108 protein-coding genes and 8 pseudogenes (1 of these 116 running past the window's edge) are annotated in these 111836 nt (G+C 69.7%); 47 read left to right on the plus strand and 69 right to left on the minus strand.

Going from position 1 to position 111836, the window contains the following annotated elements:
* Window positions 1-182: 182 nt before the first annotated feature.
* Window positions 183-392, minus strand: a complete 210-nt coding sequence (locus ABZ904_RS18950; protein WP_361824484.1) for a hypothetical protein — start codon at window positions 390-392, stop codon at window positions 183-185.
* Window positions 393-886: 494 nt separating this feature from the next.
* Between ABZ904_RS18950 and ABZ904_RS18955 the strand changes: the two genes are divergently transcribed.
* A complete protein-coding gene (locus ABZ904_RS18955) occupies window positions 887-2380 on the plus strand; it encodes a multicopper oxidase family protein (RefSeq protein WP_361824487.1) in 1494 nt (497 codons plus the stop codon).
* Between the two features lie 146 nt (window positions 2381-2526).
* On the opposite strand, the gene ABZ904_RS18960 is transcribed toward ABZ904_RS18955, so the two are convergent.
* From ABZ904_RS18960 to ABZ904_RS18970, 3 genes are all read right to left on the minus strand, one after another.
* Window positions 2527-2904: a hypothetical protein gene (locus tag ABZ904_RS18960; RefSeq protein WP_359403878.1), complete on the minus strand. Its 378-nt coding sequence runs from the start codon at window positions 2902-2904 to the stop codon at window positions 2527-2529.
* Window positions 2901-4637: a cytochrome c oxidase subunit I gene (gene ctaD, locus ABZ904_RS18965; protein WP_359403875.1), complete on the minus strand. Its 1737-nt coding sequence runs from the start codon at window positions 4635-4637 to the stop codon at window positions 2901-2903. Before ctaD ends, ABZ904_RS18960 begins: the two co-directional genes overlap by 4 nt.
* A 300-nt stretch (window positions 4638-4937) precedes the next feature.
* Entirely contained in the window at window positions 4938-5375 is a 438-nt protein-coding gene (locus ABZ904_RS18970) for a DUF4259 domain-containing protein (RefSeq protein ID WP_360996314.1), read from the minus strand.
* Window positions 5376-5700: 325 nt separating this feature from the next.
* On the opposite strand from ABZ904_RS18970, the gene ABZ904_RS18975 reads away from it, so the two are divergent.
* From ABZ904_RS18975 to ABZ904_RS18990, 4 genes and pseudogenes are all read left to right on the plus strand, one after another.
* Entirely contained in the window at window positions 5701-6441 is a 741-nt protein-coding gene (locus ABZ904_RS18975; protein WP_361824491.1) for an SDR family oxidoreductase, read from the plus strand.
* A gap of 47 nt (window positions 6442-6488) precedes the next feature.
* Window positions 6489-7451: a sigma-70 family RNA polymerase sigma factor gene (locus ABZ904_RS18980; RefSeq protein WP_359403866.1), complete on the plus strand. Its 963-nt coding sequence runs from the start codon at window positions 6489-6491 to the stop codon at window positions 7449-7451.
* A gap of 509 nt (window positions 7452-7960) precedes the next feature.
* The gene (locus tag ABZ904_RS18985) at window positions 7961-8497 is read left to right on the plus strand and encodes a DUF6817 domain-containing protein (protein WP_361824494.1); all 537 of its coding nucleotides are present in this window, start codon (window positions 7961-7963) and stop codon (window positions 8495-8497) included.
* Window positions 8498-8556: 59 nt separating this feature from the next.
* Window positions 8557-8847: pseudogene (locus tag ABZ904_RS18990) on the plus strand (MFS transporter); the annotation flags it as partial.
* 195 nt (window positions 8848-9042) lie between these two features.
* Here the strand turns inward: ABZ904_RS18990 and ABZ904_RS18995 are convergent.
* Window positions 9043-10062, minus strand: a complete 1020-nt coding sequence (locus ABZ904_RS18995) for a PP2C family protein-serine/threonine phosphatase (protein WP_360996324.1) — start codon at window positions 10060-10062, stop codon at window positions 9043-9045.
* A 349-nt stretch (window positions 10063-10411) separates the two neighbouring features.
* Between ABZ904_RS18995 and ABZ904_RS19000 the strand changes: the two are divergent.
* A pseudogene (locus ABZ904_RS19000) lies at window positions 10412-10573 on the plus strand (DUF6188 family protein); the annotation flags it as partial.
* Window positions 10574-10802: 229 nt separating this feature from the next.
* Here the strand turns inward: ABZ904_RS19000 and ABZ904_RS19005 are convergent.
* The 15 genes and pseudogenes from ABZ904_RS19005 to ABZ904_RS19075 all read right to left on the minus strand — a co-directional run bounded on the left by ABZ904_RS19005 (window position 10803) and on the right by ABZ904_RS19075 (window position 24414).
* Complete coding sequence (locus tag ABZ904_RS19005; protein ID WP_361824497.1) at window positions 10803-12032, minus strand: CoA transferase; 1230 nt, start codon at window positions 12030-12032, stop codon at window positions 10803-10805.
* 5 nt (window positions 12033-12037) lie between these two features.
* The gene (locus ABZ904_RS19010) at window positions 12038-13261 is read right to left on the minus strand and encodes an acyl-CoA dehydrogenase family protein (protein WP_360996330.1); all 1224 of its coding nucleotides are present in this window, start codon (window positions 13259-13261) and stop codon (window positions 12038-12040) included.
* A gap of 1 nt (window position 13262) precedes the next feature.
* Entirely contained in the window at window positions 13263-14213 is a 951-nt protein-coding gene (locus ABZ904_RS19015) for a 3-hydroxyacyl-CoA dehydrogenase NAD-binding domain-containing protein (protein ID WP_361824500.1), read from the minus strand.
* Window positions 14210-14524, minus strand: coding sequence for an acetoacetate decarboxylase family protein (locus ABZ904_RS19020; RefSeq protein WP_359406776.1), 315 nt, complete (start codon window positions 14522-14524; stop codon window positions 14210-14212). The genes ABZ904_RS19015 and ABZ904_RS19020 overlap by 4 nt, the downstream gene beginning before the upstream one ends.
* A gap of 1 nt (window position 14525) precedes the next feature.
* Window positions 14526-15293, minus strand: coding sequence for a crotonase/enoyl-CoA hydratase family protein (locus tag ABZ904_RS19025; RefSeq protein ID WP_361824504.1), 768 nt, complete (start codon window positions 15291-15293; stop codon window positions 14526-14528).
* Between the two features lie 38 nt (window positions 15294-15331).
* Complete coding sequence (locus ABZ904_RS19030) at window positions 15332-16489, minus strand: CoA transferase (protein WP_361824507.1); 1158 nt, start codon at window positions 16487-16489, stop codon at window positions 15332-15334.
* Window positions 16490-16643: 154 nt separating this feature from the next.
* Window positions 16644-17546, minus strand: a complete 903-nt coding sequence (locus ABZ904_RS19035) for a LysR family transcriptional regulator (RefSeq protein ID WP_361824702.1) — start codon at window positions 17544-17546, stop codon at window positions 16644-16646.
* 442 nt (window positions 17547-17988) lie between these two features.
* Window positions 17989-18663 carry an enoyl-CoA hydratase-related protein gene (locus ABZ904_RS19040; RefSeq protein ID WP_359406785.1) on the minus strand — a complete coding sequence of 225 codons (675 nt, stop codon included), beginning with the start codon at window positions 18661-18663 and terminating at the stop codon, window positions 17989-17991.
* 336 nt (window positions 18664-18999) lie between these two features.
* Entirely contained in the window at window positions 19000-19293 is a 294-nt protein-coding gene (locus ABZ904_RS19045; RefSeq protein WP_359406788.1) for a hypothetical protein, read from the minus strand.
* Between the two features lie 124 nt (window positions 19294-19417).
* On the minus strand, window positions 19418-19588 hold the full coding sequence (locus ABZ904_RS19050) for a hypothetical protein (RefSeq protein WP_359406791.1): 171 nt from the start codon (window positions 19586-19588) through the stop codon (window positions 19418-19420).
* A gap of 353 nt (window positions 19589-19941) precedes the next feature.
* Window positions 19942-21132, minus strand: a pseudogene (locus ABZ904_RS19055) (IS110 family transposase).
* Window positions 21133-21429: 297 nt separating this feature from the next.
* Window positions 21430-21678, minus strand: a complete 249-nt coding sequence (locus ABZ904_RS19060) for a hypothetical protein (RefSeq protein WP_359406794.1) — start codon at window positions 21676-21678, stop codon at window positions 21430-21432.
* 137 nt (window positions 21679-21815) lie between these two features.
* Entirely contained in the window at window positions 21816-21962 is a 147-nt protein-coding gene (locus ABZ904_RS19065; protein WP_359406797.1) for a hypothetical protein, read from the minus strand.
* A 491-nt stretch (window positions 21963-22453) separates the two neighbouring features.
* Window positions 22454-23761 (minus strand): MFS transporter, encoded by a 1308-nt coding sequence (locus ABZ904_RS19070; RefSeq protein WP_361824512.1) that lies wholly within the window; start codon window positions 23759-23761, stop codon window positions 22454-22456.
* Window positions 23758-24414, minus strand: a complete 657-nt coding sequence (locus ABZ904_RS19075) for a helix-turn-helix domain-containing protein (protein ID WP_359406803.1) — start codon at window positions 24412-24414, stop codon at window positions 23758-23760. Before ABZ904_RS19075 ends, ABZ904_RS19070 begins: the two co-directional genes overlap by 4 nt.
* Window positions 24415-24828: 414 nt before the next feature.
* On the opposite strand from ABZ904_RS19075, the gene ABZ904_RS19080 reads away from it, so the two are divergent.
* Window positions 24829-25461 (plus strand): TetR/AcrR family transcriptional regulator, encoded by a 633-nt coding sequence (locus ABZ904_RS19080; RefSeq protein WP_359406806.1) that lies wholly within the window; start codon window positions 24829-24831, stop codon window positions 25459-25461.
* Entirely contained in the window at window positions 25418-26212 is a 795-nt protein-coding gene (locus tag ABZ904_RS19085) for a maleylpyruvate isomerase family mycothiol-dependent enzyme (protein WP_361824516.1), read from the plus strand. Before ABZ904_RS19080 ends, ABZ904_RS19085 begins: the two co-directional genes overlap by 44 nt.
* 37 nt (window positions 26213-26249) lie before the next feature.
* Here the strand turns inward: ABZ904_RS19085 and ABZ904_RS19090 are convergent, their stop codons facing one another.
* From ABZ904_RS19090 to ABZ904_RS19115, 6 genes are all read right to left on the minus strand, one after another.
* Entirely contained in the window at window positions 26250-27695 is a 1446-nt protein-coding gene (locus tag ABZ904_RS19090; RefSeq protein WP_361824518.1) for a hypothetical protein, read from the minus strand.
* Window positions 27696-27811: 116 nt separating this feature from the next.
* Window positions 27812-28051: a hypothetical protein gene (locus tag ABZ904_RS19095; RefSeq protein ID WP_361824521.1), complete on the minus strand. Its 240-nt coding sequence runs from the start codon at window positions 28049-28051 to the stop codon at window positions 27812-27814.
* Window positions 28042-29442 (minus strand): glycosyltransferase 87 family protein, encoded by a 1401-nt coding sequence (locus ABZ904_RS19100; protein WP_361824524.1) that lies wholly within the window; start codon window positions 29440-29442, stop codon window positions 28042-28044. Before ABZ904_RS19100 ends, ABZ904_RS19095 begins: the two co-directional genes overlap by 10 nt.
* Before the next feature lie 116 nt (window positions 29443-29558).
* Window positions 29559-30290 (minus strand): class I SAM-dependent methyltransferase, encoded by a 732-nt coding sequence (locus ABZ904_RS19105; RefSeq protein WP_359406873.1) that lies wholly within the window; start codon window positions 30288-30290, stop codon window positions 29559-29561.
* Between the two features lie 71 nt (window positions 30291-30361).
* Window positions 30362-31018: a DUF2064 domain-containing protein gene (locus ABZ904_RS19110; protein ID WP_360996356.1), complete on the minus strand. Its 657-nt coding sequence runs from the start codon at window positions 31016-31018 to the stop codon at window positions 30362-30364.
* Window positions 31015-31743 carry a glycosyltransferase family 2 protein gene (locus ABZ904_RS19115; RefSeq protein ID WP_359406821.1) on the minus strand — a complete coding sequence of 243 codons (729 nt, stop codon included), beginning with the start codon at window positions 31741-31743 and terminating at the stop codon, window positions 31015-31017. The genes ABZ904_RS19110 and ABZ904_RS19115 overlap by 4 nt, the downstream gene beginning before the upstream one ends.
* A 113-nt stretch (window positions 31744-31856) precedes the next feature.
* Here ABZ904_RS19115 and ABZ904_RS19120 point away from each other — a divergent pair, with 113 nt between their 5' ends.
* Both ABZ904_RS19120 and ABZ904_RS19125 read left to right on the plus strand, forming a co-directional pair.
* A complete protein-coding gene (locus tag ABZ904_RS19120; protein ID WP_359406824.1) occupies window positions 31857-32579 on the plus strand; it encodes a response regulator transcription factor in 723 nt (240 codons plus the stop codon).
* A complete protein-coding gene (locus ABZ904_RS19125) occupies window positions 32569-33681 on the plus strand; it encodes a HAMP domain-containing sensor histidine kinase (RefSeq protein ID WP_359406827.1) in 1113 nt (370 codons plus the stop codon). Before ABZ904_RS19120 ends, ABZ904_RS19125 begins: the two co-directional genes overlap by 11 nt.
* 115 nt (window positions 33682-33796) lie before the next feature.
* Here ABZ904_RS19125 and ABZ904_RS19130 read toward each other — a convergent pair.
* From ABZ904_RS19130 to ABZ904_RS19155, 6 genes and pseudogenes are all read right to left on the minus strand, one after another.
* Window positions 33797-34064, minus strand: a pseudogene (locus ABZ904_RS19130) (hypothetical protein); the annotation flags it as partial.
* A gap of 51 nt (window positions 34065-34115) precedes the next feature.
* Window positions 34116-34520, minus strand: a complete 405-nt coding sequence (locus ABZ904_RS19135) for a hypothetical protein (RefSeq protein WP_361824529.1) — start codon at window positions 34518-34520, stop codon at window positions 34116-34118.
* 2 nt (window positions 34521-34522) lie between these two features.
* Window positions 34523-35659: a molybdopterin-dependent oxidoreductase gene (locus ABZ904_RS19140; protein ID WP_361824532.1), complete on the minus strand. Its 1137-nt coding sequence runs from the start codon at window positions 35657-35659 to the stop codon at window positions 34523-34525.
* Window positions 35660-35844: 185 nt separating this feature from the next.
* Window positions 35845-36054, minus strand: a complete 210-nt coding sequence (locus tag ABZ904_RS19145; RefSeq protein WP_360996362.1) for a hypothetical protein — start codon at window positions 36052-36054, stop codon at window positions 35845-35847.
* A gap of 325 nt (window positions 36055-36379) precedes the next feature.
* Entirely contained in the window at window positions 36380-37405 is a 1026-nt protein-coding gene (locus ABZ904_RS19150; protein ID WP_359406839.1) for a Ppx/GppA family phosphatase, read from the minus strand.
* Between the two features lie 87 nt (window positions 37406-37492).
* Window positions 37493-37648 carry a DUF6131 family protein gene (locus ABZ904_RS19155; protein ID WP_359406876.1) on the minus strand — a complete coding sequence of 52 codons (156 nt, stop codon included), beginning with the start codon at window positions 37646-37648 and terminating at the stop codon, window positions 37493-37495.
* A 542-nt stretch (window positions 37649-38190) separates the two neighbouring features.
* Here ABZ904_RS19155 and ABZ904_RS19160 point away from each other — a divergent pair.
* Window positions 38191-38754, plus strand: a complete 564-nt coding sequence (locus tag ABZ904_RS19160; RefSeq protein ID WP_359406842.1) for an isochorismatase family cysteine hydrolase — start codon at window positions 38191-38193, stop codon at window positions 38752-38754.
* Window positions 38755-38790: 36 nt separating this feature from the next.
* Here ABZ904_RS19160 and ABZ904_RS19165 read toward each other — a convergent pair whose 3' ends face one another.
* The gene (locus ABZ904_RS19165) at window positions 38791-39822 is read right to left on the minus strand and encodes an SDR family oxidoreductase (RefSeq protein ID WP_360996366.1); all 1032 of its coding nucleotides are present in this window, start codon (window positions 39820-39822) and stop codon (window positions 38791-38793) included.
* A gap of 210 nt (window positions 39823-40032) precedes the next feature.
* Here ABZ904_RS19165 and ABZ904_RS19170 point away from each other — a divergent pair, with 210 nt between their 5' ends.
* From ABZ904_RS19170 to ABZ904_RS19190, 5 genes are all read left to right on the plus strand, one after another.
* Entirely contained in the window at window positions 40033-40734 is a 702-nt protein-coding gene (locus ABZ904_RS19170; RefSeq protein WP_359406849.1) for a HemK2/MTQ2 family protein methyltransferase, read from the plus strand.
* Window positions 40718-40954, plus strand: coding sequence for a CDGSH iron-sulfur domain-containing protein (locus tag ABZ904_RS19175; RefSeq protein WP_359406852.1), 237 nt, complete (start codon window positions 40718-40720; stop codon window positions 40952-40954). Before ABZ904_RS19170 ends, ABZ904_RS19175 begins: the two co-directional genes overlap by 17 nt.
* Window positions 40951-41976 carry an iron-containing redox enzyme family protein gene (locus ABZ904_RS19180; RefSeq protein ID WP_361824538.1) on the plus strand — a complete coding sequence of 342 codons (1026 nt, stop codon included), beginning with the start codon at window positions 40951-40953 and terminating at the stop codon, window positions 41974-41976. Before ABZ904_RS19175 ends, ABZ904_RS19180 begins: the two co-directional genes overlap by 4 nt.
* Before the next feature lie 67 nt (window positions 41977-42043).
* On the plus strand, window positions 42044-43321 hold the full coding sequence (locus ABZ904_RS19185; protein WP_361824541.1) for a peptide ligase PGM1-related protein: 1278 nt from the start codon (window positions 42044-42046) through the stop codon (window positions 43319-43321).
* 193 nt (window positions 43322-43514) lie between these two features.
* Window positions 43515-44873 carry a GAF domain-containing SpoIIE family protein phosphatase gene (locus ABZ904_RS19190; protein ID WP_361824544.1) on the plus strand — a complete coding sequence of 453 codons (1359 nt, stop codon included), beginning with the start codon at window positions 43515-43517 and terminating at the stop codon, window positions 44871-44873.
* 15 nt (window positions 44874-44888) lie between these two features.
* Here the strand turns inward: ABZ904_RS19190 and ABZ904_RS19195 are convergent, their stop codons facing one another.
* Complete coding sequence (locus tag ABZ904_RS19195; protein WP_361824547.1) at window positions 44889-45599, minus strand: ANTAR domain-containing protein; 711 nt, start codon at window positions 45597-45599, stop codon at window positions 44889-44891.
* A 141-nt stretch (window positions 45600-45740) separates the two neighbouring features.
* On the opposite strand from ABZ904_RS19195, the gene ABZ904_RS19200 reads away from it, so the two are divergent.
* Window positions 45741-46082, plus strand: coding sequence for a helix-turn-helix domain-containing protein (locus ABZ904_RS19200; RefSeq protein WP_359393123.1), 342 nt, complete (start codon window positions 45741-45743; stop codon window positions 46080-46082).
* A 170-nt stretch (window positions 46083-46252) separates the two neighbouring features.
* On the opposite strand, the gene ABZ904_RS19205 is transcribed toward ABZ904_RS19200, so the two are convergent.
* Window positions 46253-46846, minus strand: a complete 594-nt coding sequence (locus tag ABZ904_RS19205; protein WP_359392889.1) for a TetR/AcrR family transcriptional regulator — start codon at window positions 46844-46846, stop codon at window positions 46253-46255.
* A gap of 170 nt (window positions 46847-47016) precedes the next feature.
* On the opposite strand from ABZ904_RS19205, the gene ABZ904_RS19210 reads away from it, so the two are divergent.
* The 5 genes from ABZ904_RS19210 to ABZ904_RS19230 all read left to right on the plus strand — a co-directional run bounded on the left by ABZ904_RS19210 (window position 47017) and on the right by ABZ904_RS19230 (window position 52591).
* Window positions 47017-47967, plus strand: a complete 951-nt coding sequence (locus ABZ904_RS19210) for a chlorophyllase (RefSeq protein ID WP_361824550.1) — start codon at window positions 47017-47019, stop codon at window positions 47965-47967.
* Between the two features lie 93 nt (window positions 47968-48060).
* Window positions 48061-49080, plus strand: a complete 1020-nt coding sequence (locus tag ABZ904_RS19215; RefSeq protein ID WP_361824553.1) for an aldo/keto reductase — start codon at window positions 48061-48063, stop codon at window positions 49078-49080.
* Between the two features lie 168 nt (window positions 49081-49248).
* Window positions 49249-49626 (plus strand): hypothetical protein, encoded by a 378-nt coding sequence (locus ABZ904_RS19220; RefSeq protein ID WP_361824556.1) that lies wholly within the window; start codon window positions 49249-49251, stop codon window positions 49624-49626.
* Between the two features lie 13 nt (window positions 49627-49639).
* Window positions 49640-51433, plus strand: coding sequence for an L-lactate permease (locus ABZ904_RS19225; protein ID WP_361824559.1), 1794 nt, complete (start codon window positions 49640-49642; stop codon window positions 51431-51433).
* A 243-nt stretch (window positions 51434-51676) separates the two neighbouring features.
* Window positions 51677-52591 (plus strand): RNA repair domain-containing protein, encoded by a 915-nt coding sequence (locus ABZ904_RS19230; RefSeq protein ID WP_360996395.1) that lies wholly within the window; start codon window positions 51677-51679, stop codon window positions 52589-52591.
* A gap of 61 nt (window positions 52592-52652) precedes the next feature.
* Here the strand turns inward: ABZ904_RS19230 and ABZ904_RS19235 are convergent.
* A pseudogene (locus ABZ904_RS19235) lies at window positions 52653-53111 on the minus strand (substrate-binding domain-containing protein); the annotation flags it as partial.
* Between the two features lie 166 nt (window positions 53112-53277).
* Here ABZ904_RS19235 and ABZ904_RS19240 point away from each other — a divergent pair.
* The gene (locus ABZ904_RS19240) at window positions 53278-54927 is read left to right on the plus strand and encodes an IS200/IS605 family accessory protein TnpB-related protein (RefSeq protein ID WP_361824562.1); all 1650 of its coding nucleotides are present in this window, start codon (window positions 53278-53280) and stop codon (window positions 54925-54927) included.
* On the opposite strand, the pseudogene ABZ904_RS19245 reads toward ABZ904_RS19240, so the two are convergent.
* Window positions 54903-55091 (minus strand): annotated as a pseudogene (locus tag ABZ904_RS19245) (rhamnose ABC transporter substrate-binding protein); the annotation flags it as partial. The gene ABZ904_RS19240 and the pseudogene ABZ904_RS19245 sit on opposite strands and share 25 nt — an antisense overlap.
* Before the next feature lie 179 nt (window positions 55092-55270).
* On the opposite strand from ABZ904_RS19245, the gene ABZ904_RS19250 reads away from it, so the two are divergent.
* From ABZ904_RS19250 to ABZ904_RS19260, 3 genes are all read left to right on the plus strand, one after another.
* Window positions 55271-56089, plus strand: coding sequence for an SAM-dependent methyltransferase (locus ABZ904_RS19250; RefSeq protein WP_360996401.1), 819 nt, complete (start codon window positions 55271-55273; stop codon window positions 56087-56089).
* 140 nt (window positions 56090-56229) lie between these two features.
* Window positions 56230-57105, plus strand: a complete 876-nt coding sequence (locus tag ABZ904_RS19255; protein WP_360996404.1) for a PhzF family phenazine biosynthesis isomerase — start codon at window positions 56230-56232, stop codon at window positions 57103-57105.
* A gap of 24 nt (window positions 57106-57129) precedes the next feature.
* The gene (locus ABZ904_RS19260) at window positions 57130-57417 is read left to right on the plus strand and encodes a helix-turn-helix transcriptional regulator (protein ID WP_360996556.1); all 288 of its coding nucleotides are present in this window, start codon (window positions 57130-57132) and stop codon (window positions 57415-57417) included.
* On the opposite strand, the gene ABZ904_RS19265 is transcribed toward ABZ904_RS19260, so the two are convergent.
* The 4 genes from ABZ904_RS19265 to ABZ904_RS19280 form a co-directional block, all read right to left on the minus strand.
* Entirely contained in the window at window positions 57411-57896 is a 486-nt protein-coding gene (locus tag ABZ904_RS19265; RefSeq protein ID WP_360996407.1) for a peroxiredoxin family protein, read from the minus strand. The genes ABZ904_RS19260 and ABZ904_RS19265 overlap by 7 nt on opposite strands.
* Before the next feature lie 397 nt (window positions 57897-58293).
* Complete coding sequence (locus ABZ904_RS19270; RefSeq protein ID WP_360996410.1) at window positions 58294-58518, minus strand: hypothetical protein; 225 nt, start codon at window positions 58516-58518, stop codon at window positions 58294-58296.
* Window positions 58515-59234 (minus strand): RNA polymerase sigma factor, encoded by a 720-nt coding sequence (locus ABZ904_RS19275; RefSeq protein WP_361824567.1) that lies wholly within the window; start codon window positions 59232-59234, stop codon window positions 58515-58517. Before ABZ904_RS19275 ends, ABZ904_RS19270 begins: the two co-directional genes overlap by 4 nt.
* Window positions 59235-59417: 183 nt before the next feature.
* The gene (locus tag ABZ904_RS19280; protein ID WP_360996416.1) at window positions 59418-60560 is read right to left on the minus strand and encodes a beta-propeller fold lactonase family protein; all 1143 of its coding nucleotides are present in this window, start codon (window positions 60558-60560) and stop codon (window positions 59418-59420) included.
* Window positions 60561-60891: 331 nt separating this feature from the next.
* Here ABZ904_RS19280 and ABZ904_RS19285 point away from each other — a divergent pair, with 331 nt between their 5' ends.
* Window positions 60892-61122 (plus strand): hypothetical protein, encoded by a 231-nt coding sequence (locus ABZ904_RS19285; RefSeq protein ID WP_360996419.1) that lies wholly within the window; start codon window positions 60892-60894, stop codon window positions 61120-61122.
* A 432-nt stretch (window positions 61123-61554) separates the two neighbouring features.
* Here ABZ904_RS19285 and ABZ904_RS19290 read toward each other — a convergent pair whose 3' ends face one another.
* Window positions 61555-62829, minus strand: coding sequence for an MFS transporter (locus ABZ904_RS19290; protein WP_361824571.1), 1275 nt, complete (start codon window positions 62827-62829; stop codon window positions 61555-61557).
* A 135-nt stretch (window positions 62830-62964) separates the two neighbouring features.
* Here ABZ904_RS19290 and ABZ904_RS19295 point away from each other — a divergent pair, with 135 nt between their 5' ends.
* Window positions 62965-63900 carry a LysR family transcriptional regulator gene (locus ABZ904_RS19295; RefSeq protein WP_361824574.1) on the plus strand — a complete coding sequence of 312 codons (936 nt, stop codon included), beginning with the start codon at window positions 62965-62967 and terminating at the stop codon, window positions 63898-63900.
* A 159-nt stretch (window positions 63901-64059) separates the two neighbouring features.
* On the opposite strand, the gene ABZ904_RS19300 is transcribed toward ABZ904_RS19295, so the two are convergent.
* On the minus strand, window positions 64060-64458 hold the full coding sequence (locus tag ABZ904_RS19300; RefSeq protein WP_361824577.1) for a nuclear transport factor 2 family protein: 399 nt from the start codon (window positions 64456-64458) through the stop codon (window positions 64060-64062).
* Between the two features lie 335 nt (window positions 64459-64793).
* Window positions 64794-65513 carry a hemerythrin domain-containing protein gene (locus tag ABZ904_RS19305; RefSeq protein WP_361824580.1) on the minus strand — a complete coding sequence of 240 codons (720 nt, stop codon included), beginning with the start codon at window positions 65511-65513 and terminating at the stop codon, window positions 64794-64796.
* Window positions 65514-65586: 73 nt separating this feature from the next.
* On the opposite strand from ABZ904_RS19305, the gene ABZ904_RS19310 reads away from it, so the two are divergent.
* Window positions 65587-66210 carry a TetR/AcrR family transcriptional regulator gene (locus tag ABZ904_RS19310; protein ID WP_360996434.1) on the plus strand — a complete coding sequence of 208 codons (624 nt, stop codon included), beginning with the start codon at window positions 65587-65589 and terminating at the stop codon, window positions 66208-66210.
* Between the two features lie 90 nt (window positions 66211-66300).
* Here ABZ904_RS19310 and ABZ904_RS19315 read toward each other — a convergent pair whose 3' ends face one another.
* The 5 genes from ABZ904_RS19315 to ABZ904_RS19335 all read right to left on the minus strand — a co-directional run bounded on the left by ABZ904_RS19315 (window position 66301) and on the right by ABZ904_RS19335 (window position 75600).
* Window positions 66301-66768 carry an SRPBCC family protein gene (locus ABZ904_RS19315; protein WP_360996437.1) on the minus strand — a complete coding sequence of 156 codons (468 nt, stop codon included), beginning with the start codon at window positions 66766-66768 and terminating at the stop codon, window positions 66301-66303.
* Window positions 66769-67035: 267 nt separating this feature from the next.
* On the minus strand, window positions 67036-68148 hold the full coding sequence (locus tag ABZ904_RS19320; RefSeq protein ID WP_361824584.1) for a glycoside hydrolase family 18 protein: 1113 nt from the start codon (window positions 68146-68148) through the stop codon (window positions 67036-67038).
* A gap of 240 nt (window positions 68149-68388) precedes the next feature.
* A complete protein-coding gene (locus ABZ904_RS19325) occupies window positions 68389-72318 on the minus strand; it encodes a kelch repeat-containing protein (RefSeq protein ID WP_361824587.1) in 3930 nt (1309 codons plus the stop codon).
* Between the two features lie 52 nt (window positions 72319-72370).
* Window positions 72371-72565: a hypothetical protein gene (locus ABZ904_RS19330; RefSeq protein WP_360996446.1), complete on the minus strand. Its 195-nt coding sequence runs from the start codon at window positions 72563-72565 to the stop codon at window positions 72371-72373.
* Window positions 72566-72666: 101 nt separating this feature from the next.
* Entirely contained in the window at window positions 72667-75600 is a 2934-nt protein-coding gene (locus ABZ904_RS19335; RefSeq protein ID WP_361824590.1) for an AAA family ATPase, read from the minus strand.
* Between the two features lie 731 nt (window positions 75601-76331).
* Between ABZ904_RS19335 and ABZ904_RS19340 the strand changes: the two genes are divergently transcribed.
* The 4 genes from ABZ904_RS19340 (at window position 76332) to ABZ904_RS19355 (ending at window position 82102) form a co-directional block, all read left to right on the plus strand.
* The gene (locus tag ABZ904_RS19340; RefSeq protein ID WP_361824593.1) at window positions 76332-78131 is read left to right on the plus strand and encodes an HSP90 family protein; all 1800 of its coding nucleotides are present in this window, start codon (window positions 76332-76334) and stop codon (window positions 78129-78131) included.
* Window positions 78128-80218 carry a hypothetical protein gene (locus ABZ904_RS19345; protein ID WP_361824596.1) on the plus strand — a complete coding sequence of 697 codons (2091 nt, stop codon included), beginning with the start codon at window positions 78128-78130 and terminating at the stop codon, window positions 80216-80218. Before ABZ904_RS19340 ends, ABZ904_RS19345 begins: the two co-directional genes overlap by 4 nt.
* 283 nt (window positions 80219-80501) lie before the next feature.
* Window positions 80502-81365, plus strand: coding sequence for a hypothetical protein (locus ABZ904_RS19350; protein WP_361824599.1), 864 nt, complete (start codon window positions 80502-80504; stop codon window positions 81363-81365).
* A gap of 371 nt (window positions 81366-81736) precedes the next feature.
* Window positions 81737-82102 carry a peptidoglycan-binding domain-containing protein gene (locus tag ABZ904_RS19355; RefSeq protein ID WP_359392927.1) on the plus strand — a complete coding sequence of 122 codons (366 nt, stop codon included), beginning with the start codon at window positions 81737-81739 and terminating at the stop codon, window positions 82100-82102.
* Between the two features lie 106 nt (window positions 82103-82208).
* Here the strand turns inward: ABZ904_RS19355 and ABZ904_RS19360 are convergent, their stop codons facing one another.
* From ABZ904_RS19360 to ABZ904_RS19375, 4 genes are all read right to left on the minus strand, one after another.
* Window positions 82209-82793 (minus strand): rhodanese-like domain-containing protein, encoded by a 585-nt coding sequence (locus ABZ904_RS19360; RefSeq protein WP_359392929.1) that lies wholly within the window; start codon window positions 82791-82793, stop codon window positions 82209-82211.
* Between the two features lie 136 nt (window positions 82794-82929).
* The gene (locus ABZ904_RS19365) at window positions 82930-83673 is read right to left on the minus strand and encodes a sulfite exporter TauE/SafE family protein (RefSeq protein ID WP_360996463.1); all 744 of its coding nucleotides are present in this window, start codon (window positions 83671-83673) and stop codon (window positions 82930-82932) included.
* Window positions 83670-84035: a rhodanese-like domain-containing protein gene (locus tag ABZ904_RS19370; protein WP_359392933.1), complete on the minus strand. Its 366-nt coding sequence runs from the start codon at window positions 84033-84035 to the stop codon at window positions 83670-83672. Before ABZ904_RS19370 ends, ABZ904_RS19365 begins: the two co-directional genes overlap by 4 nt.
* A 46-nt stretch (window positions 84036-84081) precedes the next feature.
* On the minus strand, window positions 84082-85440 hold the full coding sequence (locus ABZ904_RS19375; protein WP_360996467.1) for an MBL fold metallo-hydrolase: 1359 nt from the start codon (window positions 85438-85440) through the stop codon (window positions 84082-84084).
* Between the two features lie 318 nt (window positions 85441-85758).
* On the opposite strand from ABZ904_RS19375, the gene ABZ904_RS19380 reads away from it, so the two are divergent.
* The 7 genes from ABZ904_RS19380 (at window position 85759) to ABZ904_RS19410 (ending at window position 90326) form a co-directional block, all read left to right on the plus strand.
* Window positions 85759-86040, plus strand: a complete 282-nt coding sequence (locus ABZ904_RS19380) for a metal-sensitive transcriptional regulator (RefSeq protein ID WP_359392938.1) — start codon at window positions 85759-85761, stop codon at window positions 86038-86040.
* A gap of 636 nt (window positions 86041-86676) precedes the next feature.
* The gene (locus ABZ904_RS19385; RefSeq protein ID WP_360996471.1) at window positions 86677-87147 is read left to right on the plus strand and encodes an acyl-CoA thioesterase; all 471 of its coding nucleotides are present in this window, start codon (window positions 86677-86679) and stop codon (window positions 87145-87147) included.
* 139 nt (window positions 87148-87286) lie between these two features.
* The gene (locus tag ABZ904_RS19390) at window positions 87287-87715 is read left to right on the plus strand and encodes a hypothetical protein (RefSeq protein WP_359392943.1); all 429 of its coding nucleotides are present in this window, start codon (window positions 87287-87289) and stop codon (window positions 87713-87715) included.
* 532 nt (window positions 87716-88247) lie between these two features.
* Entirely contained in the window at window positions 88248-88652 is a 405-nt protein-coding gene (locus tag ABZ904_RS19395; RefSeq protein ID WP_360996475.1) for an SsgA family sporulation/cell division regulator, read from the plus strand.
* 183 nt (window positions 88653-88835) lie between these two features.
* Window positions 88836-89690 (plus strand): Bax inhibitor-1/YccA family protein, encoded by an 855-nt coding sequence (locus ABZ904_RS19400; protein ID WP_361824606.1) that lies wholly within the window; start codon window positions 88836-88838, stop codon window positions 89688-89690.
* A 127-nt stretch (window positions 89691-89817) separates the two neighbouring features.
* On the plus strand, window positions 89818-89967 hold the full coding sequence (locus ABZ904_RS19405) for a hypothetical protein (protein WP_361824609.1): 150 nt from the start codon (window positions 89818-89820) through the stop codon (window positions 89965-89967).
* Entirely contained in the window at window positions 89964-90326 is a 363-nt protein-coding gene (locus tag ABZ904_RS19410; protein ID WP_361824612.1) for a hypothetical protein, read from the plus strand. Before ABZ904_RS19405 ends, ABZ904_RS19410 begins: the two co-directional genes overlap by 4 nt.
* Before the next feature lie 77 nt (window positions 90327-90403).
* Here the strand turns inward: ABZ904_RS19410 and ABZ904_RS19415 are convergent, their stop codons facing one another.
* From ABZ904_RS19415 to ABZ904_RS19430, 4 genes are all read right to left on the minus strand, one after another.
* Window positions 90404-90994, minus strand: coding sequence for a DUF308 domain-containing protein (locus ABZ904_RS19415; RefSeq protein ID WP_360996487.1), 591 nt, complete (start codon window positions 90992-90994; stop codon window positions 90404-90406).
* A 44-nt stretch (window positions 90995-91038) separates the two neighbouring features.
* Window positions 91039-92658 carry a tannase/feruloyl esterase family alpha/beta hydrolase gene (locus ABZ904_RS19420; RefSeq protein ID WP_360996490.1) on the minus strand — a complete coding sequence of 540 codons (1620 nt, stop codon included), beginning with the start codon at window positions 92656-92658 and terminating at the stop codon, window positions 91039-91041.
* Window positions 92659-92996: 338 nt separating this feature from the next.
* Window positions 92997-93209, minus strand: a complete 213-nt coding sequence (locus ABZ904_RS19425) for a hypothetical protein (RefSeq protein ID WP_361824616.1) — start codon at window positions 93207-93209, stop codon at window positions 92997-92999.
* Window positions 93210-93291: 82 nt separating this feature from the next.
* Window positions 93292-94281, minus strand: coding sequence for a YafY family protein (locus tag ABZ904_RS19430; RefSeq protein WP_361824619.1), 990 nt, complete (start codon window positions 94279-94281; stop codon window positions 93292-93294).
* Between the two features lie 92 nt (window positions 94282-94373).
* Here ABZ904_RS19430 and ABZ904_RS19435 point away from each other — a divergent pair, with 92 nt between their 5' ends.
* Window positions 94374-94772 carry a VOC family protein gene (locus ABZ904_RS19435; RefSeq protein ID WP_361824622.1) on the plus strand — a complete coding sequence of 133 codons (399 nt, stop codon included), beginning with the start codon at window positions 94374-94376 and terminating at the stop codon, window positions 94770-94772.
* 168 nt (window positions 94773-94940) lie between these two features.
* Here the strand turns inward: ABZ904_RS19435 and ABZ904_RS19440 are convergent, their stop codons facing one another.
* A complete protein-coding gene (locus ABZ904_RS19440) occupies window positions 94941-95633 on the minus strand; it encodes a cytochrome b/b6 domain-containing protein (protein WP_359392962.1) in 693 nt (230 codons plus the stop codon).
* The gene (locus ABZ904_RS19445; RefSeq protein WP_361824625.1) at window positions 95581-96303 is read right to left on the minus strand and encodes a molybdopterin-dependent oxidoreductase; all 723 of its coding nucleotides are present in this window, start codon (window positions 96301-96303) and stop codon (window positions 95581-95583) included. Before ABZ904_RS19445 ends, ABZ904_RS19440 begins: the two co-directional genes overlap by 53 nt.
* A gap of 439 nt (window positions 96304-96742) precedes the next feature.
* Between ABZ904_RS19445 and abc-f the strand changes: the two genes are divergently transcribed.
* The 4 genes and pseudogenes from abc-f to ABZ904_RS19465 all read left to right on the plus strand — a co-directional run bounded on the left by abc-f (window position 96743) and on the right by ABZ904_RS19465 (window position 102154).
* On the plus strand, window positions 96743-98377 hold the full coding sequence (gene abc-f, locus ABZ904_RS19450) for a ribosomal protection-like ABC-F family protein (protein ID WP_361824628.1): 1635 nt from the start codon (window positions 96743-96745) through the stop codon (window positions 98375-98377).
* Window positions 98378-98456: 79 nt separating this feature from the next.
* Window positions 98457-100120, plus strand: a pseudogene (locus ABZ904_RS19455) (ABC-F family ATP-binding cassette domain-containing protein).
* Window positions 100121-100256: 136 nt separating this feature from the next.
* Window positions 100257-100820, plus strand: coding sequence for a CGNR zinc finger domain-containing protein (locus ABZ904_RS19460; protein WP_360996510.1), 564 nt, complete (start codon window positions 100257-100259; stop codon window positions 100818-100820).
* A 767-nt stretch (window positions 100821-101587) separates the two neighbouring features.
* Entirely contained in the window at window positions 101588-102154 is a 567-nt protein-coding gene (locus ABZ904_RS19465; protein ID WP_359392973.1) for a hypothetical protein, read from the plus strand.
* Window positions 102155-102258: 104 nt separating this feature from the next.
* Here the strand turns inward: ABZ904_RS19465 and ABZ904_RS19470 are convergent, their stop codons facing one another.
* The 10 genes and pseudogenes from ABZ904_RS19470 to ABZ904_RS19515 all read right to left on the minus strand — a co-directional run.
* Window positions 102259-102861: a GPP34 family phosphoprotein gene (locus tag ABZ904_RS19470; RefSeq protein ID WP_361824631.1), complete on the minus strand. Its 603-nt coding sequence runs from the start codon at window positions 102859-102861 to the stop codon at window positions 102259-102261.
* The gene (locus ABZ904_RS19475; protein ID WP_361824633.1) at window positions 102858-104303 is read right to left on the minus strand and encodes an NAD(P)/FAD-dependent oxidoreductase; all 1446 of its coding nucleotides are present in this window, start codon (window positions 104301-104303) and stop codon (window positions 102858-102860) included. Before ABZ904_RS19475 ends, ABZ904_RS19470 begins: the two co-directional genes overlap by 4 nt.
* 101 nt (window positions 104304-104404) lie before the next feature.
* On the minus strand, window positions 104405-104851 hold the full coding sequence (locus tag ABZ904_RS19480; RefSeq protein ID WP_359392980.1) for a VOC family protein: 447 nt from the start codon (window positions 104849-104851) through the stop codon (window positions 104405-104407).
* A gap of 456 nt (window positions 104852-105307) precedes the next feature.
* Window positions 105308-105496 (minus strand): hypothetical protein, encoded by a 189-nt coding sequence (locus tag ABZ904_RS19485; RefSeq protein ID WP_359392982.1) that lies wholly within the window; start codon window positions 105494-105496, stop codon window positions 105308-105310.
* 121 nt (window positions 105497-105617) lie between these two features.
* Window positions 105618-106046 (minus strand): organic hydroperoxide resistance protein, encoded by a 429-nt coding sequence (locus ABZ904_RS19490; RefSeq protein ID WP_359392984.1) that lies wholly within the window; start codon window positions 106044-106046, stop codon window positions 105618-105620.
* A 1106-nt stretch (window positions 106047-107152) separates the two neighbouring features.
* Window positions 107153-107347: a hypothetical protein gene (locus tag ABZ904_RS19495; RefSeq protein ID WP_361824638.1), complete on the minus strand. Its 195-nt coding sequence runs from the start codon at window positions 107345-107347 to the stop codon at window positions 107153-107155.
* A gap of 396 nt (window positions 107348-107743) precedes the next feature.
* The gene (locus ABZ904_RS19500; protein WP_361824640.1) at window positions 107744-108616 is read right to left on the minus strand and encodes an alpha/beta fold hydrolase; all 873 of its coding nucleotides are present in this window, start codon (window positions 108614-108616) and stop codon (window positions 107744-107746) included.
* An 11-nt stretch (window positions 108617-108627) separates the two neighbouring features.
* A complete protein-coding gene (locus ABZ904_RS19505; RefSeq protein WP_361824643.1) occupies window positions 108628-108861 on the minus strand; it encodes a hypothetical protein in 234 nt (77 codons plus the stop codon).
* A gap of 55 nt (window positions 108862-108916) precedes the next feature.
* Window positions 108917-109627, minus strand: coding sequence for an alpha/beta hydrolase (locus ABZ904_RS19510; RefSeq protein WP_361824646.1), 711 nt, complete (start codon window positions 109625-109627; stop codon window positions 108917-108919).
* A gap of 76 nt (window positions 109628-109703) precedes the next feature.
* Window positions 109704-109820 (minus strand): annotated as a pseudogene (locus tag ABZ904_RS19515) (oxidoreductase); the annotation flags it as partial.
* Between the two features lie 475 nt (window positions 109821-110295).
* Here ABZ904_RS19515 and ABZ904_RS19520 point away from each other — a divergent pair.
* A complete protein-coding gene (locus tag ABZ904_RS19520) occupies window positions 110296-111135 on the plus strand; it encodes an oxidoreductase (RefSeq protein ID WP_360996529.1) in 840 nt (279 codons plus the stop codon).
* Window positions 111136-111234: 99 nt separating this feature from the next.
* On the plus strand, window positions 111235-111836 hold the 5' portion of the coding sequence (locus ABZ904_RS19525; RefSeq protein ID WP_359392998.1) for an oxidoreductase. The gene runs 256 nt beyond the window's last position; 602 of the gene's 858 nt are visible here — the first part of the coding sequence; the start codon lies at window positions 111235-111237; its stop codon lies off the right edge, out of view.

Genomic DNA, 111836 nt, shown 5'->3' on the forward strand with positions numbered 1-111836 from the left:
CGCACCCGCTCCGGATAGCTCCCACCAGCAACATGATCACTCGGCACGAGACAGGGACTCTACCCGATCAAGATCATCTAATCGAACGACGTTGCGCCCAGGCCAGTCTCACGACGAGCCCCAGGTCCTCTCAGCTTCCCAAGCTGAGAGTGCACGCCGCTCTGTCTGCCGACCCTGAGGAATCAGAGAAGGTCCCGCCAGAAGGGGACCGTTGTTCGCGGGTTCCAGCTCTCATCGACCTCACCCCGTGCCTCGTCGAACTCCTGGTGGGTGTACTCGACCAGGTCCAGCCCGTAATAGATGATGTCGGTCTGCCACATCGAGAGCACCGGATGCCCGAAGCTTCCCCGGCCGGCGGGCAGGTATCGGTGGGCATACACGGGCACCAGCACCGGCGCCTCCGCCAGATGGCGCCGCGCCTGTGGGCCTGTTCTGCCTCGCTGGTCAGCCGGGCGGCTGTTCAGTACTCCTTCAAGTACGGCGCCGGCTCTGCGGTCTCCCCCGCACGCCGCTTCCGGGCGAGAGCCAATCCGCGGCTGGTGGCATCACCGCGTGTTCGAAACCATGGGTTCGAATCCCGCGCCCACCGTTCAACCGGATGCGACGTCGCCCTGAACGTGACCTGACCGGCGCTCCGGCTGGAAGGGCTGTGCGGCCACCTCGCGGACCGGGTCCGGCCGGTTGCCCGGCGGTCACTTCATTCGGGCTCGGCGCGCATGACCGTGGCGCGCCACCTCACAAAACGCCACAAATGCCACTATTCTCCACGACCGACTGACTGAACCCACCTGCCGGTCCGCCCCGACCCGCATGAACACGGATCACGTCCGGCTCGTCTGGTCTCGGCCTCCCCGAGCATGGCACGCGCTCCCAGAGAGAGACCGTCATGCACTCCTCCTCCAAGCTGACCCGGTTCCTCGTCGGTCTGGCGCTCGCGGTGACCTGGCTGTCCGGTTGTGACGCGCCGCCCGCCGAGCGACCGGCGGCCGGCTCCTCGCCGTCCGGGCAGCCGGCCAGGGGCGCCGATCTCCAGGATCCGCCCGAGGTGGTGAGCCGCAACGGGGTCCTGCGGACCACCATCGTGGTGGAGCGGCGCAAGGTGCTGGTGGGCGATCGCCGGTTGTGGGCGCTGACCTACAACGGCCGCTACATGCCGCCCACACTCCGGGTCCAGCCGGGTGACCGCATCGAGCTGGCCATGGAGAACCGCGTCGGGGCGGAGTGGCAGGGCGTCACAGCAGACACCAACCTGCACACGCACGGTCTGCACGTGTCGCCGCGGCAGCCCGCCGACGACATCTTCATCTCCATCAAGCCCCATACGACCTACCACTACTCGTACCAGCTGCCGCGTGACATCAAGCCGGGCACGTACTGGTACCACTCGCACATCGACATGCATTCGGCCGCTCAGGTGGCCGGAGGCGAGTCGGGCGTCATCATCATCGACGGCCTGCGGAAGTACCTGCCGTCCTCCCTCCGCAACATCACCGAGCACGTGATCGCCTTGAAGGACAACCAGATCCAGGGCGACGAGATCAAGATCCACCCGCTGTCCATCCAGGCCAAGACCAACCGCACGGTCAACGGCCAGCAGAATCCCGTGGTCCATATCCGCCCCGGAGAGACCCAGTTGTGGCGTCTCGCCAACATCGGCGCCAACATCTACTACGAGCTGCGCCTCAAAGGCTCCACGTTCCACGTGATCGCCCAGGACGGCTATCCCGTCCACCGGATCTACTCCGCGGACACACTGATCATCCCGGCCGCCGCCCGGTACGACGTACTGGTGCAGGGCGGGTCGGCGGGCACGGCTCAGTTGGAAACGCTGCCGTTCTACACCGGACCGGCCGGCAACAGCTTCCCGCAGGCGAACCTGGCGACAGTCGTCACCGGCGGTCCCTCCGTGGTGCGGGCCCGTATCCCGTCCGTCTTCGGGCCACTCGACGATCTCTCCCACGCCGAGATCGCCGACCGCAAGACGATGGTGTACACCGAGAACAAGGCCGGCACACGGTTCTTCATCAACCGTAAGGACTACGACCCGAACCGCGTCGACTTCGTCTCCCGGCTCAACACGATCGAGGAGTGGACGATCCGCAACGACACACAGGAGGACCACTCCTTCCACGTCCACACCAACCAGTTCCAGGTGATGTCCCTGAACGGAAAGGCCGTGGACCCCGCCCATTCCTGGCACGAGACGGTCAACGTCCTCCGCGGGCAGAAGCTCGTCCTCCGGATCCACTTCACGAACTTCACCGGCCGAACGGTGCTGCACTGCCACCTCCTCAACCACGAGGACATGGGCATGATGTCCGTCCTGGACATCGTCGACGACCGTGCGGCCCAGTCGACGGACGAGAACGCCGGCCACTGATCCGATCGGCCAGGCCAACGCGCAATCGGCCGGACAACGCGACTGATCGGCTCGCGGCAGAGTCGTCCGTCAGCGTCTCCCGGTCAGCAGCATGGTCCGCAAGCCCGTCCGGGTCCATCAGACCGGGGCAATTCCAGGAGGTCGGATCAGCGGGCCAGCAGACAGGTCCCGACGCCGGCCACGGTGGAGCAGGCCATCACAAGGCACGCGCAGACGGCATGCCTTCTGAGCAGGGTGCGACGCAAGGTGGCGTAGCGGGCCTCGTATTCGCCGCGCAGGCGCTTGGCCCGGTCGGCAGTGGCCTGCAGCGCCTCCCGCGTCAGACCGAGGCGCTGCTCGGTGTAATGGCGGGTCAGATCCTCGGCCTGCCCATGCGTGAGCCAGGGCAGGCGAGCGCAGAGGGCTTCGGCCTCCCGCTGCGCCTGCTCTCGCTCTGCTTGCAGGAGGAGGTAACCCTCGACCTCGTTGGCGAGTGTGCCGCTCTGCCGGTCCGGCGGGGCCCCATGACGGCTCGATGACGTCAAGGCCGGCCCCTTTCGCGCCCCGGCGTCTCAATCCCGCGCTTGCCGCGGTAGTCCTGGTAGTCGATCTGCGAAACGTCGGGGTGATGCAGGTCGAACGCCGGGGATTCGGTGCGGATGCGCGGCAGGGTGTGGAAGTTGTGCCGGGGCGGCGGGCAGGAGGTCGCCCACTCCAGCGAACGGCCGTAGCCCCACGGGTCGTCGACGCCGACCGGCTTGCCGTACTTGGCGGTCTTCCACACGTTGTACAAGAACGGAAGCATGGACAGCCCCAGCAGGAACGATCCGATGGTCGAGACGGTGTTCAGCCAGGTGAAGCCGTCGGTGGCCAGGTAGTCGGCGTACCGGCGGGGCATCCCCTCGGCGCCCAGCCAGTGCTGTACCAGGAACGTCGTGTGGAATCCGATGAACAGCGTCCAGAAAGTGATCTTTCCGAGGCGCTCGTCGAGCATCTTGCCAGTGAACTTGGGCCACCAGAAGTGGAATCCGGCGAACATCGCGAAGACGACGGTGCCGAACACGACGTAGTGGAAGTGCGCCACCACGAAGTAGCTGTCCGAGACGTGGAAGTCCAGGGGCGGCGACGCCAGGATGACACCGGTCAGGCCGCCGAAGAGGAAGGTGACCAGAAAGCCCGTCACCCACAGCATCGGAGTCTCGAAGGACAGCGAGCCCTTCCACATCGTGCCGATCCAGTTGAAGAACTTCACACCGGTCGGAACCGCGATCAGGAACGACATGAAGGAGAAGTACGGCAACAGCACACCACCGGTCACGAACATGTGGTGCGCCCACACCGTGACCGACAGGCCCGTGATGGAGATCGTCGCGCCGACCAGGCCCATGTAACCGAACACCGGTTTGCGCGCGAAGACCGGGATGACCTCCGTGACGATGCCGAAGAAGGGCAGCGCGATGATGTAGACCTCGGGATGGCCGAAGAACCAGAAGAGGTGCTGCCACAACAGGGGGCCGCCGTTGGCCGCGGCGAAGACCTGGGCGCCGAACTTCCGGTCCACCTCGAGTGCGAGGAGCGCCGCTGCCAGCACCGGGAAGGCGAACAGCACCAGCACGCTGGTGAGCAGCACGTTCCAGGTGAAGATCGGCATGCGGAACATGGTCATGCCGGGACAGCGCATGCAGACGACCGTGGTGATGAAGTTGACGGCGCCGAGGATGGTGCCGAAGCCCGAGAGTACGAGGCCCATGATCCACAGGTCGCTGCCGATGCCGATCGAGTGGTGGGCGTCGGTGAGCGGGGAGTAGGCGAACCAGCCGAAGTCGGCCGCGCCCTGGGGGGTGAGGAAGCCGCCGAAGACGGTCAGCGCGCCGAACAGGTACAGCCAGTAGGCGAACATGTTGAGGCGGGGGAAGGCCACGTCGGGGGCGCCGATCTGGAGCGGCATGATCCAGTTCGTGAAGCCGGCGAACAGCGGTGTCGCGAAGAACAGCAGCATGACCGTGCCGTGCATCGTGAACGCCTGGTTGAACTGCTCGTTCGACACGATCTGCAGGCCCGGACGGGCCAGCTCGGCGCGCATGAGCAGGGCCATGACGCCGCCGATGAGGAAGAACGCGAACGACGTGACCAGATACAGCGTGCCGATCGTCTTGTGGTCGGTGGTCGTCGCCCACTTGACCACGACATTGCCGGGCTGCCTGTGCCGGACCGGCATCTCGTTCGCGTATGACTCCACACCTGGTTCGGCACCGTGGGGTTCGTTGAGGATGCTCACAAGTGGGTGTCTCCCGGTACTCGCGGTTCGCGTCGTCAGTCAGCCGCCATCCTGGCTCTGCCAGGGGCAGGGCTGCCTCCCCGATCGACCGGAATACGGCCATTCGGCAGGACGATCCGAGCCCAATGGAGTAACCGGGGTGTGTCGCTGTCGGCCCGATGCGCATGGGCATGGCAGACGTTGCGGCGGCCGATCGGCGCGTGCGTTCCGACGCCGACTTCGCTGGTCGTCAGGGCCGGCATCCAAGGGGTTACGCCAAACGAGTCAGGCATCCGTGAGGGCGTGGCCATGGCGGGAACGTCAGCTCTCGAAGAGCGCATCCTCGTGTGCCTGCATCGTGGGATCGAGAACCGCGCGAAGCCGGTCGATGCTGCTGCGCCACTGTCTGCCGTCTCCGGTCTCGCCCCAGAGTTCGGGTAGCTCGGATTCGTCTGCGAGGACTCGGTCCAGGGCCTCGACGGCCAGCCGTCTGAAGTCGGCCGGCAGGACGGGCACCGGCTCGTCAGGACCGTAATGGGGGCTGACCGCCTCGCCCCCTGGGCATTGGGCGGCGACCAAGGCGGCAGCCGCCACGGCCTCCTCGGCGTCGGGGCCCTCTAGGTAATCCTGGTTGCCGACGGTGCGCACCAGAACTCCGCGGATGAGGGCTGCACGCTCTGCTGCGGCAGCATCATCCAGATCGTCGGCGAAGTCCGCGGCCGTGTCGTTGTCGAACGGACCGATGTCCCAGGTACCCATGGCTCCCCTCTCACCTCACTGACCGGGATCTTCGCACGGGTCACTGACATCGGGCCGAAGAGCTCGTGCCGACTGCGCCGAACGACGGGGAAGGTCCCGGTGGATCTCCCTGGGAAGCTTGGGTGATCGAGGGGCGGAAGCTTGCGGCACGGGAGGTTTGCATCTCGGGGGGCTCTCAGTGGTCCCGGTCAGCGGGCAGAGCCTCGCACGAACCGACCGAGCGCCTGACCTGTGCGGCTGCGTCGATGGTGACCGCGGCGACGGATTTTCCTCCCGCCGCTGGTCTTGATAGGGACCGAACCCGACCACCACTTCGGAGTATCCGATGTCTGAGTCCACTCTCTTCCAGACCGCCGTCGTCACGGGTGCCAGCCGCGGCTTCGGGCGCGCGATCACCGCCGCCTTGGTCGCCGCGGGCACCCGCGTGGTCGGCATCGCCCGCCATGAGCAGGACCTGAACGCCGTACACGACGGCGAGGGCTTCACCCCCGTCGCCGCCGATGCCACCGACGAAGCGCTCGCGCAGGACGTGATCGGCACGCACCGACCCGGCCTGCTCGTCCTCAACGCCGGGGCCGTACCGCACATGGCACCCGTGCACGAGCACACCTGGGAGACCTTCACTAGTAACTGGGACGTCGACACGCGGCACGTGTTCACCTGGACCCGGGCGGCGCTGCGGCAGCCGCTGGCGCCGGGCAGCGTGGTCGTCACGATGTCCAGCGGGGCCGTCCTGGGCGGATCCCCGCTCAGCGGTGGATACGCCAGCGCCAAGGCGGCCATCCGGTACATCCGGGGGTACGCGGCCGACGAGTCGCAGCGGGCCGGCCTGGGCATCCGGTTCGTCACGCTGCTGCCCAACATGACCCCGGCCGGCGGCGTCGGCGCGGTCGCGGTGGCGGGCTACGCCGCACGCCAGGGCGTGGACCGTGACACCTTCGTCAAGGGCAGGGGGCCCGTCCTCACCGCGGACCAGGTCGCCAAGGCCGTCGTGGAGCTCGCCGGGAACCCGGACAGCGCACCGGAGTACCGGGTCGGCGGCGACGGGCTGAGCCCGCTCGGCTGAGCAACGGCTCTACAGTCACCCTCACCACACCCCCAGGAGATGCCGCGATGCCCTCGAACGCCGAATTCGCCGCTGTGACCGAGCAGTTCCGGCCGGAACTGCTCGCGCACTGCTACCGCATGCTCGGCTCGATCCACGACGCCGAGGACCTGGTGCAGGAGACATACCTGCGCGCGTGGCGGGCGTACGACCGGTTCGAGGGCCGCTCCTCGGTGCGGCGATGGCTCTACACGATCGCCACCAGATCCTGCCTGACGGCGCTGGAGTCGCGCTCCCGACGGCCGCTTCCGTCGAGCCTCGGCGCGCCTGTGGACGATCATCTGGTGGCCATGGCTCCCCGTGAGCCGTCCATGGCGTGGCTCCAGCCCGCGCCCGACGCCCTGTTCGGCGGCCATGACCCGGCGGCGGTGGTGGCCGGGAGGACTGGAGTGCGGTTGGCCTTCATCGCCGCGCTCCAGTTCCTGTCCGCCCGGCAGCGGGCCGTGCTGACGCTGCGTGATGTGCTGTCGTTCCGGACCGCCGAGGTCGCCGAGATCCTGGACACGACGACCGCCGCCGTCGACAGTGCGCTGCGCCGCGCCCGGTCCCGCCTGGCCGAGGCCGGACCGGTCGAGGACGACCTGGCCGAACCGACGGAGCAGACCCTCCGCGCACTTCTCGACGACTACGTCGACGCGTTCACCCGGGCCGACGCCGACGCGCTGGTGAACCTGCTGCGGGTCGACGTCGAGCTGGAGATGCCGCCGACCCCGACCTGGTTCACCGGACGCCGGGCCGTCGTCGGATTCCTGTCCGCCCGCGTACTCCGTCCTGGCCTGTGGCGCATGGCGCCCACCCTCGCCAACGGCCAGCCCGCCCTCGTCGTCCACAAACGCGGGGCCGCCGACCGCTACGAGGCGTACGGAGTCCAGGTCCTGACCCTGATAGGCGCACGGATCAGCCGCATCACGGCGTTCAACGACCCAGGTCTGGTCCCCACGTTCGGCCTCGCGCCCGCGCTCACCACCTGAAACCGCATCAGGAGCCTGGTGGCGGGCCTCCACGAGAATCCGCGGGCCACAGCGCCAGGCCGGGTCAGGACGCCGTGGCGCTCGTTGCCCGCTCCAGCAGTTCTCGGGCGTCGCGGACGCACCCGTGGTCGGGGCTGAAGAGTTCGGTGAGTGCGGTGATGGTGTCGCGGGTGCCTGGGCTGCCTCGTCATGGCGTCCGAGGCCCAGGAGAGCGTCCGCCACAGGTACGCCCACCGTGTAGACCTCGGCGGCATCGAACCGTCGAGAGGTGGTGTAGGCCTCGCGGGCACTGGTCACACAGCCGAGGGCCTCGGCGCAGCGGCCCCGGGCGCTGAGTGCACGGTCGAGGCTCCGCCCTGACGACGACCGGGCGGGCCAGGTCAGTTGGGGGTTCGACGGCTGCTTCGCTCTGCGTCCGTCTGCCGGCAATCCAGTCTGCGGAGGCGGTACTTCGGGCCTACGATCATGGGTGCTTCGGATCAGACGGCGATCGGACGGGTGATGTCGAGATGACCGCAGAAGCGATGGCGATCTTGCAGGCGGCCGGAGCCGAAGAGATCCAGCACCCTGGTGGAACACTGCTGTCGCACCTGCGGCGAGTCAGCACCCTTCTCGGCTCGTGGGGCGCTCGCCCGGCGTTGGTGTCGGCCGGGCTGTGCCACGCGTTCTACGGGACCGACGGATTCCCGGTCGCGTTGCTGGACCTGGGGCGTCGGGCGGAACTGGTCGAGGCGATCGGCGTCGAGGCCGAAGCACTCGTCTACTTCTACGCCTCCTGCGACCGCAAGTCCTCCTACCCGGGGCTGGCTGACAACCGTGACACGTTCGTCGACCGGTTCACCGGTACCCGGATGCATCCAAGCCTCGAAGAGCGACGGGACTTCGCCGAACTCACCACCGCCAACGAGCTGGACATCGTCGCAGTCAGCCCAGAGGCGCGCACCCGTTACGGGGCTGACCTACGTGACCTGTTCACTCGCTGGCGGCCGCTGCTGTCCGAGGCGGCCTGGGCGCACTGCCGCAGCGTGCTGGACCAGGCCGAGTAGTGCCGAGCCGGCAGACACAACCGCCTTTCGTGCCCAGTCGAGCGGGAGCTGGTGTTTGCGGGACCTTCAGTCAGCTGGTGAATGTCACGGTCATGGCCGTCCGGCAGACCGTCACTCCGGACGGGATGCAAGGCCGCGCGGCCGCGACGATCAACTTTGTCGGCATGGGACTGACCCCGCTCGGTTCGCTGCTCGGCGGCTTTCTCGCGGAAGTGTGGGGGACGCCCACGAGCCTCGTGGTGACAGCCGCAGGCATGCTGCTGTCACCGGCACCGATGGCCCTGTCCCCACTCGCCCGCCTGGGACGGACGCTTCCCGCCCCGCCGGAGACTCCCGTCCCGTCTGCGTGACGGCTTCTATCGCCGCGAAGAGCCGACACAACTCCGTCAGCGGCCGTGGCCATCACGGAAGCGCGGTCACACCCCCCGATTGGCCACTCTGAGCGTCATAGTCGGCCACAGGGGTGCCCCACCGAAGTTTTCGGCGCCCCGTACCCGCCAGGGCGGGGACACGTCTGAGGCCGTGGTGCAGCTGTGTACCGCGGCTCATATTTGCCCATGCGGGGCGATGGCGAGGACCGCGACGTCGTCGAGGCACGCGTGTGCGTGGCGGGGCACGTCGGTGTTGAGGAAATCGATGACATCAATGGGGTCTGGGGCCGGTTTGTCGGCGAATCGATCACGGAGCCGGTCGAGGAGGGGGTAGAAGTCCCCGGCCGGATTGCGGGCCTCGCTCAGCCCGTCGGTGCAGAGCAGCAGGACGTCGCCGCGCGTGAGGCGGTGCGTATAGGCGACGGGAAGTTCAGTGGTCAGAGCGCCGAGGCCGAAAGGCAGCGCGGATGGGCCGATGAGAGCGTTGACTTTGCCGCCGGAGATCAGGACGGGTTCGAGGTGTCCGTGATTGACGATCGTCACGCGTTGAGCGAGAGCGTCGTATTCGATCAGGGCGGCCGTGAGGAACAGTTCGTCGTCGCAGATCGCTTCTGCTTCCAGGGCGATGCTTCGTTCCATGCTGGCGGCGACCTGCCGCAGGTCGCCTCGTTCGTAGATGGCCTGACGGAAGCTGCCGAGGACGTCGGCGACGACGCGCACGGCTTGCAGGCCCTTGCCGCGGACGTCGCCGATGATGGCACGCTCGCCCGCTCGGGTCGCGCGTATGTCGTAGAGGTCGCCGCCGACCATCGTGCCGGACTCGGCGGGACGGTAGAGCCCGGCCGCCCATACGTGGCCGACCTGGTGCGGCACCGGCCGCAGCAGGGTGCGCATCACCGCCTCCTCGACCGGCATGCAATGCTCGCGCACCACGCAGAAGGCAACGATCAAGATCGTGATCAGCGCGAGAGCGATCATCTGCACCACGTGGTTCTCCATGGCCAGACCACCGCCCCACTTGCCACGAAACACCGCGATGACCGCCTGGCCCGCCAGGGCCAGAGCTCCCACTGAACCCGTCAGCCAGGACCCTGCGAACATGGCGGTGAAAATGGGCGCGGCGACCAGCAGCGGGCCGAGGTGAATATGCGGGGGCATGTGGATGTCCACCGCGGTGATCACCACGATGAACACGAGTGGGATCGCCACCAGCGCACGGTTCCCCCGCCGCGGGTGTGGGAGACCGGCTACCAGGCGCCGCCCAAGGTCCACACCTTCACTGTGCATCCTCCCGAGAGTCGGTGCAGGAGCGCAGACGGTCGGCAACCGACCAGTTGGCACATCTCGGTCCCGTCGCCGCCCCGGCCCCCGACTCCGGCACGACGCTCCGCCCGGCCACCTGTGTTCTCTCCCGTTCGCGACGCTGGGTTCAGACACGGACTGAGCTGAGCGTCAAAAGTGGCCAACAACCACAGAGACCCTCACGGGGCATGGTGCCGGCAAAAATCGAACGAATGCCTGAATTTAGCGGCAGTCACTCACCGCGGTCGACGTCCGTGAGCACGGTGCTTTGGTTATCGACTTTCACGATGGTGCCGGGCTCTGGATCGGCCCAGACCCGCAGTTCGAGTCCTGGCACCTGACCGGACGCGGAGTCGACCCGATCACGGTTGGCCCTGGCGGCGAGGACGACTGGGAGCTCTGACGACAGCAAGGCAGAGCTACTGCGCGCGTCCGGCAGTCTGTGGACCCAGCCGCTGAGGTTCAGGGCCCCAGTGATGCGGCGGAACGCTGGTCTTCCCAAGGCCGGCTGTATCGCTCACCAGGGAGACAGCCGGCCTTGGCATCCGACCCGCCGTAGCGGCGGGCGGTGAGCTGTGCACCGCCCCGGCGCTCGTGGAGCACCCCGCCCGGCGTTTCGGACGCCGGGCTCATCACGCCGCCTTCGCCTCCGTCGTCCCCGGGATCGCTCCCCGGGAGCGCAGCCGGGCGATCTCGGCGGGGCCGAAGCCCAGCTCGGCGAGGATCTCGTCGGTGTGCTCGCCCAGCTCAGGCGCCCGCTTCGCCGGGACCTTCGGCACCCCTCGCAGGTTGATCGGGCTGCTGACGGTCTCCTCCAGCTCGCTGACCCCCTCCAGGGGTACGACGATGTCGTTCGCGCGCAGTTGCGGGTCCTGCGCCGCCTTCTCCGGTGTCTGGATGAGGCTGTAGGTGATGCGTTCCCGGTCCAGGGCGTCCTTCCAGTGGGCGAAGGGCCGTGAGCGGAACTCGGCGTCGAGCAGTGCACTCACCGTGGCGGCGTGCTTGACCAGGCCTTCGACGTCGGCGAAGCGGGGATCCTCGAGAAGCTCGGGGCATCCGATGGCCCGGGTCAGTCCCGGCCAGTGCACGGAGGAGGTGGCCAGCATGAACCACTGGCCGTCCGCCGTCCGGTAGGGGTTGGTCAGCGCGTTCACCGGCGCGTTCCGGTCGTGCAGTTCGAACGATGTGCCGCCGGCGAGCGCGCCGGCCACGAGCGTTCCCGTGGCCCAGACGCCCGTCGCGAGCAGCGACGTCCCGACACTGGCTCCTTGCCCCGTCTGCTCACGGCGGTACAGGGCCGTCACGATCGCCGCGTAGATCGCGATCGCCGACGTGTAGTCGCCGCTGCCCCAGACCGGCACGGTCGGCGGGGCTCCCGCGTCCCGGGTGGAGCCCAGCAGCCCGCTGCGCGACCAGTAGGCGGTCAGGTCGAACCCCGGCTGCCCCGCGTCGGGTCCGGAATCCCCGAAGCCCGTGATGTCGGCGTGGATGACCCTCGGGTTCCAGCTTGCGACCTGCTCGTAGTCGAGGTGCAGCTTCTCGCGCGTGCCGTGCGGGAAGTTGGTGATCACCACGTCGGCCCATTCGACGAGGCGCTTCAGGACTTCTGTGGTCGCCGGGGACTTCAGGTCGATCACCATGCCGCGTTTGTTTCGGTTGGCCAGGTGCCAGCCGTAGTTGGCCTGTGCCCGGGGGCTGGGCGGGACGAAGCTCAGCCGTCGCTGGGGATCGCCCTGCCCGGGTGGCTCGATCTTGATGACGTCCGCTCCGAAGTCGGAGAGCATGGTGGCCGCGGCCGGTGCCGCGATGAAGCTCGACGCGTCGAGGACCTTCAGGCCGGTGAAAACGGATTCGGTGGTCATTGCGTTCACCCCACGAAGGCGCTGTGGCCGGTGATGGACTTGCCGACGATGAGTGTCTGCATCTGGTGTGTGCCCTCGTAGGAGTAGAGGGCTTCGGCGTCGGAGAAGAAGCGGGCGACGTCGTAGTCGAGGAGGATGCCGTTGCCGCCGAAGAGTTCGCGGCACCAGCCGACGACCTCGCGCATACGGGCCGCGACGTACTCCTTGGCCAGCGCGGAGTGTTCATCGCGGAAAATGCCCTGGTCCTGCAGCCGGGCGAGTTGTATCAGCATGCCCCAGGAGGCGGTGATGTTGCCGAGGCTCTTCACCAGCAGGTCCTGCACCATCTGGAACTTGGCGATGGGGCGGCCGAAGGCGATGCGTTCCTTGGCGTAGTCGAGCGCGAGCTCATAGGCGCCGATCATGACACCGAGGGCCTGCCAGGCGACTCCGCCGCGGGTCTGGCGCAGGACCTCGGCGACGTCGCGGAAGCCCTTGATGTTCTGCAGCCGGTTCGCCTCCGGCACGTGCACGTCGGTCAGGGTGATCTCGGCGTTCTGCACGATCCGCAGTGCGATCTTGCCTTCGATCTTCTCGGGTTTGAAGCCGGGGGTGCCCTTCTCGACGACGAAGGCCTTCACCTTGTTGTCGTCGACGTCCCGGGCGAAGACCACGACGTAGTCGGCGAAGGTGGCGTTGCCTATCCACTTCTTGGCGCCGTTGACGATCCAGGTGTCGCCCTCGCGCCTGGCGGTGGTGCGCATGCCGCCGGAGACGTCGGAGCCGCCGAGCGGTTCGGTCAGGGCGAAGGCGCCGATCTTCTCCATCGTGGCCATGGCGGGCAGGAACCTGTCGCGCTGTTCCTGGTCGCCGCCGTAGTAGATGGAGTAGAAACCGAGCCCGTTGTGGACGCCGAAGAACGTGGCGACCGAGGCGTCGACGCGCCCCAGCTCCGTGGCGAGCATGCCGCCGAGCAGGTGGCTGGTGGCCGCCTTGTGCTCGCCGTAGCCCTCGTAGGCCAGGGCGGCCAGTCCGCTGCCGCGGAACTTCTCGATCAGTTCGACAGGGAACTCGGCCCTGCCCCAGTACTCGTTGACCAGCGGCTTGACCTCCTTGCGCAGGAACGTGCGGGCCTTGAGGAGAATGTCGCGCTCGTCGTCCGAAAGCAGTGTCTGGTAGCGGTAGAAGTCGGCGGTCAGCAGGTCGTCCAGCGGCGCGACAGGGGTGGGGACGGGGGTGGTGACGGTCATCTCAGTGCTCCTTGTTGTGCTGGTTGCGGCGGATGTCCTCCAGGGCGGACAGGACGGCGAGTTGCCCGCGGTCACGGGCTTCGGCGAGGTCGGCGTAGGGAGTTGAGGTGTATGCCTTCTCCACCGCTTGGACGACTCGCTCCCGGTCCTCGGGGTCCTGTGAGGGCTCGCCGAGGGACATCCGCTGCAGGGACGAGCCGATGTGCTCGGTGATGTGGCGGTAGCCGCCGGGGCCTCCGCCCAGGTGCGCGCCCAGGAACGGACCGACCGTCGCCCAGCGGATGCCGAGCGAGTGGGTCACGACGGTGTCCAGGTCCTCGGGGGTCACCACGCCCTGCTGGACGAGGTAGACGGCCTGGCGGCTGAGCGCGTTCTGGAGGCGGTTGCCCACGAACCCGGGGATCTCCTGGCGTTCGACGACGGGCGTGCGGCCGACGGCGGTGTAGAAGTCGACGGCCGCCCGCACGGATCCCTCGGTGGTGCGTTCGCCGGGTACGACCTCGACGAGCGGCAGCAGGTGGGGCGGGTTGAAGGGGTGCCCGATGAGGATGCGACCCGCGTCTTCGAGCTCCGTGGTGAAGGCGGTCGCCGGGATCGCCGACGACGAGCTCAGCAGCAGCGCGTGCCCGGGGGCCTCCCGGACCAGCTGGGCGAACAGTTCCTTCTTGAACTCGACGCGCTCGGGCCCGTTCTCCTGGACGACGTCCGCGTCCCGGACTGCTTCGGTGATGTCGGCCGCGAGGTGTACGCGGTCGGCGAGGCCGTCGATGTCCAGGCCCTGCGCGACCAGGTGCGGGCCGAACGTGGCGAGCGCCTCGGCGACCGCCTCCGGCAGATCGGGGCGGGGATCGCTGACATGGACGGTCAGGCCGTGTGCGGCGAACAGCGCCGTCCACGACAGTCCGATGGTGCCCACCCCGATCACGGCGGCGGTACGGATGGGGTGCGTCACTGCGCGTCTCCCTTCAGGTGGTCGAAGACCGGCTCTACGGGGGCGAGGGTCAGGTCGGTGAGGATGTGGCCGGCGGAGGCGACCTCGAGTACGGGCAGGTCGGCCGGCGGGGCGAGGACGTGGGCGAAGAGCTGGAGCCGTGCGGGGCCGGTGCAGGCCTCCTTGACGACCACGTCGGTGATCTCGGTGCGCACCAACTCCTGGACGCGCATGTCGAGGTACTCGCGGTCGGTGAAGCAAGGGACTGTCGGCGCGTACGCCGGGCTGGTCAGCGGGGTGGTCATGTGCCGCCGGACGTCGTCGATCCGCATGTCACCGCCCCGTCCACTGCGGGGCACGGCGCTCGGCGAAGGCGGTCATGCCCTCGCGGACGTCGGCCGAGGCCATCAGCTCGGCCATCACCGTGCGCTGCGCGGCGAAGGCGTCGGCCTCGGGCGCGCCGTCCGCGGCCCGTGCGACGGCCTTCACTGCGGCCAGCGCGAGCGGGGCGTTCGCCGCGAGCTGCTCGGCGAGCAGGAGGGATGCCTCCACTGCCTGACCGGCGGGCACGACCCGGTTGGCCAGGCCCAGTTCGCCGGCCCGTCGGCCGCTCACCGGCTCGCCGGTCAGCAGGAACTCCATCGCGAGGTGGTACGGGATGCGCCGGGGCAGCCGGATCACTCCGCCACCGGCGGCGATCAGTCCCCGCTTGACCTCCGGCAGACCGAAGTGCGCGTCCTCGGCGGCCACGATCAGGTCACAGGCCAGGGCCAGTTCGAAACCGCCCCCCACGGCCCAGCCCTCGACGGCGGCGATCAGCGGCTTCGTCCGCTCTGCCTCGGTCACGCCACCGAATCCGCGTCCCGGGATGTTCGGGGACTCGCCGCGCAGGGCGGCCTTGAGGTCCATCCCGGCGCTGAAGGTGCCGCCCGCACCGGTCAGTACGCCGGCCCGGAGACCCTGGTCGGTCTCCAGCTCGTCCAGTGCCTCGGCCAGGAGTGCGGCGACCGCGGCGTTCACGGAGTTGCGTGCTTGTGGGCGCTCGATCGTGATCAGCAAGGTGGTGCCCGCCCGGTGGGTGCGCACGTCGGTGGTGCTCATGGCTCGCTTCTCTCGAAGAGGTACAGGGGACTGGGGGTTCAGCGGTCGGACAGTTCGGCGAGGACCTCGGCGGTGTCCTGGCCCGGTACCGGGGCAAGGCGGCGGATCGAACCGGGCGTCGCGGAGAACCGCACCGGGATCCCGATCGCGCGGATCGGTCCCTCGGTCGGGTGGACGACCGTCTCCAGCAGGTGGCCGTCACGGACGTAGGGGTCCTCGTGGGCGTGCTCCAGCTCCAGCACGGGAGCCATCGGGATGCTGTGCTTGGCGCACACCTCCGCCCACTCCTCCGTGGTCAGCGTCGGCGCGCACTCGTCGACCAGCCCGGCCAGGGCGTCGAGGTCGGCCATGTCGATGACCTGCCCGTTGACCCGGGGGTCCGCGGCGAGGTCCGGTCGCCCGGCGGCGACGAAGAAGTCGCGGAAGTTCTGCGGGGTGTAGGGGACGAGACAGGCGAGACCGTCCTTGGTGCGCCGCGCCCTGTGCTCCTTCGACATCGACCTGGGGTGGCCCGTGGGACCCGTCACCGGCTCGAACTCGTGCCCTGCCAGGTGCTCGACCAGGTTGAACGCGAGCAGCGTGTCGGTCATCGGGACCTCGATGTGCTGGCCCTGCCCGGTGCAGCAGCGGTGCAGCAGGGCGGCGAGCACGCTGTAGACGATGGTCAGTGCGGAGACCTTGTCCCCGATGATCGTCGGCAGGTAGACCGGCGTGCCCAGCGCGCGGTGGGTGATGTCGACCAGCCCGGAGGCGGCCTGCACGGTCTCGTCGTAGGCGGCGTTTCCGGCCTGGTCGGACTCGCTGCGGAAGCCCTGGCCGTGTGCGTAGACCAGGCCCGGGTTGCGCGCGGCGACGTCCGCGTAGGTCAGGCCCAGCCGATGCAGCGCTGCCGATCGCATGTTGGTGATCAGGACGTCCGCCGTGTCGATCAGCTTCAGGGCCTGCTCATGCTGCGCCGGGTCCTTGAGATCGAGGGCAACACTGCGCTTGTTGCGGTTGACGTTCAGGCTCAGCGCGGTCATGCCCGGCGTGACGTGGTACCGGCCCACCCGGACGGTGTCGGAGGGCGACTCGATCTTGATCACGTCGGCGCCGAGATCACCCAGGATCTGGGCCGCGTAGGGACCCATCACCACGGTGGACAGGTCGATCACCCGAACTCCGTCGAGCGGTCCGGCGACGAAGGATTCCGCCATTGTCCCATTCCCTTAGCATCGCGTCTTTTTGCTTCTGATACGCAACGCTAAATGAGGAGACACGGGAGACGGAATTATCAAAATGGGAACGGCGGCTTGACCGCAGCGGTCACACCGCTGATCAAAGCGCCTCCGAGCTGCGCTTTTCGGGGATTCACTCCACGGTCAAAAGCTCATCGAAAATCTCGCGCGCGGCGGCGACGAGGTTCTTGAGGTCACCGTCTGCACGGTCACGACGCCACACCAGGGCGGTTTCCAGCCTGGGATGGAAGTCCGTGAACGGCAGTACCGTCACGTTCTCCAGCTGATATCCGTGGATCGGATTTTCCGGGGCAAGAATGGAAATACAGAAGGCCATGCCACCGGAAATCACTTCGGCCACCCCGTTGTAACCGGTGTCGGTGAGTTCCAGGCGATTGCGGACACCGGCCTCCGCCAGCGCGTGATCGAGGACGTCGAAATACGCGAGCCTCACCTCTTTGGGCGGGGCGACGAACGCAAGGTCCGCCAGATCGGCGAGGGCGACGGAGTCCCGCCCGGCGAACCGGTCGGCCGGCACCGCCGCACCCATGCGCTCCGACATCACGCCCACCTGCTCCAGAGCCGGGTCGCTGAACGGCAGCCGGGCCAGTGCTAGCGCAAGCCTGCCGTCGCGGACGCCGGCCACGAGGGCATGAGAGTTGCCGGGCCAGCGCTGGAGCTCGAACCGCTCCCGTACCTGTTCGGTGAGTGTGCCGACCCGCGACCGAAGTTCGGGGTGCAGTCCCGGGGGTATGCCGATGAGCACGGTGCTGCGCTGCACCCGGGTCGCCTCACGCAGTCGCCACGGGATGGAGCTGAACTCGTCGAGGACATCGCGCGCGATCGGAAGGAGCGCCGAGCCGGCCGAGGTGAGCGTGACGCGGCGCGTGTCGCGGTCGAACAGCTGCTGTCCGAGTTCGCGCTCCAGGTCCCTGATGCGCTGGCTCAAAGGGGACGTCGCCATGTGGAGCCGTCGGGCCGCAGCCGAGAAGTTCAGCTCCTCGGCGACCGCGACGAAGTAGCGCAGGTGCAGCATTTCCACGTCTTCAACGGTAATCCCGGTGCGCCGTCGGGGCTGGGCCGCTCACGACGGTGGCCGACGGCCGTGGCCTGGCTCTGGACCGGTCAGTGCGGCTGGACGCGGCCGTCCTCGACGCGGAGATCGGCGGCGCCGGTCGGCTGGAGCCGGAGTCGTCCGGGACGATCGAGCGGTTCGGCCGGCTCTTCGCCGTCACCGCTCGTGCGGGACCCATGGGGCGACGTCCGGGCCGCCGTACCGGCGCTGCGTGCCGTCGGCGGCGATGCGAGCGTCGCCAGGGTGTCGGCGTACGGGCGGCGTGGGGCCCCGGACACCTGGGGCCGCGACGCCACGAGGGCCGCCGTGGATCAACCTCGTCCTTGCCGTTGCCGTTGCCGTCGCCGTCGACTACGACGTAGACCAACTGGTTGTCTGCGCGGCCGATCGTCTGCACGGCATGTCAGCCGAGCGGATCGGGCTTGCCACGCAGGGTGGCCAGGACCGACGCGTACATACGTGCCTTGATGGTGCCGAGGGTGTCGCCCGCCTTGCCGACCTGCGCCTCGGCGACCTTGACGGCCGTGGAACGCACGGCGTCCTCGTCCACCGCCCAGTCGACGATGCCGACCTCCTCGGCTTCCGACCCACCGTAGCGGCGGCCGGTGACCATAGCCTCGTGCGCGGTCTGCGGCGCCAGCCGGGAGCGGATCAGGGCGGACATGCCGGGCGTGAAGGGGATGTTGATGTCGGCCTCGGGCAGACACCAGAAGCCGCGGTCGGCGCGCATGGCACGGAAGTCGTGCGCGAGGGAGAACATCGCTCCGGCGGCGAAGGTGTGCCCCTGCAGGGCGGCCACGGTGATCACCGGCAGGGACAGCACGCGGGCGAAGAGGGCATGGACGGAGCTGCGGTAGCTCTCCTGCTGGTCGGCGTGGGCGCCCAGCCACTCCAGGTCCAGGCCGTTGGAGTAGAACTTGCCCGTCGCGGCGGTCACCAGGGCACGCGGCCCTTCTGCCTTCTCCACCTCGCTCAGGGCGGCGTCGACGGCAGCGATCCAGTCCGGGTGGAAGCGGTTCTCACCGTCGCCGAGATCGAGAACGAAGACGTTGTTGTCGTGGCGGTCAAGGGTAGGCATGTGCGCTCCTGGGGTTGTGCTGACCTCAGGTCCGGTCGGACCTCGCTGATTCAAGCCTGTCTGCCTCCGGCGCGGAATGGAATTACCGATTTGCCCCAATTGGTGTGACCGCAGCGGTCACACCCGAATCCGTCGATCAACTTGCACGTGCGGTGGTCCACTGGCCGCGCACGGTCGACGCCTGCCAACGGCGGCCGCCTTCGCCCGGCTGTGCCATGCCGGCGCGTCTCCATGGTCACGGGGTACGACATGCCGGCGCGTCTCTACGGTCACGCGGTACGAGGTCTGATTCGCACAGCCACCGCGGCGGCCCGGCTTGGAATCGTCGGCACACGATCATGCAGGCAATTCCGACAGTTCCGGCCACCGGCTCAATAGATCCACCACATCAGATGGACCAGCCCCCATCGGCCGAGCGCCAGGGAGCATCCCCGCCGCAAGCGACGCCCCCGATGCGTAGCGCCGCTTGAGTTCAGACAGCTCACCGGCATCGGGGGCCACACATCGTTCGAGCCACAGGAAGGTGAAGAATCCCAACCCGGTGATCAGACAGATGGCGAACCATACGCCGCGATTCTTCACCCGCATGTACCTGCGCGGCAGCGCATACGCCGCGGTCAGCACGGCCACGCCCGTGCCGGACGGGTTCGGCCTCGATGAGGACGAGGGCTAATGATCTATCGCGGCGAGGGTCGAGCATTCTCAGCGATTCCTAATGCCGTTTGTCAATCGGCCCGGGCAGCTTCAAGAGCGGTCAGGTGGGCGACGGAGACAGTGTCGTGGCGACGGACCGCTTGCGAAGTCCTTCCGCTAGGTGCGCCATTTCCACGAACGTGCCGACCAGGCCGCCTTCGCTCAGATCGGCGGCCGTCAGCCGGGCTTCGCCCAGTGCCAGGTGCCGCACCTCGCGCAGGGCTCGCAACACGGGGACGAGACTGGTCTCCTTGGTCGCCAGGCGAAGCCGAGTGGTCCCGTGCTCGACGAGCAGTGCCTGTCTGATCTCTTGGGGAGCTGGGCCAGCGCCCGTCTCGCACCACGCGTTGGGGCAAGCTTGGCATGGCCCTTCGATGCCCCAACGCAGCTGTCCCCGGTCAATGAACTGACCGAGGTCTCGCACCAGGACTCCACCACAGGCCCCGCATGGCGAGGTGGCTTTCACACCCTGGGTGGCGGTGATCATTGGTCTCTCCCCCCACTATCTCGGTCTGCCTGATCCTGCCGGAATCATTGGAGCCTGACGACTGCGTTGTCCGCGGATCAAGGTTCGGCAGCGGGGCGTCATGTGGCGAGTCGCTCCGGTGGCGCGGTCTGGTAGCACCGTCCATCGCAGAGAAGGGCCCACAGGACGTTGACGCGGCGCCGTGCGAGGGCGAGCACGGCCTGGGTGTGGCGCTTGCCCTCGGCTCGCTTGCGATCGTAAACCGGCGGGATTCCTCAGACCTCCGGATGCTGAACAGCGCGGAGGCGTAGAAGACCCGCTGGAGGCGACGGTTATACCGCTGCGGGCGTCGGAGGTTCCCGCTGATCTTGCCGGAGTCGCGCGGGACCGGTGTGACGCCGCCAAAGCCGGCGAGGCGGTCGGGGGTGCCGAAGACGGTCATGTCACCGCCGGTGGCGGCGAGGAACTCGGCACCGAGGATGATGCCCAGGCCGGGCATGCTGGTGATCACGTCGAAGGTGGGGTGGTCGCGAAACCGGGCCTCGATGGCTTTGTCGAGGTCGGCGACCTGCTGATTGAGGGCCATCACCTCGTTGGCCAGCGTGCGAACCATCTGTGCGGTCAGCTTCTCTCTGGGCAGGCCAGTGTGCTGGCGGTCTGCGGCCTCGACGGCCGTTTCGGCAAGTTGGTCGGCGCTGCGGACCTTGCGGTTGCGCAGCCAGGTCTCCAGCCGCTTGGCGCCGAGCCTGCGAATAGCGGTCGGGGTCTGGTAGCCGGTCAGAAGCACGAGCGGGCCGGTGTTGGTGAGGTCCAGCGCGCGCTCCAGGCCGGGGAAGATGCTGGTGAGCTGGGCGCGGAGGCGGTTGACGGTGCGGGTGCGGTCGGCGACCAGATCCATGCGGCGGCCGGTGAGGATCTTGAGGTCGATCACGGTCTCGCCGCCAGCGCGTATGGGGCGCAGGTCCCGTCGGACACGGGACCTGGTCGGCGATGACCGCGGCGTCCTTGGCGTCGGTCTTGCCCTCACCGCGGTAGCTCTCGGAAGCACGGTGGATGGCCCGGCCGGAGATGTAGTGGACGGGCTGATCGTGGTTGAGGAGGATCGCGATGGCCAGGGCGACTCCGCCGTCGGCCAGGTCGATTCCCCAGGTCACCGTGTCACCCAAGGCGAGGACGCTGGCGAAGAGTTCGAGCAGTTCGGTTTCGTCGTTGGCGACGCGTCGCGACAGCAGCCGACGGCCCCTCTCGTCGATTGCGACGCAGTGGTGGTGGGTTTTGCCTGCGTCGATGCTGGCCCAGATCGCGGCCAAGTTGTGCCTCCGTGCGGTGTGCTGCTGGTACCTCCCGACGGACGACCTCGCTGTCGATTCCCTACGGAGCGATCATTCGCGATTCCTAATTGGCAGCCGAGTCGTCGTGGGGCGTCGGGCGGCCAATCGATGCCAGCCACAAGCGGCAGAAGGTTGAAAGCCACACCCGACACCCCTGGGTGGGCCAACCATACGAAGGGCTCGCCCGGAGAAGAACGTAGGGAAGGTTGAGTGGCCGGACCGCCGCCTACCGCAGGCGGCGTCGCTCGGGTACGGGGCGGCCGCTCCGGTGCGCTACTAGCCCGTCTGGGGTTCGCCCAGTGCCAGTTCCGAGTCGCGCAGCCATGCCTGGCCGGCCGGGCTCCAGGCGACGCGGGAGCCGAGGGAGACCCAGACACCGAACTCACCGGGGGCCGGCTCGGTGTGCTGCTCGGTCCAGACGCTGTTCAGACAGAGCCGGACGCCGCAGCCTTTGAAATCGGACAGGCCCCGCCAGCCGCAGTCCCAGCTGACGTTCATGGTCAGTGGCCCGAGTGCGGAGACCATCCGGTCCAGTTCCCCTCGGTGCAGTCATCCTCGGGCTCGCTGTCCGGGCCACCGAAGGATCACGCACGACCTGGCCGACTGGAACGGCGCCCCTTGGCCCCAACTGAAGCTGGTAACGCCGACCTCAGTCCGGATCCTCAAAAACAGCCGTGCGCCCAGGTCCAGCAGTGAGTGAGCAGGACGTACGCCAGCCCCACCACCGTCACGACCGTCCACACCGCAATCACGAAGCACACCGACCACAGCCCCCACAGAAGCCACCGTACTTCCCTGCGTATGCGCATGACCTGATCATGACGGTTTGAAGGTGGTCAGCGGACCTATTCACCGACGTCCTCGGCGTCTACGGCGGTCGACGCCGGACGTGAGCGGCCCATCGACCGAGGCGCAGGGGCGGTTGGTCGACGTTGACAGTCCCCCTGATCGACCTGAGCCGCAGTTGAGGCATACGGCCCAAGCCCTCGCGGCAGACGTGAGTGTCCAACTGCGTGACAACGCCGGCGCATAGCCGCGAACAACCACGGACTTCTACGGACCGTCGCAGCAGGCGAGAGACATACCAGCGCGAGGTCAAACGCCCAGGAAGTTCGTTCGGGACGAAGAGGTCGTGGGTACAAATCCCGCCACCCCGACAGGTCAGAGGCCCATTCGCGTGATCGCGGATGGGCCTCTGACGTACTCAGGAGACCAGAGGAACGAGGCACTTTCCCTTGGGGGTCTCGTCGGTCCCCCCAACATCAAGATCAACCCGTGTTCTTCTTGATCTGACGCGAGGCTAGCTGGACGAGGATGCGGACGCCGATGCCGATGGCGCGTCGTGTGTTGACTCCGGCGGAGAGTCGGGCAACTCGCGGATGCGTGGGACCGGCGAAGGCAGCACCCAGACCAGGCACGTCACGGCCCCGGCTGTTGCGATCCACAGTGTCGGGCGTAGCCCGATGGCCGTGCCGAGCGCTCCTCCCGCGAGCGCGCCCAGTGGGCGCACGCCGTGAGTCAGGGTGCGGTAGGCGCCGTTGACGCGGGCGCGCAGGGCGTGGGGGATGAGGGCTGTCTGGAGTGATCCCAGCGAGATGTCGGCGATCGTCGCGCCCACGCACGAACCGAATTCGGCGAGGAAGAGGAGGCTGAGGACGATGGGGTCTGGGCCGTCCGCGAGTGGTACGAGCAGCAGCGGGACGGGGAAGGCCGCGAAACCGACGACGACGGCGGGCCCTATGCCGACGCGGCGCACGAGACGGCCAGTGAGGGACGCACCGATCAGCCCGCCGATCGCACCGATGCCGAGGACCAGCCCGAGCATGCCTGCGCTGAGGCCGAGTTCGGTGGTGGCGTAGAGCACGAAGAGCGTGTGAAAAATGAAATTGAAGAACTGGACCGTTGCGGATGCGGCGAACGTGGCGCGCATGACGCGCGAGCGGAGGATCCACCGCAGGCCTGCGGTGAAGTGTCCTGTCGCTGGTGGCACGGCCGACGGTTCGGCGGGGGTTATGCGGGCCAGGCAGTAGGCGGAGGCCAGATAGGTCACCGCGTCAGCGAGAAGCGCGAGCGGCGCGGTGAACAACTGGACGAGGAGACCGCCGGCACTGGGGCCCGCGACGAAGGACATGGCGCGACTGCCGTTGACGAGGGAGTTGCCCTCGATATACCGCTCGGCGGGGATGAGCGAGACGAACAGGATGGTGTTGCAGACGTCGAAGAGGACGGTCAGCGCACCGATCCCCAAGGCGATCGCGTAGAGCTGCGTGAAGGTGAGGGCGTCGAGGGCGTACGCGATGGGAACCGTCGCGATGAGCAGGGCCCGTGCGAGATCTGTGGCGATCATGACGCGGCGGCGGTGCGCTCTGCTGTCGGCCCAGGCACCCGCGGGAAGGGACAGGAGTAGGGCGGGCATGAGCTGGGCCGTGGCGAGCCAGCCCATCTGGGCGGTGTCGGCGTGGAGGGCGAGGACGGCGACGAGAGGGAGGGCGATCTGGGATATCTGGTCGCCGGCGAGGGAGATGCTCTGGCCGGTCCAGTAACGCCGGAAGGATCGTTTGCGCAGGAGGTCGGGGATGGTCGCGGATAAGCGGCCCGGCGCCGTCATCGCGGGCCACCCGTGCCGTCCGGAGCGATGGAAGCCTCTTGGTCGCTTGCGGGCCTCTGGGGCAAGGGAAATGCGGCACGGACGATTTGGACGAGCCGCGCGCCCTGGGGGCGGGCGGCCGGGTCGCTCTGCCGTTCCTCGTAGGGGTGCAGCAGCTGGTCGAGTTTATCGTCGAGGTCAATGAGCTCCTCTGCCGTCAGGTAGAGCACCTGGTCGCCGATGTGCTCGGCCTCCTGCCACTCGCGTGGCAGATCGTGGCGCTCTTCGATGGCGCGGGTCATCAGCTCGAAGTAGCGTTCGGCGACCGCAGTTTCCAGTGCCTTGCTGGCTTCTGCGACGGCAGGGTCGTCGGAGTAGTTGGGCCACTGAGTGAAGCGTGCGGTGGCCCGCCAGGGTTTCTCGCGGCCTTGGCCACCCGGTGCGACCTCGACCAGTCCGTACTTGGCGAGCATCCGCAGGTGGTACGAGCAACTGGCGACCGATTCGCCGGTCAGCTCGGCCGCGCGGGTCGCGGTGAAGGGGCCTTCGGTACGGAGCAAGCCGACAAGGCGCATGCGGGTCGGATGGGCGTAGGCGCGCAGAGCGCGGGGGTCGGTGAGCTGGGTTGTGCGGGCAGGGACTCCCGGGGACTCGTCCTTCTGACTGCTCGACATGTTGTAAAGGTATCTTTAGAAAGATTCCTTTACAAGGGGGTGCCGTTGCTGCTGCAGGACTTCACCACTGCCGATCCATGCCGCACCGACCTCGCCGGACTGGACCTGACGGGGGTTCTGTGGTCACCGGCCAGTGCCCTCGCTGTCGACAGCCTCCGGCTGGCGCCGACTTGAACCCCCAAACGGAAGCGGAAGCCCGAGCCGGGGCCGCGGGTTGAGGGGCCGACGGTTCGCCCCACCAGCCGCGCCGCCGAGGTCACTCCGGCGCACCGCCTGACGCCGCGCCGACGGGCGTGCGGCCCGCGCGGCCCCCTCCAACCTGGGCTGACTGAAGGGGTGTTGACTTCCCTATGGGCATTAGGTTTTCTTAATGGCATGAGGGACGACCGGAGGCTTCGGCGGCGCAATGAGACCGTGCAGGAGATCCTCGACACCGCGATCGAGGTCATGGCGGAAGAAGGCGTGGCCGCGCTGAGCATGGCCGAGGTCGCTCGGCGGGTGGGGGTGCGTCCGCCCTCGCTCTACCAGTACTTCCCGTCGAAGATGGCCATCTACGACGCTCTGTTCGAGCGAGGGATGCGTGAGTCGGTCGACATCCTGGAGCCGTACCGTGCCGGGCTCACCGAGGATCCGCGGGCCGCGATCACGGCGGGTCAACAGGCCGCTATCGCCTGGGCGATGGCCAATCCGGTGCTGGCCCAGCTGCTGTACTGGCGGCCGGTGCCCGGATTCGAACCGACCCCCCAGGCCTACGAGCCCGCAGTGCGGCAGCTGGAGCTTCTGCGGGCAGTGCTTCAGGCGGCCGTGCACGCCGGACAACTGGCCCCCGCGGCCGCCGGCGACGAAGGTATGGCCCTCTACACGGCCCTGATGTCCGGTGTGGTCAGCCAGCAGCTTGCCAATGAACCTTCTGCGCCGGTCGAAGAAGGCCGCTTCAGCCGACTCACGCAGACGGCAGTGGACATGTTCTTCCGCTTCTACGCCCCAGAGGAGGGCGAGTCCGTTGACTCAGACCTTTGTTCAGGCCGCGCGCCTGCCGCAGATTGATCGCGACCAGTCGGCCGTGATCGCCGAGGCCGAAGGCCGGGTGGCTCTGGAAGTGCTCGAAAAGCTCGGCGACGACGACTGGCGGCGTCCCACCGACTGCGTGGAATGGGACATACGCACGCTGGTCTCCCATCTCGTCGCCCAGTGCGAGGACAACATCAGTCTGCGTACGATGCTGCGCCGGGAGATCACGGGAAGGCGGCGCCACCGCGGCAAGGGCCCGGTGGACGCCCATATGGCCGCGCAAATCGCGGACCACACTGCGGTACCGGGGCCGATACTGGTCGCGCAGTTCATGCGGCTGTGGCCCCGTGCCGTACAGGCCCGCCGAAGCCGTCCCGGCCTGATGCGGCTCGCCAAGGTCGACACCGGCATGCCCGCGGCGCCATGGATATCCGTCGGCTACCTGCTCGACACCATCTACAACCGCGACCTGTGGATGCACCGCATCGACCTGGCGCGGGCAACGGGACAGACCGTCACCGTGGGCGACCACGACGGGCAGATCGTCGAGCAGGTCGTCCGCGACCTGGCCCTGACGTGGCGCGAGGCACCCATCGCGCTGGAGCTCACCGGACCTGCCGGCGGTTCGTGGCTGATCGGCTCGGGCGAGCCGGTGGCGGTCGTCCGGGCGGACGCCCTGGCGTACATGCGCGCCCTGGCCGGTCGTGACCCCGAAGTGCCGCTGGAACTGGTGTCCGGAGCCGAGTCCGCCCTCGCAGCCGCCCAACGGGCCAGAATCATGTTCTGACGTCCGGGTTCCGCGGGTGCTGCCCTTGCCGAAAGCCTCATCCGCCCTGCTGGGAGCCGGGGCGGCCGTCCACCCCCGCCTCCCATTTGCGCCGCAGCAGCACATAGTCGCTGAAAAGGTGCCTGCTCCGGTCGAGCAGTTCGCCCACCTCGGGGTCCCCACGCCGCATACCGGCCTGCGGATGCCAGCGCTGCACGGACTGTCCGGCCCAGGTACGCAGCTTGTCGTCCTGGTCCTCCAGCAGGCCGACCGCTGCTCGTAGCGCCACGATTCCGCCCTGCGCATCAAGGAGCCGGAATGCGGCAACCCGGACGTGGCGAGGCCACTTGGGCCCGGTGCGTTCCAGCAGCCCGTCCGAGGCCAGTTCCTTCGCCGACGGCAGCAGGGCGAGGACAGTCTCACGCACGACCCCGGCGGCCGGGTCGTCGAGCAGCGGTCGCAACCGTTCCGCACTCCCGACATCCAGCGTGCGCAGCCCGGTCACCGCCCGGGCCCGCACCGCCGGGGCAGGGTGCACCAGCAGCGGCCACAGGAGGTGGGCATCCGCGCGGTTTCCGCACTCGGCCAGCCCGATGACCGCACCGGGCGGTAGTTCGGGATCGTCGGATACCGCACACCGCAGCCGGTACCAGGCAGCGGGATCGCCCCCATGCTGTCGCACGACGTACCGGGCACAGGCGCGCACCAGTGCGGATCGGTCGCTCAGAAACGCCTCGGCCGGCTCAGGCCGCCCCGCTCGCCGCAGCGCGGTGACGCCGGCCGAACGGGTACGCGGGTTGCGCGCGGTCAGCAGCGGCGCGAGCACCTCGTCGTCGGCGTCTCCCTCCGGTACGGCAGCGAGCGCCGCCGTGGCGCACAGGTCCTGAACGACGCTGTCCTCATCCCGCGCCGCCGCGCGGGCCAGTTGGGTGGGCCGTAGGAGCTGGTGCTCGATGGCCAGCCGGTAGGCGAACCGTCGCACCCTGCGGTCGCGGTCGGAGAAGAGGGCGGCGACCCGCCCACGAGGGTGCCGGCCGAGGACTTCCTCAAGGAGATCGACGCAGAAGGCACCTTTGTCGCGGCGACCCACGCGAAGGATCAACGACGCCAGGTCGACAGCGGCGTCGGGTTCGTCGTCCAGTGCCTCCCGCAGTACCTGGCGGGCACGTTCGCGCACAGGTTCGACCCAGTCTGCGCAGCGGATCACGATCAGCGGCAGCAGGCTGGGGTAGTGCGCCACCCCGTACAGCGCCCTCTCGCGGATGCGCCCGTCACGGTGGCAGAGCGCGAGCGCGAGCCGCGACTCGCCCAGCTGCGACAGATCGACGGGCAGCGGCGCGGCGCGCTCCGGCATCAAGTCCGAGCGGAAGCAGGACACTTCTCGGACTCCCGCGTCCAACGCGAGCCATTCGGCAGGGTCGGTGACGACCAGCGCAATCGGCAGTGGCGCACCGCCCGCGAGCCGCGCTGCCATCGCTGTCCCGTCTTTGACGTTCTCGTGCATGGCCCGCCCCGTTCCGCCCAGTCGTAGCAGGCGATCGTAGGGTGCAGGGTGCGCACAGGTCGCGCGAGATTTTGCGCAGGCCGCTCAGGGAGCGCCGAACACCGCTCCCGTGATGATCAGCCATGGTGAAACGGTGCACCCACTCGGCGTTGTTCACCCCTGAGGTTGGCCGAGTCGATGACGCGCGCCGAATGGACGTGATCGGTCGAGAGGTCCGCGCTACTGAGCCTCGGGGCGAGCAGCGCCCGGTGGTCGAGGATGTGGTTGCCCCACAGCACCACCGAGCTGGAGGGGCCGGGCGGCGCGTCATGCGGCCGAAACTGATGGCAGGCGTCCGCGATCTGGGTCAGGTGCACGGCAGGTACCTGACCCGGCGCCGGTCCAGAAGGTTCCGTGCCGGGGCGGCGCGCAGACAGGCCCCGAGCGCGACACAGATCGCGGCCGTGCCGTACGCCCATGCCTGGAGGGGGAAGCCGGCCAGCAGTGGGCCGCCGAGGTAGAGGACGGTGCCGGCGAGGGTGACGGCCAGCCACTCCCAGCGGCCGTCGAGCGCGACCAGTCCGACGACGAGCAGTGAGTACCAAGGATAGTTGGGCGAGACCAGCAGCAGAGCGGTGCCGGTCAGCAACAGGGGGCCGCGCCAGGGGCGGGCCGGGTCGCCGCACCACCACACATACAGGGCCGTCAGTGCGAGCAGCACGCTGACGGTCACCCCCGCGGCGGCGTCCGGGAGCAGCAACCGCAGCAGGGCGAAGCGGTGCACGTCTCCGGGTTCGTAGCCCTCCTCCTGGAGGTAGCTCGGCAGGTAGCCCAGGACGCCCGCGCCGGAGGCGATGACGTAGGGCAGGTAGGCGAGCACGACGGCGGCGAGCGCGGCCGACACCACGCGCACCACGCGCGACGGGCTGCGCTCACCGGACAGAGCCCCCGGCAACGCCAGAACGGGCAGCAGTTTCACGGCGATCGCCGCGCCGAGGAGTGCGCCGCGGCGGGCCCCTGCGGTGGTGGTGCCGAGGGCGAGCACGGTCAGTAGGACACCGAGGGTGTCGATGTGCGCGTTGTTGACCGCTTCGAAGGGGACCGCCGGACACCACCCCCACAGGGCGGCGCGGGCCGGGGCCCGGCATGGGTCGCCGCGTCGGCGCAGAACGGCGAGGAGGGCGAGGGTGGTGCCGAACGCCAGGACCGCACCGCCTACTTGGAGAGGCTTGTGGCGACTGTCCGATGGTGAGAGAACGTGGACGCCGAAGAACCAGCCCTCGGCGACGGGCGGGTAAATGGTCGGGACGGTGGGGCGGTTGATGCGGACGCACAGGCCGCTGTCCGTACGGGTCAGTCCCCAGGCCCGGCAGGAACCCTCGGTGGGGAACAGCCAGTCGTCGCGCAGCCGGGCGAGTGCGGGCGCGGCGGGCGGATGGGCGTACGGGGAGATCCCGGCGGCCTGGACGCGGCCGTCCCAGGCGTAGCGGTACATGTCATTGCTGGTGCGGGGTGGCGCCGCGAGCGCGGCCATCGCCACGGCGGCCGTCCCGACCAGGACCAGTACGGTCGCCGCGCGCGCAGGGGCCTTGCGTACGGCCCACACGGAGGCGGCGAACAACGTCCAGGCGATGGCGTATCCGGCCAGCACGCGGCCGGCGTTGCTCTGGTTGTCGCCTGCGCGAACGGTGTCGAAGACGACGGCGGTGAGCGCGGCGATCAGCACCGCGGTGGCGATGGTGCGGATACGGGCCGTTGTGCGGTTCACGGGTGCTGCGGGCTGACGGGACTTCGGCTTTGGGGACTGATGGTGTGGGGCGGTTGTGTCGCTCATGGGTGTTGGGGCCTTCCGTCGGCCGTGGGGTGCTTGTCGCGATGTCCGGGCTACGGGCGGTGCAGTTCCACGAACGGGCGGCCCTCGGCCGTCCATCGGCCCGCCTGGATCCACCCCGTGGCGTCGGCGGCAGTCATCAGGGCGTCGGTGCCGACACGGGCCCAGGGGAAGGGGCCGCCGTACCGGCCGTGGTCGTCCTCGACCCGGACGGTGAGGCGCTCGTCCACGTCGTGCGGCGCGGCCTCCGCCAGCAGGCGCCCGCCGGGCGCGACCACGGTGCGAAGCCGGGTGAGGAGGCCGCCCGGGTCGCCGCCGATGCCGACGTTGCCGTCCATCAACAGGACGGTGCTCCAGCGGCCTTCCCCCGGCAGGCGATCGAAGACGGACCGGCGCACGGCGGCACCCCCGCCCTGTCGGGTCCGGGCCACCGCGGCCGGGCTGACGTCCACGCCGAGCGCCCGCACGCCTCGGGCGGCAAGGGCCGTCACCAGGCGTCCCGGTCCGCAGCCGACGTCGAGAACGGGGCCGGTGCAACGGTGCAGGACGTGCGTGTCGGCGGCGTCGGGTGCAGCGCACCAGCGCTCGACTTCCAGGGGCAGCAACTCCCCCTCCTCTACGGCGCCGTCCGGACGGGCCGGTGCCGGTAGGCGGCGCAAGAAGAGCGGGCCGCGGCCGGTGCGCAAGGCGGCGGCATAGGGGTCGTCCGTCCACGGCTCGCCCGGCTCCGCTGGACCTGGCCGATCGGCTGTTTGCGTACGCCTGTTGAGCTGGGCGGGCCACACCACCGCGGGTTGCGGACGCCGTGGGGCCGCAGTCCGCGTCGTCCGCTCGGTGAGGACAGGGTCCGGGCCGCTCACCGACCGTCCTCCGCAAGCGAGTTCAGCGTGTCGGCGAAGCGCGAGCCGGGCGGGCAGCAGGCAGCGACCGCGACGGCGTCGGCGGCTGTGTCCACATCGCACAGCACCGGCAGATCGCCGACTCTCAGCCCCGCCTGGACGAGTCGGCTACGCTGCGTCGCCCCGGTGCGGTCGGTGGACATCGGCACGCCCCGTACGAGGGCCGCGGCCCTCCCCGGGTCGGCGAAACCCAGCGCCCAGAACCCGCCGTCCGCGGCCGGACCGAACCAGGCGTCATGGCCGTCGCGTCCGGCAACCGCGAGAAGATCCACGGTCAGTTGGGGTGTGTCCATGCCGACCAGGAGGGCTGGTCCTCGGTCGCAGTGGGCGAAGGCGGCCGCGATCCGTTCGTCCAGGCCGCCGGCCTTCTGGGGCACGATGTCGAAGCCGGGCGGCAGCCAGGGACCGGGGGCACCGTCGAGGACGAGGACACGCCGCCGGGCGGGGGCCTGAAGCACCGTGTGCAGGGTGTCGGCGAGGGCGGCCTTCGCGAGAGCGGCCGCCTCCTTGGGCGTATAGGGCGGAGTGAGCCGCGTCTTGACCCGCCCCGGGACCGGTTCCTTGGCGATGACCAGGAGAGTGGCCGACCCGGCGGCCGAGTGCCGGGCGCTCATCGTCCGGTTCCCCAGGTGGTCGCCGCGGACACCGGGGCGGCGGTGGGCCGTTCGTCGAGGACGGCCCGCATGTCCCGTACCGCGTGCCAGGTTCCGCGCCAGGTGCCGGTGACCTTCGAGCGGCCCGTGCGCGGCCGGTAGGGCACATCCGTCTCCGCCACCCGCCAGCCGGAGTAGGCGGCGCGGACCACCATCTGCAGCGGGTAGCCGGAGCGCCGGTCGGTCAGGTCCAGGGCGAGCAAAGGCCCACGGCGGGCGGCACGCATGGGGCCGAGGTCGTGCAGCCGCAGTCCGGTGCGCCGCCGGATCAGGCGGGCCAGCTCCAGGTTGGCCACGCGGGCGTGCAGCGGCCAGGCGCGGCGCGTGACGGGCCTGCGGCGGCCCAGTACCAGGTCGGCGGAGCCGTCGAGGACGGGCCCCGCGACGGTGGGCAGCAGCCCGGGGTCGAGGGAGGCGTCGCAGTCGCAGAAGCAGACGACGTCGGCCGTGGCGGCCGTCAGGCCCGCGTGGCAGGCGGCCCCGAAGCCGCGGCGCTGCTCCTGGACCACATGCGCCCCGAGGGACCGGGCGATCTCCGCGGAGCCGTCGGTGGAGCCGTTGTCGACGACGATCGCGCGCCAGCCCGGCGGGATGCGGTCCAGCACCCACGGCAGGGCCTCGGCCTCGTCGAGGCAGGGAAGCACCACGTCCACGGAAGCGGGCGAAGAGGGGGATGTCTCGATCACCCCACTCACCCTACGGGGACAAAACTGACAAAAGGGATTTGGTGATCTTACGGATCGCTGACGTCCGCGGCCGCGCCCGCCGACTGTCGGGAGCCGGTGCGAGACTCGATGGCGTGAAACGCGTACTCGTCGTGGACGACGACCCCACCGTCTCCGAGGTCGTCGCCGGCTATCTGGGCCGGTCGGGCTTCACCGTCGACGTGGCCGCCGACGGACCCGCCGCCGTGGCCCGCGCCGCCGCCCAGCCACCCGACCTGGTGGTGCTGGACCTGATGCTTCCCGGCATGGACGGGCTTGAGGTCTGTCGCCGCATCCGCGGAAACAGCCCGATCCCTGTGATCATGCTGACGGCGCGCGGCGACGAGGAGGACCGCATCCTCGGCTTGGAGGTCGGGGCGGACGACTACGTCACCAAGCCCTTCAGCCCCCGTGAACTCGTCCTCAGGGTGGAGTCGGTGCTGCGTCGTACGGGAGCGCCGGCCGCCGCACAGACCGCCCCGCCCGGATCCTGGCTGCGCGCCGGCCCTCTCGCCCTGGACCCCAACGCCCGCCGCGTCACCCGCCACGGCACCGAACTCTCCCTGACCATCCGGGAGTTCGACCTGCTGGAGTACTTTCTGCGAAACCCCGGGCGGGCGACGAGCCGCGAGGAGCTGATGCGCCGGGTGTGGGGCTGGGAGTTCGGCGACCTGTCGACCGTCACCGTCCACGTGCGGCGCCTGCGGGAGAAAGTCGAGGACGACCCGGCACACCCCCGCCTGATCAGCACCGTGTGGGGCGTGGGCTACCGCTTCGACCCTCCCCTGGCAGGCGACGGAGCCGACGATGCTGCATGACACCCTCCTGATCGCGGCCTACGCGGCCATCGGCGCCGCGGGTGCGGGCCTGCTCGGCACGGGCGTCCTGCGGCTGCTGCGCAACCGCTCGGTCACGCTGTCCCTGGCAGTGGTGGCCGCCGTCACCGTCGCTGCGATGCTCGCCGGAACCATGCTGGTGTCATGGGCCATGCTCCTGTCCGACCACGACCTGTGGGTCGTGACGATGGTGTGCTCCATCGCGGCGGTCGTCTCGCTCGGGGTGGCGTTCACGCTCGGCCGCGGCGTCGTCCGCGGCAGCCGAGCCCTGGCCGAGGCCACCCGTGCCCTCGGCGACGACGGCAGTTTCGTCCCGCCCGCCGCCGCACCCACCGCCGAACTCGCCGAACTGGGCCGCGAACTCGCCGCCACCAGCGTGAAGCTCGCCGCATCCCGGGAGAGGGAGAGGGCCCTGGAGGACTCCCGGCGCGAACTGGTCGCCTGGATCTCCCACGACCTGCGCACCCCGCTCGCCGGACTGCAGGCCATGACCGAGGCCCTGGAGGACGGCATGGTCGACGACCCGAGCGTCTACCACGCCCGAATCCGCGCCGAGGTCGGGCGCATGAGCGGCATGGTCGGCGACCTCTTCGAACTGTCCCGCATCCAGGCCGGAGTCCTCGCCCTGAACACCACCCGCATGTCGGTCTACGACCTGGTCGGCGACGCGCTCGCGGGCGCCGACGCACTGGCCAGGGAGCACGGCGTACGGGTCATCGGCGACGGGGTCGAGCCCGTCCCGGTCGAAGTCGACGGCCGCGAGATGTCCCGCGTCCTGGCCAACCTGCTCGTCAACGCGATCCACCGCACGCCCACCGACGGCACGGTCGCGGTCTCCGCCCACCGGGAGGCGAACAGCGTCGTCGTGTCGGTCACCGACGGCTGCGGCGGCATCCCCCCGGAGGACCTGCCCCGCGTCTTCGACACCGGCTGGCGCGGCACCGACGCACGAACCCCACCGGCCGGAGCAGGTCTGGGCCTGGCGATCGTGCGCGGGATCGTAGAGGCCCACCAGGGGCGCGCGGCGGTGAGCAACGTCCCCGGCGGCTGCCGCTTCGAGGTCCGCTTGCCCGCCGCGGTCTGAGAAGCCCGCCGACAGAAGGACCGGCCCTGTTCGAGAAACAGGACCGGTCCTTCCGCTTTCGTCGCGGCCGACGGCCGGTCGGCGGCGGACGTCTGTCGGCCTGCAGTCGGGTTGTCGCGAACTCCGTCATGCCCTCGACGAAGAACGACCTGCGGCCTCCAGCCCGGTTCGTCGCACAGCCCGCGCGGGGGTGCGGTGATGTGGCGGACATCGCCGAGCCGGCACTCCCCCGTGACGATCATCCCAGGGCCCGTACACGTTGTGAGCGTGCCCACCCGCCCGCCGATGGCGCGCACCCCTGCGGAGGCGAGGAGTTCCTGCGCGAGCCTGGTGGCGGCGTGGACGTTGCGCGGATCGAACGAGGCGTCCTCGGCCACCAGGCCGTGGGCGAACCCCTCGTAGCACGAGCCCAGGAGCCGGAAGGCGGACGGGACCTACATAGGTGGCCGCCGACGGCTGCGGCGGATGGCTCGTACGGCCGGCAGGAGGGCCGTGACGGTCGCCACCGCCGCCAGCGTGAGCAGCCAGTTGCGCGGGTAGTCCAGCGGCAGAACCGAGGAGTTGGCCGGCTTCGCCGGGCGCAGCAGCACCGGCAGGGCGACCGCCGTGAGGGCGCCCGCGACCAGCAGTGCCCCGCGCACCGGCCCGCGCACACCGCCGCGGACCAGCACCCACCCGATGAGCAGCACCAGCGGTGCGATCAGCGCGTCGTGCAGCACCACCGCCCCGCCGAGCCAGACCAGGACACCCGTCAGGTCGGGCACGTCCAGCAGCAGGGAGGCGCCGACGCCCATCAGCGTCAGACCGACCGCACCTGTGAGCAGTCTCGTCACGCTCATCCTCATGACAGCACCTCCAGTCGGCCGACCCACTTGGTCTGCAGCACGCCGGGCCGGTTCGGGGCGATCAGACGCACCGGGTAGCCGTGGTCCGGGGAGAGTTCCTCGCCGTTGAGGCGCAGCGCGAGCAGGGTCAGCGGGTCATGGGCGTGCTCGTGTCCCATCTCGGAGAGGCGGTATCCGCCTCGCGTCTGCAGGGACACCACGCGTACGCGGGCGTGCGGCGGGGCGCCGGCAAGCTCCAGGAGGTCCATGACGCGCACGCCCGTCCAGTGCGCCGACTTGCTCCACCCCTCCACGCAGGCGATCGGCAACTCCACCTCGCGCTGCGGCAGGCCCCGCAGCTCGTCCAGGGTCAGCGTGAAGGGCCGCGGCCCGGCGACCGTCAGGCGGTAGCGCTCGGCCGGAATCATCCCGACTCCGGCCGCGGCGGCGGTCCGGTTGACCGGCAGGCCCTGCGGGCCGTGGTCGGGATGACGGGGCGCGAGCAGGTCGAGGCCCTTCAGAGGAGTGAAGGACTGGCCGACCGTGGTCACGGTGACCGCGCCGACCGCCGCTGCGACCCCGGCAAGCAGCGAGCGCCGGTCGGGCCCGTCCTCTTCGGGCAGGGCCAGGGTGCCCGAAGAGCGCCGGCTCCAGTGGGCCCGGATCTCGGGGGCCTTGACCGCGATGTGCAGCAGGAGCGCTCCGGCCACCAGCCAGGCCACCGCGTAGTGCACCGGTCCGAAGGAGAACGGCCACGGATACCACTGGGCGGTGTTCAGCAGGCCGGTGGCCACTTCGAAGACCGCCGCTGCCACCAGCACGGCCACCGACAGCCGCTCCAGGGCGTGCCGCACCGACTGCACCGGCGGCCAGGCGAACAGTCGCGGGTACACCGTCCACAACTTCGCCAGCAGCAGCGGAATCGCCGCGATACCCGATGCGACGTGGAGCCCCTGCGTGAACCGGTAGCCCCACACCGGGCGGCTCGGCGGATCACCGGCCGGCCAACCGGGCGGATGCTGCAGCACATGGCTGATCAGACCGGTGACGAAGCACACCGCGAAGGCGAGGCCGAGCCACCGCCCGATCGAGGTCGCCGTGCGGGCGTCGTGCAACCTGCCCCTGAACACCAGCGGAAACAAGCGGGATCTCATGCCTCCCATCACAGCCGCCACGCGACGGCCGCGGAACGCCCGAGCCCCTTACGGAACAGGGACATCCACGTCGTGGCGTGACCTGCCGTAGCACTGGAGCGCGCCTTGATCCGGAACCAGAGCCATCTCCTTTACGCGCTGCACGAGTTCGAGAAGCGAGACAGGACCACCAGGCCTTGTCGCGGTCAGGGACGCGGGCCTTTCACGGCTTCGAGCGGGACGCCGTGCCTGCTCAGATAGGCCCGTATGCGCCTGTCCCAGAGGTAGCCGCTGAGAAACACCGCGAGGCCGACGGCGAGGCCACCGGTGAAGATGACGATCTGTCCGTTGCCGTTGAGGAAGGTCCGGATGGTCACCGCGGCCCCCAGGACCGCCGGCAGGACCCCCCAGATCATCCGTACCCGCGCTTGACTGAAGTCGGATCGGATCTCGACTTGTAGTGCCGGTGTCATCGGGGGCGGGCCGCGCGGACCCTCGTTTGCCCACCGCTTCATATGTCCCCCCTGTCAGTGATGGCGGGGGGACAGTACACCGGGCCGTGTGGCGGAACTCCTCGCACGTACGATCCGTCACTCGATCTTCGGTGAGGAGCGCTCAATCTTCGCCGTCAGGTCAGCCGACAGGGCCCGACGCCGGGGGTGGGTGTGGGGGGTGAGGTCGGGCACCCGGACCGCCCGGAAGGGACCGCCTGCCTTCGTGTCGCGCGGGAGCCGCCCGGTTTCAGGGTGCAGGCGACGACGCGGCCGCGCGCAGTGGGAGAGGCCTGACCGTGGTTGCGCCGAGGCGGCTGACGCCGTCGAGCCGCTCGATGTCGGTCCACCAGTCGGCCCCGTCCTCCAAGTAGCGCAGGAGGATGCCCTCACGCAGGGCCCAGGGGCAGATCGCGAGGGTCTTCACCCTGCTCAGTTTCATCGCGGTATGGGCGACGATGGCCCCTGCCAGGCTCTGCCGGGCCCGGGGTGCGGAGATGCCGGGCAGTCGGGACCGCTCGGTCGCGGACAGAGTCGCCAACCGCTCGATCGCGAGGCGCAGATCTCTTCGGTGCAGGACCCGTTCGGCGAACGGGCCGTGACGCCCCGGCAGGGCGCCGCACAACCGCGCCAGCTGCTGGAACATCCGCGATGTGGCGACGACGGTGTGGGGCTGTTCCCAGCGGATCCTGGTGGTGGCGTCGCGCAGCTGATGACGGACCGCGCGGCGCAGGGCACGCACCTCATCCGGCGAAGGTGGGTCCTGGCAGGCGAAGAACTCGTTGGTCAGACGGTTGGCGCCGAGCGGCAGGGAGGCCACGAATTCCGGCATCCGGCCACGGCCGAAGGCCACTTCCAGGGAGCCGCCGCCGATGTCGAAGAGGGCCAGCGGGCCCGAGCGCCAGCCCATCCAGCGCCGGACACTCAAGAAGGTGAGCTCGGCCTCCACCTCGCCCGGCAGCACGCACAGCGCAAGCCCGGTCTGGGTGCGCACCGCCCGCAGGACGTCCGCCCGGTCGGGTGCGTTGCGCACCACGGCCGTGGCGAACGCCAACGGTTCCGGCGCGCCCCAGCGCCGGGCCGTCTCGGCCGCCCCGTTCAGCGCCGTCACGAGCTGCGCTGTGGCTGATTCCCCGAAGCGGCCGTCAGTTCCGACCGCTTCGGACAAGCGGAGCCTCCATTTCGCGGTGTGCACCGGCAGCGGCACACCGTCTTTCACGTCGGTCACCACCAGCCGGACGGTTTTTGATCCCGCGTCCACCACGCTCAGTCTCATGGGCGCGTCCCTACCCCACATGGGACAGGCAATGCACACACCGGCACCATGCGGTCACGGTCAGCCGATCGGGCCGACTCGCACCATCTACCAGTAATGCCGACGCCCGCCCACTGCGTGCCCGACGGCGCCCAGGACCCAGAGCACGAGGCCGATGACCACCAAGATGCAACCGATGGTCCAAAGGATCGAGAGTCCCGTGAGGAGACCGATGATCAGCAAAATGATCCCGAGAATAATCACGCTGTCCTCCGTTTTGCCCTTCCAGAAGGTGATCGACTCGGCCGTCGAGACCCCGTTCCCGGGGTCTTTGAATGCGCATACACCGCGTACCCCGTACACCCGGATTACACCGCCGTTACTCCGACAGGATGACCGGAACGCGAGACCGTACAGGCGCGCGAGCGCGGCACCGGCGCCTCGCTCGATCGACGCGGTGCCCAACGAGGACGCCACGGTCAGGGGACCCTGCTCCGTCCCTGAGACCGGAGGCGCCCGGCCCGGGATCCGACGTCGACGGCAGCAGGTGGTTCCGGGGAATCCGTCCCGGGTACTCGAGTCGTTCCGACGAGCAAGGCGTTGACCGGAGCTTTCGTCCCTGGCCGGCATACGGCTGGGCGCTGACGTACAGAACAGGGATCCGGAACCGTGGAGCCTGCGTCGGCCGGCGCGTCCGTGACCGCGCCGGCTTCCGTGCTCCGACCCCCTGGGGCTGAGCCTTGTGACCGGGTCCGGTGTCCTGACCGGTTGCGCGACTGACGGCACAAGCGGTGGACGGAGTGCACATGCCCGGAGAGCAGAGGGGCCGCGCGCTCATCGTGATCGACATGATCAACACGTACGATCACGAGGACGCCGAACTGCTCGTGCCCTCCGCCGAGCGCGTCGTCCCCGTGCTGGCGGACCTGATCGGCCGGGCCCGCGAGGCCGATGCACCGGTGATCTACGCGAACGACAACTTCGGGCGGTGGCGCTCCCACCACGGAGAACTCGTGGACACCGCGCTGGCCCGCCCGCACGCCGACCTGATCGAGCCGATCAAGCCCGACGACGACTCCCTCTTCGTGGTGAAGGCGCGCCATTCCATCTTCTTCGAGACCCCCATGTCGTACCTCCTGTGGCAACTGGAGGTAGGACATGTGGTGCTGTGCGGACAGGTCACCGAACAGTGCATCCTCTACTCGGCCCTGGACGCCCATATCCGCCACCTGGAGGTCACGGTGCCGAAGGACGCCGTCGCCTCCATCCATCCCCACCTGGAGGCAGCGGCCCTGGAGATGATGGAGCGCAACATGGGTGCCCGGATCATCACGGCGCAGGAGGTCGACTTCACCCCGCCGACCGACTGACGCAGGCGGGTGACCGGTCACCGGTCGCGGATCGGGTCACGGGCCGCCGTGCGCGTGGTGCGGCAGCCGCTGGTTCAGCCGGCGGGCCGCGCGATCGTTGAGGGCGCTGCCCCAGGCACGCAGTCGCCGTGCCACCGGATGCCTCGCCTTTCCCGGTCCCGGTTCGATGTCCCGGCCCTTGTGCGGACCTTGGGCCTCGCCCTGGTCCGGCGGGGAGGGCAGCGCCCTGGCCGCCAGCGCGCTGAGCCGGGTGGTCAGCGCGGGGGCCACGCCATGGCCGAGGCCGGCGGCCTTCGCCATGGGGGTCAGCACAATCCGGGACCGGCGCCGCTGCACAGCCGTCACGATGCGGTCGGCGGCGCGGCGCGCGTCCATCGACACCAGAGGGCTGCCCGCGAGCGCCGAGAACCACGCGAACTCCGCGGCCTCGTCCCCGCCGAACTCCGCTGCCAGGTGCGAACCGGTCCGCATCAGCCCCGGATGCACGGCCGTCACGCTCACGTCGTCGCCGTGCAGTTCGGCGTACAGGCCCTCGGCGAGGGCTGCGACGGCGGACTTGGCGCAGGAGTACGGCAGCAGGTGCGGCACTGCGAGCAGACCCCCGACCGAGCCGATCAGCGCCAGCCGACCGCCGGCGGGGCTGCGCCGCAGCCAGGGCAGTGCTTCGAGCGAGGTGTGCAGGGCGCCCATGTAGATGGTGTCCATGGCCGACCGGAACTCGTCGGCATCGATCGACTCCAGGGGCGCCACGTGAATGATGCCCGCGTTCGCGATCACCACGTCGACCCCGCCGTGTGCGTCGGCTGCGTCGGCCATCAGTGACGCGACCATCGCGCGGTCGGTCACGTCGCAGGGCACGCCGTGTACGCGCGCTCCGGGCCGCCCCCGAGTGAGAAGCTCCCGCGCGCGGTCGAGTTCCTGCTCGTCCCTTGCGGCGATCGTGACCGCGCACCCGCGGATCAGCAGCTGCTCGGCGAGCAGCAGCCCGAGGCCGCGCGATCCGCCCGTGATCACCGCCGACAGTCCTGCCAGGGAGTCCTTGTGCGACCGGGAGAGCAGCGACGTCATCAGGTTCACCTTCTGCGTCCTCGTGGTGTGGCGTCATCGATGGCGGGTACCGCGAATGGCAATGCTTCACACAGCGCAGCGACTCCCCCAAGGGCGCGAGGGTCCTCAGGTGCGCGGATTGCGGATGACCTCGGCCGCGTCGCAGGGTGGAGATCTGAGCCCAGGCCGGCGGGTGCGGTACGACCGCGGGCCCGGAACGGAGGTGCCTCCATGGTGCTGACCGCCGTACCCCCATGGCTGCCCTCGCTCGCGACTCCGCCGGGGGTGTACACACCCCAAGCCGACACCTTCTTCCTGGCACGCGCCCTGCGCCGCGAGAGACTCATGCCGGGGATGGACGTCCTCGACCTGGGCACGGGCAACGGAATGCTGGCCGTATATGCGGCACAACACGGTGTTCACGTGACGGCCACGGACATCACCTGGCGTGCCGTGCTCACCGCCCGCCTGAACGCGCTGTGGGCCGGGCAGAGCCTGGATGTGCGCCTCGGAGACCTGCTGTCACCGGTACGAGGGCAGAAATTCGACCTCGTGGTCAGTAACCCGCCCTATGTCCCGACCCCGGACCCGCACCGTCACACTCCGGGCGCCGGGGGCGCTCGGGTCAAGGGCGGCGAGGCCTGGAACGCCGGACACGACGGCCGCGCGGTCCTGGACCGCATCTGTGAGGAAGTGCCGCAGGCATTGCGTCGCGGTGGCGTCCTGCTGATGGCGCAGTCCGCGCTCAGCGGAACCGAAGCGACCCTGCGAAGGCTGTCCGCCGCCGGGATGCGGGCCACCGTCAGCGACCGGATGGGCACACCGTTCGGGCCGGTCCTGCAATCACGACTTGCCTGGCTCCGCGGCCGTGATCTGGTCAGTCCGCATGAAGAGCTCGAGGAACTGGTGATCATTCGTGCCCAGCAAGCCTGATCGACCGTATCGCGTCGTGCTGACCGATGACGGCCCGCTGCTCGTGCCGGGCCCGGTGGAGGTCACTCTCGACGACGGCACGGTGGTGGCATCCTCTCGGTTCGCGGTGGCGATATGTATGTGCCGGCGCAGCAGCATCCCCCCGTGGTGCGATGCCAGTCATCGCCGAACCGCCGGACCGTGCCGGACACGCCACGAGGAGGAGGGAACAGCGTCATGACCACTCCCTCGGCAACGTCGGCAGAGCCGGCGCTGCCACGCCCCCGGGGCGTCGTGTCGTCCGCCGTCATGGCGGCACTCCTGGACGGTACGGGACGGCTGCCGGCGTGCGACGACGTCGCTCGGACGGATCCGTACGGCGATGACGTACAGCTCGCTCTCTACAGTCTGTACGAGCTGCACTACCGGGGTTTCGAGGGTGTCGACCCTCGCCGCGAGTGGGATGCCCGACTGCTGGGTCTGCGCTCCTGTCTGGAGGACCACTTCATCGCCGCGCTCCGCCGTGACGTGGGCGGGCACGGTGGTTCCGTGCGCGAGACGCTGGACGACCTCCTGGTGGAGCCGGTCGGAGACGACGGGACCAGCATCAGCCACTACCTCCAACGCCACGGAGAACTCTGGCAGTTGCGCGAATACGCGGCCCTGCGGTCTCTCTACCACTTGAAGGAGGCCGATCCTCATGCATGGGTCATTCCGAGGCTGCGGGGCAGGGCCAAGGCCGGCATGGTGGCCGTGGAGTACGACGAATTCGGGGCCGGCCGTGCCGAGGACATTCACGCGGCGCTGTTCGCGGATCTCATGGCCGACCTGGGCCTCGACGACACATATGGCCACTACCTGGATGCCGCACCCGCGGAGGCCCTGGCCGCGGTGAACCTGATGTCGCTCTTCGGGCTGCACCGGGTCTGGCGTGGTGCCCTGGTCGGGCACTTCGCATCGGTAGAGGTGACCTCCTCACCTGCTTCGCGACGCTTGGCTCTCGCGATGCGGCGAACCGGTGCCGGCCCGGCCGCCGAGCGCTTCTACGCCGAACACGTGGAGGCCGACGCTGTACACGAGCAGGTCGTACGCCGTGAAGTCGTCGCCGGACTGCTGGCCGACGAACCGGGCCTCGAGCCGGATGTCGTCTTCGGTATGGACGCCACCGGGGAGCTGGACCGGCGTCTGGCGACGACTCTGCTCGCAGCATGGCGCCGAGGCGCAAGCGCACTCAGGACCCCTCTGACGGCGCCGGCGCAGTGATGACGGCAGGTGTGCGAGGCCGCCTCGTGCAAGATCCGCAACGGCCCGAAGCGGGCGTGAGGCACCGGTGATCCTGGAGCACCGGGACTGCGCGTCCTTGGTCATCTTCGCGAACTTCGCCTCCGAGGTTGCCGTGGACCTCCGGGAAGCGGAAGTGGTGCGGGAATGGTCGGCACGAGCGAGTCGGGAACTGTGGCTCGCCCGGCCCGGCGACATTCTGGTCACGCCGGTTCCCCTGACGGATTCCTTCACGCACTACGTCGGTTCCCTCCTGGGCGTGCCCCACGGCTCCGTGCACGTGCTCACCGTCCCTGTCACCCCGGGAACGTCCATGGCGGACGAGGTGCGCAAGGCGGGGGTACTGCCCCTGCTGCGTGATCTCGTGCTGCGCCGTCCGGGCATCGGACTGCTCCCCCTCGCTTTGGACGCCTCGACCACGAGCCTCGCCTCCGACCTCGGCATTCCGGTCGTTCCCTACGCCCCGGGCATGGACCTGACGGCGTCAGGTGCCGTCGGGAGCGCCGCAGTTCTCAACACCAAGACGGGCTTTCGCTCCGATGCCGAACGCATCGGGATGCGCCTGCCCCGCGCAAGGGTCTGCACGGGAACGGAGTTGCAGCGAACGGTCCGTGACCTGCTCGACTCCCATCCCCGACTGGTCGTCAAGCCGGACCGTTCGGCCGGTGGCAAAGGGTTGCGTTTCGTCTCCCGGGGGGATCCGGTCACGACTCAGGTATCTGAGAGGAGCGGCCTGTGGGTCGTCGAGGAAGACGTGGGCCCTGGCATCTCCGTCAGCGCGCAGCTCACGGTCGAGGAGCAAGGCCCCCGGACGCTGTTCGCCGGCACCATGCGCGTGCGGGAAGGAGCCTTCACCGGCTATGTGTCACCACCACCCGGTGTCGGGCACGACGTACTGAAGGAACTGCAGGCATGGGGACTCGGCCTGGGACGGCGCCTCCGGGCGAGCGGGTACCTCGGGCCGTTTGATGTGGACGCCGTCCTGGCACACGACGGAACGCTCTATGCGACCGAATGCAATGTCCGCCGAACCGCGACCACTACTCCCTATGCCATGGTCTCGCGTCTCGAGAACCAGGACTCGGGTCACTTCGCCGGGGCCTGGCTCATCGACCATCGGCACTGCTCCACGGATCACGGCGACTTCGAGAAGGTGCGCCGAATTCTGAGATCGACTCGTCTGGCCTACGACCCGGACCGAGGAGAAGGCATCGTTCTGTACTCCGACATGCCGGGCGGTGGGACACCCTTGTGCTATGCCGTGATCGCGCCGGAGCACGAGCGCCTCTTCGCCCTGGAAGCCGACCTGGCCGATGTATTGAGCTGAGCAGAACCGCGGACGAGGCACCGCGGCCCCAACCGGTACCGGGCAGCACCCCTCCGTGCGCTGCCCACGCACCGGACGGCGAGGGTGGAAGCGCGGGCGTCAGGACGTGCCGCCATCGCAGGTTGCACCGGTGGGAGGCAAGCTGAGAGTGCGGCGCGTGCATGCGAACGGGGAGGCGGGCGGAGGCGGTCTCGTGGATGAGTTCGATCTGGACGCGGAACTGCAGCAGGCGTTGGACCGTCTGGCGCTGCTGGCGGAGGTCACCAAAGCCCTGGGGAGCACTCTGGACGCGGACGAGGGGCTGCGGCGGGTGTGCAGGATCGTGGTTCCGCAGCTGGCGGACTGGTGCGCCATGGACCTGCTGGAGGGCGGCGAACAGTTGCGGCGCGTGTGTGTGACCCACCGCGACCCCGCCCTGCTGCACGGGTTGCTGGAGAGCTGCCTTCCGGTACCCGACGAAGCCACCGGCCCGCTGGCCCGGGTACTGCGAGGGGCCGGACCCCTGCTCCTTCGCCACTCCGAGCTGCCCGTCGAACAGAACGGCTCCACGCGGGGGTGGGACCTTCTGAAGGAGCTGGACGTGGACTCCGCAGTCATCGCACCCTTGCGGGCCCGCCGGCGTGTGATGGGAGCGATCACCCTTGCGCGGACCACGCGCGAGCGGCCCTTCGGCGAAGAAGACCTCGGGCTGGCCGAGGAGCTGTCGCACCGCATCGCTCTGCAGGCCGACAACGCCCGTCTGTATCGGGCGGTGCAGGCCACGGCCGAACACCTTCAGCGCGCTCTGCTTCCTGAGCTGCCGCGCGTCGACGGCCTGGAGTTGGTGGCACGCTACAGCCCCGCTCGCGCCGAGGCAGCCGAAGTCGGCGGGGACTGGTACGACAGCTTCGTCCTGCCGACCGGCGACACCACCCTGATCATCGGCGATGTCACCGGACATGACATGCGTGCCGCGGTCGCCATGGGTCAGTTGCGCAACATGCTCCGCGGCATCGCCTGCGACCGTCAGGAACCGCCCGATGCCATCCTGCGCCGCCTCGACATCGCCCAGCAGGTCGTGGGCCGGACGACCGCCACCTGCTTCTACAGCGTCATCCACGGCGCCAGAGGCGGTCCCTGGGAGCTCGCCTACTCCAGCGCGGGACACCTGCCTCCCCTGCTGGTCACCCACGAGGGCGACACGGGCTACCTGGAAGGTGGGGCCGGTCTGATGATCGGCGTCGACCCCGATCATTCCCGCACCATGGCAACCGAACCTCTACCGGCCCGCTCCACGCTCCTGCTCTACACCGACGGCCTGATCGAACGCCGTGACGAAAGCCTTGAGAGCGGCCTGACCCGACTGCGCCAGCACGCCGCGGCCCTGGCCCGCGAACCCCTCCCGGCCATGTGCGACGAACTTCTGGCCGGTCTCCTTGCCGATCCATACCCGGACGATGTCGCTCTCTTGGCCCTGCGCCTGCCTCTCGCCGGAACTCCCGGATCCGAAGGCGCTGCACGGTTGTCGCAGGAGCAGACCGGTTCCGAGGCCGTCACCGTGCCCATGGACTAGCGCCAACGCTGCGTGCTACGCCTGCTGATCGTCGACGGTGGTGATCCGGGCGACCGCTGCTGTCAGGTGCTTCTGCAGCGGATCCGGCAGGGGCGTCCCATTCACCGTGGTCACGACGTCCGCAGCCAGGCGGTGCAGCTTGGTGTTGGTGTTCTGGGAGGCCATGACCAGCACATCCCACGCCTCCTCGGCGCTCAGGCCGAAGGAGGCCATCAGAATTCCACGAGCAAGGTCGATCTCAGGACGCGTCTGCAGGGCTCGTCGAAGCTGAACGACCTCGCACCGGAGTCCGTCGTCGGCTGCGTCCTCTGCGCGCGGCTCGGACCGCCCGGCGGCACGATCCGCATCCTCGCGCGCAGGTGCGAGAAGGTCGCAGGTGCCCGTAAGGGTCAGCAGCCGTTCGGCCACGGGGCCGGCGGCCGTGACAACTATCGACTTCCCCTTGGTGAGTGCCTGCCGCCGAACGGTCAGCAGCACATTGAGTGCGGACCAGTCCCAGAACTCCAGTCCGCTGAGGTCCAGGTCCACGCCCTGGACCGGTCCGTCGAGGGCACTGTGAAGCGTGCTCTCGAGCATCTCGCTGTCCTCGAGGCGGAGTCCCCCGCTGAGGGTGACGAGGACACGGTCGCTGTCACGACGTGTGGCGATTGACGGTGAGGTGTCCTCGCGCTCGCAGGCGCTGCCGACTCGGCTGATGGACCGCGCTGCATAGGGCGGCTCCAGCATGACTGCCTCTCTATGGGTACTCGCCAATTACCTGGCTCTCAGCGTCGCGCCCCATGGCGTAAGACGTCAAGGTATACATGAATTTTATTTCGTTCTTTTGAATGCGCGAATGCTTGGTCGTACGATTCGGGGATGGTCGAAGTGGATGGATCGCCTGAGCCACATACCGGATGGACGTTCCTCACGAGTCACGCTCGTGTTCTGGCCACCATCGCCGACAACCGCAACGCGCGTATCCGCGACATCGCCGCACGGTGCCGACTGACCGAACGGGCCGTCCAAAAGATCATTTCGGATCTGGAGCAGGACGGCTACCTGTCCCACAACCGCCAGGGCCGCGGTAACACCTACCAGATCGACCCGAGCAAGGTCCTGCGCCATCCCGCCGAAGCCGGCCTGACGGTGGCCTCGCTCTTGTCGATGCTGGTCAGGGACGAGGTGGAGCGCCATGGAGTCGTCCACCAGGCCCGCTCCGAGCACTGAGCGCACTCACGAGGTGACGTACGGGATGGCGGGGCGCAGACGCCGAGTGCGGTGACCGGCACCGCCAGAGCCGTGAGGGCGTGCCCCATGACCCAGCGTGTACGCGACGTCATGGCCGCGGCTCCCAGGACTGAAGCGGCACGTGCGCGGGTCATCGAGCGTCGTCAGGATCAGGGCGACTGCGGTCGCCGCAGCCCCTGAAGGAGCAGTTCGATCAGCCGGCGGGGGTCGTAGCGGGGGTCGTCGTCACGTCCGATGCAGAGGTTGCCGATGCCGCGCATCAGTTCGTACGCCTGTGTACCGGGCCTGATTTCGCCGGCGGCGACCGCTGCGTCGAGCATCTGCTCGCAGACGGGCACCAAGCGGTCGAGGAAGTACGCGTGCAGCGCGTCGAAGCCACTGTCCGATTGCAGCGCGTTGGCGAGTCCGTGCTTCGTCACCAGGAAATCGACGAAGAGGTCGACCCACTGACGGAGTGCCGCGAGGGGAGAGTCGGCGCCGGCCAGCAGGGAGGGGCCGGCCTCGGCGCAGGACTCGACCTGGTGGCGGTAGACGGCCACGACGAGATCCGCCCGAGTCGGGAAGTGGCGGTAGATCGTGCCCAGCCCGACACCGGCCTTGGCCGCGATCTGCCGGATCGGCGCGTCGACGCCGGAGGTGACGAACACCTCGGCGGCGGCGGCAAGCAGCGTCTGCTCGTTGCGCTGCGCGTCGGCCCGCTTGCTTCGGGCCGACGCCCCCGCGGACTGGCCTGCTGAGGGCACCACACGCTCCTTCCGGACGACGATTGACTAAGCGGAACAACGTTCCGTATTGTTCTTTCTGGAACAGCGTTCCGCTTCGAGTCTAGCCGAGGCGGCGCCGTCCCGTACCCCTCCCCCGCCGTCGGCCGCATGAGGTCGGCGGCAAAGCCGTGGAAAGGGAAAGGCACCTCATGACTTCCACAGCCGACACCGTCGGCGCACCCACTCCCGTCCTCTCGCTCAGTCCGGTGGTGCTGCCGGTTCCCGGCCGCGCCGTGGACCTGCACCTGCGCGTCTCCGCCCCCGTGACCGGGGATGACCTGCCGGTCGTCCTCCTGTCGCACGGCCACGGACCCTCGAACAACCTCTCCTCGCTGAACGGCTACGCCCCGCTCGCCGACTACTGGGCGGCGCACGGCTTCGTCGTCATCCAGCCCACCCATCTGAGCTCGCGGACGCTGAGCCTGGACCCCTCCACCCCCGGGGCGCCGCTGTACTGGCGATCACGGGCCGAGGACATGCAGCGCATCCTCGACCGGCTCGACGTGATCGAGGCCGCCGTCCCGCAGCTCCGCGGACGCCTGGCCCACGACAAGATCGCCGTAGCCGGGCACTCGATGGGCGGGCACACCGCGAGCCTGCTGCTGGGCGCCCGGCTCACCGATCCCCAGGACGGAACGGAAGTGAACCTGGCCGAGCCCCGGATCACGGCGGGCGTACTGCTTGCCGCGCCCGGCAGAGGGGGCGACGCCCTCACCAAGTCCACGGCCGAGCACTACCCCTTCTTTCTGACCACGGACTTCTCCGCGATGACCACGCCCGCCCTCGTGGTCGCAGGCGACAAGGACACCTCACCCCACCTGACGGTCCGGGGCGCGGACTGGCACACCGACCCGTACCACCTCTCCCCCGGCCCCAAGTCCCTGCTCACCCTCTTCGGTGCAGAACACGGGCTCGGCGGCGTCTCGGGATACGACGTCGCCGAGACCACGGACGAGAACCCCGAGCGAGTCGCCGCAGTCCAGCGGCTCTCGTGCGCGTACCTCCGCACCGAGTTCCATCCCGCGGATCCCGCCTGGCAGACAGCGCAGGACGCGCTGACGGCCGCACCCGACCCGCTCGGACGGGTGGAATCCAAGTAGGCCCACCCGATGGGTGAGGACGCGCGCCATAGACGCGCCCGAATCCAACCCACGCGTTGCCGTCACGCTTCACAGAAATTGAGGAACACAGTCATGCAGTACCGCACCTTGGGCCGCACCGGTGTGCAGGTCAGTGCACTCGCGCTCGGCGCGATGAACTTCGGCAAGATCGGACGCACCACCCAGGACGAGGCCACGGCTGTCGTCGACGCCGCTCTCGAGGCCGGCATCAACGTCATCGACACCGCCGACATGTACAGCGGCGGCGAGTCCGAAGAGATGGTCGGCAAAGCCATCGCCGGCCGCCGTGACGACATCGTGCTGGCCACGAAGGCGGGCCTGCCCATGAGCGACGAGCCCAACCATCAGGGCAGCTCCCGCCGCTGGCTGGTCACCGAGCTGGACAACAGTCTGCGCCGCCTCGGCGTCGACCACGTCGATCTCTACCAGATCCACCGGTGGGACCCGCGAACCAGCGACGAGGAGACGCTGTCGGCCCTGACCGACCTGCAACGGGCGGGCAAGATCCGCTACTTCGGTTCCTCCACCTTCCCCGCGTACCGCATCGTGCAGGCCCAGTGGGCCGCCCGCGAGCATCACCTGAGCCGTTACGCCACCGAGCAGCCCAGCTACTCGATCCTGCAGCGCGGGATCGAGACCCACGTCCTGCCCGTGACCGAGCAGTACGGGCTCGGTGTGCTGGCATGGAGTCCCCTGGCCTCGGGCTGGCTGTCCGGCGCGATCCGCGAAGGCCGGGACATCACCACCAACCGCTCCACGCTCATGCCGCAGCGCTTCGACACCGCCGTCCCCGCCAACCGGGCAAGGCTCGACGCAGTCGAGAAGCTGGCCGCAGTCGCCGACGAGGCCGGTCTGACCATGATCCAGCTCGCTCTTGGGTTCGTGACCGCGCACCCGGCGGTGACCTCTGCCCTCATCGGCCCCCGCACACTGGACCACCTGAACGCCCAACTCGCCGCCGCCGACACCGTGCTCTCCGCCGACGTGCTCGACGCGATCGACGCGATCGTCGCACCGGGTGTCGACCTCGCCGCACACGAGAAGAACGACACTCCTCCCGCCCTGCTCGACCCCACCTTGCGGCGCCGCTGATCGCCCGGGCAGAGGGCCTTCAGCCGTCCGTCCGACGGGAATTCGTGTGTGACCTGCGCCACCCGTGACCCTTGACACGGGTGGCGCGCCGCTGCATTGTTCCACCATTCGGTTGGTGTCTACCGAGTAGTGGAATCTACCTCGTCGCCAACACCGCGGAGTACCCGCATGAGACACCGCATCACGTCCTGCGTCGCCATGGGAGCCGGCGCCGGAACGTACAACCTGCTGCACCCTGAGCCCGCCCGCGAACTCGACGAGCGCAGGGCGATTACCGGGCCGGCCACCGGCGCCGAGCTCATGATGGCCGCTGACCGCCGGCGGCCCCGGGTGCTGGATGCAGGTCGCGACCATCCTTGCCCGCGTGAGCGAAGGGGTGCCCTCGCCCGCACCGTGCAGGCGCGCGACGCCGCCCTCCGCGGTGTCCCCTTACGGCAGTTAATCGAGCGAGCCCTCGACGACCTCCGCCCCGTCGTCCCGCACGCCATCCCACAGACCACCACGGTGCCGATCCGTGGCGCGGCCCCCTCCTCTCCGGTGTCGTAGAAAAGGGTGCTACATGATCCTCGCCAACTATCAGCAGGACTACAGTCCAGTGGGTCATTCGCTCGGGCTGTCGTCCATCATCGCGATCCTTCCGTTGCTCGTCCTGTTCGTGCTGCTCGGCGTGGTGCGTATGAAGGCGTGGCTCGCCTCGCTGATCTCCCTGATCGTTGCCCTGGTGGTCGCGGTCGCCGTGTACTCGATGCCGATCGCCGACGCGCTCAACAGCGGGCTGCTGGGCGCCGCGTTCGGCTTCTTCCCGATCATGTGGATCGTCATCAACGCGATCTGGGTCTACAACCTCACCGTCGAAACAGGGCACTTCGACGTGCTGCGCAGGTCGTTCGCGTCCATCAGCGACGACCAGCGGGTGCAAGCGATCATCATCGCCTTCTCCTTCGGCGCCCTCATGGAGGCGCTGGCCGGTTTCGGCACGCCCGTCGCGATCAGTGCGGTCATGCTGATCGCCCTCGGCTTCAAGCCGCTCAAGGCAGCCACCGTCGCCCTGGTCGCCAACACCGCACCCGTGGCGTTCGGCGCGATAGCCGTGCCGATCACCACACTGGCGGGTGTCACCAGCCTGCCCGTGGACGACCTCGGCGCGATGGTCGGCCGGCAGACGCCGATCCTGGCGCTGTTCGTGCCGCTGGCCCTGGTGTTCATCGTGGACGGCCGAAGGGGGCTGCGGCAGACCTGGCCGCCGGCGGTGGTGTGCGGTGTGTCCTTCGCGGTCTTCCAGTACCTGTCCTCGAACTTCTGGTCCGTGCCGCTCGCCGACATCGTCGCCGCGCTCGCCTCCGCGCTGGCGGTCTTGGCGTTCACCCGGGTGTGGCACGCCGAGGAGACGTACCACGAGAGCGACGAGGACCATGGCGTCGACGGCGACCTCGATGGTGCCGACGGCGGCTCCCGCCGGCCCCAGACCCCCGGCGGGGAACCGGCCCCCGGCAGCGGCGAGTCCGCGGACAGCCAGGTGCTGACCCGGGCCCGCGCGGACGCCGACCGCGACACGCACGACTCGCCGTTGGACGTCTTCAAGGCGTACGCGCCCTACCTGGCCATCATCGTGGTGTTCGTGCTGGCCACCCGAGTACCGGCGATCACCGGAAAGCCGCCGGCCGGGGTCGGGGCGACCGGTACCGGCCTGGAGTCCGTGACGCACATCGTCAACTGGCCGGGGCTGCACATCATCAAGGCGAGCGGGGACCCGGTCGCCACCACCTTCAAACTCAACTACCTGTCGGCGGCCGGGACTCTGCTGCTCATAGCCGGACTGATCAGCATGGTGTTGATCCAGGTCGGCCCCCGGCGCGCCCTGCGCGCCTACGGACGCACCCTGGACCAACTGAAGTTCGCGGTGCTCACCGTCATGCTGGTGCTGGGACTCGGCTACATCATGAACGAGTCAGGTCAGACCACCACGCTGGGTCTGTGGGTGGCCGGGGCCGGCGGGGCCTTCGCCTTCCTCTCACCGATCCTCGGCTGGCTGGGCGTTGCCGTCACCGGATCCGACACCTCCTCCAACTCCCTGTTCGGCGCCCTCCAGATCACCGCCGCCCACCAGGCCGGCCTGTCGCCCACCCTCATGGCCGCGGCCAACTCCTCCGGTGGCGTGCTCGGCAAGATGATCTCCCCGCAGAACCTCGCCATCGCCGCGGCCGCGGTCGGTTTCGAGGGCCGCGAGGGGATCCTCTTCCGCCGCGTCATCGTGTGGAGCGTGGTCTTCATGCTCTTCATGTGCGTGCTGGTCTACCTGCAGAGCACCTCAGTGCTCGGCTGGATGGTCGTGGACACGCCGGCAACCCCCTGACAGGAAGGTGTGACGCGGCCCAGTACGTCGAAATATTGCCTCCCTGCAGGTCACAGGGCTGATGTGGGGTCATGGTCATGATGTACGGCTGACCGATCGTCCTCTCACGTAGGAGGAAGGGGACGCCTGGACAGTGCGGACCTCAAAATCCCGATTCATGGCCTGTGACCTGCAGGTTCTCAACCGTCGAGGACAGCGGCACCCTGGAAGGAGAGATGGTGTGAAGGCGGGAGAGGAGGCGCGATGCGGACCAGTGACGAGATCTATCACCGCATCCGCTGGGACCCGCGGTTCGACCCGGCCCGGTTCGTGCTGGGTATCAGCCGGCGCGGGGATGGCCTCGAACGCATCCCGCTGACTTCCTTTGTGCCCGGGGGCGACATCCCGTGGCACCGGGTGGTCTTCATCGAGGCGGACGGCGAGGTGGTCTGGGACCGGACCACGGGGGTGGACCACTTCGACGCCTCGGGCGCCGGACTGGTGCGGGAGCCGCAAGCTGACCTGAACTTCGGCACGAACTCCGGCAGGAGCGAGCCCGCCGGCGTCCTCGACGTGTCCCCGACCGTCCACACGGCGGTGGCCTGGATCCCGCCCGCGGAGCTGTGGCCCCCGATCCAGGACATCCGCCGGGATCACGATCCGCAGATCCACCGCTGGCCGCCGCACGTCAATGTGCTCTTCGGCTTCGTGCCGGAGTCCGACTTCGAGCGTGCGGCCCCGCTGCTCGCCGCGGCGGCGGCCGAGGCGCCGGTCTTCACCGCCCGGCTGGACGGGGTGCGCACCTTCCGGCACAAGGCGTACTTCACCGTGTGGCTCGACCCGACGGCGGCCGGCGAGGCGCCCTGGGCGGACCTGTACCGCGTACTGCGGCAACGGTTCCCGCACTGTCGTGGGCCGGCCAAGAACTTCACCCCCCATCTGTCCCTGGGCCGGACCCGGGATCCGCGGCGAGTCACCGCCGACTGCGCCACCCGGCTCGACGTCATGACGGCGACAGTCTGGGAACTCGTCCTGCTCGCACGCAGGGGCGACGGGCCGATGCGGCCACGGGCCACGGTCGCCCTGCGCACGGGCGAGGTCCGCCGGCTACCCCCGCCCGGCCTCGAAGCGCCGGGCCCGGAGGACACCGACTGGCTCTCCGGAATCACCGACAGGTGACGTACTCAGTCAGGTGAGGCAGGGCGCCACCCAGGCCGTCCCCGGACAGCCGGCAACTGTGTCAGAAGTTGAACTGGTCGATGTTCTTGCTGTTGAACACGGTGGGCTTGCCAAGGGTGATGACGCTGTCCTTGCCGATGGTGAAGGTGCCCATGTCGCCGGCTTTGAAGGTTTCGCCTTGGGTGCCGGTGATCTGGCCGGAGGCGAGGGCGACGGTGGTGCGGGCGGCGAGTTCGCCGAGCTTGGCCGGGTCCCACAGCTCGAAGGCGTCGACGGTGCCGTTCTTGACGTACGGGCGCATGTCGTTGGGGGTGCCCAGGCCGGTGAGCTTGACCTGGCCCTTGTACTTGGAGCCGGCCAGGTACTGGGCGGCGGCCTTGATGCCGACGGTGGTGGGGGAGATGATCCCCTTGAGGTTGGGGTACTGCTGGAGCAGGCCCTGGGTCTGCTGGAAGGACTGCTGGACGTCGTCGTTGCCGTAGGCGATCTTGACGAGTTGGACGTTCTTGTACTTGGGGTTGGGAACTGTTCGTTTTCAGGTGTGCATGAGCGTGTGTGAGTGTGCACGAGCGTGTACTGGTTCGTGGTGTTGCAGCGCGCACACGTCGCGTGGAGGGCACTGATGTCAGTGCCGGCCCGTACCGTTCTTCCTGTTGCCGATCAAGCGTGTTGGAGGGAGTACATCGATGCGTGATGAGTCGCTGCGCACGATCGCTGCCCCCTTTGTGGCCGTCGGCCCGTCCGGTGTGGCGATCCGCACCCGCCTAAAACACCTGGGGGCCGCCGACGAGGAGGTGTTGCGCCTGGTGGGCGCGCATCTGGGCTCGCTGGCCTCGAAGGACCTCAAACGCCGGTGCGCCGACGGTCTGGAGCACTCCGCGGATAGGTGGGCGGAGCGTAAGCGAGCCCTCACGGAGGAGTCTTCGTCGCGCTGGGCCGGGAGCATCACCAAGGCCACCCACGATCAGTGGGCGCTGGCAAGGCGTGCCCAAAGCGCGCATATCCAAAGCCTTCAGGCGGGCGTGCGGACGATCGCGCACCGCCTGTCCCTGCCGGTCGGGGAGAAGGGAAGCAGGCGGGCGCCGGGCGGCTACCGCAGCGCACAGGAGTGGTTCGCCAAGTCCCGGCGCCTGCAGGTCCTTCGAGACCGGCTGAGTGCCGAGCAGGCCGACCGCGCTGTGGGCCGGGTCCGGGTGGTGCGGGGCGGGAAGCGGCTCGCGCGCAATCGGCACAACCTGCACGCCGCCCAACTCACGCAGGCCCAGTGGCGGCAACGGTGGGAAGCTGAGCGCTTGTTTCTGCAGGCGGACGGGGAATCGGGCAAGCGGTACGGGAACGAGACGATCCGCGTCACCCCGGACGGCGAAGTGTCCCTCAAGCTGCCTGCTCCGCTCGCCCACCTGGCCAACGCCCCGCACGGCCGGTATACGCTCACCGGCGCTGCCCTCTTCCACCACCGGCGCGAGGAATGGGCCGACCGCATCACCACGAACCGGTCCGTGGCCTACCGCATCCACTACGACACAGACCGCTCCCGCTGGTACCTCACCGCCTCCTGGACCATCCCACCGGTCAAGACCGTCCCCCTGTCCCACGCCCGCACAGGCGGCCTGATCAGTGTCGACACGAACGCCGACCATCTGGCTGCGTGGCGGCTCGATGCCCACGGCAACCCATGCGGCCGACCCCGCCGGTTCTTCTACGACCTGTCCGGCACGGCGAACCATCGCGATGCCCAGGTACGGCATGCACTGATCCGGCTCCTGCACTGGGCCGAACGCCACGGCCTGTCGATCGCGATCGAAAACCTCGACTTCACCGCGGAGACGACCAGGGAGAAACACGGGCGCCAGAAGCGGTTCAGGCAGGTGATCTCCGGCATGCCCGTGTCCAAGCTGCGGGCCCGGCTCGTCAGCATGGCGGCCGAACTCGGCATCACCATCATCGCCGTGGACCCGGCCTACACCAGCAGGTGGGGCGCCCAGCATTGGCAAAAACCCCTCACCCACACGACCAGGAAAACCACCCGTCACGATGCCGCGAGCATCGCGATCGGACGACGCGCCCTCGGGCACCGCATCCGGCGACGGACGGCACCGCCCCCACACGACCAGAGCGATCGTATGGGGCATCGGACCGCCCAGGCCGGACACGGCACCCCAGGGCGTGAGGGAACCCGCCCCCGCATCCTTGGACCACGGACACGATCCACTGGGACCAGACGCGGCGCGAACGCGGGAGACCAGGACGCCCAACACCGTTCGGAGCGTCCGACTGAGCCCGTGCAACTCATGCTCAGTCCTCAGGAACGGTCCTTCAGTTCGTCCTTCATGTAGCCGATCCAGGTGTTCTGGTTCGTGGCGACCTGTGCGGCGGACAGGATCTGCCCCTTGTAGCCGATCTGCTGGGCGAGCAGTTGTACTTCGGTGCGGCCGAGGTCTTCGGCGCTGGCCTGTGAGACAAAGGCGTTGCGGCAGCCGGTGTTGGTGTCGGAGTCGTACATCCATGAGCACCGGCGGGTCGTGCTCCAGCCGGAACTGGTGGTCCGCCGATCCAGCCTCGGCGTGCACTGATCACTCTCACCCCGCCGGATCACGGGTCCCCCTTCGCAGAGGAAGGCGCATCCAAGCGTTCCAAAGTGGTGGTCAGCAGGCGACGTTGCAGGGGAGGATGGCCGCCATGACGGCTGAAGGCTCCTCCATCGACTCCACCAAGCCCAGTATCGCCCGCGTCTACGACTACCTGCTCGGCGGCAAGGACAACTACGCCGTGGACCGGGAGATCGGCGACGTGTTCAAACGTGACCTTCCTGGTTCGGTGGCCATCGCCTTCGCCAACCGCGCGGCCCTGACCCGGGCGGTCGGGGAGATCGCGACGACGACCGGCGTACGGCAGTTCATCGACCTGGGCAGCGGTCTCCCGACCGCCGACAACGTCCACCAGGTCGCGCAACGGCACGCTCCGGAGTCCCGGGTCGTGTACGTCGACATCGACCCCCAAGTGCTGGTCCACGGCCGTGCGCTGTTGGAGGAGAACGACCGGACCCGGGTCGTCGCGGCCGATGTACGCAACCCCGAAGACGTCCGTACCCACCCGGACACCGTGGAACTGATCGACTTCGATCAGCCCGTCGCCGTCATGTTCAGCGCCATTCTTCACCACGTCAACGACGAGGAGGACCCGGCTGGAATCGTCCGCTACTGGCGCGACCGGGTGCCCTCCGGGAGCTACTTCTTCGTTAGCCACTTCCGTTCCGGCAACAACCCGGAGACGGCGGAGGCCGAGGGAGTCCTCCAGCAGACGTTCGGCCGCGGTCGGTGGCGCACCGACGAGGAGATCGCATCCCTGCTGGATGGCCTGGAAATCCTCGACCCCGGGATCGTCCCCGCGTCCCTGTGGCGTCCTGAGGTGGTCGACAGCCCGTTGAACAGCGGCGGCGATAGGGAACTCACCGTCTGGGAGCGTCTCATCGCCGCTGGACTGGCCCGGAAGGCATAGGACTTGAGGGCGTCCGACGGTTCTGGACCACCCAGGGGCGGCGAAGGCACGTGTCGATGTGCGGCTCCGCCGCAGGCGACCGTCCCCGCTTCCGCCCGCGTCCCGGAATGGCCTCGGGCCCGTCCCGCGTTGCCACGAGCATGACGACGAATCCCCCGCGGCCCGAGGTGCTGCGCTACACCGCCTTCTCCAGCTCCCCCGACGGCGGAAACCCCGCTGGGGTCGTGCTGGACGCCACCGGCCTGGACGACAGCGACATGCTGGCCATCGCCGCCGACCTCGGATACTCGGAGTCCGCGTTCCTGACGGCGCCCCCGGAGGGCCTCGACGGCCCGGAGGGACGGGCGTACACCATTCGTTACTTCAGTCTCAAGGCTGAGGTGCCGTTCTGTGGGCACGCAACCGTCGCGACCGCCGTCGCGCTCGCCGAGCGGACAGGCCCTGGGGAGCTGACGTTCGCGACGCGTGCCGGGATCGTTCCGGTGGAGGTGGCCGAGGAGGGCGGGACGGTCAGGGCCACACTCACCAGTGTCGAGCCGCACATCGAGGAGATCGCCGGCGCCGACCTCGCAGAGGCCCTCGCCGCGCTCGGCTGGCCGGCCGCCGATCTCGACCCGGCCTTCCCGCCCCGTACAGCGTTCGCGGGTGCCCGCCATCTCGTTCTCGCGGCGGCGACGCGGGCCCGCCTGGCCGATCTCGCGTACGACTTCGCGCGCCTCGAAGCCCTGATGCACCGCCTGGACCTGACCACGGTCCAGTTGGTGTGGCGGGAGTCGGCCACCGTCTTCCACGTCCGTGACCCGTTCCCCGTCGGCGGCGTCGTCGAGGACCCGGCAACGGGAGCCGCGGCGGCCGCGTTCGGTGCATACGTCCGTGAGCTCGGCCTGGTCCCCGAGGACGCCGTTCTGACTTTGCATCAGGGCGAGGACCTCGGTCGCCCGGGCGAGCTCACGGTGACGCTACGCGCAGGTGACCCGCGGGTCCGCGTCAGCGGCACGGGAGTTCGCATCAGCTGAGGCGCGGTCAGGACGGCGGAGCACCTGTCGCTCAGGGGCCCGCCTCCTGGCTGGCCGCGCCGGGTCCGTACGCTCCATCGTGCCTTCGCTGACGGCGAGACCATCATGGCCTATGTATGCCGACGCCGTCTCGAAGGCGCCCGCCGCGAACTTGACCACCCCCGCGGTTCGTACACCGTCGCCGACGTCGCGGCACGCCGGCAGTTCGCCGACACCAGCCACTTCCGCCGCGCCTACCGCAAGGCCTACGGACAATCACCCCGACGTCCGGGCCCGTGTCGGCCTTGCGAACCCAACTCAGGTGCTCACTGAGCGGCGTGCTCCTTGACGTAGCGGATGAGGCCGGCGACGTCCTCGGGGACCAGGCGTCCGATGGCACCGTTGGAGTAGACGGCCACGACGACACGGCCCTCGGGGTCGAGGACGAAGCCGGTCGACTGCAGGTGCTCCGGGTCGTCATTGACAAAGGCCCCGGTGGCCGCCGCTATGGACGTGGCATCCGCGCTGTGGCCGATGGGGAAGGTCAGCTTGAGCTTGTCGACCAGGGCCTGGGTGGTGGCCTCGTCGTCGACGGACAGCGCGACGACCTTCACACCGAGCTCCTCGAAGGTCTCCCGGGCACGCTGGAACGCCCGCAACTGGCCGATGCAGTACGGGCACCAGGACCCTCGATAGAACAGCACGACGCCGAAATTCCCCTGCAAAGTGTCAGGCAGCGAGATCTGCCCGCCGCCCGGAACCGCGACGGTGATCGCAGGGAAGGCGTCGCCGGGGCGCAGGACGTGATTCATGGTGGTTCTCCTGTCGTTCGTTTTTGTTTCTCAGGGGCATGGGGGCTACTCGGCCCCGACACAGGCCCGCACAGATCGCTGGACCGACACAGCCTCCGGTGAAGTCGCGGCGCCGGCCCTCATCTCGCCGCTCGCCTCGGGCTGTCCGTATTCGATGGGCGGCGCCTGGGAGCGGATTCTTACCGCCGATCTCGGAGTCGGTTCTGCGTAATCCGCCACCCGGAGCACTACGGTCACGCCTTCGCTACGGAGCGTGAGGAAAGGCCGTCGGGATACGCACCGGGCGCGGGCCGCCGACCGCCGAGGAACAAGTACGAGAGAGAATTTCGGGAGCGATCGGATCGCCGCCGACAGTGCGGCCGACCAACGCGGCCGATCGTCCAGATGGTGCGACGCGTCAGAGGTCGTTCGCGGCCAGGGCGATGGCGGCCAGCAGCCCCTGGTAGTCCTCCGAGCACGGCCCGCACGCCCGCAGATGGACCTCCACACCCGCCATTCGGGCAACGTGGCGGTCGACTTGGGGCAACTCCGCGTAGATGTGCAGGACCTCCATGGCGTCCGCGCAGCCGACGTCACGAGGATCGGTCTGCAGAAACGCTTCCAGCATCGGTGTGTCGATCACGAGGGCCTCGATGTGTTCTTGTTTAGGTACCCCAGGGCGGTCAGCCGAGCCCGCAGCCTGCTGCGCGCGTCGAACATTGTCTTGTAGACGGCGTTGCGGTTGGTGCCGAGCTTGTCCACCTGCGCGTCGAGCGGTACGCCGTTGACGACGAGCGCCACAAAGACGCGCCGCTGGTGGTCGGTGAGGACGTCGTTCACGGCCGCACGCAGGCTTGCCAGCAATTCGCGGGCCTCGGTCTCGGCGCCCGGGTCGGCACCGAAGCGGTCCGGCAGCCGGTCCCACTCCTCGTTGGCCAGTGTGACGCCGGGCATTCGCCAGAAGTGGCGTCCGAGCTTGGTCGAGACCTCAAACACCACGAATGTAAAGGCCCAAGTGGTGAACTTGCTCTCGCCACGGAACTGCCCGATCTTGCGTGTGATCGCCAGAAGAGCGTCCGCAGCCGCCTGGTGGGCGAGGTCGTCCTGCTCGGGTCCCGCGACGTTGTGGGTGGCGCGGCGGCCGATCTCGAAGCGCGCAATCCGCAGCAGCACTTCGTGCAGCCTGGTGCACGCCTCCTCGTAGCGGGATCCCTCCGACTGCAGGGCACGCACCCATTGTTCGGAGTCAGGATCGAGTCCGGCGTGCCTCACGCTGCCGGGGCCGGTCAGCACAGGGTCTGGGAGCGTCCCCGCGGCCTCCTCGGGCTCCATGTTGAGTTCGGACGTGCTGTTCGCCATGGTGCTCGCAGTCTCCTGGGCAAGCGGGGACCTGAGTGCTCCCGGCGCGGTCCCGCGGAACACGGGCGGGGACGGGGGATGCGCTGTTCCCTGCACGTAGGCGCGGCGCAGGATCCGCTGCAGTGGATCGGCTGTTTCCGGGTGGCTGCCGCGCAACGGCGGCAGCCACTTCCTGATGGGAGATCAGAGGGCGACGATGCCCTCGCCGCCTGTCGCTCCGGGCACTGCGACGGAACCGACCTTCGTCAGCGAGCCGTCGGAGTTGACCCGGAATTCGTCGACGCCGCCGGTCGCACCGGTCTGGGCGTAGAGGAACTTCCCGTCGGAGGAGACGGCCGGGTCCACCGTGCCGGCGCCGGTCGAGGTGTTGCCCAGGACCCGCAGCGAACCATCGGCGTCACCGTGAACGCCGGTGAGGGAGCCGCTGCCCGCGTTGGCGGCGTAGAAGTTGTCCCCGTCACGGACCACCCAGCAGGTCGCCGCCTGGCCCGTGGCCACCTCGCTGACCTTGGTGAGCCGGGCGTCCCGGCCGAAGGCGTAGGTGGCCACAGAGTTCGGACCGGCTTCGGTGACGACCAGCCTGCCGGCGGCGTCGAAGGTGAAGCCGAACGGCACAGCGCCAGGGGTGGGGGTGACGACGGGCTTGGCCGAGATGCCCAGGATGCCGACCTTGAACACATCGATGCTGTTGCCGACACCCTTGGTCGTGACGACCAGCTTGCTCCCGTCCGGGGTGAAGCCGATCTGCGCCGGGGTGTGGGTGAACTGCGGAGTGGCGATCGGGTCCAGGCCGAGTTCACGGTGCCAGGAAGGCACCTTCAGCAGTCCGTCGCCGACGCGCAGGAAGCCCTGGACCGAGCCGCCGTTCAGGGCGTTCAGCACGTACACCAGGTTGCCGTGCACGGTCACGCTCACCGGGAAGGTGCCGCCGGAGGAGATCACCTGGCGCCATACGAGCTGGTCACCCTGCACCGAGAACACCGTGATCGTGTTGCTTCCGGCATTCACCGCGTACAGCAGCCCGTGCGCCTTGTCGTACGTCAGTGAGCCCTGTGATGCCAGGTTGTCCACCACGGCCCCGTCCTGCTTCCCCCCGAGACCGCCCGTCGCATACTCCCGACGCTGCTCCAGGGAACCGTCCGCCGCGCGGCTGTAGGCAACGATCGTGTTCCCGGTGGCCCGGTCGGTCTGCACGAACACCGGGGCGCCGGAACGGCTCGAGTGGTGCTCCGGCTGCGCCGACGCGGGACCGGCGAACGCGGTCAGCGACACCGTGACGGCGGCACCGAAGCCGGCTATCCGGGCGGCCTTGAACGTCTTACCCATGGTCATCCTCACCATGCCTGAGGCGGTGGTGTCCCAACCGCCGTGTCGGTTACCGAGGCTCTGTCGGCCTCGCCCTTGCTCAGCATCGGAAGCGGCGGCCTTCTTACCGGGCCGGAACCGCCGAAACACTTCCGTAAGGAATGGAGACTCTTCATCCTGAAGTTGCAGGTCACGCGGCGGACCCGGGGCGGCGTCGTGCAGCGGGCGACCCATTCCTGCCATCTCCGTGGAAGACGACGCCTCACTCAACCGATACAGGGACCCCCACCGGCTCGCTTCCCGGGACGGATACCCCCTGCTCCCGTTTCACCCCGACGGTCGGCTGACAGGCGTGGCCATAGCACGGGTGGATGCCAACGGGGTCCTCGCGGTCGGCTTCTGCCCCGCTGTGATCAACCAGGACAATGAGCCCGTCCACGTGCCTGCGGACAGCGAGGACGGCGGACGGGTCGTTTCCTATCTGGAAGAGTGCTGCACCAGCGAGAAACTCGCCGTACGCCTGGTCCAGCCGACGCGGGAATCAGGCCTGCCCGTGAAAAGCGTGCAGATCGTCCCCCAGTGATCCGGCGAGACCGTACCAACTGCCTCTCCAGCCCTGGTGTCACGAGGCTGGAACGGTTCTGGGCGGGAAGCGCGGCCGGTCCCGGAAGGCCTGCGCCGCCCCTGAATCGAGTCGGCGCCCCTGCGATCGCCGTCCTGGCGACCTCCCGAATCCCATGGGGTCCGCCCCAGCCCCACGGGATCAGCCAAGGGCGCGAAGGGTCTCGCCCGCGCGGTGGCGGGCGTAGGCCTCGTCGGTGCCGGGGACGGAAAAGACCACGCGGAAGTAGATGGGCGCGGGCCGGGCACGTGAGCCACGATGTGCCGCGCCGCGACCCCCAACCGGACGCGGCGGAGGCCGTCGCACTCATCTCCGCGTTGTGGGCGGAGAGTTGGACCGCTCCGAGGGAAGGCGGGCCAGTCCTCCGATCGCGGTGACGGCCGTGGCGGCCCGTCAGGCGCGGCTCTGTGCCGGCTCCGGCTCCGGATCGGAGAGGTGCGCTGCGGCACGGCCGGGAAGCAACAGCGGGGTCGCCAGCAGGAGCACGCCGGCCAGGCCGATGGCCGTACGCGGGCCGAGCAGACTGCCCAGCACGCCCCAGACGGCCGTCAGGAGCGCGGTCGAGGCCTTGGTCGTCACCGTCCACGCGGACAGCGTGCGGGTGACCCGGTCGGTCGCGGTGCGCTCGAGGCGGTAGGTGGCGTAGACGGGGTTGAAGACGCCGCAGCAGAAGATGAGCCCGAGTTCGACGCCCATCACCAGCAGCAGCCCGCCGGTCCCCGGCTCCAGGAAGGCCAGGCCGACGGGCCAGATCGCGCGCAGTGCCCCGAACACGACCAGGACCCGGTGCTGCCCGAACCGGGTGACTAGCGGTCGGGCCAGCCGCGAACCAAGCAACCCGCCGATCGAGGGCGCGGCGAAGGCGAGGCCGTACTGCCACGGCGCGAACCCGAATCGGCCGAGCATCAGCACGGCCAGCAGCGGCTCGGCCGCCATCACCAGACCGTTGAACAAGGCGGTGTTGAAGAACAGCGGACGCAGCGTCGCGTCGGCGAGGATGTACCGCCAACCGTCGAGCAGGTCCCCGGCCCGCATGCGCGCGGCCTCCCGGCGCTCGGGGCAAGGCTCGTGCCCGCCCGTCGCGCGGATGCCCAGGGCCGAGAGCAGGTAGCTGACCGCGTCGGCCACCACCGTCGCCACCGGACCGAGGAGCCCGATCGCCGCGCCGCCCAGCGGCGGTCCGATGATCGTGGTCGTCCAGGCCGTGGACTCGAATCGGGCGTTGGCGACGAGCAGGTCCTCGGCCGGCAGCAGCGTCTTCAGGTACGCGCCCGAGGCGGCGCGGAAGGTGATGTCGGCCGCCGCGACGACGACCGAGACCAGCAGAAGCTGAAGGAAGGTGAGCGCACCGAGCGCGAACGCGGTGGGGATCGTCAGCAACGCCGCGAACCGCACCAGGTCCATCGCGATCAGCACCGGCCGCTTGCGGCGGAACTCCACCCATGGGCCGAGCGGCACCGCCACGGCCGCACCCACCGCGACCCCCACGGAGGAGAGCGCGGCGACCTCGGCCGGTCCGGCGTGCAGCACCCGGATGGCGATCAGCGGGAACGCGCCGAAGGCGAGCCACGTGCCGAGCGCGCTGGTCCCGTACGCTCCCCAGAGCCACCCGAACCGCCGCCCCAGCCGATGTCCGAGCAGTTGCCCCAGCCGGTGCCCGCTCCTCATGCCCGATGCCCCTCGCCACTCACCCGCACAACCGATCCGCGATCGGAAGCATCAAAGCGAGCACCATAGCCGGGGATCAAACAACCGCAGGGCCGCCCAGCCACAACCAATGGCTGTACCCCTAGGGTATCGGGCATGGACCTCGACACCGTGCGGACCTTCGTCGCCGCCGCCGACGGGGGGCGGTTCCAGGACGCCGCCGCCGAGCTGGCGGTCACCCAGCAGGCCGTCTCCAAGCGCATCGCCGCGCTGGAGCGCACCCTCGGCGTACGGCTGTTCACCCGCACCGCGCGCGGCGCCGAGCTCACCATCGACGGGCAGGCGTTCCTGCCCCACGCGCGCGAGCTGCTGCGGGCCGCCGAGCGCGCGATCGCGTCCGTGCACACCGGCCGACGTCCGCTGCGTGTCGACGTGATCGCCTCGCGCGGCGCGGCCTCGGGCCTGATGCGCGGATTCCACCGCGCGCACCCCGAGATCGACCTCGACGTGGTCATGCTGTTCGACATCGAGACGGCCGTCGCCGCCATCCGGTCCGGTGCGATAGACGCGTCCTTCCGCGCCGTGGCCGTGCCCGGCCGGCCCCTTCCCGAGGACATCGAGTCCGTCCGGGTGCTCGACGAGCCGCTCCAGCTCCTCACCGGTCCCGCGCACGCGCTGGCCGGCGCCCGGTCGGTGACCGTCGCTCAGCTCACCGGGCACCGGATCTGGATGCCCGGCATCGTCCCCGGTACCGAGTGGGCCGCCTACTACGACGACCTCGTCGCGGAGTTCGACCTCACCATCGAGGCGACCGGCCCCAACTTCGGCTCCGACGCGCTCCTCGACACCATCGCCGACACCCCGGCCCTGGCCACCTTCATGGGCGAGCACACCCGTCTGGTCTGGCCCGCCGGCCACGGCCTGCGCCGCATCCCGGTGACCGACCCGACGCCCGTCTACCCGCACTCGCTCCTCTGGCACCGCGACAACCCCCACCCAGCGCTGCCCACTCTCCGCGCCCACCTCGCCACCACGGCAGCCGGCCACGGCGCCGCCGGGACCTGGGCGCCGGACTGGGTACTTCCGAGCTGAACGCCGCCACGTCCTCGATCAAGGCAGCCGGCCACGATGAGGCGCTGAAACCGCGGCTGAGGACCGCACTTCGCAGCCACCGGAGGACTCACCAAAGATCTGCCCGCGCTCCGCTGACATCGGTCGGTCCCGGTCGTGAATACCCCAAGGCCCAGCCCGTCAGCCCGCGTAGGCCTCGGATACCTTGAGGGTGTCCTCGTAGAGGTACATCTTGACGATCTTGTCGTCTGCCACCTGGAGATGCATGGCAATGGGCATCTCGTAGGTTCGCCCCGTGCTCTTCGCGACGCGCGTGAACCGGCCCAGCATCACCGCGTGGTCGCCGTCCACCAGCAGGGCATCAACTTCGTCGACGTTCTTGTCCGGAACGATGTTGTCCACGAGGGTCCGGAGGTAGTCGGCCACGTCGCTGCCTTTGGAGCGCTTTCCCGTCCAGGGCAGCGACGGCGAGCCGGGAACGTACCAGTCGATGTCATCCGCGAACACCTCGGCGACCGCGTCCGGGTCTCCGGCAGCCAGCAGACGGAAGAACCTCTCTACAACCTCACGCGTTTCCATGATCTGGACCTTTCAGAACGGGGGCCTGGAGCGTCGCTCCAGGGCGATGGGCAGTACGCGAGTTGCCGGTTTCGTACTGCCCGTTGTGGCACGCAGGAGGCGGGGGCACTCATCGGGGAATCCGGACAGACAACTCATGCCATCGTGAGTGTCTCGAAGGGCTGCCGATGAGAGCCACCCAGGACCGGGATCACTCCACCGGGCCGCGGTCTGCCAGGCCCACCGGCGAGCCGCTGGTCACCACGGCCGGCCTGGGTGACGTAGGCGACCGCAACGGTGCGGTCGCCTCTGATCACGACGTCCGCTCCCGTCCGGCCACCCGACGGGAGCGGACGTCACGACCCGGTCCCGCGGAGGATCCGGAGGTCGTCCACCGCCTGGCGGCGCATGGCGGGGAGGAGTGGGCGTACCGGCTCCGGCAGGCCGGCGAGCACGAGCTCGACCTCGGCGGGCGTACCGACCTCATCGAGGAATCCGACCATCAGATGTCCGGCCACGGGCGGCGTAGTGGCGATCACCCGCTGCGAGAAGTCCGTCCATTCCGCGGGAGTTACGTGGTCGCGGAGCGCGGGGAAAAGAATCGGCTCTTCATGGGCCAGGTGGGCGTGCACCGTGTCGCGTACCGCGACAGCCGCGTCGTGCAGCGCGGCCCGGACTTCGCCGCCCGCGTCGCCTTCACCCTCGTCGGCGCCGGTTCGGCCTGCGGCAACGTCCTCACCGGCTCCGTTGTCGGGCCGGCTGTCGCTCACGGCCACGGCAGCCAGCCGATCGAGCGCCGCGTCCAGTCGCTCGTGCTCCTCGCTCAGCGCACCGAGCGCGGCCGCGGTGGCCGGCGCGGCCGCGACGATCCGCGGCCACAAGTCTTCGTCCTCGGTCTCGTGGTGGTGGCGCAGGTTCACGACGAGGAAGTCGCGCAGCTGCGCCAATGCGCCGAGCGGTACTGCGGGCTGAACGGCTGCCTCGGCCAGCAGGGCGGTGGCCACACGGTGCACCTCATGGGCGAGCCGGGTCTCGGTGACCGCCACGGTGGAGTCCTTGGGGGGATCTGTAAGCATGAAGTGCAATGTATTCATTAGAGATCTCTATAGTCAATAATGTCACGTACAGCGATGGCGATAGACTGCGGCGGTGACGACCCGGAAGTACAACTCGCCCCGCCGCGCGGACTCGGCCGCAGCGACTCGTGAGGCCATCCTGAGCAGCGCGCACGCACTCTTCCTGGCCCGCGGGTATGCCGGGGTGACCATCGGGGAGATCGCCGAGGCGGCGAAGGTCGCCGTGCCGACCGTGTACAGCAGCGCCGGGAACAAACCGAGCATTTTGACGGCCCTGCTGGAGCCGGCCCTCACGGACCCGGCCGTCGCCGGCACCCTGGCCGCGGTCGAGGCCAGCGACGACCCACGCGCCGTGATCGAGCTGACTGCCGAGGGGACCCGCCTCACACACGAACGCCACTGGGAGCTCGTGTACGGACTCTTCTACCGGAATCCGCCGGGGGAACCCGCCGTCAAGGCGGTACTGGACAGGGGGGCGGACGACTACGTCCAGGCCCTGACCCGCGTGGCCGATCGCCTCGTGGCACTCGACGGCCTCCGCGCCGAGGTCAGCCAGGCGGAAGCCGTCGACCTGCTCTTGTTCTACCTCGGCCCGCACGGCTGGATGACGCTCGTCGGCGAACGTGCCTGGTCCTTCGACCGGGCCCAGGCCTGGATCGCCCGTTCCGCCTGCCAGGCACTCCTCAAGGACTCCTGAGCGAAGTCCGTCGGGGATGCGCGTGAAGACGGATGTGCGTGCTCACGGCTCCTCGACGACGGGGCCCGGCTGGGGCACGGGCGAACTCGGTCAGTCGGCCGCTTCGACGTACGACGCCAGGTTGGCCAGCGAGGAGGCGATCCCGGCCTCGTGGACCGCCTGGTCGATGCCAGGTGGCACGTCCGTGGCGGTGACGGTCACCTCGGTCCCCTCACTGGAAGCAGTCAGGCGCCACGTCATCGTCATGGTGCCCGCATACGAGGGGTCGTCGGCCTCGAACACCGCCCGCTGCACCACGCGTTCAGGTGGCACCAGGTCGGCGAACTCGACGTCGACGACATCCGTCGCATCCGATGTCTTGCCGGGGCTGTCGGTGGGGTCGAGGTAGGTGAGGACCATGCGGAATCCGCCGCCGGGCCGGGGGTCCCACTGCTCGACCCGCCCGCGCATACCGTCCGGCGGCAGCCAGACCTCGAGGGACTCCCGGTCGAGGAGGGCGCCGTAGACCGTCGCCGGTGGCGCCGCGATCATCCGGCTGGCATGGTCGGTCCTTCGCATGGCCCGATTCTAGGACCGAGGTTCCCGCCAGGCCCATCCTCATCGACCAACCCGCCGAAAGAACCGGCCTCGAACCGGCACACGACCGACAAGTCGCATGACGCGGCGATCCAAGGGACTTGACGGGTGCTCAGGCCGAGTCCTGTGTGGTGCCGGCTCGTCGAGCCGGTCCCCTGACGGGACGTACCACGCACCACGACTGAAGACTGGCCGCCGCACGCTGGGCCGAGGGCCGGCGAACGCGTTCGGCACGGTCATACAAGCCGGTCAGCGGACCCAGCCCTCGCGGTACGCCGTCCAGTCCGTCTCCGTCGCGGCGAAGTCCACGTACAGGGCGACGCCGAATCGGGTGCGGTCCGCGTCCGTGCGGGAGAGGCCGAGGCGGGCGCCGCGGACGGCGGCGGTGACCGTTTCGGCGGACGCGTGATGGCCGATGTCGTCCTCGTGGTAGAAGGGCAGGCCGATCAGCAGGTCCGTCGAGGGCGGGGTGACTTCGAGGGCCAGGGAGGTCTGTTGGGCGACGTACCCTCCGTACAGGCTCTCCAGCGGCAGTGCCGTGTCGTACGACATCACCGCGATCTGGTCGACCCGGCGCGCGACTTGGCCGAAGTACTCCTGCGACCACCACTTGGGGTGTCCGGCCAGGCCGCCCGCCACGGAGTGGAGTGCGGGGAGAGGGTCGATCTGCGGGGCGGACACCGAGAGCGGGGCGTGGTCGGCCAGGGTGACCCGGTGCAGAGCGTCGAGGAGGGTCAGGTAGTTGCGGTCGCCGGAGTGCAGGGGCTCCAGGTCGAAGTGGGCGCCGTCGAAGCCGGCCGCCAGGACCTGACGGGCGGAACGCACCACAGCGGCCCGCGTCGCCGACCGCTCCAGTCGCATGCCGACCGGTCCCTCACTCGCGAGCTCGTCGCCGAGCCAGGCCTGGACGCGTACGCCGGGTAGCTCGCGGTGTACGGCCTTGATCAGCCACGGGGCGTTCTTGTAGGCCGACTCGGGGAGTGTGCCGTCGTGTTCCAGCGGGCCGGCATGCACGTACAGGTCGCGTATTCCGGTGTCGCGCAGGCGTCGCACGAGCGCATCGAGGTCCGTGTTGCTCTTGCGTCCGTCGACCCAGGCGTGGCCGAGCCAGAGGGCGTCCCGATTCCGGGTGTACGTCCCCGGCGCGAGGTCGCCCGCGTAGTTCAGCCGGAGGGCGACTGCGGCGGAAAGGGTGCACACGAGGAGGGCGAGCAGCATACCGAGGGCGATCCGCCGGGTCCAGCGAAGCCAGGCGCGACGGGGCGTACCGTTGCCGCGGAGCCGCCCGGCCGACCCTCGCCGGGGGCCGGCCTCAGCGCCGGACTCGTCCGTGAGTTCCTGACCCGTCCGCTCCGTGTCCATCCCCGTATCCCACTCACGCACTTGCGGACATCACCCTCGGGCTGTGACCGCAGGGGGCGGTCCGAGGTGGTCGAACAGGCGAGGAGTGCCTCTGGGTCGCGACGATAGCACGGTGATCAACTGTGGTGTCTCGACCGGCACTTCACGGTTCGCCGGCTCTCACCGGCACTGATCCCAGAACGGGGCTCCCGGTTTCCCGGGAGCCCCGTCAGGTCGTGCCGTTCGGTCAGCCGTCCGCGGTCAGTGCTTGCCGGTCACCTTCATCGTGGCGGCCAGCGCCGGAACGGCGTACGGCGAGTCGGTGCCGACGGTCAGCCCGCTCGTGTAGGTGCCGGCCTGGTCGACCTTGCCCGCGTCCAGGGTGACCCGCACCGTCACCGTGGCGCCAGGAGCGACGGTGACGGTGTGCGGCGCCGACAGCCAGGCGGCGGTACCGGAGCTGCCGCAGTCGCCGTACCCCGGCAGCTGCTCCACGCCGGTGACCGGGCGGTTGCCGCCATCCGCGCCGCCGACGACGTACAGTCCGCAGGCGCCGCTGCCGCGGTAGACCAGCGCGTTGGCCGCCGGCAGAGCCGACCAGGAGTTGGTGACCGGGTCGTACTCCTCGGCCTGGTTGGTCAGCTGTCCGCCGGTGACACCGCCGACCAGCTGCAGCCGCCCGCCGGAGGAGGCGGAGGCCATCGCCCAGTTCGGGTACGGCAGGTCCGCCCGCGCAGTCCACGCGCCGGTGGCCGGGTCGAAGACGTACGTCGCCGTCGTCTCCTCGCCGGTGACCGGGTCGGTTCCGCCCGCGCACACGACCTGGCCGTCGATGCCGGCGCAGGAGAACCACGAGTCGGTGATCGGGTAGTTCGCCACCTGGCTCCAGGCGTCGGCCCGGGGATCGTAGACGTAGGTCGCCTGCGAGGCCGGGACGCAGTTGCCGCCGCAGCCGGCGACCACGTAGAGCCGGCCGCCGAGGACCGCCGTACCGCCGGCGACGACGCCCGCGGGGAGCGACGCCACCGTGGACCACGAGTCGTGCTTCGGGTCGTAGCGGTATGCCGCGGCTGAGGCGTTTCCGGTGCCGTCCCAGCCGCCGACGACGTAGATCTCGCCGTCGACCGCCACCGCGCCGGGCTTCTCCAGCTTCTCCGGCATGTTCGCCAGCCGCTGCCAACCGCCGGTGGCCGGGTCGTGGACGTAGGCCTTGAACAGCATGTTCGCCCCGTCGGTCCCGCCGAAGGCGTAGACCTTGCCGTCGAGCGTCACCGTGCCGCTGTCCATGACCGGCGTCGGCAGGGCGTCGGCGATGGTCCACGCGGTGGCGCCACTCACGAGGGCCGCGTCGGTCGACCCGGTCGGTGTGGCAGCCGCGTGCGCCTTACCGGCGAGCAGCGACCCACGGGTGAAGCGGCCACCGACGTGCCGGACCGGTGCCCCGGTGCCGGGTTTGCGCGCCTGCCCCGGGGTCGAGTCCGGGGTGTACGAGCCGTCCTGCGGGTTGAGGACGACGTGGACGGGTGCCGTGCCGGTGTTGCGGAGCGTCACGGTCCGGGTCGTCGACCGGCCCAGCGGCTGGGTGACCCGCAGCGAGTCGCCAAAGACACTGATCCGGCCGGCGCCCAGGCGCCAGTCCTTCCGGGTGACCCGATCACGGGCGACGGAGACCTTCGCGGTCGAGCCCGTGTACGCGCCGTCGACGACCCCCAGCGTGGTCCGGCCGGAGCTGTCGGCGGCAGAAGCGGGCGCGAACAGTTCGTAGCTGCCGCCGGCCGTCGTGGCCGTCGGCGTGCCCGCCACGCTGACGCGGGCTCCGGAGAGTGCCTTGCCGGTGTTGGCGTCGTCGACGGTACCGGCCACGAGCCCACCGGCGGTGGCATCGCAGGAGCGGTTGCCGATGAAGACGTTGTCGACCTTCCAGAACCACGAGTGGACCGCGTCGTACCGGAACCGGACCTGCACGTCGCTCTTTCCGGCGGCCTGCGGGATCGCGACGACCTCGGGGCCGTAGGAGATCGTGCGGGACATGTGCCAGACCGAGGTCCAGGTCTTTCCGCCGTCGACGCTGACCTCGACGTAGGCGTTGGAGTTGTAGAGGGGTGACATGAAGGAGTTGTCGAAGGAGACGATCGGCGTGGCATCGCCGCTCAGGTCGAGCACCGGCGAGACCAGACTGGTCGTCTCGCGCGTGTCGTTGCCGCCGTTGCGGGAGTCGACCTCGGCGAACTGGCCGGTGCCACTGGTGTCGTTGCCGTAGTGACCCGGGTCGTCGAAGCGCCAGGTGACCCCGGAGCCGCTGGTGTCGGTGACGGTCCAGCCATCCTTCGGAGTGGCGCCGCTCCAGCCCTCGAAGTCGGTCGTGGTGCCGTTGTATCCGAAGTGGTAGCCGAGCGTGGTGCAGGCGCTCGCGTCAACGGACAGCGACACGTCGTGGCGTACGTCGCCGGAGCCGACGGCGACCGTGTCGTCCGCCGCCTTGTAGCCCGGCAGGGTCGCCGAGACGTGCAGCTTGTACTTCCCGTCGTCCGGCAGCCGGACGGCGTACCGGCCGCTGACCGGGTCGGTGTCGACCGCGCCGCCGGGGTAGCCGTCGACGGTGACCGTCGCGGCGACCGGCCAGCCGTGGCCCGAGGCGTCGGTGACGGTACCGGAGACGACGTGGGTGGGCAGGGCGCGCAGCGTGAACGACTTCTTCGCCGTGAGCCCCTCGGTCACCTTCAGCGTGGTGGTGGCCGTCGCGTAGCCGAACTGCGCGACGGTCAGGGTGTAGTCGCCCGGTGCGGGCGCGAGTGTGTAGCTGCCCGACGCACCGGTCGTGGCGGTGTAGCTGCGGCCGTCCGCGTCCGTGGCGGTGACCGAGGCGCCCGAGACGGGCCCGTTGGCCGTTCCCAAGCCGGTGCCGCGCACGGTACCCGTGACCAGACCGTGCGGGCCCTGGCGGAATGCGCCGACACCGACGGGCGAGCCGAGCCCGGTAGGGCCGTCCCAGCCCGTGCGGGCGTTGCAGAGCTGGTTGCCGCAGTAGCCGTCGGAGCCGGCGGTGACGTCGGTGAGGTCACCGGCGTTCGTGTCGGCGTACGGGTAGGTCACCGGGTAGGTGCCGGGCGTCGGGGCGCCCGCGAGCGCGTACATCGCGGCGACGAGCGGCGACGAGAGCGACGTGCCGCCGACCTGGAGCCAGCCGCCGACCGCGGGGCTCGAGTTGTAGATGCCGAGGCCGGTGGCCGGGTCGGCGTCCGCGGAGACGTCGGCGATGGCACGCCTGTCGCAGCCGGTGTCGATGCCCTGCTGGTACGCCGGCTTCGGCTCGACGCTCGAGCAGCCCGAGCCACCCTTGCCCCAGGCCGCCTCGGTCCAGCCGCGGGCGGTGGTGCCGTCGCGGGTCAGCGTCGTCCCGCCGACGGCGACAACGTTCCCGTTCGACGCAGGCCAGTTGACGATGTTGCCGTAGTCGCCGCTGGATGCGGTGACCGCGATGCCGGGGTGGTCGTAATAGTGGTCATACGCCGTCGCGAGGCTCCCCCCCTCGCCGGGGATGCCGTAGGAGTTGGAGATGGCCACCGGGTGGTGGGAGGCGGCGGTGTCCGCGGCCTGGCCCAGGTCGTCGATGCCGGCGGAGTCGGCCTCGACGAGCAGGATGTGGCACGCCGGGCAGGCGGCGGAGACGGCGTCGAGGTCGAGCGCGGTCTCCATGGACCAGTCGGCGTCCTCGGGCGGCAGGTTGTGGCCGCCGTTCTGGTCGAGCTTGGTGAAGCAGCCGTTCGCCGTCGTGCACGCGGGAAGGCCGTAGGTGCTGCGGTAGACAGCCAGATCGGCCTCGGCGTTCGCGTAGCCGCCGGCGTCGACGATGGCGACCGTCTCGCCCGAGCCGCCCGTGGGCAGGTCGTAGGCCGCCCTCACATCGTTCGGGGTGAGGGCGGTGGCGGGCGGGGTGGACGAGCCCGCGGCCAAGGCGCCATGAGTGTTGGTCACGCCCATGAGGTCGCACGTGGCGTAGGGCGCGTCACCCTTCCGCTCGGAGGCGGGTACGGGGACGGCGCACGCGGCGGGCTTGTAGCCCGCCGTGCTCTTCGGGGTGCCGCCGCTCGCGGTGGGCGCTGCCTGCGCCGGGGCGACGGCCGTCAGACCGGACGCCACGGCACAGGCGACCGCCAGCCCGGCGGCCCATATGCGTAGTCGTGTGTACATCACTCTCCACGGAAGTGTGCGTCGGCCGGGCCGACTTGAGTCGGGCTGCTGGTCAGACCGGCCGGTACTCCACGCCCGGCTTCCGTCGGCCCTCACGCGGCCGGTCCGCGCTCGCCGCCGGGGCCGGATCGACGGCGGTGTCCTCACCGTCGTCGGAGTCCTCGGTGATGGACGTCTCGAGGGATCCGTCGATGGGGCCGACCGCCGGCTCCTCGCCGGACCGTTCGGCGCCGTTGCCAGAGGTCATCTCGGCTGCTCCGTTCTGTCCCAGAGCCAGCAGTGAACGTCGCGCGGCGGGAAGGCGGCAATGCGCAGAACTACCCGGGAAACTCCCGTGGCTATGGGCGGCTACCCCGTCAATGTCGGTGGCTGCGGCGCGTTCCCCGGCAGCGGTACGTCACCGGACTCCACCGCGACGACGGCGAGCGCGGTGCGCGAGGGCGCGCCCCGTTTGCGCATCGCGGAGAGGACGTGCTTCTCGACGGTGCGGGGCGAGAGCCCGAGGACGCGGGCGATCTGTGCGCTGGTCCGGCCCTCCACGAGCAGGCGCACCACGTCGAGTTCGCGCGGCGAGAGCCGGTCTCCGTAGCCGGGCCGGCCCACCCGCGCTCCGATTCTGACTCCCACGTCCGCGAGGCTGTGCCGCACCCGGTCCGCGTCCCCTGTCGCGCCGAGGCCGGTGAGGCCGTCGAAGACCTCGCGGAGCACATCGACGGCCCGGTCCCGCTCGCCGCCGGCGAGGCGACAGCCGGCCGCCGCCTCACGGGCCAGCAGGGCGTCGTACGGTCTTGGCAGGGCGGCCCAGGCGGCGCCCGCCTCCTCGAAGTGCCCGGCGGCGCCCGCGAGGTCACCGCCGGCGCGCGCGAGCAGGGCCGCGATCAGCAGGCGGGCTGCCGTCGCCACCGGCGCGTCCAGGCCGCAGGTACCCGTCTCGAAGGCCCGGGCCGCGCGGGTGGCCTCCCCGACGCGCCCCTCTTCGAGCAGCGCGCGGACCCGGAGCGGGGCGATCTCGGCGGCCCAGAGCCAGAGTCCCTTGGCCTCGACGAGCCGCCAGGCGGCATCGGTCGCGGCCAGTGCCTCCCCGGGGCGGCCGGCGGCGATCGCCAGCCGGGCGCGCACGGCGGAGGGGTCGCGTGACCCGTCGACGGGGCCGCGCGGACGCTCGACCGCGATCGCGGCGCGCACCAGCTCCCGTGCCCGACGGTGATCGCCGCGCGCGGCGTCGAGCAGACCGGCCAGCAGCAACGCGTCGGCACGCAGCACGGGTTCGTCGGCGTCGAGGGCCGAGGCCGCCCACTCCATCGGGCCCGTCCAGCCGCCGGTGAGCCAGTCGAGGTGAGCGAGGGTCGCCGTGACGAGGTCGCGCAGGCGCAGGTGCTGGTGCTGCTCGGCCAGGGCGGCGGCCGCATCGAGCCGGCGCCGGGCGTCGTCGTAGCGGCCCCACAGCATCGCCGCCTCACCCAGGTTGGCGAACCCGCGGGCGCGCTGCAGCACCTCGCCGGGGGTCTCTCCCTCGGCCGGCAGCTCGCGCGCCGCCGCCCAGCCGGCGGGGTCGCCGAGTACCAGGAGCGTGGCGGCGCGGTCCATGAGAAAGGCGAGCCGCTCCTCGGGCGACGGATCTGGCCGGGCCTCGATGAGACGCCCGGCGTGCTCCAGCCAGGAACGGTGATGCGCCGCGGGCCGCGTGGTACCGACCGGGCGAGCGAGCATCATCATCGCGTGGACCGCGGCGACCGGCCGGACCTGGACCAGCCCCGGCACGGCCCGCTCCATCTCGACCGAGGCGGCCTCCACGTCACCGACGTGGAACATCAGCCGCGCCAGCTGCCAGGTGGCCTCGGTCCGCTCCTCCGGGGTGAGGTCGCCTGCGGCGGTCTCGCGCAGCACGGTGACGAGTTCGCGCAGCGGCCCGTTACCGGGTGCGGCGTACAGCGGCATGCGCCGCACCAGAGGGGACACCGCCGCGCCGCGGACGGCACCGCCGGTGAGGAGGTCGAGGAGCAGTCCGAACGCCGTACGCGGGTCGCCCGACGAGATCGCATGGTCCGCCGCCTGCTCTGCGTACGCCGCCCAGCGTCCCGGGTCTCCCGCCTCCCGGAAGTGCCGGGCCAGCTCGGCGACGCGGCGCACCGGCTCGCGGTCGAGTGCTTCCCCTGCACGGCGGTGGAGACGGCTGCGCTCCCCGGCGCCGAGGGCGTGGTAGACGCTGCGCGCGGCCAGCATGTGACGGAACCCGACCCGGGCGTCGCGGTCCTCGTGCAGCAACCCGCCGGCGAGCGCCTCGACCAGACCGTTCTCCGCCTCTGGCAGGGGTATGCCGGCGACCTCGGCGACCAGCGCCGGCGACCGCTCCCCCTCGAGGACGGCGAGCGCGGCCAGCGCCGCGCCGGCCGCGGGGCCGAGGCGGGAGGTCCGCTCGAGCACGGCGTCGCGGATGCTGGGCGGCACGTCGAGCTCCGCGACGTCGCGCCGTAGCCAGGCGCCGTCCTCACAGACCAGGTCCGCGCGGTCGTAGAGCAGGCGGACGGACTCCTCGATCGCGAGCGGCAGCCCGTCGGTGTGGCCGTGGAGGAATTCGGCGAACTCCACCGAGACCGGCTCCCCGCCGAGCATCGAGGACACCAGGTCCGCCGTTCCGGCGGTGGTGAGGGGCCCCGGTTCCAGGCGGGTGACGCCGGCCTGGGCGACCAGCCGGCGCAGCAGCGACTCCGGACGCACGTCCTCGGGTCGGTAGGTGAGGACGAGGCGCGGGCTCCGCTCCCGCCGGGCCCGCAGGAACAGCAGCAGTTCGAGCGTGGTCTCGTCGGCCCAGTGGGCGTCCTCCACCACGAACAGCCCGACGCCGAGGGCGTCGATCAGTTCGACGAGCGCGCGGAGCAGGCGGTGCCGGGCGGCCGCGGCGTCGGGCAGTGGCTCGGGCGCAGGCGGCAGTTGCCCGGCCCACTCCGGAAAGACCGGCCGCAGCGCCCCCGCCAGCCCGGTGAGCGGCAGACCGGCGACACGGTCGGCCAGCCGGCGTACGGCGTCGACGACCGGGCCGAGCGTGTACGGCTCCCGGAACGGCGGGCAGACGGCGACCAGCGCCGTCTCCGGACGCCGCCGCTGGAGCTCGTGGAGCAGCCGGGTCTTCCCTATCCCCGCCTCACCCGCGACCACGACGAGACCCGGCCGCCCGTCGAGGGCCTGGTCCAGCAACGAAAGGTCGCGGTCGCGGCCGACGAGGCGGGGCACACCGAGGTCAGGCCGGCGGGTCGGTACGCCGTCACACTCCGCTGCAGTCATCTCCGACTCCGATCCGGCCCGTTGGACTCATTCTGCCGGGCGCCCCTTCGGCCCTCGTCCTGGCGTTCTGTGCGCTCAGTTCGCGCGGATCCCCCGCTCGAGGCAACTGGGTGAGCGGAGATTCCGATGGCCGGTGCAGCGCCGCCGTACAGTAACGCGCTTCCGGCCCCGGCGGGACCGCCAGTGCCAGAGGCGGCGCCGGCCGTGGCCTGCGGCGCGCAGGGCGGCCAGGGTCTGGACGGGCGGGGCGCGGGAGACGAGGACTGCGGATGCGATCCGCCACACGCAAGCCTCTCGAGCCCGTACGCCCGGGCGTCTTCGGTGGTCAATGCCGCGTCGCCGGAGCGGACGTGGCGCGCCGTGCGCACCACCCGCGGGTTTCCGTGAGTGCGGGCGGTGACCCTGATCGATCACACAAGGGACTGTGGGTGCCAGGTACCCGCGTCCGCAGAGGCGGTGAGGCGGTGAGGCGGTGAGGCGGTGAGGCGGTGAGGCGGTGAGGCGGTGAGGCGGTGAGGCGGTGAGGCGGTGAGGCGGTCGAGGATCCAGTCCGGCGTGCCCGGTGAATTCCCTTGCGGCCGCAGGACGGCGTGCGGACGCGGATCCGGAGGCGGCCCGGGCGTGCGTACGGACGTCGCGGTGAACCCCCTGATCGGCCTGTGGACGATATTCGTTCTGCGGTGTCAGTCCCGCGTCCTAAGGTGCTGCCCAGTCCAGGATGGGGAGAGTCCGTGAACCAAACCTTCCGCGTCGATCTGCGCGGAATCGTAGATCTGCTGAGCCACCACCTCTACACCAGCCCGCAGGTCTACGCCCGCGAGCTGCTGCAGAACGCAGTGGACGCGATCACCGCCGCGCATGGTCCCGACGCCGCTGCCCGCGGGCGCGGCCGGATCGTCGTCTCATCCGCCGACTCCACCGGTGACGGCTCCCTGACCATCAGCGACAACGGAATCGGGCTGACCGAGGCGCAGGTCCACGAGTTGCTGGCCACCATAGGCCGCAGCTCCAAGCGGGACGAGCTCGGTTTCGCCCGGCACGAGTTCCTCGGCCAGTTCGGCATCGGACTGCTGTCCTGCTTCATGGTCTCGGACTCCATCGAGGTGGCCACGCGTCGTGCCGACGAGCCCACCGTGCTGTGGCACGGCCGCTCCGACGGCAGCTACACGGTGCGCCCGGCCCCGCCCGGGGACGAGCGTGCCGAGCCGGGCACCACCGTCACGCTGCGCCCGCGCCCCGGCTGCGAACACCTGCTCACCCGCGACGCCGTCGCCGAGCTGGTGACCCACTACGGTGCCCATCTGCCGCACACCGTCACCGTGGACGGCATGGAGATCACCGGCGGCCCGGCGCCCTGGGACCGCCCAGAGGGCGAGGATCCGGCACAGCGCCGCGCGCGGCTGGAGGCCTACTGTGAGCAGGTCTTCGGCTTCACCCCCTACGACGTGGTGGACCTGGCCGCCGCCGAGGCGGGCCTGCGCGGCGTCGCCTTCGTCCTGCCCATGCCCGCCAATCCGGCGGTGCCCGCCGCGCACCGCGTCTACCTCAAGCAGATGCTGCTGTCCGAGGGCGCCGAGCGGCTGCTTCCGGAGTGGGCCTTCTTCGTACGATGCGTCGCGGACACCGCGGAACTCCGCCCCACCGCGAGCCGGGAAGCCCTCTACGAGGACTCGCTGCTGGAGAGCACGCGCGACAGCCTCGGCGACGAGCTGCGTGCATGGCTGGTCCGCCTCAGCCGGCAGGACCCGGCCCGGCTGCGCGAGTTCCTGCGCGTTCACCATTTGGGCGTGAAGGCGCTGGCGCTGCACGACGACGAGATGCTCCGGCTGGTCACGGACTTCTGGCCGATGGAGACCAATGTCGGCCCGTTGACCCTCGCCGAGTTCCGGGAGCGGTACGGCGTGCTGCGGTTCACCCCTCTGGTGGACGAGTTCCGTCAGCTGGCCCCTGTCGCGGCGGCCCAGGGCCTCGCCGTCGTCAACGCCGGTTATGTGTACGACGCCCAGATCATCGACCGGCTGGTCACGGTGGACCGGGAGCTGGAGGCCGAGACGCTGCGCGCGGCGGATCTGGCCACGCACCTGGAGCGGCTGACCGCAGCCGACGAACGGGCCATCGCCCCTGCCCTGGCCGCATCGGACCGCGTCCTGGCGCGGCTCGGCTGCGACCTGCTCGTACGGTCCTTCGAGCCGTCCGGGCTCCCGGCGCTCTATCTGCTCGACGACGACACGGCGTTCCAGGTGGACCTGCGCGAGGCCAAGGAGCAGGCGGACGACGTCTGGTCGTCGATCCTCGGCAGTTTCCAGACCACCGAGGCCCCCCGCCCCCGTCTCGTGCTCAACCACCGCAACGCACTCGCCCGCCAAGTGCTGGCGCTGGACGACGCCGAACTCCGTGCGACCTGTCTGGAGGGCCTGTATGTGCAGGCCCTGCTCCTCGGGCATCATCCGCTGCGCCCGGCGGACACCGCCGTCCTCAACCAGTCCTTCCTCGGCCTCATCGGCCGCGCCGTCGCCGGAGGTGCCCGGTGAGCCACACAGAGCAGGAGCTGCGCAAGCTCTACCACGACACCTTCAGCATGCCGAAGGGCGCGGCGAAGTTCGCGGCGCTGGAGGAGGTGATGCGCCACGCGGACGCGCTCGGCCTGGTGGAGTTCGCCTTCGACGTACGGATGCAGGCGACGTCGGTGTTCCAGCACAGCTGGGTGCCGGCCAAGGCGTTCCTTTCCTACTCCTGGTGTCTGGCGGCGTACGACCGTGAGCCCGAGCGTTTCGGAGCGCGGGCCGAACACCGGTTGCTGTGGAACATCAAGTGGATGATCTACAGCGTCCATCAGTTCCCGGAGGTTCCGCTGCAGCGCGCTTTCGACCTGCTGGACGACATGGAGCGCCGCTACCGGCGGGGCGGCCACAGCATGCACGCGGTGCTGCAGCACCGGGGGCTGGTCGCGGAGAGCGTGGGAGAACTGGAGCAGGCCCAGGAGTTCTACGAGCGGATGGACCGCACCCGGCGCGACTCGCTGTCCGACTGCGCAGGCTGTGTCCCGAGCAGTCAGGTGCGCACCCTGGTCGCGCTGGGACGGGACGAGGAGGCGATACGGATCGGGGAGCCCGCCCGAACCTCGTTCTGCAGCGAGCAGCCCCAGTGGATCAACTCCGAGCTGCTGCTGCCGTACGTGCGCACCGGCCGCGGGGAGCAGGCACTCGAGGCGCACCGCAGTGCGTATCGACGGATCCGGGACAATCCGCACCACCTGGCCGAGCTCGCACTGAATCTGCGGTTCTGCGTGCACACCGGCAACGCGGGCCGCGGCCTCGACCTGATCGAGCGCCATCTGCCCTGGCTGGGCCAGGCCCGGACACCGCTGGCGGAAGCGGAGTTCGCGGCTGCGGCCGTGGCCGTCCTGACCGCACTGGAGAACCAGGGCGAGGGCGAGCTGCTCCTGCGGTTCCCGGCCGCGGAGGGCCGGCGCCGCCCGGACACCAGCGTCACCGCCCTCGCCGCGGAACTACGTGAACGGGCCCTGGACATCGCTGCCCGGTTCGACACCCGCAACGGCAACGACTACCAGAGCAACCGGATCCGGCGGTGGATGGCGGCCGGGCCGATCGGTGAGTCCGTACCCATGTCAGTGTTCTCCGTGCGGGCGCACACGCCCGGCGGCGATCGCGTCCGGGGGCTGATCGAAAAGGTGGCCGCCGCAACCGCCACGGGTGACGCCGAGGGCGCGGCCCGTGCGCGACTCGCCGCAGCCGAAGCCCTGCTGGAGGCCGAGCGTCCGGCGGAGGCAGTGGAAGCGGCGGAGGAGGCGATCCGCGAGCTGGAACGCCTCGGCATGACCGGGGACGCCACCCGGTGCCAGGTGCTGCTGGCCCGCGCCTACGAACAGGACGGCCATCGGGCCGAGGCCGTCCGCCGGCTGCGGGAGTTGCTGGAGAAGCAGCACGGGGACCTCCCCGGATCGCCCGACCGCCCGGAGTGGGAGGCCACGCTCGGCGAGTGGCTGAGGTACGGCCCGGAGGCGTCACGCTGGTACGCCTCGGCGGCACAGGGCTTCGCCGCCTCCGGACGCACCGCGGAGCGGCTGTCCGCGCTACGGCGGGCCCTGCTGTGCAACCCCGCCCCCACAGCGGTGGCCGAGCTGCTGGCCGAGGCGGAGTCGGCACTGGCCGAGCCGGGCACACCGGTCGAGTCGAGGGCCGGACTCCTGCACGCCTGCGCCCGGATGCTGCACCACGACGGGCGACTGACGGAAGCCGCGACGCACCTGGCGACCGCCCGTGATCTCCTCGCCGGGGCTTCGGCCGCGCAGTCCGCGCAGTCCGCGCAGTCCGCGGAGACCGCGGAGACCGCGGAGACCGCGGAACTGCTCGGCGAGATCCTGACCGCACTCGCCGGCGTCCGCCTGCGTCTCGGTGCCCCGGACGCAGCCGAGGAAGCGGCCCGCGCCGCACTGGACCTGACGACGGACCCCGACGACCCCTGGAACGAGGCCCGCTGGAACGCGGTCGTCGTGCTGGTCCGATCCCTGCGCGCACGCGGTGCGCGGACCGAGGCCGAGCAGCTGATGGCCGATCATGGGCTGGACGAGGAGGACCTGGACGAGTGGGACGGCTGACCGTTCCCACCAGCTGATCGGCCGACGACGACCGACGGGCCGGGCTCGGGCCGCGGGAAGAGCATGCACAGCATCATCCGGCGGCAGCGGTGCGAGGGCGGAGTGGGCCGGGCTGGCCTCCAAGAGGCCGTCCGGCTCACAGCCCTGTATTCGAACCGGAGGTCACCACGCTGCATCGTCCTGTCGGGTCTCCCGCCCCACCGGCCGCCGCCTGGTGAGCCTTCGTGTCCCATCTCTATATTGGCCAGCCGGCGCCGGTACGGGGACGGGGGATCGAGTGCTCATGCGATCACGCGGGACACGTGGAGCGGTGGTGGCCGTGTTCTGCGCTGTGGCCGTCCTGTTGCTCGGGGCATGCGGGACACAGGTGGCCGGGCAAGGGGGGACGATCGCGCCGCCGACGGCGACCGGGCCGATCCCGTGGACCACGGCGCAGCCGGCCGCGGTCACCGGAGCCCGCCTCGGCGACGACCACCGCACGTTGCTCCTCGACACACAGGTCCCCAGTGGCAAGCACCCGTGTGTGCGAGACCTCAAGGCGGTACTCACAGACCCCATGACAGACCTTGCGCGGGTCCAGATCACTTTCTCTTCCCCGTCGGGGGACACCCGGTCCGGGTGCACCGGCGAGAGCACCGCCACGGTGCGACTCGAACTGCCCGAGCCGTTGGGCGGCCGGGACGTGATCGTCGATGACTACGTGCGCTTCACCGTGGACGGCGCCAAGCCGCCCGCGTTGCGGCTGTGCGGCGAGCTGGGTTGCCACCCGCCTGCCACCGGCTGTACCGCTGCCTCCTACGACCAGGCGTTGATGGCGGTCGACGCGCCCGAGCACACGTACAGGGACTCGGAGCGCTGCGACGGGAAGTGGCTGGTGTTGGACTTCTCCTGGCGCACGGGACCGGCCTGCGACGATACGACGGACCCCGCCTGCTCGTCCCGGCTCGGCGACCGTTGGTTCTTCCGAGCGGAGAAGTCCGGCTGGAAGCCGATAGCCGAAGGCGCGGCCGGAGGTTGCCAGAACGTGCAGCGCAAGGAGCCCGCCTTTCCGTCCAGCATGTGTGACGCACTGGCTCCCCTGTCCCCCTCGCTGCACCCGAGCTACCCTCCCCCGTCCGCCTCCCCCACCCCGACGCCGGCCTCGTGAGCCGTCGGCTCACGCTGAGTGGTCAGCGCACTGGAGGTATTGCTCGAGCCGCTCAGTACGCAACCCAGTAGGGCGGTTCGGCAGTTGCGGGATACGGGGCCCACCCTCGTTTCGCCCGCGCCGAGTTCGTCGTAGCCGGCGCCTGTGCCCTGCACCGCCTGGTTCGGTAAGCAGGCACGAGCCGAAATTCGCTCCGTGCGCTCCTCACTCCACTGTCCGGCCTGCTCACCCCGATCGAAGGCCGGCGCAAAAGTCCCACGTCACGCTGCGATCACACCGTCGCAAACTCGCGGGCTTCGCTGAACGCAGGGAGGATGGGCCGTATCCATCACCCCGGCCGCCCAGTGGGCGGCCGGGCCGGAAGGAGCAGCATGAAACAGCGCAGACTGGTCACCTTGGGCGCGGCACTGTGCACCGCCACCTCCCTGGGTCTGGCTGTGCCACAGGTCGCCACGGCCACCAGCACGAACTGTTCCTACGTCTCGTCGACTTTTCGGCCCGTGCTTACGTACGGTGACGCCGGTGCGGCGGTCCGGCAGGCCCAATGCCTGAGCAACGTGTGGGGAGGACTGCCGCCGAAGCTGGCCGTCGACGGGGTCTTCAACTCCGTGATGCTGAAAAAGATCAAGTGGATCCAAGGCTGCCACGGTCTGCCGGAGAACGGTCTCATCGAGGCGCGCACCTGGCAGGTGCTTTACCACCCGGCTCTCGACTGCTACAACCCTTATCCGGCCTGAGCAACCCGTCGCCGGCCCAGCCGCCGACAGCCGGTCGAACGGGCCTGACCGGCGTGCTCCTCACGTTTCACAGGGGCCGGCTCACAGGGCACCGGTGCTTACCTCCTCAGTCAATACCGACGCCGCGCAGGCGAGCGAGCGTGGCATCCAGGTCGGCCTGACGAGGCCGGTTGTGAGGGAGCTTGGCGAGCATGGCCGCCATGCCGCAGGTGTTGGTCAGGGCGGAGAAGACCAGGCCGCCGGCGATGCCTGCGGACAGCAGCTGGAAAGCCGGGTGCAGAACCAGACCGAGCAGCAGGCCCAGCAGGACGACCGAACCGGCGGTGAGACGGACTTGGCGTTCCATGCTCCAGGTCGCCTTCGGGGCTCCTTCGGGCCGGTGCAGGTCGTGACCCTGGGCCGCCCAGGCACCGGTGCCTCCAGCGAGTGTGGCGGTGTCGATACCGCGGCCGGCGAGGATGCGGCAGGCGTTCTCCGAGCGGGCGCCGGAGGCGCAGACGACGAGGATGCCGCGGCGCTCGGAGGCGGTGCGGATGTCGGGCAGGGCCCGGTCGAGTTGGTCGAGCGGGATGTTGAGGGCGCCGGGCACGTGTCCGCCCGCGTATTCGCCGGGGCTGCGGACATCGATGACGGTCAGCTCGTGGAGGCGCGAGTGGGCCTCGCGGGGGTCGAGGGTGGTGGGGGTGGTCATGGCAGATGTCTTCCTTGTGCGTCGGTGACACGGGGGCATGGACGAGGGTGATCGGAAACTTGCGCTGACAGGCACGCGGAACGGCGCGGGCAGCACGGGCCAGGGCGGCGGGTGGCTGCATCTGCCGAGGAGCGGCTCATACGAGTACGTCGACGAGCATGAAGGCGGCCACCGCGAGCAGGAGGCAGGCGAAGACCCTCTGGAGCGTCTTGCCCTTGATCTTCTTCCCCAGGCGTTTGCCGTCCCAGGCGCCCAGGATCGCCGCCCCGGTGAAGGGTGCTATCACCGCCCAGTCCAAGTGCATCCCGGTGCCGGCGCGAGCGGTGAGGGCGGCCAGTGAGTTGATCGTGATGACCAGCAGGCTGGTGCCCACAGCGGCGCGCATGGCCATACCGAGGACGCCGACCAGGGCGGGTACGGCGAGGAAGCCGCCGCCCACGCCGAGGAACCCGGTGATCGCGCCCAGTCCGGCTCCGGCGGCGCCGGCCTTTCCGGGGCGGACGTGGCCCGACGGCTTCGTGTGCGGCGGGCGCAGCATCCGCAGGGCCGCGAGCCCTGCGACGACGGCGAAGGCCACGGTGAGCACGGGCTGCGGCAGGTGGCCGGCTGCTGCCCCCGCGAGCATCGCGGGCACGATGCCCGCAGCGGCGAACAGCAGCCCGGTACGCCAGGCGACGTTGCCGTCCCGGGCGTGCCCGGTCAGGGCCGTGACCGAGGTGAGTGTGACGATGATCAGGCTCGCCGTGGTCGCTTCCGCCGGGCTGAAGCCGAGCAGGTAGATGAGGGCAGGCACCGCCAGGACGCTTCCTCCACCGCCGAGGCCGCCCAGGGCCAGGCCTATGACGCCACCTGCGACGAGCGCGAGAACCAGACCGGTCATGCGATGGAGCCGCTGTTCCCGCGTTCGTCGACCACGGGGTGGCCTGCGGCGGCCCACGCCTTCAGGCCGCCCTTGACATCGACGGCCTCGGCGCCACGTGCGGCCAGCAGTTCGACGGCGTCCTGCGAGCGGCGACCACTGCGGCATATCACCACCAGCGCCCGGCCCTGGGCCGCGGCCGGCAGTGCCGCCCCTGCGGCCAGCCGGGACAGCGGGACGTGCAGGGCGCCAGGGGCATGCCCTGCTTCCCATTCGGGCTCCTCCCGCACGTCCAGCAGAACGGCCTGGGCATGGTCGCCACCGGTACATCGAACGGCCTCGTCAACGGTGACCCGGTCGTCGCCGCGCCGGAAGAGGGACATGGCTCTACCTCTCAAGAACTCGAAATGGGTTTTCGTCCGGTCCGGCTCAGCCGGTGACCAGGTTCAGGCCGGCCTCGGCGGCGGCCGCGAACCCGTCGTCCACGGCCACCACGTCCCGGCCCACGGCATCGAGCAGCGAGGCGGCGATCGCGGCCCGCATGCCGCCGGCGCAGTGCACCCACACGGTGCCCGTCGGCACCTCGCCCAGCCGCTTGTGCAGTTCGTGGACCGGGATGTGCACGGAACCCTCGACGTGCCCGGCGGCCCGTTCCGAGGCCCGCCGCACATCGAGAACGACCACGCCGTCCGTGCCTCGCTCGGCCAGCCCGGCGAACGTGGACCGCGGGAAGGAGACCGGCCTGGTTCCCTTCGGCACCCACCGGTCCGGCGTGCCCGTGGCGGCAGCCGCGGGACGATCGATGCCGACCCGGACCAACTCGCGCTGTGCGGCCGCCAGTTGCTCCGGGGACTCGGCCAGCAGCGTGACCGGCTTGCCCCACGGAATCATCCAGGCCAGATACGTGGCGATCTTGCCCTCCGCCTCGAAGTTGAACGAGCCGGCGACATGCCCCTCGGCGAACGCGACGCGGCTGCGCAGATCGACCACCCACTCACCGGCGGCCAGCCGGTCGGCGATCTCCTCGGCGTCGGCGACGGCCGGCGGGGTCAGGTTCACCGGGACGGGTCCGGCGGCGTTGGTCGGCCCCATGTGCGTGTAGTAGGCGGGGACGTCATCGAGCTCGGCCAGCAGACGGGCGACGAAGGAGTCCACGTCGGTGGTGAGCGCCACGTTCACGGCCTTCTCCTTGCCGATCGTGGTGGCGTCGCCCTCTGCCTGCGCGGAGGAGCAGAAGCTGCCGAAGCCGTGCGTGGGCAGGACGGGCGTCTCGTCCGGCAGCTCGGCCGCCAGGCGGTGCGCCGAGGCGTGCTGGGCGCGCGCCAGTTGCTCGGTCAGGCGGGGTTCGACCAGGTCCGGACGGCCCATGGTGCCGATCAGCAGGGAACCGCCGGTGAACGCGGCCACGGGCAGGCCCTTCTCCTCGAGCACGAAGGAGGTGTGATGCGGTGTGTGCCCGGGGGTGGCGACCGCCCGTAGCGCGAGCCCGGCGTCGATGTCCGTCACGTCGCCGTCTGCAACCGGCACGCGGGCGAACGAGACGCGCGCTCCGGCCGGCACGAGATAGGCGGCGCCCGTCGTCCGGGCCAGTTCCAGACCGCCGGTGACGTAGTCGTTGTGGATGTGCGTCTCCACCACGTGGGATATCCGCACTCCGCGTCGGGCGGCGGCCGCGAGGACCTGGTCGATGTCCCGCGGCGGGTCCACTGCCACGGCCGTACGCCTGCCGCCGGCCAGGTAGCTGCGGTTGCCCAGGCCCTCCAGCTCGATGGTGTCGACGAAGTACATCGGGCGCTCCCTTCCTGAGAAATTACCCCCGGGGGTATATGAGACACCGTAGCACGGGTACCCCCGGGGGTATTCTGGGGCGGGATTGCGACAGCCGGCGGGCCAGCTGGTCTCCCGATCCGCCACCCCATGGGCGGCGCAGATGCAGCCAGGTGGTGGTTGTGCCGCGGGGCCTGGGCGGTTCACTCCCCGAGATGGGCACCGGCCGCGTTTGAAGGGCAAGAACCGCGACGCTGATCGTCAGGCGTGTTCTTCGGCGCCCCTGATCGCGGACCTCACGGGCTAAGATACCGGGAGGGGTATATCCAGGGAGTGGTCGTGGAACTGACGATGGCGGAGAAGGAACTCAAGGCGGTAGTCAACCGGCTGCGCCGGGCGCAGGGACAGATCACCGGCGTGATCAAGATGATCGAGGAGGGGCGGGACTGCGAGGAGGTGGTCACGCAGCTCGCTGCGGCTTCCCGCGCTCTGGACAAGGCGGGCTTCGCAATCATCGCGACCGGTCTGCAGCACTGCCTCAGCGACTCCGAGATGGCCGCTGACGGAGACCGAGAGCAGATGCGCGCCCGACTGGAGAAGCTCTTTCTGTCCTTGGCCTGAGCCGGGTGGACCGAGCTGCCCTTGGCCTGATCCGGATGGACCGAGCGTCGGGACCAGTACCGACAGGCAGCGCAGCTGTGGTCGGACCTCAACGGCGCGGCCCAGCCGTCCCCCGTCTTCATCAGCCGATACTTCATGCCGGCCTCTCGGCAACAGCCGGGCCGGGCCCGAAAATGGCGGTGCGCCGTGGTGTTCACTGATCCGGAGCGAGTCAGCTCCGCCGACCTCCTGGTGGGACGCGAGCGCGAGGTCCGAGGCTGCCCTTCAGGCGGCCCGGCTCCTGCTGCCGTCCAGGGTGTGACCAGGTGTGCCACGGGAGCTGACCGCCCTTGCCGACCCCCGGCCGGCGGCGCCGTCAGTCGTCCCCGGCCTCCGCGTCGGCCAGCCGCTTGAGCCACTCACGGAGCAGGCACCGCTCGCCGGGGCTGAGCGCCGCCGTGTCGCGACCGTCTACGCCATCGGGGAACGTGCCGCGGAGTTCATACGCGAAGGCGCCTCAGCCCGGACCCCTGCCCACGATCCTCACGGACCGGGTCCGCACTCCCCCCGTCATCCTCCGAAACACGTGTTCACACGTGTTTACGTGAGGCCCGGTCTCGTCCCGAGAGACGGGCGTATGACCCAAGGAGCAGAGCCATGTCCTCCACCACCCAGACCGCCGACGCACCGGGCACCGATGTCGGTGTCCTGATGCCCGTGGTCGTCCACTTCGACGACCTGGACCCGATGGGCCTGCTGCACAACGGCCACTACCAGGTGCTCGTCGAGCGAGCGTGGGGGTGGTTCTGGCGGGACAGGGGCGTCGGCGGCAAGAGCGACCTCGAAGGAGACGGCTTCAACGTCGCCAAGGCGCTCGACACCACCGACCATCTCCCCGTTTCGGGGATCGGCGAGTACGCCGTGCACCTGTGGATGAAGCGCCTGGGCAACTCCTCAGCCACCGCGGGCTACCGAATGTGCTCGGCCGACGGGAAAACGACGTACGCGCACGGCAGCCGTACCGTCGTCCGCCTCGACCGCACCACCCTGACGCCCACGCCGTGGTCCGAGCGGGTCTTGGAGATCGCCCGGACCATCGGTCTGCCGCAGACCAACGACAAGGCCTGAAGCGGGTCTTCGCCGGGCGATCGGCGGGGCCGGCATCTCCGCACCGAGCCCTTCAAAGTAACCGCCTTGACAGGTGACGCAAGCTCCTGGGAGGCTCTCGTCACCAGTCAGAACGGTTACTTCTCGGTGAGGACGTCCCATGGCAGTCGTACGGTTCGATCTCGTCTCCAAGCTCAGCCCGAAAGACGTGCTGGCGGTGCTGACGGACTTCAGCCCCTCACGCGCCAAGGCCTGGCCCACGATCGACGCCCAACACTTCGAGGTCCACGAACTCGGCGACACCTGGGCCGAGGTCACCGAGGGGACCGCCGCAGCCTGGGAGCGCGCGCGCTACGAGTGGGAGCCGGCCGGTGACACGGTCACCATCACCACGGTCGACTCAAAACTCTTCGGAGCCGGCGGCGGCTGGGTCTTCCGGATTACCCCGGAGGGTGACGGCACCCGGGTCGATGTCGAGCTGACACGGCAACCGAGCACGGTCAAGGGCAAGATGCTCGCAGCACTGCTCCCCCTGGCCGCGCCGTCATCCCTGCGCAAGTCCTTCGCGGGACCCCTGCAGGCGAAGTGACGCGCGCCCGGCCCCTGATCCGCGGGGCCATCGGTGCGGCACGGCTCACACCATGAGGGGCCGACAGCGCAAGCTGTCGGCCCCTCGTCATGTCGGCGCGGACGGCAGCCGGAGGTCGCCGGCCGGTCGCCATCACCCCTGCATACATCCAGTAGCCATCGCGGCCTGACAGGGCCTGCACGGCGCGGAATGAGGTACGTATCTCCTTGAGTTGCACGGGCAGTGGTGACGGCCGTGCGGCACCGGCAGACAATTGACTTACGTCACGTCCCCAGCACTCCGTAAGACACATCCAGGCGCCGCCTTTGCGCTGACGCAAGCCTCGCAGACGCCATCCACCGGAGCGGCTGTTCCGTCAACTGCTGCGTCCGAGACTGCCCTTCGACCGTCAACTGACCGATGTGCGCGTTCCGCCCCCTGGCGAAGAGTGGTGGACACAGACTTCGTCCCACGGAGGGGAACTCCTGCCATGCACCGTGATCACCCACCCCTGCAGGCACGTTCGGCGCCCGAGCTTGTGCCTTCACTGTCCTTGGACCTCACCCAGATGCTCGATGAATTCACCCCGCTGCCGATGCGAGCGGAGTTCCGCTTCGACCCGGACATGCCCGCGATGATCACGGTCGAGTTCCTGGCGGAACGAGGACCGAGTCTCATCTGGCGCATCGGCCGCGAACTTCTCCATGGCGGCTTGACGTCGATGAGCGGCTGCGGCGACGTACGCATGTGGCCGGCGCTGCCCAGAGAGCAGCCCTCGTCCTGGCTGCTTCTCGAATCGCAGGAGGTGGAGGCCCTGTTCGAGGTGCCCATCGCGGCCCTGGCGGTGTGGCTCGACACCACCTACGAAATCACTTCGGCCGAGGCCGAGTGGGACGGTCTGAACTGGGACGGCTTCCTCATGGAGCTACTCGACGACCCGGGAGCGCCGTCCGAATGACCGCCACCGGATCCAGCCACTGGACTTGCTCCGCAGTGCGTCACCTGTCAGAGTGGTGACGGGCAAGGCTTGCCGCCGCCCTCGGCCCGGCACGTGGCCGACGCCACACGTATGCCGTCCCGGGCACCCGATACCAGCGATGTGCCGCAGGCCGCGCGTGTGCGGCAGACGAGGAGGAATGACGTGAGGACCAGCAACCCGATCTTTTCCCGCTGGGGTGCCGCCCGTGACGCCGGCCCGGCCGACGCCTACGCGCTCCAGCCGGTGGGTGCCACGGTCGGAGGCCGGTCGACGGCCGACTACCAGACCAACCCCTACGCCCCGGGCGCCGGCACGTCACCGCGGACAGACCGGACCGCGGTGACGATGGACGACATCATCGTCCGTACCGGAATGACCCTCGGCACCGTGGTCCTGGCCGCAGTGCTGTCCTGGCTCCTGCTGCCCGTCGACGAGGCGAACATCGGCCGGTCCTACGGAATCGCCGTGGGAGCGGCCCTCTTCGCCTTCGTCCTGTCGATGATCCAGGCCTTCAGGCGGACGCCGTCACCGGCACTGGTCCTCGGGTACGCCGCGTTCGAGGGCGTCTTCCTCGGCGTACTGTCCAGCACGATCTCGACCTACATCGCGCCGGGTGTGGTCGTGCAGGCAGTGCTGGGCACCTTCGCGGTGTGCGCGGGTGTGCTCGTCGCGTACCGGATGCGCTGGATCCGCGTGAACCGGAGGTTCACAGGGTTCGTCGCCGCCGCCACGACCGGCTTCCTCCTCCTGCTGGTCGCCGACCTTCTCTTCTCCGCCTTCGGTGCGGGCAACGGCCTCGGCTTCCACAGCGGCGGCCTCGGCATAGTCTTCGGCGTCATCGGCATCCTGCTCGGCGCGGCGTTCCTCGCCCTGGACTTCAAGCAGGTCGAGGACGCCATCGCCTACGGCGCCCCGCGCGAGGAGGCGTGGCTGGCGGCCTTCGGTCTCACCACCACGCTGGTGTGGATCTACCTGGAGGTCCTGCGGGTGCTGACCATTTTCAACAGCGACAACTGAGTTCTCCGACCTCTGAGGGGCATGCGCGCCGCGCATGCCCCTCAGACGTGTCCGGACACGGGACCGCCGCATGAGCCTCCACGGAACCCGGCTCGTTCTCATGTCGACGACCTGACCGCCAGAACGGGTGAGCGCACTTCCACCGCGGCGCCGTCCCCAGGACGATCTGCTCTCCGCCCTCGTCGCCGTACGCGACGAGGACGACGGCCGCATCTCCGAGGGGGAGTTGGTGCGTACGGCGATGATGTCGGCCGTCGCCGGCCATGAGGCACGGTGAACCGACTGGGCAACGCCGTGCCGGCCCTGCTGCAACACCCCGATCAGGTGGGGCTGTTGCATGAGCGGCCCGAGCTGGTGCCCGGCACGGTGGAGGAGTTCCTGCGTTACGACACGTCCATGGAGGGCTCCCGCCACCTCGCCATCGGGCACAGCATCCACTACTGCCGGGGCGCCCCGCTCGCCCGCCTCCACACGACCACCGCCCTACGCACCCTGCACTCCCGCGTCCCGGAACTCGGAGTCGAACTCGCTGCGTCGGCGAACTCGTTGAAGTGGATCGGCTCCGAGATCACCGCGGTGTGCTGTCCCTTCCGGTGTGCTACCGCGTCGGCTGACGACGACCACCGTGTCGGCTGACGACGGCCACCGCACGAAAACGTCCCGGCCCGCGCCGTGGAGGCGCGGGCCGGGACGGAACCGAAGGGGTACGGCCGTCAGACGGTCCGGGTGCGCAACTGGCGGGTCTTCCAGCCCAGCAGCAGGGCCTGGAGGATGAACCACACCCCACCGCCCGTGGCGTACACCGAGAGCACGTCGAGCGAGGGGTTCTCGCCCGCGGCCTGGATGTTGTAGGTGATGCCGACGAGGAAGGACAGGCCGCCCGAGATCAGGGTCGGCCACTGCTTGCCCAGCTCGGGACCGCGCCGCCGCAGCCCGACGACCACCTGGGCGGCACCGGAGATGACGGCCCAGGCTCCGAACACATGGAGCACCGGTGCCTCGCCGCCGGCGCCGGCGATACCGATCGCGACGGCGGCCAGCGTGCTGAGCACCCCGTTGAACGCGATGATCCGGCGCTCGGAACCGTTGGGCGTCGCGCGGTAGTCGATGAGCGAGGACACCGCGTCGATCAGCGGGTAGACGACCAGCAGCGTGATCGCCACCGCGTCGACGTCCTTGTGGGCTCCGGCGAACACCAGGGCCCACACCACGGCGAGGACGCCGCGGATCAGGTACAGCTTCAGCAGGGAGGAACGTTCGCCCGTGGCCGCCTGGCCGGTCGGGGTCGCTGTCCGGGTGCTCATGTTGGTTCGGCCTCTCTCAGGTCAGGGGGTTGTCGCCGACCCGGTCAGTGCCGGGAGGGGGCGACGCAGCGGAAGCTGGAGGCGAGGGACGTGTCGCCCTCGCCCTTGTAGCGGGACACCTCGGGGTAGGCACACAGGTCACGGTTGACCTGCTCGCCCTTGGCGTTGATCAGGGTGGCGGGCAGCGTCTTGGGGGCCTTGCCGTGCTCGACCCAGTTGGTCAGCGCGGCGAGTCCGTCGGCCGAGCCGTCAAGTCCGTTGAGACCGCAGTGGTCGGTGTTCGGGGCGAGGAACACCCGGTAGAAGTCGTCGGCCTGCTTGGCGCCGCCCGTCTCCTGCTCGACCTGCTTGCGGTACTGCACGGTGCCCTGGGTGGGGATGTACTGGTCGGCCTGGCCGTGCCAGGTGATCAGCTTGCCGCCGGAGTTGCGGAGGCCCGACAGGTCGGGGTCGTCCGTGCCGATGACCTTGTCGTACTCGGCCTCGGACTGCTTGAACAGCTGCGTGAACTGGCTGTAGGTGATCTTCGAGACGTCGAAGGACGGGTCCTTCTTCAGCCAGAGCTTCACCCAGTATTCGGGCACCTGGAACGGCGCTCCCGTGACGTTGCCGTCGGCGTCCGGCGGGTTGGTCGCCGCCAGGCCCTTCAGGTCGGCACCGAGCGGGATACCGGACCACAGCTTCTTGCCCGAAGTGGTGCGCGGGCCGTCCCAGATCTTGCGGACCACGGCCGCGTCGGCCGCCGTGACGGTCAGCTCCCTGCCGTTGCACAGGACCTTGGTGCCGATCAGCGTGCGCGGGTCGAAGTCGCAGCGGGACGGGTCGTTGACCAGGCCGTCCGTGACACCGTCGAGCTTGTCGCAGGCCTTGACGGCGGCATTGGTGAAGGCGTCCAGCTCGCAACCGGTCGGATAGGTCTTCTCGTTGTTCATGACCACCTGCGGCCACAGGGTGGCGACCTCGAACTCGTCCCAGTTGATGGCGGGCGCGTCCGCGAGGATGCCGTCGAAGTCGTCGGGGTAGCGCTGGGCCTCCATGTAGCCCTGGCGTCCGCCGGTGGAGCAGCCGGTGAAGTAGGAGTAGGCGGCGCGCTTGCCGTAGACCCCGTCGACGACCTCCTTGCCGACGACCGCGGCCTCGTGCTGGGAGCGGGAGGCGAAGTTCTTCAGCAGCGCGTTGTCGACCTGGCCGTTGCTGTTCAGCACCCAACTGACGTCCAGGACGTCACCGACGCCGGCGTCGGTGGTGGTCGCGGCGTAGCCGGCCTTGACGGCGTTGCCCATTCCGACACCGTTGTCACCGGCGAGGTAGGCGGAGCCGCCGAGTGCCTGGAAGCGGCCGTTCCAGCCCGTCTCGGGCAGCCACGTCTGCACCTTGGCGTGGTCGCCGTCACCCGGGTGGGTGAGGGTGACCGTCACCTGGCAGAAGGCCGGGACATTTTCGGCCACGCCCTGCAGGATCCCGGTGCCGTGGATCGTGCCGCCGGGCTGGCGAACCGCCGTCACGGACTCCACCTTGGTGCCGGCCGGGGCCTTCACGGAGGGGTTCACACAGGCGGACGGCGCGGCGGCCGAGGTGGTCTGCGGCTCCGCCGAGGCGGTCGGCAGGTAGACCGCCGCAGCCAGCGGCACACCGGCCGCGAGAACAGTCAGAACTCTCTTCATTGCTTTCCCATCCAAGAAGTAGGTGTGCGCCTGGCTGCGACCACACGTGTGCGTGCCACGAGAAGAACGGTGGGTGGACCGAGTGGCCTCATCGCGTACGGCGTCCGCGCATGCCTGCGTGACCTCGGTGTGCGCCCCCGGCCTCGGGTTGGCCGAGGACTGAGCCAGACCTTATCACCGGTTAAAGCGGTGACGAAAGGAGCTGTGTCGAATTCAGGTGCCCGGGTCGTCCGTACGGCATCGACCCGGTCCTACTCTGGCCGCGCGCCCCACACCCCACATCAGTCAGTTGACGGTCCGCGCACCACATGCCCCGGCCGGACCCCGCACAGGACGTGTTAGGTCATACGACGGTCCGCCGCGCCACTGCCCGCGTCGGGGATGTTCCTCTGCCGCCAAACGGTCTTGGCCCAGTCGCCCGGCTGGATGATCCAGGCACGCTCAAGGCCGTCGACCAGGAACAGGCCACGCCCGTGCTCGGCCCACGCGCAGCCCTCATCGGTGAGCAAGCAGGCGGTGGGCACGGGCAGGCCGCTGTCCGAGTCCCGCACCTCCAGCCAGACGCCCGCAGCCGCAGGCCGACGTCGCTGCCCACATGGGCGAGGGCGTTGCTGACCCGCTCAGAGGTGACTGTCAGGCGTGGCGGGCGTAAGAGGCGAGGCGATCGGCGAACGCGACGACGAGGTCGCGCAGTTCATCGGGGCGCTCGATGACGAACGGCCGGTTGAGCGAGGCGAGTACCAGAGGCAACCAGTCGAGTCGCTCCGCCCGTAGCTCGACGCGCAGCCAGCGCTCGGTCGCCCGCTCCTCGCCTGCCGTGGGCGCGTCCTCCTCCAGGCTCGCGACGCCGGCGGGAAGGTGGGCGCGGATCTGCTCAACTGTCCCTTGAATCCGCAAGGTCACCGCATGCTGGTACTCAGCCGTGGCGAACCCTGTCACCACGCGCTGCGCCGGATCCGGACCCACGGGCGCTTCGAATGAGCCGGGCAAGGTCCTCGCGTCCGCGATGCGATCGAGCCGGAAGGTTCGGTCCTCGCCGATCCGGGCGTCCTTGCCCGTGACGTACCACCGGCCCGAATGGGCGACGATCCCATACGCGTGCAGCGTGCGTTCGCTGCCCCGTCCGTCGCGGTCGGTGTAGCGGATCGAGACCGGTCGGCGGTGGCGCACCGCATCGGCGATGGCGAGCAAAACCCCAGCGTCCGGGGTGTCGAACTCACCGGGCTGTTCCGTGAAGGCGAGAGCCTCCAGGAGTGTGTCGAGCCGACGGGCGATGTGCTTGGGCAGCACCCGCCGGATCTTCGCCGATGCCGTCTCGCTCGCCGTGTGCTCCATCGTCGTCAGCCCTGCTCGGCGGCCGGCGACCAGGCCGAGCACCACGGCCAGTGCCTCGTCGTCGCTGAGCATGAGCGGAGGCAAGCGGTACCCGGGGGCGAGCCGATACCCGCCGTAGCGGCCACGCACCGACTCCACCGGCACGTCCAGGTCGATCAGCTGGTCCACATACCGCCGCACGGTGCGCCCTTCGACGCCGAGCCGGTCGGCGAGTTCGGCCACCGTCCGGGTGCCGCCCGACTGCAGCAGCTCCAGGAGTGTCAGCACGCGGCCGGTGGGTCGAGGCATGTGCTCAGCCTACGTGAATAGAGGACCGATTCTGTCCACTATTTCTCCTAGCCTGCGAAGTACACGACTCCAGCACAGCCAAGGAGATCCCCATGGACTTCGTCTCGATCCGGATCATCACCAGCGACGTCGCGCGTCTCGTCGAGTTCTACGAGCGAGCCACAGGGGTGCGGGCGATGTGGGCCACCGAGGACTTCGCCGAGCTCAAGACCCCCAACGCCACCCTCGCGATCGCCGGCACCCGCACCGTCCCGCTGTTCGCCCCGGACTCTGCCCGCCCGGCGGACAACCACAGCGTGATCACCGAGTTCCTCGTCGACGACGTGGACCGCGTCCACCAGAACCTGACCGGCTTCGTCACCGACTTCGTCAACGAGCCCACCACGATGCCTTGGGGCAACCGGTCGCTGCTGTTCCGCGACCCCGACGGCAACCTCGTCAACTTCTTCACCCCCGTTACCCTGGCGGCCATCGAGAAGTTCGCACGTTGACGCCACGCACACCTCTCGCCCGGGCGCCCTGAGATGCCAGGGCGCCGTCGCCCGGGGTCAGCAGACACACGGCCGCAGCCACCGCGTGCAGGCGGTGGCCGCGGCCTGGCGGACGGCGCGGTGCAGCACCGCCGTCAACTCCTCACCAAGACTACGGCGGAGTGGGTATCACCCCTTGTCTGCTTCATCGGTCGCAGTACCCGCGCCCTCCTCACGCAGCCACCGGGAGTGGTACCGCTCCGCCCAGGAGCGGCTGACATACCCGGTGCGCATCCCCAGCCTCGCCTCGGGATCCTCGAAGGCCTTGCGCATGTGTCCGAGCACGACGAAGGTGATCGCCCAGGCGAGGAGATCGTGGACGAAGATCGCACTGGTGCGGGAGATGAAGGGCAGCAGCCCCATGAACCACATCAGCAGGCCGGTGAACGCCAGCACCAGCACGGAGCCGGCGATCCAGCCCGCGTAGAGCTTCTGACCCGCGTTGAACTTGCCCGCCGGGCGGGCCTCGGGCGACGTCCGGCGCCTGCGGACGGCCCGTAGCCACCGCCTGTCGTACACCGCGAAACGGTTGAGCCGACGAAGGTCCGCACGAAAGGCCGGAGAGAGGAGCCCCAGCAGGAAGGGCAGCGGGAGCGAGATGCCCGACCACTCGTGGACCGTGACCATCAGGTGCCGCCGCCCGACGAGTTGGGCCAGCGGTCCGAGGTAGAGGCAGGCGGCGGAGACCAGGCACACGAGCATCAGGTAGCCGGTGGCCCGGTGAACCATGCGCTCGGCGGTGCTGAAACGGCGGACACGGCCGTCGTGTTCAGGCCGCGTCGCGGTGCCGCTCGGCGTCGTCGAGCCAGCCGTCGATCGCATATCCACGCTCCTCCCAGTAGCCGGGAACGACCTTGTCGGTGACCGAGATGCCGGACAGCCACTTGGCCGACTTGTAGAAATACATGGGAGCCACATACAGGCGGACCGGGCCGCCGTGCTCGTGTGTGATGGGCTTGTCCTGCATGTTCAGTGCCACCAGGACGTCCGAGCGGCGCGCCTGCTCCAGGGTGAGGCTCTCGCTGTAGGCGCCGTCGAAGCAGGTGAACCGGATCGCCGCGCTCGGGGAACGCACCCCGGCGTCGTCGAGGATGTCCGCCAGCTTCACACCGTCGAAAGGCGTCTTCTCCACGCGCCATCCATCGGTGCACACGACGTCGTGGACGACCCGGGTCTGCGGCATCGCGCGCAGCTCGTCGAGCGTGTAGGTCTTCGGCCGATCCACCAGTCCGCCGACCCGCAGTTCGTAGTTCGTCTCGTCCTTGCGCGGCACCGAGCCGACGACGCTGTAGTACCGGAAGCCGCCCGGATTGGGCAGCAGACCGGTCAGGCCCGTGGCGTCGATCTGAGAGGCGGCGCCGAGGAACCCCTCCCAGCCGCGCTGAAGATAAGGCGCGGTGACGAGCCCCGCCGCGCCCACGCCGAGCATGCCCAGCATCGCCCGCCGCGCCACCGGTGCGCCCTCGGTCCTCCGCTTCGGCTTTCCTGCCATGGTCAGTGTGCTCCTTCGGATTGCCGGCGATCCCGGCGAGACAGGGCATGTGGACGGCACGGATAGGGCGACTCACACGTGTGAGCTGAGGCGCACCTATACACTCTATCGTCACCTGTTCAACCGGTGACGATAGTGCCATGGGGTCTCTGAGCTGTCAACAACGAGCTGCCGACTGCGTGACGATGCACACACGTATGAGTCCAGGCCGGCCACATCGCCGAGGACGGCTGCTAGGCTGTCAGCGACGTTGACCATGTATCGAGGAGTCGCAGACGTGGTAGGTGAAGACGACATCTCGGGGTGAGACCCGGGTCTGACGGCCACCGGCCGGCGCTCAGGAGCGCTGCCGAGGTGGCCGGTTTCGTCGTCCCCCTTTTTCCACGTCTGCCCAGGGCAGAGGTCCAAGCTCTGCCCTCAGTCCCTCCGAGGTCTTTCCATGTCCGACGCCGCCATCGTCTGCTCGAACCTTTCCTTCGCCTGGCCTGACGACACCCCGGTCTTCCACGACCTGTCCTTCAGCGTGAACACCGGCCGCACGGGCCTGGTCGCCCCCAACGGCTCCGGCAAGAGCACGCTGCTCAAGCTGATCGCCGGCGAACTCAAACCCGCCACCGGCTCGGTGTCCGTCAGCGGCACGCTCGGCTACCTCCCGCAGAGCCTGCCCCTGACCGGGAACCTCACGGTCGCCGAGGTGCTCGGCGTCGCCGCAGTGATCCGGGCCCTGGACGCCGTGGAGTCCGGAGACGTGAGTGAGGAGCACTTCACCACCATCGGTGACGACTGGGACATCGAGGAGCGCACCCGCGCCGAGCTCGACCGTCTCGGGCTGGCCGACCTCGCCCTGGACCGCAGCCTCAGCACGCTCAGCGGCGGCCAGGTCGTCTCGCTCGGCCTCGCCGCCCAGTTGCTCAAGCGTCCCGACGTACTCCTGCTCGACGAGCCGACCAACAACCTCGACCTGGAGGCCCGGCACAAGCTGTACGACGTGCTGTCGGACTTCAACGGCTGTCTGCTCCTGGTCAGCCACGACCGTGCACTGCTCGACCGCATGGAACGCAGCGCCGAACTCGGCAGCGACGAACTTCGCCTGTACGGCGGCAACTTCACCGAGTACGAGGAGGCCGTCCGCGCCGAGCAGGAGGTCGCCGAGAAGAACGTGCGCAACGCCGAGCAGGAGCTGAAGCGGGAGAAGCGGGAGATGCAGCAGGCCCGCGAACGCGCCGACCGCCGGCAGAGCACCGCCGCGCGCAACCTCAAGAATGCCGGCCTGCCCCGCATCTTCGCCGGCAACATGAAGCGCGGCGCGCAGGAGTCCGCGGGCCGGGCCGGGCAGATGCACGCGGCTCGTATCAGCGAGGCGCAGGCCCGGCTCGACGAGGCCGGCCGCACCCTGCGCGACGAGCAGCGCATCACCCTCGAGCTGCCCGACACCCGGGTGCCCGCCGGACGCAACCTCTTCCTCGGCACGGGGATGCAGGTCCACCTCGGGGACAAGGCCGTGTTCGCCGCGGGCGGTGTGGACCTGACCGTCCGGGGTCCCGAGCGCATCGCGCTGATCGGGCCCAACGGCGCTGGCAAGACCACTCTGATGCGTCTGATCACGGGCGAACTCGCCTCGGACGGCGGGGAGATCAAGCGCAACGACGGCCGGATCGCCTACCTCTCGCAGCGCCTGGACCTGCTGGACCTGGACCGCACCGTGGCGGAGAACTTCGCCGCGTTCGCCCCGGAGCGGCCCGAGGCGGAGCGGATGAACCTGCTGGCCCGCTTCCTCTTCCGGGGCGCGCGGGCGCACCTGCCGGTCGGGGTGCTCTCCGGCGGCGAACGGCTGCGCGCCACCCTCGCCTGCGTGCTGTGTGCCGAACCGGCCCCTCATCTGCTCCTGCTCGACGAGCCGACCAACAACCTCGACCTGGTCAGCGTGGGCCAGCTGGAGAGCGCGCTGAACTCCTACCAGGGCGCCTTCATGGTGGTCAGCCACGACGAGCGGTTCCTCACCGAGATCGGGGTCGACCGCTGGCTGCGACTGGCCGACGGAGGACTCACGGAGACGGCAGCCCCTGCGGTGTGAGCCGCCGGAGTGTGCCGTGGCCCGCGTCCGAGGCGCAGCTCCCGGCGGGCCGACCACCGATCACGTTGGACGGATCCCCGTGCCCCAACCCGCACTGCTCGCCCACGACCTCGTCCGCAACCTGGGCCGGCGCCGCGTCCTCGACGGTGTCTCCCTGACCGCCTCCCCCGGCCACCGCATCGGGCTGATCGGGGAGAACGGCGTCGGCAAGTCCACCCTGCTGCGGGTGCTCGCCGGCGTGGACGAACCCGATGCCGGAAGCGTCTCCCGCCCTCCCGAACTGGGCTTCCTGCACCAGGAGATGCCGTTCGACGCCGCCGCGACCGTCGCCACGGTGCTGGACGTTGCGCTGCGCGAGGCACGCGAGGACCTCGCGGAGCTGGAACGGCTCGGCGAGGAGCTCGCCCGCGTCCCGCAGGACGACCCCGGGCACCAGGAACTCCTCGACGCCTACGGCAGGCGGCTGGAACAGGCCCAGGACCGGGAGTCCTGGGACGCCGACCACCGCGCGGCCCTGGTGCTCGACGGCCTGGGCCTCGGCGCGTTCGGGCACGACCGCACGCTCGGTTCGCTCTCGGGCGGGCAGCGCGGCCGGCTGGCCCTGGCCGCGCTGCTCGTCCGGCGGCCGTCGGCGCTGCTGCTGGACGAGCCGACCAACCACCTCGACGACAGCGCCGCCGCCTTCCTGGAGGAGCAGATCCGCGGCCTGCCCGGGACCGTGGTGGTCGCCAGCCACGACCGGGCGTTCCTGGACGCCGTCTGCACCGACCTGATCGACCTCGATCCCGCGATGGGCGGCCCGGTCCGCTACGGCGGCAACTACAACGCCTACCTGTCCGAGAAGCGCGCCGAGCGGGAGCGCTGGGAGCGGCAGTACGCCGCGGAGCAGCAGGAGCTGGAGGAGCTGCGTCACTCGACGGGCGTGACCGCGCACCGGGTGGCTCCGGATCAGGGGCGGCGCGACAACGAGAAGATGGGTTACGGCCATCGGGCGGGCCGCGTACAGAACCAGATCTCCCGCCGGGTCCGCAATGCCGCCCGAAGGCTGGAGGCGCTGGAGCGCACCCCGGTCGCCGAGCCGCCGCGCCCCCTGCGGTTCGCGGCCGGGAACTGGCCGCACATGCCGAGGAGGGCACGCGGCCCTTGGTGTCCCTGCACAACGTGCGGGTGCCCGGCCGGCTCGCACTCGGCGGCCTGGAGGTCTCGGCGAAGGACCGGCTGCTCGTCACCGGTGGCAATGGGGCGGGCAAGTCGACGCTGCTCGCCGTACTCGCCGGATCTCTCCCGGCCGAGGGCGAGGTGCACCGGCGGCGCCGGCTGACGGTGGGGCTGCTCACCCAGGACACCGTGTTCGAGCGGTCCGACCGCACGGTCCGGCTCACCTATGAGCTGTCCCTGGGCCCGGCGCGGGCCGAGAAGGTGCCGCTGGGCTCCCTCGGTCTCCTGCACGAAGCGGACCTGGACAAGCCGGTCGGAGAACTGTCCGTGGGGCAGCGCCGGCGGCTGGCGCTGGCACTGCTGGTGGCCCGCCCACCCCAGCTCCTCCTGCTCGACGAGCCCACCAACCACCTCTCCCCGCGCCTGTGCGACGAACTCGAGGCCGCACTGGGTGCGGGCCTCGGCGCGATCGTCGTGGCGAGCCACGACCGCTGGCTGCGCCGCCGATGGCAGGGCCGCGAACTCCGTCTGGAACCGGGCCGCAGCCGACGAGAGGGGGCGGCGCCGGACCGATCCGGGTCCTGACCCGCGCGCTCACACATCCTGGCCTGCGTGGACCGCGCGAGATGTCCTACGCTCCCGACCGCGCCGGCGCCATGGGCACCCTCTGGAACGGCGACGCGTCTTGCGCCCGACGGGAATCACCTGTCAAGATGGTGATGTGAACCTGGATCATGTATTCGTATGCGGGCACCCGGCCCTCGACTTCGCGGCCACCCTCCGGGCCCGGCGCTCGGCCCGGTTCGAGATGTTCGTGACGCCCGAGCGGCTGAATGCCTGGTACCTGGAATCCGGGCTGGTGGACACGATCACTCCCGGGGAGGACGACGACGTCCGGGAGGCGACGGCCGTGCGCGAGGCCATCTACCGGCTCGTCACCAACCGCCGTCTCGGCGAGGAGTTCGACCGGGACGCACTCGACGCGGTCAACGCCGCCGCGCGCAAGACCCCTGTGACGCCTCAGCTCACCACGACCGGGCGGCTCACCGAGGCGACTCCCGAGCAGACGCTGGTGACCGTCGCCCGGCAGGCCGTGGAGTTGCTCAGCGGCCCGGACGTCCCCTTGATGAAGGAGTGCGGCAACCCCGAGTGCACGCGGGTCTACATCGACCGTTCCCGGGGCATGCGGCGCCAGTGGTGCGGTATGGAGTCCTGCGGCAACAAGATCAAGGCCGCCGCCTACCGAGCACGTAAGAAGACCGCGCCCGCCGTGGCCGCGCGCTGACCTCCTGACCCGGGCGGCGCACGGTCCCGTCGGACGTGACGTTCAGCCGGCGACGAGGTCCTCAAGGGGGCCTCGCGGATCGTGTTCAGTACGCCGTGCGTATCCGGTCGTCACTTCTGGGTGTCTCAGAGATACATGGCTCTGCGGCTGCGGTGGGCCGACTTCCATCGGACCCCGCGTTTCGGCAGAGGCCGAGCAGAGGCAAGGTGTGAGGTGTATGCCACGTGCGGCGAGCCGCCATGACCTGCCCCGGAGCCGGACCCATGTGATCTTCGTGGGCGCCTGTAGGGAAGGCGTGCCACGTGGACATGTGCGGCACCACCCCCACCTGAAGCCGCCCGCCCGCCAGTACGCCGTGAGGTGAGGGACCCCGTTCCGCGGGGCGGACGGACGACACCCGGCCTTGTCCCCCGGACCGTGCAACGCGGTCCCACCTGACCGATGCCGAGTTCAATCGGTCGGGCGAGACCGGCAGCCGCATCGAACACGGATGCGTCCCACACACACCGGTCCATGAAGGGGCGTCACAGGCGGTTCGGCAACACACTTACCGGGCAGTATGTGTGGAGCGAACCTTGTGCCACTGACGTCGTCGAACCCTCGGGAGGCCGAAAAAAGGGCCACACTTCCTACGTGCGCAGGCACATCAGCCCCTATCGTGAAGGGTGCACATGTCAGACGAGGCATCTGGCGTTGACACTTGTCCGCAGGGACCCTCGGCGTGGGTACCATGCGCAACATCATCCATATCGAGGAAGTGAATGGTTGTGACCAACCAATCAGCCGCCACCCTCCGATCGCGGTACGTAGCACAGGCCGCATCGGACCTGGAGGAGAACCGCCGGCGGCAGCAGGAGCTGCAGGAGAGAATCATGGTGTTGAAGCAGGAGGAGGCCCTCCTTGCGGACATCATCAACCTCGCCGAGCAGTATGAGGGTTTCGCGGACGCGTCCCGTCTGCCCGAGCAGTCGCAGGACGAGCCCGTCGCCGCCAAGGCGAAGCAGGCCCCCGCTGGAACCGCCTCACGGCGTTCCGCGTCGGCCAGGACGGCTCCTGCCGGCAACACGGCGAAGGCCGACGCGAAGGGGAAGTCGCGCCAGCCTTTGCTCGGTGACCTTCTGGCGGACCTGCTCGGCCAGTACAAGGAGCCGCGTCTGGCGAAGGAACTGCGGGACGAACTCCTCAAGAAACACCCGGACCGCAACCCCACACCGCAGGTGGTGCGGAACACCCTCGAATCCCTGGTCGCCAAGGGACGTATCAGGCGTCACAAGCAGGAGCGTTCCGTCATGTACACCCTGGTGAAGTCGGGTGCGGCGGGCAGCTCCGACTGACACGTCGGTGCGCCCGCGGACGGCGGTGCGTTGCGTGCCCCGATAGGCACCGTGTGCGACACGGTCCGCCACGCTGGACGGGTGGGCACGCTTGCTGGAGGACGCTAGCCCCGCCACACGTTGTCGAACGCGGCGTTCTCGATGTCCCGCCGCAGTCGTACGGCCTCCAGCTGCGTCACCGCGTCGCCGACGGCGGCCAGCACCGTCGTGACCGCGTCCCCGATGAGGCGTTCGCGGGCCTCCGACAGGTCCTCCCCGATTCCCACCGCTGCCAGCAGAGCGGCGAGGACGGGCTCGCCGGACACTCTGCGTTCCTCCGCACTGCGGCGTGCCTGCGTATCGGCCGGCACGTCCCGCGCGAACCGCTGCCGGAATCCGTGGCCCCGTGGGTGGGTGACGAGCCCGGCCCGCTCCAGGTCGTCGACGTAGGCCGCGGCGAGGTCTCTGCCACGGTGCCACAGCCAGTTGTCGACCGTTTCGTAAGGCTCCCGCCGGACGAGCGAGGCGTCCGCCTGGTCGAGCAGACGGTCACCCGTCGCCGCCCTCGGGCCGGGCACCATGCGATCGCCGTCCAGGCTCAACGCGCCGCTCTCCAGGAGATCGATCGCCTCGGCGCCCGCGAGGGCGAGGGACAGATCGCCCTGCTCGACGCTCCGGTCGGACGGCATCCTCAGGGCGACGAGCACGAGGTCCCGTGCGGTGGTCATGAGTCCCGCCTCGTCTCTAGCAGGCGCAGCCACACCTCGCTGATGGTGGGGAACGCGGGTACGGCGTGCCAAAGACGCTCGACCGGCACCTCCCCGGTGATGGCGACGGTGGCCGAGTACAGCAGTTCGCCTACGCCCGGTCCCACGAAGGTGGCGCCGACGACGACCTGACGGTCCCGGTCGACGAGGATCCGGGCCCTGCCTCGGTAATCAGGGCGGTACTGGACCGCGCCGGCGAGGTGACCGATGTCGTAGTCGACGACCTCGACGGCCCGGCCGGTGCGCTCGGCCTCGCGGACCGTCAAACCTACGGAGGCGACCTCGGGGTCGGTGAAGACGACGCCCGGAACAGCCTCGACGTCGGCCGTGCTGCTGTGGGGTGCCCAGCGGCCGGTGACGAGCTCCTCGCCCCGGGCCCGGCCGGCGATCACGGCACCGGCGATACGGGCCTGGTACTTACCCTGGTGGGTGAAGAGGGCGCGGCGATTGACGTCGCCGACGGCGTACAGCCAGTTTCCGGGGACGGCGGTGACGGTCAGACTGTCGTCGGTGGCGAGCCAGTCACCCGGTTCGAGTCCCACGGTGTCGAGCCCGATGTCGTCGGACCGTGGGGCGCGGCCGGTGGCGAAGAGGATCTCGTCGCCGGTGATCTCACTGCCGTCCGACAGGGTGACTCGGACCTCGCCCTCTCCGTCGTCCACCCGCGCAGCGCCGACGACGGAGATGTTGAACCGTACGTCCACACCGGCCTCCCGCAGGCGCTCGGTGACCAACTCGCCCGCGAAGGGTTCCAGCCGGGGCAGCAGCCCCTCATCCCTGGCGAGCAGGGTCACCCGACTGCCCAGGGCCTGCCAGGCGGTGGCCATCTCGACGCCCACCACACCGGCGCCGACGATCACGAGGCGCTGTGGCGGTTGCTGGGCGCTGGTCGCCTCCCGGCTGGTCCAGGGCCGCAGGTTCTCGATCCCGGGCAGAGGGGGCAGGGCCGCACGGCTGCCGGTGCACACGGCGACGGCGTGCCGGGCCCGCAGGTGGACGGTGTCGCCGTCGGAGGTCTCCACGGACACCTCGCGCTCCGCCGTCAGGCGTCCGTGGCCGCGCAACAGGTCGATGCCGGCTGACTTGATCCACTCCACCTGGCCGTCGTCGTTCCAGTCGGCGGACATGCGATTGCGGTGCGCCAGGACGGCTTCGACGTCCAGAGGGCCCTTGACGGAAGGGGCGAGACCGGGGACGTGCATGGCATCGGCACGGAGCAAGGCGGGGCGCAGCAGGGCCTTGCTGGGTTCGCAGGCCCAGTAGGAGCACTCGCCGCCGGCCAGTTCGCTCTCGACGATGACGGTACTCAGACCCGCGGCGGTGGTGCGGTCCGCGACGTTCTCGCCGACCGGACCTGCGCCGATCACTATGACGTCGTACGTGCGGATGTTCTCGGTCGTCATGTGTCCTCCGGTGGCTGGATGCCGGTCGATTGGATGTCGTGGTCCGTAGGGGATGGCGGTCCGGGCGCGGCCGGGGAGGTCAGCCGCGCCGGGACGGGCTGTCAGCGGCCGGGGGCGCGCTCGGTGACCTCCTGGAGGAACCACTCGTTGCCGTCGAGGTCCTTGAAGGCGGCGAAAGTGCCGTAGCTGGCCCGCTCGGGGTGCAGGCCGGGCACCCGATGGGAGTCGCCGGCGTGGTGGAAGGCACCGGTCTCGTCGCGGAACGGGCCGGAGACCTCCACACCCCGGGAGGTCAACTCCTCCTGGGCCTTGGCGATATCGGTGACGGTCAACTGGAGGCCGTGGAGCGTGCCCGCCTCCTGCCGAGTGAGGCCCTCCCCGAAGATGATCGAGCACTCGGAGCCGGGCGGGGTCACCTGCACGATCCGGTAGCCGTCGTTGATCGGGAAGTCGGCGTCGAGGCGCCAGCCGAGCTGCTCCACGTAGAAGCCCTTGGCGAGGTCCACGTCGGAGACGGGCAGAATGACGACTTCGAGCTTCATGTCCATGGCTGTGATCTCGCTTTCGATGGTCGGGTTTTGGGGTTGGGGTCGGTGGGCGGTGCCCCCGCGGACGGACGCGCCGAGCGCGGGGCCCGCCGTGGGTCTCGAGACCACACCAGTCACCGGCCTCATGTACGCCGGCCGGGGCCGTGCCCTCAGTGTTGGCCGCGATCGATATCTGCCGCGTCAGTCAGCTGACGGTGTGTCCCAGTCGGCCGCCGGCACCAGGCACCTAAGCCATCCGCACCAGATGACCCTTCAGATACATGAGGCAGTTGGGCGCGCTGCCCTCAACCGGGTGTGCGCGCACGGCAGTCCATGGCCTTCGACCGGACGCGGCGTCGGACTGCGGACGAACTCCGGCCGGACCGGCTGCGGCGAGCAGGGCCAGGGAGAGTCGGCTCGGGTTGTCCCTGCAGCAGGGTGCCGATGGCCACCCGCGCGGGCCCAACCGCGCGTCCGTCACAGGAAGGTCGAAGCCGCCGGGCCGTACCCCAACAGCGTCACACTCTCCGCCCAGTTCCATATCTGCGTGTCCGTGGGCCGGTCACCGTCCTGGGGGTTTGCCGCGATTCGGGACAGCCGCTCGCCGGAGACACGGTCGAGATCCGAACGACGATGCCTGACGGTCCGTACGTATGTGTGCGTCATGGAAGCCATGTCCTGCCCTCGCTCATAGGTCGGCGGTGTGGGTACGGCTGAGAGATCTCGGATCCCGCACAGAGGGGCGTAGAGGGGGAACACGGGACCCAAGGTGGAGGGGAGGAGTCGATCAGGCAGCAGCGCTGGCGTTGATGGTGACCGGGATGTTGTTGCGCGTGGCCTTGGAGTAGGGGCAGATCTGGTGGGCGGCGTGCGCGAGCTCCTCGGCGGTGGCCTGGTCGACACCGCCTAGGACGGGGTTGAGGACCGCGGAGAGGGAGAACTCGCCGTCATCGCCGTGGGTGAGGGTGATCTCGGCGGTGATGGTGGTGCTGGTGAGGCGGATCTTGCGCAGCGTGGCGGCGCGGCGGAGGGCGCCCAGGAAGCAGGCGGCCCAGCCGGCTGCCAGCAGCTGCTCGGGGTTGGTCGCGGTGCCTGCGCCACCCACCTCCTTGGGGAGAGCGAGGCCGGTCTCCAGCAGACCGTCGGAGGAGCGCACGTGACCGCCGTTCCGGCCCTCTCCGTCGACGTCGACAACGGCGGTGTAGCTGACTGCCATGACTGGTGCTCCCCATCTGGGTCGAAAGGTCTTCGGACGCCTGCAGGCCAGGACACTTTCGCGTCACTGGTTGAGGCGGTGACGAAAGCATGGCAGAGCTTTTCGTCACCTGTCAAAGGGGTGACCGAGAGTCTTTTGTGTGGCCGTCTCCCCACGACGAGCCGGTGCCGTCTTTGACGGATGACGCACCGCGCTCGGCAACGCGGGCGCGCGCGCCGTGAGTTACATCTGCCCTCTGACGCGCCCCCTGACGGTGGGCGGAGCGACCTCCGACGAGGTCTCCCCGGCGCACCGGCTGAGCGGGGCCGACAGCACACGTGTGCTTGATCCCTCGTGCGCCAGGGGTCGGCCGGCCGCACGGATGGCACACCTCGGGTGTTCCGGGCGGTACTACCGTTCGAGAGCTACCGGGAGGGCGCGCCGTCTGTGCCTCTCGGAGGCGGGATGATCGCGCCTCACAGATGGACCTCAACCGAAGGAACGTCCAGCGGCGCATCCAGAGGGTGATGGCAGATGCCAGTGCAGGGACACGCATGCAGCCCGCCTGGCTCGCCGCGCCCGACGCGGCTGGCAACGAGAGAGCCCGGTTCAACCACCCTGTCCGCACGGTCCGTTACGGAGGCGGGAAGCCGCGTGCTCACGCAGCGGCCGCCAGTCCGGTGGCGCCAGGCGCACCCGGGCGGCCTGCTCCAGGAAATCGGCGAGGATCTGACGCGGGAGGCGCGCAGGAAGCCGATGCGGCTGCCGATGAGCCGTCGGGCCACGAAGCCCCGTACCGAGGTGTGGCCAGGCCCAGCCATGGCAGGTCGTCGACGATGAGCAGCAACGACGTGTCGCGGGGCCTCGCGGTGACTGCGGTCCAGCAGCTCGAAGGAGGTGAAGAGGGGCACGAACAGTTGATTGAGACCGGCCTGGCTGATGCCCGCCTCGGACTGCACTCCGCTCGCCCGCAGCAAGCGGGGGCCCTGGTGCCCTGGCCGGCCTGCTCACACCGGCTGGGTATACGGACATCGACAGTCCGCCCGTCCTTGGCTGCCGGCGAGTGACGCCGGGGTGCGCGCGGGCCGCCGATCAGCGAGGCGCGCGACTGTAACCCGGCCCGCGGCCTACAGCCCCAGGTCGAGAGCCAGGCACGAGTAGTAATTCCACGAGCCTTCGGGGTTGTACGAAGCGTTCACCCCGCTGTTCGGCCCGGCCTCCACCTCTTCGGTCATGTCCTCGAAGCGGATGCGCTCGGGAAGCTTGCCAAAGCGCGCGTGCCGCGCCGCCGCGGCGGGATCGCCGGCGAGTTCCTTGCTCATGACCATTCTCCACTTCGCCGATCACGGATGGCGTCCCCATCGCCACCAGGGACGTTATCAGCGTGCACCTACATGCGTCACCTGTCAAGGTGGTGACGCATCGCACACGCGGCCCGATCGGCGACCACCTCACGGCGTCGACTTCGAGGGCTGCGGTAGGGAACGCCCGAGGCTGCCCGGCCCCGTCATTCGTCACCGTTCTAATGAGTTACGAGGGTCCTCAAGTCGGGCATCCCTGTCAAGGCCCCACCGACACGGCACCGTCTCAGAGCTGCTCACGAACCCATGTGACCCAGTGCTACGCCCTACGTACGGCGGACCTTCAGGACGGCGCCCAGGTGGTCGAGGCCTGCCCGTCCTTCGCGTGCCGCTGTCCCGCCGTGGGCCGGCCTGTTTTCACCGACGGCCGGCCAGGAAGTCAGCGCACAGTCGGTTGAACCGCTCGGCGCGTTCGTACTGGGGCCAGTGCCCGGTCCCGGCAGCCAGGTAGAGGTCGCAGTCGGGCAGGCGGTCGGCCAGCATCCGGGCGCCGGAGGGCCGGTTCACCTTGTCCGCCGCGCCCCACACGACCAGTGTGGGAACGGCGAGGCGGGTCAGGCGCGCATCGCGTGTGAGATCCATCTTCCAGATCGTGCGCAAGGCGCCCCGGCCGGAGGGGCGGCGCAGCGGTGGTGCGGCGACGGCCTCTGGGTCGAGGCTGGCCCGATAGCGCTCCTCGATGGCGGAGTCGGTGATGTCGGCGTCGTCGAAGACGAGGTAGCGGCGGATGAACTCCTCCAGCTTCTGCCGGGAGGGCCCGTCGCCGGTGTAGTAGCTCAGCAGGCGGTTCACGCCGGGGGTGGGCAGGGCGCGGGTGGTGCCGATACCACCGGGGGCCACAAGGACCATGCGGTCGACCCGGTCGGGGGTGTCCAGGGCCAGGCGCAGGGCGCAGGCACCGCCGTAGGAGTGGCCGACCAGGTGTGCCTTCTCCAGGCCGAGCCGGTCCAGCAGGCCGCGGACGCCGTCCGCGAGGTGGCCGAAGGGGTCGGCGGGGTCGACGCCCTTGGTGCTGCGGCCGTAGCCGGGCAGGTCGGGGACGATGACCTGGTGGTCCCTTGCCAGTGCCGTGATATTGCGGACGTAGCTGGAGACGCCGTTGGTGCCGGGTCCTCCGCCGTGCAGCAGGAGCACCGCCGGGCCCTCCCCTGCCTTGGCAACGAAGATCTTCTGGCGGCCGGTGTCGTAGGTCGCCTCATGCAGCGTCGGCAGGGCGGCTTGTGCGGTCATCGCGGTGTTCCTCACTGGGCGGCCTTCGCGGCGGGCGTCGAACATACCTGGAGAGCACATCGGCCCCGGGCCGGGGCCAGGGTCGTCGAGGGAGACACCCGCCTCCTCGATGTCCGCTGGATGCTGAGCTCGGAGAAGGGCTCGCCGGCATCGAGCAGCCGGTCCAGGCTGGACATCACCAGCGCCTGGGTCGCGGCCGAACGTGCGCCATGATGCTCGGCCTGTTGTCGGGGCACGGAGCTCATCAGGCACCTTCCGCTCGTCGCGCGGGCCCACGCCTCGACAGTCCGGTCCAGCACCCTATGCGGGAGTGCCCAACGCGATCTGTTCGAGGAGGTCTGCCAGCTTGCCGGGCATGGAGAGCAGCGGAGTGTGGCCGCTGGGGAGGTGATACGTGGCACCGGTCCGCTCGGCGAACGGCTCCTGGTACGACGGGGGAAGGCTCTGGTCGTCGTCGCAGACGACGTAGCTGGTGGGAAGGGTCTTCCAGCCGGCCCGGCGCACCGGCTCGGCGAAGGAGAGCGCGGTCTGCGGCAGCAGGCGCGCCAGAGCGACATCCCTCTTGTCCCCAGGCACGTCGTTGTAGAGCGTCACCTCCGGGTTCTCCCGGACGGGGATGACACCCTCCACCGTCGAGAGATCCGGCTGCTCACCGCCGAAGCACGTCATCAGGCTCTCCCCCTCGTCCAGGGCGAAGGCGGCCAGGTACACGATGTGGGACACGTTGGCGGCTCCCGGGGTCGCCTGGGTGACCGGAGCGCCACCGTAAGAGTGCCCGACGACCACCAGGGGAGCCTGGACGGCGTCGATCTTCTCTCGGACCACCCGGGCGTCGTCGAGGAGACCGGGGAGTTTCCCACCGGACCCTTCGGGGACGACGCTCGGCAGGTCGACCGTGTGGCTGGTCCAGCCCCGGTCGGCGAGAACGTCCTGGAGCTCGCGCCAACACCACGAGCCGTGCCATGCCCCGTGCACCAGGAGAAACTGGGGGCTTCGCTTGCTGTCGTTCATCTCACTCCTTCGTGGGTCGGTCCCGCATCGGGGACAGGGCCGACGGGGTCAGCACACCGCGGGAAGGGAGTAGTCCCACACCGAGACCGGAGGACCCTCCGGTGACGATCATCCGGCGCCCGCTCAGATCGACGCTGTCGAGTACCTCCGCGGCGGTCGTGCACGGTCCGAACGAAGTGGCTGTCGACGTCACTCCTGTGCCTGCGCCCTGAAGGGGACCGTTCTTCCTGACTGGAGACACACCTGTTGGCCGCTTCCGCCAGGAGTTCCGCGAGAGCAACCATACAACGTGGTCACACGTAGGGGCAGGCACGTCGATTCCGCGCACGTATGAGCGTATGTTTCCGTGCACGGCCACCCGACGTCCGAGACCGGACTTCGCGTGTCGGCCCGGAGCGCGTCCGCGTCCCACAGGTCTCGTCGATGACGCGTACGGCCGATGACTTACGCATGCCGCTGACGTCGGCGATCGGCACGGAGGCAACAGGCAGTCAAACGACGGACGCCTCATGCGGGACACACAGCAAGACTGAGAAACATCCTGCCGATACGCGTCCCGACGACACATGCATGTGTCGACGGCCCGATTCGCCGTGCGCGTTCTCCTCAGGAAGCTCTCCCTGCACTACGAGTTGGATCACTCCCAGCCGAACCAACGAAGGATACTGATGACCAGCACATGGTTGATTACAGGCGCTTCCCGGGGCTTCGGGCGCGCCTTGGCGGAAGCTGTTCTGGAGTCCGGTGACCGGCTGGTGGCGACCGCCCGACGCCCGGAGCAGTTGGCCGATCTGATCTCCCGTTACGGCGATCGAGTGCGGGCGGTCCCCCTGGACGTCACCGACACAGCCGCGGCCCAGCAGGCGGTGCGGGCGGCCGCCGACGCCTTCGGCCGTCTGGACATCGTGGTGAACAACGCCGGCTACGCCAACAGCGCTCCCATCGAGGAGATGGCGGAGGACGACTTCCGCGCTCAGTTCGAGGCGAACTTCTTCGGGGTCGTCAACGTCACCCGGGCCGCCCTTCCGGTGCTGCGCGGGCAGCGCTCGGGGACGTTCCTGCAGTTCTCCTCGCTCGGCGGCCGGGTGGGCGGCACCCCGGGCATGGGCGCCTACCAGAGCGCGAAGTTCGCCGTGGAGGGCTTCTCCGAGGTCCTGGCCAACGAGGTCGCCCCCTTCGGGATCAAGGTCGTCATCGTCGAGCCGGGCGCCTTCCGGACGGACTGGCAGGGCTCGTCGATGGAGCTGCACACCGTGAGTGCCGACTACGAGGAGACCGTCGGCGCCATGAACAAGTACCGGGCGGAGAACAACGGCACGCAGCCCGGCGACCCGGTCCGCGCCGCCAAGGTCCTCATCGACGTCGTCAACGAGGACGACCCGCCGCGCCGTCTCCTGCTCGGTGCCCAGGCCGTGGCCATGGCCCTGGAGGCGGGCGAGGCGCGGACCGCGGAGACGCGGAGGTGGGCCGCGGCCAGCGGCGCGGCGGACTTCCCGGCCGGGGAGTAGGCGCACCGGGCCGCCGTAGCCCCTCGCGCCCCGGCGTCTCCCCCGCCTTCCTCCCTCCCCTACGACACCCCTTTCACCCGATCTGAAGGAGACCACTTCATGTCTCGCAAGACCTGGCTCATCACCGGCGCTTCCAGCGGACTCGGCAGGGCCCTGGCCGAACACGTCCTGGCACAGGGCGACCAGGTGGTGGCGACGGCCAGCTCGACGCGGGCCACCACCGAACTGGCCGCCCGTTATCCGGAGACCGCGATGGCGGTCAAGCTCGACGTCACCGACGCCGAGGACCGTGCCGCGGGCGTGCGCGCCGCGCAGGAGCGCTTCGGCGGCATCGACATCCTCGTCAACAATGCCGCCATCGACTTCGTCGGCGCTCTGGAGGAGCAGGAGGAGAGCGACTACCGCAGGCTGTTCGAGGTCAACTTCTTCGGCGCGGTCGCCCTCACCCGGGCGGTGCTGCCCGGTATGCGCGGCCGGCGCAGCGGCATCATCGTCAATGTCTCCTCCATGGACGGCCTGGCGAGTCTGCCCGCCAACGGCTACTACTCCGCGAGCAAGTTCGCGCTGGAGGGCTTCACCGAGGCCCTGTGGCAGGAGATCGAGCCCATCGGCCTGCACGCGATGATCATTCAGCCGGGTTCCTTCCGGACCGGCATCGAGAACCGGACCCGGGCGTCCGGCGAGGCCATCGCGGACTACGC

It is taken from the genome of Streptomyces sp. NPDC046900 (assembly GCF_040644975.1).
GTDB lineage: Bacteria > Actinomycetota > Actinomycetes > Streptomycetales > Streptomycetaceae > Streptomyces.

What these genes read in the sequence shown, in the direction of transcription:
- ABZ904_RS18955 (WP_361824487.1), top strand. Translation starts at nt 887, where the DNA reads ATGCACTCCTCCTCCAAGCTGACCCGGTTCCTCGTCGGTCTGGCGCTC.
- ABZ904_RS18970 (WP_360996314.1), bottom strand. Translation starts at nt 5,375, where the DNA reads ATGGGTACCTGGGACATCGGTCCGTTCGACAACGACACGGCCGCGGAC.
- ABZ904_RS18975 (WP_361824491.1), top strand. Translation starts at nt 5,701, where the DNA reads ATGTCTGAGTCCACTCTCTTCCAGACCGCCGTCGTCACGGGTGCCAGC.
- ABZ904_RS18980 (WP_359403866.1), top strand. Translation starts at nt 6,489, where the DNA reads ATGCCCTCGAACGCCGAATTCGCCGCTGTGACCGAGCAGTTCCGGCCG.
- ABZ904_RS18985 (WP_361824494.1), top strand. Translation starts at nt 7,961, where the DNA reads ATGACCGCAGAAGCGATGGCGATCTTGCAGGCGGCCGGAGCCGAAGAG.
- ABZ904_RS19005 (WP_361824497.1), bottom strand. Translation starts at nt 12,032, where the DNA reads ATGACCACCGAATCCGTTTTCACCGGCCTGAAGGTCCTCGACGCGTCG.
- ABZ904_RS19010 (WP_360996330.1), bottom strand. Translation starts at nt 13,261, where the DNA reads ATGACCGTCACCACCCCCGTCCCCACCCCTGTCGCGCCGCTGGACGAC.
- ABZ904_RS19020 (WP_359406776.1), bottom strand. Translation starts at nt 14,524, where the DNA reads ATGCGGATCGACGACGTCCGGCGGCACATGACCACCCCGCTGACCAGC.
- ABZ904_RS19025 (WP_361824504.1), bottom strand. Translation starts at nt 15,293, where the DNA reads ATGAGCACCACCGACGTGCGCACCCACCGGGCGGGCACCACCTTGCTG.
- ABZ904_RS19030 (WP_361824507.1), bottom strand. Translation starts at nt 16,489, where the DNA reads ATGGCGGAATCCTTCGTCGCCGGACCGCTCGACGGAGTTCGGGTGATC.
- ABZ904_RS19035 (WP_361824702.1), bottom strand. Translation starts at nt 17,546, where the DNA reads ATGCTGCACCTGCGCTACTTCGTCGCGGTCGCCGAGGAGCTGAACTTC.
- ABZ904_RS19040 (WP_359406785.1), bottom strand. Translation starts at nt 18,663, where the DNA reads ATGCCTACCCTTGACCGCCACGACAACAACGTCTTCGTTCTCGATCTC.
- ABZ904_RS19060 (WP_359406794.1), bottom strand. Translation starts at nt 21,678, where the DNA reads ATGGTCTCCGCACTCGGGCCACTGACCATGAACGTCAGCTGGGACTGC.
- ABZ904_RS19065 (WP_359406797.1), bottom strand. Translation starts at nt 21,962, where the DNA reads ATGCGCATACGCAGGGAAGTACGGTGGCTTCTGTGGGGGCTGTGGTCG.
- ABZ904_RS19070 (WP_361824512.1), bottom strand. Translation starts at nt 23,761, where the DNA reads ATGACGGCGCCGGGCCGCTTATCCGCGACCATCCCCGACCTCCTGCGC.
- ABZ904_RS19075 (WP_359406803.1), bottom strand. Translation starts at nt 24,414, where the DNA reads ATGTCGAGCAGTCAGAAGGACGAGTCCCCGGGAGTCCCTGCCCGCACA.
- ABZ904_RS19090 (WP_361824518.1), bottom strand. Translation starts at nt 27,695, where the DNA reads ATGCACGAGAACGTCAAAGACGGGACAGCGATGGCAGCGCGGCTCGCG.
- ABZ904_RS19110 (WP_360996356.1), bottom strand. Translation starts at nt 31,018, where the DNA reads ATGAGCGCCCGGCACTCGGCCGCCGGGTCGGCCACTCTCCTGGTCATC.
- ABZ904_RS19125 (WP_359406827.1), top strand. Translation starts at nt 32,569, where the DNA reads ATGCTGCATGACACCCTCCTGATCGCGGCCTACGCGGCCATCGGCGCC.
- ABZ904_RS19135 (WP_361824529.1), bottom strand. Translation starts at nt 34,520, where the DNA reads ATGAGCGTGACGAGACTGCTCACAGGTGCGGTCGGTCTGACGCTGATG.
- ABZ904_RS19140 (WP_361824532.1), bottom strand. Translation starts at nt 35,659, where the DNA reads ATGAGATCCCGCTTGTTTCCGCTGGTGTTCAGGGGCAGGTTGCACGAC.
- ABZ904_RS19145 (WP_360996362.1), bottom strand. Translation starts at nt 36,054, where the DNA reads ATGATCTGGGGGGTCCTGCCGGCGGTCCTGGGGGCCGCGGTGACCATC.
- ABZ904_RS19150 (WP_359406839.1), bottom strand. Translation starts at nt 37,405, where the DNA reads ATGAGACTGAGCGTGGTGGACGCGGGATCAAAAACCGTCCGGCTGGTG.
- ABZ904_RS19160 (WP_359406842.1), top strand. Translation starts at nt 38,191, where the DNA reads ATGCCCGGAGAGCAGAGGGGCCGCGCGCTCATCGTGATCGACATGATC.
- ABZ904_RS19165 (WP_360996366.1), bottom strand. Translation starts at nt 39,822, where the DNA reads ATGACGTCGCTGCTCTCCCGGTCGCACAAGGACTCCCTGGCAGGACTG.
- ABZ904_RS19170 (WP_359406849.1), top strand. Translation starts at nt 40,033, where the DNA reads ATGGTGCTGACCGCCGTACCCCCATGGCTGCCCTCGCTCGCGACTCCG.
- ABZ904_RS19180 (WP_361824538.1), top strand. Translation starts at nt 40,951, where the DNA reads ATGACCACTCCCTCGGCAACGTCGGCAGAGCCGGCGCTGCCACGCCCC.
- ABZ904_RS19195 (WP_361824547.1), bottom strand. Translation starts at nt 45,599, where the DNA reads ATGCTGGAGCCGCCCTATGCAGCGCGGTCCATCAGCCGAGTCGGCAGC.
- ABZ904_RS19210 (WP_361824550.1), top strand. Translation starts at nt 47,017, where the DNA reads ATGACTTCCACAGCCGACACCGTCGGCGCACCCACTCCCGTCCTCTCG.
- ABZ904_RS19215 (WP_361824553.1), top strand. Translation starts at nt 48,061, where the DNA reads ATGCAGTACCGCACCTTGGGCCGCACCGGTGTGCAGGTCAGTGCACTC.
- ABZ904_RS19220 (WP_361824556.1), top strand. Translation starts at nt 49,249, where the DNA reads ATGAGACACCGCATCACGTCCTGCGTCGCCATGGGAGCCGGCGCCGGA.
- ABZ904_RS19225 (WP_361824559.1), top strand. Translation starts at nt 49,640, where the DNA reads ATGATCCTCGCCAACTATCAGCAGGACTACAGTCCAGTGGGTCATTCG.
- ABZ904_RS19230 (WP_360996395.1), top strand. Translation starts at nt 51,677, where the DNA reads ATGCGGACCAGTGACGAGATCTATCACCGCATCCGCTGGGACCCGCGG.
- ABZ904_RS19240 (WP_361824562.1), top strand. Translation starts at nt 53,278, where the DNA reads ATGCGTGATGAGTCGCTGCGCACGATCGCTGCCCCCTTTGTGGCCGTC.
- ABZ904_RS19250 (WP_360996401.1), top strand. Translation starts at nt 55,271, where the DNA reads ATGACGGCTGAAGGCTCCTCCATCGACTCCACCAAGCCCAGTATCGCC.
- ABZ904_RS19255 (WP_360996404.1), top strand. Translation starts at nt 56,230, where the DNA reads ATGACGACGAATCCCCCGCGGCCCGAGGTGCTGCGCTACACCGCCTTC.
- ABZ904_RS19265 (WP_360996407.1), bottom strand. Translation starts at nt 57,896, where the DNA reads ATGAATCACGTCCTGCGCCCCGGCGACGCCTTCCCTGCGATCACCGTC.
- ABZ904_RS19275 (WP_361824567.1), bottom strand. Translation starts at nt 59,234, where the DNA reads ATGGCGAACAGCACGTCCGAACTCAACATGGAGCCCGAGGAGGCCGCG.
- ABZ904_RS19280 (WP_360996416.1), bottom strand. Translation starts at nt 60,560, where the DNA reads ATGGGTAAGACGTTCAAGGCCGCCCGGATAGCCGGCTTCGGTGCCGCC.
- ABZ904_RS19290 (WP_361824571.1), bottom strand. Translation starts at nt 62,829, where the DNA reads ATGAGGAGCGGGCACCGGCTGGGGCAACTGCTCGGACATCGGCTGGGG.
- ABZ904_RS19295 (WP_361824574.1), top strand. Translation starts at nt 62,965, where the DNA reads ATGGACCTCGACACCGTGCGGACCTTCGTCGCCGCCGCCGACGGGGGG.
- ABZ904_RS19300 (WP_361824577.1), bottom strand. Translation starts at nt 64,458, where the DNA reads ATGGAAACGCGTGAGGTTGTAGAGAGGTTCTTCCGTCTGCTGGCTGCC.
- ABZ904_RS19305 (WP_361824580.1), bottom strand. Translation starts at nt 65,513, where the DNA reads ATGCTTACAGATCCCCCCAAGGACTCCACCGTGGCGGTCACCGAGACC.
- ABZ904_RS19315 (WP_360996437.1), bottom strand. Translation starts at nt 66,768, where the DNA reads ATGCGAAGGACCGACCATGCCAGCCGGATGATCGCGGCGCCACCGGCG.
- ABZ904_RS19320 (WP_361824584.1), bottom strand. Translation starts at nt 68,148, where the DNA reads ATGGACACGGAGCGGACGGGTCAGGAACTCACGGACGAGTCCGGCGCT.
- ABZ904_RS19325 (WP_361824587.1), bottom strand. Translation starts at nt 72,318, where the DNA reads ATGTACACACGACTACGCATATGGGCCGCCGGGCTGGCGGTCGCCTGT.
- ABZ904_RS19330 (WP_360996446.1), bottom strand. Translation starts at nt 72,565, where the DNA reads ATGACCTCTGGCAACGGCGCCGAACGGTCCGGCGAGGAGCCGGCGGTC.
- ABZ904_RS19335 (WP_361824590.1), bottom strand. Translation starts at nt 75,600, where the DNA reads ATGACTGCAGCGGAGTGTGACGGCGTACCGACCCGCCGGCCTGACCTC.
- ABZ904_RS19350 (WP_361824599.1), top strand. Translation starts at nt 80,502, where the DNA reads ATGCGATCACGCGGGACACGTGGAGCGGTGGTGGCCGTGTTCTGCGCT.
- ABZ904_RS19355 (WP_359392927.1), top strand. Translation starts at nt 81,737, where the DNA reads ATGAAACAGCGCAGACTGGTCACCTTGGGCGCGGCACTGTGCACCGCC.
- ABZ904_RS19360 (WP_359392929.1), bottom strand. Translation starts at nt 82,793, where the DNA reads ATGACCACCCCCACCACCCTCGACCCCCGCGAGGCCCACTCGCGCCTC.
- ABZ904_RS19365 (WP_360996463.1), bottom strand. Translation starts at nt 83,673, where the DNA reads ATGACCGGTCTGGTTCTCGCGCTCGTCGCAGGTGGCGTCATAGGCCTG.
- ABZ904_RS19370 (WP_359392933.1), bottom strand. Translation starts at nt 84,035, where the DNA reads ATGTCCCTCTTCCGGCGCGGCGACGACCGGGTCACCGTTGACGAGGCC.
- ABZ904_RS19375 (WP_360996467.1), bottom strand. Translation starts at nt 85,440, where the DNA reads ATGTACTTCGTCGACACCATCGAGCTGGAGGGCCTGGGCAACCGCAGC.
- ABZ904_RS19385 (WP_360996471.1), top strand. Translation starts at nt 86,677, where the DNA reads ATGTCCTCCACCACCCAGACCGCCGACGCACCGGGCACCGATGTCGGT.
- ABZ904_RS19390 (WP_359392943.1), top strand. Translation starts at nt 87,287, where the DNA reads ATGGCAGTCGTACGGTTCGATCTCGTCTCCAAGCTCAGCCCGAAAGAC.
- ABZ904_RS19415 (WP_360996487.1), bottom strand. Translation starts at nt 90,994, where the DNA reads ATGAGCACCCGGACAGCGACCCCGACCGGCCAGGCGGCCACGGGCGAA.
- ABZ904_RS19420 (WP_360996490.1), bottom strand. Translation starts at nt 92,658, where the DNA reads ATGAAGAGAGTTCTGACTGTTCTCGCGGCCGGTGTGCCGCTGGCTGCG.
- ABZ904_RS19430 (WP_361824619.1), bottom strand. Translation starts at nt 94,281, where the DNA reads ATGCCTCGACCCACCGGCCGCGTGCTGACACTCCTGGAGCTGCTGCAG.
- ABZ904_RS19435 (WP_361824622.1), top strand. Translation starts at nt 94,374, where the DNA reads ATGGACTTCGTCTCGATCCGGATCATCACCAGCGACGTCGCGCGTCTC.
- ABZ904_RS19440 (WP_359392962.1), bottom strand. Translation starts at nt 95,633, where the DNA reads ATGCGATCGACGGCTGGCTCGACGACGCCGAGCGGCACCGCGACGCGG.
- ABZ904_RS19445 (WP_361824625.1), bottom strand. Translation starts at nt 96,303, where the DNA reads ATGGCAGGAAAGCCGAAGCGGAGGACCGAGGGCGCACCGGTGGCGCGG.
- abc-f (WP_361824628.1), top strand. Translation starts at nt 96,743, where the DNA reads ATGTCCGACGCCGCCATCGTCTGCTCGAACCTTTCCTTCGCCTGGCCT.
- ABZ904_RS19470 (WP_361824631.1), bottom strand. Translation starts at nt 102,861, where the DNA reads ATGACCACCGCACGGGACCTCGTGCTCGTCGCCCTGAGGATGCCGTCC.
- ABZ904_RS19475 (WP_361824633.1), bottom strand. Translation starts at nt 104,303, where the DNA reads ATGACGACCGAGAACATCCGCACGTACGACGTCATAGTGATCGGCGCA.
- ABZ904_RS19480 (WP_359392980.1), bottom strand. Translation starts at nt 104,851, where the DNA reads ATGGACATGAAGCTCGAAGTCGTCATTCTGCCCGTCTCCGACGTGGAC.
- ABZ904_RS19485 (WP_359392982.1), bottom strand. Translation starts at nt 105,496, where the DNA reads ATGACGCACACATACGTACGGACCGTCAGGCATCGTCGTTCGGATCTC.
- ABZ904_RS19490 (WP_359392984.1), bottom strand. Translation starts at nt 106,046, where the DNA reads ATGGCAGTCAGCTACACCGCCGTTGTCGACGTCGACGGAGAGGGCCGG.
- ABZ904_RS19495 (WP_361824638.1), bottom strand. Translation starts at nt 107,347, where the DNA reads ATGAGCAAGGAACTCGCCGGCGATCCCGCCGCGGCGGCGCGGCACGCG.
- ABZ904_RS19500 (WP_361824640.1), bottom strand. Translation starts at nt 108,616, where the DNA reads ATGACCGCACAAGCCGCCCTGCCGACGCTGCATGAGGCGACCTACGAC.
- ABZ904_RS19505 (WP_361824643.1), bottom strand. Translation starts at nt 108,861, where the DNA reads ATGAGCTCCGTGCCCCGACAACAGGCCGAGCATCATGGCGCACGTTCG.
- ABZ904_RS19510 (WP_361824646.1), bottom strand. Translation starts at nt 109,627, where the DNA reads ATGAACGACAGCAAGCGAAGCCCCCAGTTTCTCCTGGTGCACGGGGCA.
- ABZ904_RS19520 (WP_360996529.1), top strand. Translation starts at nt 110,296, where the DNA reads ATGACCAGCACATGGTTGATTACAGGCGCTTCCCGGGGCTTCGGGCGC.